The sequence below is a fragment of the Nitrososphaerales archaeon genome, assembly GCA_032906765.1.
Classification (GTDB): domain Archaea; phylum Thermoproteota; class Nitrososphaeria; order Nitrososphaerales; family Gagatemarchaeaceae; genus DASPPF01.
On record JAJTZB010000004.1, the window covers coordinates 1 to 111,411 of the forward strand.

Annotated in this window: 131 protein-coding genes, 3 tRNA genes, 1 rRNA gene and 1 other RNA gene (1 of these 136 only partly in view); 59 read left to right on the forward strand and 77 right to left on the reverse strand. The window is 57.4% G+C overall.

The window, feature by feature from the left end:
• Window positions 1-98 precede the first annotated feature (98 nt).
• On the forward strand, window positions 99-413 hold the full coding sequence (locus LYZ69_05000) for a hypothetical protein (protein MDV3277810.1): 315 nt from the start codon (window positions 99-101) through the stop codon (window positions 411-413).
• On the opposite strand, the gene LYZ69_05005 is transcribed toward LYZ69_05000, so the two are convergent.
• The 7 genes from LYZ69_05005 to LYZ69_05035 all read right to left on the reverse strand — a co-directional run bounded on the left by LYZ69_05005 (window position 400) and on the right by LYZ69_05035 (window position 8,373).
• A complete protein-coding gene (locus LYZ69_05005) occupies window positions 400-1,461 on the reverse strand; it encodes a hypothetical protein (protein ID MDV3277811.1) in 1,062 nt (353 codons plus the stop codon). The two genes, LYZ69_05000 and LYZ69_05005, sit on opposite strands and share 14 nt — an antisense overlap.
• A 259-nt stretch (window positions 1,462-1,720) precedes the next feature.
• Complete coding sequence (locus tag LYZ69_05010; GenBank protein MDV3277812.1) at window positions 1,721-2,887, reverse strand: DNA primase; 1,167 nt, start codon at window positions 2,885-2,887, stop codon at window positions 1,721-1,723.
• A gap of 95 nt (window positions 2,888-2,982) precedes the next feature.
• Window positions 2,983-3,429, reverse strand: a complete 447-nt coding sequence (locus LYZ69_05015; protein ID MDV3277813.1) for a toprim domain-containing protein — start codon at window positions 3,427-3,429, stop codon at window positions 2,983-2,985.
• Between the two features lie 168 nt (window positions 3,430-3,597).
• A complete protein-coding gene (gene pheT, locus LYZ69_05020; protein MDV3277814.1) occupies window positions 3,598-5,232 on the reverse strand; it encodes a phenylalanine--tRNA ligase subunit beta in 1,635 nt (544 codons plus the stop codon).
• A complete protein-coding gene (locus tag LYZ69_05025) occupies window positions 5,219-6,703 on the reverse strand; it encodes a phenylalanine--tRNA ligase subunit alpha (protein MDV3277815.1) in 1,485 nt (494 codons plus the stop codon). The genes pheT and LYZ69_05025 overlap by 14 nt, the downstream gene beginning before the upstream one ends.
• Window positions 6,704-6,713: 10 nt before the next feature.
• Window positions 6,714-7,841, reverse strand: coding sequence for a tryptophan--tRNA ligase (gene trpS / locus LYZ69_05030; protein MDV3277816.1), 1,128 nt, complete (start codon window positions 7,839-7,841; stop codon window positions 6,714-6,716).
• A gap of 64 nt (window positions 7,842-7,905) precedes the next feature.
• Window positions 7,906-8,373 (reverse strand): pantetheine-phosphate adenylyltransferase, encoded by a 468-nt coding sequence (locus LYZ69_05035; protein ID MDV3277817.1) that lies wholly within the window; start codon window positions 8,371-8,373, stop codon window positions 7,906-7,908.
• An 89-nt stretch (window positions 8,374-8,462) separates the two neighbouring features.
• Between LYZ69_05035 and map the strand changes: the two genes are divergently transcribed.
• Window positions 8,463-9,353 carry a type II methionyl aminopeptidase gene (map, locus tag LYZ69_05040; GenBank protein MDV3277818.1) on the forward strand — a complete coding sequence of 297 codons (891 nt, stop codon included), beginning with the start codon at window positions 8,463-8,465 and terminating at the stop codon, window positions 9,351-9,353.
• Here the strand turns inward: map and LYZ69_05045 are convergent.
• The 3 genes from LYZ69_05045 to rrf form a co-directional block, all read right to left on the reverse strand.
• Window positions 9,345-9,551, reverse strand: coding sequence for a hypothetical protein (locus LYZ69_05045; GenBank protein ID MDV3277819.1), 207 nt, complete (start codon window positions 9,549-9,551; stop codon window positions 9,345-9,347). The genes map and LYZ69_05045 overlap by 9 nt on opposite strands.
• Entirely contained in the window at window positions 9,548-10,666 is a 1,119-nt protein-coding gene (locus LYZ69_05050; protein MDV3277820.1) for a DUF1512 domain-containing protein, read from the reverse strand. Before LYZ69_05050 ends, LYZ69_05045 begins: the two co-directional genes overlap by 4 nt.
• Before the next feature lie 83 nt (window positions 10,667-10,749).
• Window positions 10,750-10,886: ribosomal RNA gene (gene rrf, locus LYZ69_05055) — 5S ribosomal RNA — on the reverse strand.
• Between the two features lie 546 nt (window positions 10,887-11,432).
• On the opposite strand from rrf, the gene LYZ69_05060 reads away from it, so the two are divergent.
• Entirely contained in the window at window positions 11,433-11,702 is a 270-nt protein-coding gene (locus LYZ69_05060) for a Trm112 family protein (protein MDV3277821.1), read from the forward strand.
• Between the two features lie 46 nt (window positions 11,703-11,748).
• A tRNA-Trp gene (locus tag LYZ69_05065) sits at window positions 11,749-11,886 on the forward strand.
• A 65-nt stretch (window positions 11,887-11,951) separates the two neighbouring features.
• Here LYZ69_05065 and LYZ69_05070 read toward each other — a convergent pair.
• The 6 genes from LYZ69_05070 to LYZ69_05095 all read right to left on the reverse strand — a co-directional run bounded on the left by LYZ69_05070 (window position 11,952) and on the right by LYZ69_05095 (window position 16,470).
• The gene (locus LYZ69_05070; GenBank protein ID MDV3277822.1) at window positions 11,952-12,236 is read right to left on the reverse strand and encodes a hypothetical protein; all 285 of its coding nucleotides are present in this window, start codon (window positions 12,234-12,236) and stop codon (window positions 11,952-11,954) included.
• 35 nt (window positions 12,237-12,271) lie between these two features.
• The gene (locus LYZ69_05075; GenBank protein MDV3277823.1) at window positions 12,272-12,526 is read right to left on the reverse strand and encodes a hypothetical protein; all 255 of its coding nucleotides are present in this window, start codon (window positions 12,524-12,526) and stop codon (window positions 12,272-12,274) included.
• Window positions 12,527-12,628: 102 nt separating this feature from the next.
• On the reverse strand, window positions 12,629-13,198 hold the full coding sequence (locus LYZ69_05080) for a CBS domain-containing protein (GenBank protein MDV3277824.1): 570 nt from the start codon (window positions 13,196-13,198) through the stop codon (window positions 12,629-12,631).
• 48 nt (window positions 13,199-13,246) lie between these two features.
• The gene (locus LYZ69_05085; protein MDV3277825.1) at window positions 13,247-15,559 is read right to left on the reverse strand and encodes a hypothetical protein; all 2,313 of its coding nucleotides are present in this window, start codon (window positions 15,557-15,559) and stop codon (window positions 13,247-13,249) included.
• A gap of 101 nt (window positions 15,560-15,660) precedes the next feature.
• The gene (gene eif1A / locus LYZ69_05090) at window positions 15,661-15,969 is read right to left on the reverse strand and encodes a translation initiation factor eIF-1A (GenBank protein ID MDV3277826.1); all 309 of its coding nucleotides are present in this window, start codon (window positions 15,967-15,969) and stop codon (window positions 15,661-15,663) included.
• Between the two features lie 102 nt (window positions 15,970-16,071).
• A complete protein-coding gene (locus LYZ69_05095) occupies window positions 16,072-16,470 on the reverse strand; it encodes a hypothetical protein (GenBank protein MDV3277827.1) in 399 nt (132 codons plus the stop codon).
• A 339-nt stretch (window positions 16,471-16,809) separates the two neighbouring features.
• On the opposite strand from LYZ69_05095, the gene LYZ69_05100 reads away from it, so the two are divergent.
• The 5 genes from LYZ69_05100 to LYZ69_05120 all read left to right on the forward strand — a co-directional run bounded on the left by LYZ69_05100 (window position 16,810) and on the right by LYZ69_05120 (window position 22,390).
• Window positions 16,810-17,352 (forward strand): DNA-3-methyladenine glycosylase, encoded by a 543-nt coding sequence (locus LYZ69_05100; GenBank protein ID MDV3277828.1) that lies wholly within the window; start codon window positions 16,810-16,812, stop codon window positions 17,350-17,352.
• A gap of 27 nt (window positions 17,353-17,379) precedes the next feature.
• A tRNA-Pro gene (locus tag LYZ69_05105) sits at window positions 17,380-17,474 on the forward strand.
• 71 nt (window positions 17,475-17,545) lie between these two features.
• Entirely contained in the window at window positions 17,546-19,633 is a 2,088-nt protein-coding gene (locus LYZ69_05110) for an ArsR family transcriptional regulator (GenBank protein MDV3277829.1), read from the forward strand.
• 161 nt (window positions 19,634-19,794) lie between these two features.
• A complete protein-coding gene (locus LYZ69_05115; protein MDV3277830.1) occupies window positions 19,795-22,104 on the forward strand; it encodes an adenosylcobalamin-dependent ribonucleoside-diphosphate reductase in 2,310 nt (769 codons plus the stop codon).
• A 52-nt stretch (window positions 22,105-22,156) separates the two neighbouring features.
• Window positions 22,157-22,390, forward strand: a complete 234-nt coding sequence (locus LYZ69_05120) for a hypothetical protein (protein MDV3277831.1) — start codon at window positions 22,157-22,159, stop codon at window positions 22,388-22,390.
• Here the strand turns inward: LYZ69_05120 and LYZ69_05125 are convergent.
• The 10 genes from LYZ69_05125 to LYZ69_05170 all read right to left on the reverse strand — a co-directional run bounded on the left by LYZ69_05125 (window position 22,380) and on the right by LYZ69_05170 (window position 32,739).
• Window positions 22,380-22,517, reverse strand: a complete 138-nt coding sequence (locus tag LYZ69_05125) for a hypothetical protein (GenBank protein MDV3277832.1) — start codon at window positions 22,515-22,517, stop codon at window positions 22,380-22,382. The genes LYZ69_05120 and LYZ69_05125 overlap by 11 nt on opposite strands.
• Window positions 22,514-23,155, reverse strand: a complete 642-nt coding sequence (locus LYZ69_05130; protein MDV3277833.1) for a V-type ATP synthase subunit D — start codon at window positions 23,153-23,155, stop codon at window positions 22,514-22,516. The genes LYZ69_05125 and LYZ69_05130 overlap by 4 nt, the downstream gene beginning before the upstream one ends.
• 2 nt (window positions 23,156-23,157) lie before the next feature.
• Complete coding sequence (locus tag LYZ69_05135) at window positions 23,158-24,570, reverse strand: V-type ATP synthase subunit B (GenBank protein ID MDV3277834.1); 1,413 nt, start codon at window positions 24,568-24,570, stop codon at window positions 23,158-23,160.
• Window positions 24,567-26,354, reverse strand: coding sequence for a V-type ATP synthase subunit A (locus tag LYZ69_05140; protein MDV3277835.1), 1,788 nt, complete (start codon window positions 26,352-26,354; stop codon window positions 24,567-24,569). Before LYZ69_05140 ends, LYZ69_05135 begins: the two co-directional genes overlap by 4 nt.
• A 99-nt stretch (window positions 26,355-26,453) precedes the next feature.
• Complete coding sequence (locus LYZ69_05145; GenBank protein ID MDV3277836.1) at window positions 26,454-28,019, reverse strand: hypothetical protein; 1,566 nt, start codon at window positions 28,017-28,019, stop codon at window positions 26,454-26,456.
• Between the two features lie 194 nt (window positions 28,020-28,213).
• On the reverse strand, window positions 28,214-28,960 hold the full coding sequence (locus LYZ69_05150; protein MDV3277837.1) for a hypothetical protein: 747 nt from the start codon (window positions 28,958-28,960) through the stop codon (window positions 28,214-28,216).
• Window positions 28,961-29,418: 458 nt separating this feature from the next.
• The gene (locus tag LYZ69_05155) at window positions 29,419-30,093 is read right to left on the reverse strand and encodes an orotidine 5'-phosphate decarboxylase (GenBank protein MDV3277838.1); all 675 of its coding nucleotides are present in this window, start codon (window positions 30,091-30,093) and stop codon (window positions 29,419-29,421) included.
• Between the two features lie 54 nt (window positions 30,094-30,147).
• Window positions 30,148-31,065: a dihydroorotate dehydrogenase gene (locus LYZ69_05160; protein ID MDV3277839.1), complete on the reverse strand. Its 918-nt coding sequence runs from the start codon at window positions 31,063-31,065 to the stop codon at window positions 30,148-30,150.
• Window positions 31,062-31,679, reverse strand: a complete 618-nt coding sequence (pyrE, locus tag LYZ69_05165) for an orotate phosphoribosyltransferase (protein MDV3277840.1) — start codon at window positions 31,677-31,679, stop codon at window positions 31,062-31,064. The genes LYZ69_05160 and pyrE overlap by 4 nt, the downstream gene beginning before the upstream one ends.
• A gap of 4 nt (window positions 31,680-31,683) precedes the next feature.
• The gene (locus LYZ69_05170) at window positions 31,684-32,739 is read right to left on the reverse strand and encodes a hypothetical protein (GenBank protein ID MDV3277841.1); all 1,056 of its coding nucleotides are present in this window, start codon (window positions 32,737-32,739) and stop codon (window positions 31,684-31,686) included.
• A 233-nt stretch (window positions 32,740-32,972) separates the two neighbouring features.
• On the opposite strand from LYZ69_05170, the gene LYZ69_05175 reads away from it, so the two are divergent.
• A complete protein-coding gene (locus tag LYZ69_05175; protein ID MDV3277842.1) occupies window positions 32,973-33,743 on the forward strand; it encodes an SIMPL domain-containing protein in 771 nt (256 codons plus the stop codon).
• Window positions 33,744-33,776: 33 nt separating this feature from the next.
• On the opposite strand, the gene LYZ69_05180 is transcribed toward LYZ69_05175, so the two are convergent.
• The 7 genes from LYZ69_05180 to LYZ69_05210 form a co-directional block, all read right to left on the reverse strand.
• Window positions 33,777-34,337: a hypothetical protein gene (locus LYZ69_05180; GenBank protein ID MDV3277843.1), complete on the reverse strand. Its 561-nt coding sequence runs from the start codon at window positions 34,335-34,337 to the stop codon at window positions 33,777-33,779.
• A gap of 38 nt (window positions 34,338-34,375) precedes the next feature.
• Window positions 34,376-34,672 carry a V-type ATP synthase subunit F gene (locus LYZ69_05185; GenBank protein ID MDV3277844.1) on the reverse strand — a complete coding sequence of 99 codons (297 nt, stop codon included), beginning with the start codon at window positions 34,670-34,672 and terminating at the stop codon, window positions 34,376-34,378.
• A complete protein-coding gene (locus LYZ69_05190; protein ID MDV3277845.1) occupies window positions 34,672-34,998 on the reverse strand; it encodes a hypothetical protein in 327 nt (108 codons plus the stop codon). Before LYZ69_05190 ends, LYZ69_05185 begins: the two co-directional genes overlap by 1 nt.
• Before the next feature lie 449 nt (window positions 34,999-35,447).
• Entirely contained in the window at window positions 35,448-37,211 is a 1,764-nt protein-coding gene (locus tag LYZ69_05195) for a hypothetical protein (protein MDV3277846.1), read from the reverse strand.
• A 410-nt stretch (window positions 37,212-37,621) separates the two neighbouring features.
• Window positions 37,622-37,840 (reverse strand): hypothetical protein, encoded by a 219-nt coding sequence (locus tag LYZ69_05200; GenBank protein ID MDV3277847.1) that lies wholly within the window; start codon window positions 37,838-37,840, stop codon window positions 37,622-37,624.
• A gap of 12 nt (window positions 37,841-37,852) precedes the next feature.
• Window positions 37,853-38,185 (reverse strand): transcription factor, encoded by a 333-nt coding sequence (locus LYZ69_05205; protein MDV3277848.1) that lies wholly within the window; start codon window positions 38,183-38,185, stop codon window positions 37,853-37,855.
• Window positions 38,182-38,640 (reverse strand): hypothetical protein, encoded by a 459-nt coding sequence (locus LYZ69_05210; GenBank protein MDV3277849.1) that lies wholly within the window; start codon window positions 38,638-38,640, stop codon window positions 38,182-38,184. The genes LYZ69_05205 and LYZ69_05210 overlap by 4 nt, the downstream gene beginning before the upstream one ends.
• 98 nt (window positions 38,641-38,738) lie before the next feature.
• Between LYZ69_05210 and LYZ69_05215 the strand changes: the two genes are divergently transcribed.
• From LYZ69_05215 to LYZ69_05240, 6 genes are all read left to right on the forward strand, one after another.
• On the forward strand, window positions 38,739-39,251 hold the full coding sequence (locus LYZ69_05215; protein MDV3277850.1) for a hypothetical protein: 513 nt from the start codon (window positions 38,739-38,741) through the stop codon (window positions 39,249-39,251).
• A gap of 86 nt (window positions 39,252-39,337) precedes the next feature.
• Window positions 39,338-40,429: a GTPase HflX gene (gene hflX / locus LYZ69_05220; protein MDV3277851.1), complete on the forward strand. Its 1,092-nt coding sequence runs from the start codon at window positions 39,338-39,340 to the stop codon at window positions 40,427-40,429.
• A complete protein-coding gene (locus LYZ69_05225) occupies window positions 40,416-40,952 on the forward strand; it encodes a tRNA (cytidine(56)-2'-O)-methyltransferase (protein MDV3277852.1) in 537 nt (178 codons plus the stop codon). Before hflX ends, LYZ69_05225 begins: the two co-directional genes overlap by 14 nt.
• Complete coding sequence (locus LYZ69_05230; GenBank protein ID MDV3277853.1) at window positions 40,949-41,458, forward strand: transcription factor; 510 nt, start codon at window positions 40,949-40,951, stop codon at window positions 41,456-41,458. The genes LYZ69_05225 and LYZ69_05230 overlap by 4 nt, the downstream gene beginning before the upstream one ends.
• Window positions 41,455-42,006 carry an HDIG domain-containing protein gene (locus LYZ69_05235; protein MDV3277854.1) on the forward strand — a complete coding sequence of 184 codons (552 nt, stop codon included), beginning with the start codon at window positions 41,455-41,457 and terminating at the stop codon, window positions 42,004-42,006. The genes LYZ69_05230 and LYZ69_05235 overlap by 4 nt, the downstream gene beginning before the upstream one ends.
• A gap of 192 nt (window positions 42,007-42,198) precedes the next feature.
• Window positions 42,199-42,308 (forward strand) — tRNA-Met (locus LYZ69_05240).
• Here LYZ69_05240 and LYZ69_05245 read toward each other — a convergent pair.
• Window positions 42,306-42,773, reverse strand: a complete 468-nt coding sequence (locus tag LYZ69_05245; protein MDV3277855.1) for an LAGLIDADG family homing endonuclease — start codon at window positions 42,771-42,773, stop codon at window positions 42,306-42,308. The genes LYZ69_05240 and LYZ69_05245 overlap by 3 nt on opposite strands.
• Before the next feature lie 55 nt (window positions 42,774-42,828).
• A complete protein-coding gene (locus LYZ69_05250; protein MDV3277856.1) occupies window positions 42,829-43,701 on the reverse strand; it encodes an arginase family protein in 873 nt (290 codons plus the stop codon).
• A 56-nt stretch (window positions 43,702-43,757) separates the two neighbouring features.
• Between LYZ69_05250 and LYZ69_05255 the strand changes: the two genes are divergently transcribed.
• A complete protein-coding gene (locus LYZ69_05255; GenBank protein ID MDV3277857.1) occupies window positions 43,758-44,927 on the forward strand; it encodes a PLP-dependent aspartate aminotransferase family protein in 1,170 nt (389 codons plus the stop codon).
• Here LYZ69_05255 and LYZ69_05260 read toward each other — a convergent pair.
• Window positions 44,893-46,113, reverse strand: coding sequence for a tRNA(Ile)(2)-agmatinylcytidine synthase (locus LYZ69_05260; protein MDV3277858.1), 1,221 nt, complete (start codon window positions 46,111-46,113; stop codon window positions 44,893-44,895). The two genes, LYZ69_05255 and LYZ69_05260, sit on opposite strands and share 35 nt — an antisense overlap.
• Before the next feature lie 51 nt (window positions 46,114-46,164).
• On the reverse strand, window positions 46,165-46,398 hold the full coding sequence (locus LYZ69_05265) for an Lrp/AsnC ligand binding domain-containing protein (protein MDV3277859.1): 234 nt from the start codon (window positions 46,396-46,398) through the stop codon (window positions 46,165-46,167).
• Window positions 46,399-46,482: 84 nt separating this feature from the next.
• On the opposite strand from LYZ69_05265, the gene LYZ69_05270 reads away from it, so the two are divergent.
• Both LYZ69_05270 and LYZ69_05275 read left to right on the forward strand, forming a co-directional pair.
• Window positions 46,483-47,172: a hypothetical protein gene (locus tag LYZ69_05270; protein MDV3277860.1), complete on the forward strand. Its 690-nt coding sequence runs from the start codon at window positions 46,483-46,485 to the stop codon at window positions 47,170-47,172.
• 41 nt (window positions 47,173-47,213) lie between these two features.
• On the forward strand, window positions 47,214-47,723 hold the full coding sequence (locus tag LYZ69_05275; GenBank protein ID MDV3277861.1) for a DUF367 family protein: 510 nt from the start codon (window positions 47,214-47,216) through the stop codon (window positions 47,721-47,723).
• 2 nt (window positions 47,724-47,725) lie between these two features.
• Here LYZ69_05275 and LYZ69_05280 read toward each other — a convergent pair whose 3' ends face one another.
• On the reverse strand, window positions 47,726-48,076 hold the full coding sequence (locus LYZ69_05280) for a VOC family protein (GenBank protein MDV3277862.1): 351 nt from the start codon (window positions 48,074-48,076) through the stop codon (window positions 47,726-47,728).
• Window positions 48,077-48,152: 76 nt separating this feature from the next.
• On the opposite strand from LYZ69_05280, the gene rnpB reads away from it, so the two are divergent.
• Window positions 48,153-48,440: RNase P RNA component (gene rnpB / locus LYZ69_05285), an RNA gene on the forward strand.
• Between the two features lie 291 nt (window positions 48,441-48,731).
• Here the strand turns inward: rnpB and LYZ69_05290 are convergent.
• The 3 genes from LYZ69_05290 to LYZ69_05300 all read right to left on the reverse strand — a co-directional run bounded on the left by LYZ69_05290 (window position 48,732) and on the right by LYZ69_05300 (window position 51,324).
• The gene (locus tag LYZ69_05290; GenBank protein MDV3277863.1) at window positions 48,732-49,604 is read right to left on the reverse strand and encodes a DUF4382 domain-containing protein; all 873 of its coding nucleotides are present in this window, start codon (window positions 49,602-49,604) and stop codon (window positions 48,732-48,734) included.
• Window positions 49,605-49,797: 193 nt separating this feature from the next.
• Entirely contained in the window at window positions 49,798-49,935 is a 138-nt protein-coding gene (locus tag LYZ69_05295) for a hypothetical protein (GenBank protein MDV3277864.1), read from the reverse strand.
• A 246-nt stretch (window positions 49,936-50,181) separates the two neighbouring features.
• The gene (locus LYZ69_05300; GenBank protein ID MDV3277865.1) at window positions 50,182-51,324 is read right to left on the reverse strand and encodes a TIGR04053 family radical SAM/SPASM domain-containing protein; all 1,143 of its coding nucleotides are present in this window, start codon (window positions 51,322-51,324) and stop codon (window positions 50,182-50,184) included.
• 64 nt (window positions 51,325-51,388) lie between these two features.
• Here LYZ69_05300 and hemA point away from each other — a divergent pair, with 64 nt between their 5' ends.
• The 8 genes from hemA to hemH are packed head-to-tail and all read left to right on the forward strand — an operon-like array spanning window position 51,389 to window position 59,265.
• Window positions 51,389-52,657 (forward strand): glutamyl-tRNA reductase, encoded by a 1,269-nt coding sequence (gene hemA / locus LYZ69_05305; GenBank protein ID MDV3277866.1) that lies wholly within the window; start codon window positions 51,389-51,391, stop codon window positions 52,655-52,657.
• Complete coding sequence (gene hemC / locus LYZ69_05310) at window positions 52,654-53,580, forward strand: hydroxymethylbilane synthase (protein ID MDV3277867.1); 927 nt, start codon at window positions 52,654-52,656, stop codon at window positions 53,578-53,580. The genes hemA and hemC overlap by 4 nt, the downstream gene beginning before the upstream one ends.
• Window positions 53,577-54,338 (forward strand): uroporphyrinogen-III synthase, encoded by a 762-nt coding sequence (locus LYZ69_05315; GenBank protein MDV3277868.1) that lies wholly within the window; start codon window positions 53,577-53,579, stop codon window positions 54,336-54,338. Before hemC ends, LYZ69_05315 begins: the two co-directional genes overlap by 4 nt.
• Window positions 54,331-55,320, forward strand: a complete 990-nt coding sequence (gene hemB, locus LYZ69_05320; GenBank protein MDV3277869.1) for a porphobilinogen synthase — start codon at window positions 54,331-54,333, stop codon at window positions 55,318-55,320. Before LYZ69_05315 ends, hemB begins: the two co-directional genes overlap by 8 nt.
• Window positions 55,320-56,033 (forward strand): chlorite dismutase family protein, encoded by a 714-nt coding sequence (locus LYZ69_05325; protein ID MDV3277870.1) that lies wholly within the window; start codon window positions 55,320-55,322, stop codon window positions 56,031-56,033. Before hemB ends, LYZ69_05325 begins: the two co-directional genes overlap by 1 nt.
• A 9-nt stretch (window positions 56,034-56,042) precedes the next feature.
• The gene (gene hemL, locus LYZ69_05330) at window positions 56,043-57,329 is read left to right on the forward strand and encodes a glutamate-1-semialdehyde 2,1-aminomutase (protein MDV3277871.1); all 1,287 of its coding nucleotides are present in this window, start codon (window positions 56,043-56,045) and stop codon (window positions 57,327-57,329) included.
• Window positions 57,326-58,366 (forward strand): uroporphyrinogen decarboxylase, encoded by a 1,041-nt coding sequence (hemE, locus tag LYZ69_05335; protein ID MDV3277872.1) that lies wholly within the window; start codon window positions 57,326-57,328, stop codon window positions 58,364-58,366. The genes hemL and hemE overlap by 4 nt, the downstream gene beginning before the upstream one ends.
• Window positions 58,363-59,265 carry a ferrochelatase gene (gene hemH, locus LYZ69_05340; GenBank protein MDV3277873.1) on the forward strand — a complete coding sequence of 301 codons (903 nt, stop codon included), beginning with the start codon at window positions 58,363-58,365 and terminating at the stop codon, window positions 59,263-59,265. Before hemE ends, hemH begins: the two co-directional genes overlap by 4 nt.
• A 396-nt stretch (window positions 59,266-59,661) precedes the next feature.
• On the opposite strand, the gene LYZ69_05345 is transcribed toward hemH, so the two are convergent.
• The gene (locus LYZ69_05345) at window positions 59,662-60,249 is read right to left on the reverse strand and encodes a hypothetical protein (GenBank protein MDV3277874.1); all 588 of its coding nucleotides are present in this window, start codon (window positions 60,247-60,249) and stop codon (window positions 59,662-59,664) included.
• 97 nt (window positions 60,250-60,346) lie between these two features.
• Here LYZ69_05345 and LYZ69_05350 point away from each other — a divergent pair, with 97 nt between their 5' ends.
• On the forward strand, window positions 60,347-60,640 hold the full coding sequence (locus LYZ69_05350; GenBank protein ID MDV3277875.1) for a hypothetical protein: 294 nt from the start codon (window positions 60,347-60,349) through the stop codon (window positions 60,638-60,640).
• A 595-nt stretch (window positions 60,641-61,235) separates the two neighbouring features.
• Here the strand turns inward: LYZ69_05350 and LYZ69_05355 are convergent.
• From LYZ69_05355 to LYZ69_05375, 5 genes are all read right to left on the reverse strand, one after another.
• A complete protein-coding gene (locus LYZ69_05355; protein MDV3277876.1) occupies window positions 61,236-61,913 on the reverse strand; it encodes a class I SAM-dependent methyltransferase in 678 nt (225 codons plus the stop codon).
• Window positions 61,907-62,266, reverse strand: coding sequence for a PadR family transcriptional regulator (locus LYZ69_05360; protein ID MDV3277877.1), 360 nt, complete (start codon window positions 62,264-62,266; stop codon window positions 61,907-61,909). The genes LYZ69_05355 and LYZ69_05360 overlap by 7 nt, the downstream gene beginning before the upstream one ends.
• 265 nt (window positions 62,267-62,531) lie before the next feature.
• Window positions 62,532-63,251, reverse strand: a complete 720-nt coding sequence (locus tag LYZ69_05365; GenBank protein ID MDV3277878.1) for a plastocyanin/azurin family copper-binding protein — start codon at window positions 63,249-63,251, stop codon at window positions 62,532-62,534.
• Window positions 63,248-63,664 (reverse strand): hypothetical protein, encoded by a 417-nt coding sequence (locus LYZ69_05370; protein ID MDV3277879.1) that lies wholly within the window; start codon window positions 63,662-63,664, stop codon window positions 63,248-63,250. The genes LYZ69_05365 and LYZ69_05370 overlap by 4 nt, the downstream gene beginning before the upstream one ends.
• Window positions 63,665-63,668: 4 nt before the next feature.
• Window positions 63,669-64,004, reverse strand: coding sequence for a metalloregulator ArsR/SmtB family transcription factor (locus LYZ69_05375; GenBank protein MDV3277880.1), 336 nt, complete (start codon window positions 64,002-64,004; stop codon window positions 63,669-63,671).
• 172 nt (window positions 64,005-64,176) lie between these two features.
• Between LYZ69_05375 and LYZ69_05380 the strand changes: the two genes are divergently transcribed.
• Complete coding sequence (locus tag LYZ69_05380) at window positions 64,177-64,437, forward strand: DsrE family protein (protein ID MDV3277881.1); 261 nt, start codon at window positions 64,177-64,179, stop codon at window positions 64,435-64,437.
• A 606-nt stretch (window positions 64,438-65,043) separates the two neighbouring features.
• On the opposite strand, the gene LYZ69_05385 is transcribed toward LYZ69_05380, so the two are convergent.
• From LYZ69_05385 to LYZ69_05415, 7 genes are all read right to left on the reverse strand, one after another.
• Window positions 65,044-65,640 (reverse strand): hypothetical protein, encoded by a 597-nt coding sequence (locus tag LYZ69_05385; protein ID MDV3277882.1) that lies wholly within the window; start codon window positions 65,638-65,640, stop codon window positions 65,044-65,046.
• Window positions 65,641-65,865: 225 nt separating this feature from the next.
• Entirely contained in the window at window positions 65,866-67,962 is a 2,097-nt protein-coding gene (locus LYZ69_05390; GenBank protein MDV3277883.1) for a cation-translocating P-type ATPase, read from the reverse strand.
• A gap of 95 nt (window positions 67,963-68,057) precedes the next feature.
• Window positions 68,058-68,480, reverse strand: a complete 423-nt coding sequence (locus LYZ69_05395) for a metalloregulator ArsR/SmtB family transcription factor (protein ID MDV3277884.1) — start codon at window positions 68,478-68,480, stop codon at window positions 68,058-68,060.
• A 786-nt stretch (window positions 68,481-69,266) separates the two neighbouring features.
• On the reverse strand, window positions 69,267-69,989 hold the full coding sequence (locus LYZ69_05400; protein MDV3277885.1) for an IS1 family transposase: 723 nt from the start codon (window positions 69,987-69,989) through the stop codon (window positions 69,267-69,269).
• Complete coding sequence (locus LYZ69_05405) at window positions 69,914-70,375, reverse strand: hypothetical protein (protein MDV3277886.1); 462 nt, start codon at window positions 70,373-70,375, stop codon at window positions 69,914-69,916. Before LYZ69_05405 ends, LYZ69_05400 begins: the two co-directional genes overlap by 76 nt.
• A gap of 467 nt (window positions 70,376-70,842) precedes the next feature.
• Complete coding sequence (locus LYZ69_05410) at window positions 70,843-71,721, reverse strand: mechanosensitive ion channel family protein (protein MDV3277887.1); 879 nt, start codon at window positions 71,719-71,721, stop codon at window positions 70,843-70,845.
• Window positions 71,722-72,454: 733 nt separating this feature from the next.
• Complete coding sequence (locus tag LYZ69_05415; protein MDV3277888.1) at window positions 72,455-73,057, reverse strand: winged helix DNA-binding protein; 603 nt, start codon at window positions 73,055-73,057, stop codon at window positions 72,455-72,457.
• A 735-nt stretch (window positions 73,058-73,792) separates the two neighbouring features.
• Here LYZ69_05415 and LYZ69_05420 point away from each other — a divergent pair.
• A complete protein-coding gene (locus LYZ69_05420) occupies window positions 73,793-74,833 on the forward strand; it encodes a hypothetical protein (GenBank protein ID MDV3277889.1) in 1,041 nt (346 codons plus the stop codon).
• Here the strand turns inward: LYZ69_05420 and LYZ69_05425 are convergent.
• Window positions 74,827-75,270: a hypothetical protein gene (locus LYZ69_05425; GenBank protein ID MDV3277890.1), complete on the reverse strand. Its 444-nt coding sequence runs from the start codon at window positions 75,268-75,270 to the stop codon at window positions 74,827-74,829. The two genes, LYZ69_05420 and LYZ69_05425, sit on opposite strands and share 7 nt — an antisense overlap.
• 50 nt (window positions 75,271-75,320) lie before the next feature.
• A complete protein-coding gene (locus LYZ69_05430; protein ID MDV3277891.1) occupies window positions 75,321-75,602 on the reverse strand; it encodes a hypothetical protein in 282 nt (93 codons plus the stop codon).
• A 152-nt stretch (window positions 75,603-75,754) separates the two neighbouring features.
• Here LYZ69_05430 and LYZ69_05435 point away from each other — a divergent pair, with 152 nt between their 5' ends.
• A complete protein-coding gene (locus LYZ69_05435) occupies window positions 75,755-76,051 on the forward strand; it encodes an SRPBCC family protein (protein ID MDV3277892.1) in 297 nt (98 codons plus the stop codon).
• A 145-nt stretch (window positions 76,052-76,196) separates the two neighbouring features.
• Window positions 76,197-77,186, forward strand: coding sequence for a hypothetical protein (locus LYZ69_05440; protein ID MDV3277893.1), 990 nt, complete (start codon window positions 76,197-76,199; stop codon window positions 77,184-77,186).
• Window positions 77,187-77,193: 7 nt separating this feature from the next.
• Here the strand turns inward: LYZ69_05440 and LYZ69_05445 are convergent, their stop codons facing one another.
• Window positions 77,194-77,412 carry a hypothetical protein gene (locus tag LYZ69_05445; GenBank protein MDV3277894.1) on the reverse strand — a complete coding sequence of 73 codons (219 nt, stop codon included), beginning with the start codon at window positions 77,410-77,412 and terminating at the stop codon, window positions 77,194-77,196.
• Window positions 77,413-77,639: 227 nt separating this feature from the next.
• On the opposite strand from LYZ69_05445, the gene LYZ69_05450 reads away from it, so the two are divergent.
• The 3 genes from LYZ69_05450 (at window position 77,640) to LYZ69_05460 (ending at window position 79,192) form a co-directional block, all read left to right on the forward strand.
• A complete protein-coding gene (locus tag LYZ69_05450; protein MDV3277895.1) occupies window positions 77,640-78,038 on the forward strand; it encodes a DNA-binding protein in 399 nt (132 codons plus the stop codon).
• Between the two features lie 117 nt (window positions 78,039-78,155).
• On the forward strand, window positions 78,156-78,395 hold the full coding sequence (locus tag LYZ69_05455; protein MDV3277896.1) for a hypothetical protein: 240 nt from the start codon (window positions 78,156-78,158) through the stop codon (window positions 78,393-78,395).
• Between the two features lie 575 nt (window positions 78,396-78,970).
• Window positions 78,971-79,192: a transposase gene (locus LYZ69_05460; GenBank protein ID MDV3277897.1), complete on the forward strand. Its 222-nt coding sequence runs from the start codon at window positions 78,971-78,973 to the stop codon at window positions 79,190-79,192.
• 625 nt (window positions 79,193-79,817) lie between these two features.
• On the opposite strand, the gene LYZ69_05465 is transcribed toward LYZ69_05460, so the two are convergent.
• Both LYZ69_05465 and LYZ69_05470 read right to left on the reverse strand, forming a co-directional pair.
• Window positions 79,818-80,312 (reverse strand): universal stress protein, encoded by a 495-nt coding sequence (locus LYZ69_05465; GenBank protein ID MDV3277898.1) that lies wholly within the window; start codon window positions 80,310-80,312, stop codon window positions 79,818-79,820.
• A gap of 1,797 nt (window positions 80,313-82,109) precedes the next feature.
• On the reverse strand, window positions 82,110-82,736 hold the full coding sequence (locus LYZ69_05470) for a hypothetical protein (protein MDV3277899.1): 627 nt from the start codon (window positions 82,734-82,736) through the stop codon (window positions 82,110-82,112).
• Between the two features lie 771 nt (window positions 82,737-83,507).
• Here LYZ69_05470 and LYZ69_05475 point away from each other — a divergent pair.
• Both LYZ69_05475 and LYZ69_05480 read left to right on the forward strand, forming a co-directional pair.
• Window positions 83,508-84,668, forward strand: a complete 1,161-nt coding sequence (locus LYZ69_05475) for a hypothetical protein (protein MDV3277900.1) — start codon at window positions 83,508-83,510, stop codon at window positions 84,666-84,668.
• Between the two features lie 7 nt (window positions 84,669-84,675).
• Complete coding sequence (locus LYZ69_05480; protein MDV3277901.1) at window positions 84,676-85,062, forward strand: hypothetical protein; 387 nt, start codon at window positions 84,676-84,678, stop codon at window positions 85,060-85,062.
• A 71-nt stretch (window positions 85,063-85,133) separates the two neighbouring features.
• On the opposite strand, the gene LYZ69_05485 is transcribed toward LYZ69_05480, so the two are convergent.
• Complete coding sequence (locus LYZ69_05485) at window positions 85,134-85,442, reverse strand: helix-turn-helix domain-containing protein (GenBank protein ID MDV3277902.1); 309 nt, start codon at window positions 85,440-85,442, stop codon at window positions 85,134-85,136.
• A gap of 107 nt (window positions 85,443-85,549) precedes the next feature.
• Between LYZ69_05485 and LYZ69_05490 the strand changes: the two genes are divergently transcribed.
• Together LYZ69_05490 and LYZ69_05495 are read left to right on the forward strand one after the other, a co-directional pair.
• On the forward strand, window positions 85,550-86,134 hold the full coding sequence (locus LYZ69_05490) for a hypothetical protein (protein MDV3277903.1): 585 nt from the start codon (window positions 85,550-85,552) through the stop codon (window positions 86,132-86,134).
• Between the two features lie 128 nt (window positions 86,135-86,262).
• A complete protein-coding gene (locus tag LYZ69_05495) occupies window positions 86,263-86,463 on the forward strand; it encodes a hypothetical protein (GenBank protein ID MDV3277904.1) in 201 nt (66 codons plus the stop codon).
• Here the strand turns inward: LYZ69_05495 and LYZ69_05500 are convergent.
• Window positions 86,437-87,597, reverse strand: a complete 1,161-nt coding sequence (locus LYZ69_05500; protein ID MDV3277905.1) for a site-specific integrase — start codon at window positions 87,595-87,597, stop codon at window positions 86,437-86,439. The two genes, LYZ69_05495 and LYZ69_05500, sit on opposite strands and share 27 nt — an antisense overlap.
• A 341-nt stretch (window positions 87,598-87,938) precedes the next feature.
• Here LYZ69_05500 and LYZ69_05505 point away from each other — a divergent pair, with 341 nt between their 5' ends.
• From LYZ69_05505 to LYZ69_05520, 4 genes are all read left to right on the forward strand, one after another.
• Window positions 87,939-89,195 (forward strand): DNA repair exonuclease, encoded by a 1,257-nt coding sequence (locus LYZ69_05505; protein ID MDV3277906.1) that lies wholly within the window; start codon window positions 87,939-87,941, stop codon window positions 89,193-89,195.
• Entirely contained in the window at window positions 89,192-91,222 is a 2,031-nt protein-coding gene (locus LYZ69_05510) for an AAA family ATPase (protein MDV3277907.1), read from the forward strand. Before LYZ69_05505 ends, LYZ69_05510 begins: the two co-directional genes overlap by 4 nt.
• 85 nt (window positions 91,223-91,307) lie before the next feature.
• Entirely contained in the window at window positions 91,308-92,624 is a 1,317-nt protein-coding gene (locus LYZ69_05515; protein ID MDV3277908.1) for an Nre family DNA repair protein, read from the forward strand.
• A 42-nt stretch (window positions 92,625-92,666) separates the two neighbouring features.
• Window positions 92,667-93,362, forward strand: coding sequence for an alanyl-tRNA editing protein (locus tag LYZ69_05520; GenBank protein MDV3277909.1), 696 nt, complete (start codon window positions 92,667-92,669; stop codon window positions 93,360-93,362).
• Between the two features lie 14 nt (window positions 93,363-93,376).
• On the opposite strand, the gene LYZ69_05525 is transcribed toward LYZ69_05520, so the two are convergent.
• The 3 genes from LYZ69_05525 to LYZ69_05535 all read right to left on the reverse strand — a co-directional run bounded on the left by LYZ69_05525 (window position 93,377) and on the right by LYZ69_05535 (window position 94,459).
• Entirely contained in the window at window positions 93,377-93,553 is a 177-nt protein-coding gene (locus LYZ69_05525) for a hypothetical protein (GenBank protein MDV3277910.1), read from the reverse strand.
• 136 nt (window positions 93,554-93,689) lie between these two features.
• Complete coding sequence (locus LYZ69_05530) at window positions 93,690-94,019, reverse strand: hypothetical protein (protein MDV3277911.1); 330 nt, start codon at window positions 94,017-94,019, stop codon at window positions 93,690-93,692.
• Complete coding sequence (locus LYZ69_05535) at window positions 94,007-94,459, reverse strand: DMT family transporter (GenBank protein ID MDV3277912.1); 453 nt, start codon at window positions 94,457-94,459, stop codon at window positions 94,007-94,009. The genes LYZ69_05530 and LYZ69_05535 overlap by 13 nt, the downstream gene beginning before the upstream one ends.
• A gap of 108 nt (window positions 94,460-94,567) precedes the next feature.
• On the opposite strand from LYZ69_05535, the gene LYZ69_05540 reads away from it, so the two are divergent.
• Window positions 94,568-95,578, forward strand: coding sequence for a TIGR03617 family F420-dependent LLM class oxidoreductase (locus LYZ69_05540; GenBank protein MDV3277913.1), 1,011 nt, complete (start codon window positions 94,568-94,570; stop codon window positions 95,576-95,578).
• Here LYZ69_05540 and LYZ69_05545 read toward each other — a convergent pair.
• Window positions 95,575-96,084 (reverse strand): nitroreductase family protein, encoded by a 510-nt coding sequence (locus tag LYZ69_05545; GenBank protein MDV3277914.1) that lies wholly within the window; start codon window positions 96,082-96,084, stop codon window positions 95,575-95,577. The two genes, LYZ69_05540 and LYZ69_05545, sit on opposite strands and share 4 nt — an antisense overlap.
• 105 nt (window positions 96,085-96,189) lie before the next feature.
• Here LYZ69_05545 and LYZ69_05550 point away from each other — a divergent pair, with 105 nt between their 5' ends.
• Window positions 96,190-96,543: an iron-sulfur cluster assembly protein gene (locus LYZ69_05550; GenBank protein ID MDV3277915.1), complete on the forward strand. Its 354-nt coding sequence runs from the start codon at window positions 96,190-96,192 to the stop codon at window positions 96,541-96,543.
• Here LYZ69_05550 and LYZ69_05555 read toward each other — a convergent pair.
• Window positions 96,538-97,158 carry a hypothetical protein gene (locus tag LYZ69_05555; GenBank protein MDV3277916.1) on the reverse strand — a complete coding sequence of 207 codons (621 nt, stop codon included), beginning with the start codon at window positions 97,156-97,158 and terminating at the stop codon, window positions 96,538-96,540. The two genes, LYZ69_05550 and LYZ69_05555, sit on opposite strands and share 6 nt — an antisense overlap.
• Before the next feature lie 98 nt (window positions 97,159-97,256).
• Here LYZ69_05555 and LYZ69_05560 point away from each other — a divergent pair, with 98 nt between their 5' ends.
• Window positions 97,257-97,805 (forward strand): hypothetical protein, encoded by a 549-nt coding sequence (locus LYZ69_05560; protein MDV3277917.1) that lies wholly within the window; start codon window positions 97,257-97,259, stop codon window positions 97,803-97,805.
• Between the two features lies 1 nt (window position 97,806).
• Window positions 97,807-98,499 carry a hypothetical protein gene (locus LYZ69_05565; GenBank protein ID MDV3277918.1) on the forward strand — a complete coding sequence of 231 codons (693 nt, stop codon included), beginning with the start codon at window positions 97,807-97,809 and terminating at the stop codon, window positions 98,497-98,499.
• A gap of 1 nt (window position 98,500) precedes the next feature.
• Here the strand turns inward: LYZ69_05565 and LYZ69_05570 are convergent, their stop codons facing one another.
• Window positions 98,501-99,163: a diphthine--ammonia ligase gene (locus LYZ69_05570; GenBank protein ID MDV3277919.1), complete on the reverse strand. Its 663-nt coding sequence runs from the start codon at window positions 99,161-99,163 to the stop codon at window positions 98,501-98,503.
• 398 nt (window positions 99,164-99,561) lie between these two features.
• Here LYZ69_05570 and LYZ69_05575 point away from each other — a divergent pair, with 398 nt between their 5' ends.
• Window positions 99,562-99,993, forward strand: a complete 432-nt coding sequence (locus LYZ69_05575) for a hypothetical protein (GenBank protein MDV3277920.1) — start codon at window positions 99,562-99,564, stop codon at window positions 99,991-99,993.
• A gap of 5 nt (window positions 99,994-99,998) precedes the next feature.
• Here LYZ69_05575 and LYZ69_05580 read toward each other — a convergent pair whose 3' ends face one another.
• Window positions 99,999-100,157, reverse strand: coding sequence for a hypothetical protein (locus tag LYZ69_05580; protein MDV3277921.1), 159 nt, complete (start codon window positions 100,155-100,157; stop codon window positions 99,999-100,001).
• Between the two features lie 80 nt (window positions 100,158-100,237).
• Between LYZ69_05580 and LYZ69_05585 the strand changes: the two genes are divergently transcribed.
• Window positions 100,238-100,705 carry an HIT domain-containing protein gene (locus tag LYZ69_05585; protein ID MDV3277922.1) on the forward strand — a complete coding sequence of 156 codons (468 nt, stop codon included), beginning with the start codon at window positions 100,238-100,240 and terminating at the stop codon, window positions 100,703-100,705.
• Here LYZ69_05585 and LYZ69_05590 read toward each other — a convergent pair.
• The 4 genes from LYZ69_05590 to LYZ69_05605 all read right to left on the reverse strand — a co-directional run bounded on the left by LYZ69_05590 (window position 100,702) and on the right by LYZ69_05605 (window position 102,472).
• On the reverse strand, window positions 100,702-101,010 hold the full coding sequence (locus LYZ69_05590) for a DUF4286 family protein (GenBank protein ID MDV3277923.1): 309 nt from the start codon (window positions 101,008-101,010) through the stop codon (window positions 100,702-100,704). The genes LYZ69_05585 and LYZ69_05590 overlap by 4 nt on opposite strands.
• Before the next feature lie 62 nt (window positions 101,011-101,072).
• Window positions 101,073-101,270, reverse strand: a complete 198-nt coding sequence (locus LYZ69_05595) for a mechanosensitive ion channel family protein (GenBank protein MDV3277924.1) — start codon at window positions 101,268-101,270, stop codon at window positions 101,073-101,075.
• A gap of 3 nt (window positions 101,271-101,273) precedes the next feature.
• A complete protein-coding gene (locus LYZ69_05600) occupies window positions 101,274-101,693 on the reverse strand; it encodes a hypothetical protein (GenBank protein MDV3277925.1) in 420 nt (139 codons plus the stop codon).
• A gap of 134 nt (window positions 101,694-101,827) precedes the next feature.
• A complete protein-coding gene (locus LYZ69_05605; GenBank protein ID MDV3277926.1) occupies window positions 101,828-102,472 on the reverse strand; it encodes a Snf7 family protein in 645 nt (214 codons plus the stop codon).
• 143 nt (window positions 102,473-102,615) lie between these two features.
• On the opposite strand from LYZ69_05605, the gene LYZ69_05610 reads away from it, so the two are divergent.
• The 3 genes from LYZ69_05610 to LYZ69_05620 all read left to right on the forward strand — a co-directional run bounded on the left by LYZ69_05610 (window position 102,616) and on the right by LYZ69_05620 (window position 103,436).
• Window positions 102,616-102,792, forward strand: coding sequence for a hypothetical protein (locus LYZ69_05610; protein MDV3277927.1), 177 nt, complete (start codon window positions 102,616-102,618; stop codon window positions 102,790-102,792).
• A 63-nt stretch (window positions 102,793-102,855) separates the two neighbouring features.
• Window positions 102,856-103,224, forward strand: a complete 369-nt coding sequence (locus LYZ69_05615) for a hypothetical protein (GenBank protein MDV3277928.1) — start codon at window positions 102,856-102,858, stop codon at window positions 103,222-103,224.
• A 14-nt stretch (window positions 103,225-103,238) separates the two neighbouring features.
• On the forward strand, window positions 103,239-103,436 hold the full coding sequence (locus LYZ69_05620; GenBank protein ID MDV3277929.1) for a hypothetical protein: 198 nt from the start codon (window positions 103,239-103,241) through the stop codon (window positions 103,434-103,436).
• On the opposite strand, the gene LYZ69_05625 is transcribed toward LYZ69_05620, so the two are convergent.
• On the reverse strand, window positions 103,437-103,967 hold the full coding sequence (locus LYZ69_05625; protein ID MDV3277930.1) for a hypothetical protein: 531 nt from the start codon (window positions 103,965-103,967) through the stop codon (window positions 103,437-103,439). It abuts the gene before it with no gap.
• Between the two features lie 107 nt (window positions 103,968-104,074).
• Between LYZ69_05625 and LYZ69_05630 the strand changes: the two genes are divergently transcribed.
• Window positions 104,075-104,905, forward strand: a complete 831-nt coding sequence (locus tag LYZ69_05630) for a helical backbone metal receptor (GenBank protein ID MDV3277931.1) — start codon at window positions 104,075-104,077, stop codon at window positions 104,903-104,905.
• Between the two features lie 8 nt (window positions 104,906-104,913).
• Here the strand turns inward: LYZ69_05630 and LYZ69_05635 are convergent, their stop codons facing one another.
• Window positions 104,914-105,552, reverse strand: coding sequence for a dienelactone hydrolase family protein (locus tag LYZ69_05635; protein MDV3277932.1), 639 nt, complete (start codon window positions 105,550-105,552; stop codon window positions 104,914-104,916).
• A gap of 6 nt (window positions 105,553-105,558) precedes the next feature.
• Window positions 105,559-106,176, reverse strand: coding sequence for a DUF996 domain-containing protein (locus LYZ69_05640; protein ID MDV3277933.1), 618 nt, complete (start codon window positions 106,174-106,176; stop codon window positions 105,559-105,561).
• Window positions 106,177-106,281: 105 nt separating this feature from the next.
• Between LYZ69_05640 and LYZ69_05645 the strand changes: the two genes are divergently transcribed.
• From LYZ69_05645 to LYZ69_05660, 4 genes are read left to right on the forward strand one after another with little or no spacing between them, the layout of a single operon-like run.
• On the forward strand, window positions 106,282-107,490 hold the full coding sequence (locus tag LYZ69_05645) for an amidohydrolase family protein (GenBank protein ID MDV3277934.1): 1,209 nt from the start codon (window positions 106,282-106,284) through the stop codon (window positions 107,488-107,490).
• A 37-nt stretch (window positions 107,491-107,527) separates the two neighbouring features.
• Complete coding sequence (solA, locus tag LYZ69_05650; GenBank protein MDV3277935.1) at window positions 107,528-108,652, forward strand: N-methyl-L-tryptophan oxidase; 1,125 nt, start codon at window positions 107,528-107,530, stop codon at window positions 108,650-108,652.
• A gap of 38 nt (window positions 108,653-108,690) precedes the next feature.
• The gene (locus LYZ69_05655) at window positions 108,691-108,984 is read left to right on the forward strand and encodes a hypothetical protein (protein MDV3277936.1); all 294 of its coding nucleotides are present in this window, start codon (window positions 108,691-108,693) and stop codon (window positions 108,982-108,984) included.
• A 33-nt stretch (window positions 108,985-109,017) separates the two neighbouring features.
• Window positions 109,018-109,317: a hypothetical protein gene (locus LYZ69_05660; protein ID MDV3277937.1), complete on the forward strand. Its 300-nt coding sequence runs from the start codon at window positions 109,018-109,020 to the stop codon at window positions 109,315-109,317.
• 16 nt (window positions 109,318-109,333) lie between these two features.
• Here LYZ69_05660 and LYZ69_05665 read toward each other — a convergent pair whose 3' ends face one another.
• Complete coding sequence (locus LYZ69_05665) at window positions 109,334-109,855, reverse strand: hypothetical protein (GenBank protein ID MDV3277938.1); 522 nt, start codon at window positions 109,853-109,855, stop codon at window positions 109,334-109,336.
• A 143-nt stretch (window positions 109,856-109,998) separates the two neighbouring features.
• Between LYZ69_05665 and LYZ69_05670 the strand changes: the two genes are divergently transcribed.
• Window positions 109,999-111,213, forward strand: coding sequence for an MFS transporter (locus LYZ69_05670; protein MDV3277939.1), 1,215 nt, complete (start codon window positions 109,999-110,001; stop codon window positions 111,211-111,213).
• A 4-nt stretch (window positions 111,214-111,217) separates the two neighbouring features.
• Here LYZ69_05670 and dinB read toward each other — a convergent pair whose 3' ends face one another.
• Window positions 111,218-111,411: the 3' portion of a DNA polymerase IV gene (dinB, locus tag LYZ69_05675; GenBank protein MDV3277940.1), read on the reverse strand. It continues 895 nt past the right edge of the window; only the last 194 of its 1,089 coding nucleotides appear in the window; its start codon lies beyond the right edge, outside the window — the gene reads right to left on this strand; it ends in the stop codon at window positions 111,218-111,220.

A 111,411-nucleotide genomic window follows, 5' to 3' on the forward strand; every position in this document is an offset into this window, starting at 1 on the left:
GCGGCGAGGATAACGAGTCTGGCCTATTCTCTGGTCAGAGGGTTTCTACTGAGCCTCTGGACGTGGCGGGTTAAATAGAGACGCTGAATGCTGGAGAGATGATAGAACTCTTAGCGAGGGCACTCGACGCTCTGGGCATCGCGGCAGGGCTGGATATCCCCACGCCTCCGGACATCGGCGCAGTGATCCAGCAGTTCGCACAGCAGTTCACTTCAATGGCGACGCTGGCCCTGACGACCGTCGACTCGGCCGTCATGGTGGTGGCGAGGCTGGCGTATGCCTCGATTCTCATGATTGGGCTCGTGCTCTATTACACGCACGTCGAGAGACGGCTGGGGAAGGACCTGATCAAGGGTGGGATACTCCTGGCGGTGCTCGCCGAGTTCGTCTTTCCCCTGATCAGTAGGCTCTGAGCCCGTACCTCAACAGTGCGACCGCGCCTCCGAATGCGGAAACCTGCTTCCCAAGCTCGAGAGACGAGTCGGCGAGGTAGACAGACCCCCTCCTGGCCTCGATCTCGTTGAGCACTTGGACAAGCTCCTCTTCTTCAATCCCGGCAGAGAAGACGTCGTCGGAGACGACGCATGCTTCCACCGCCCCTGAAGCTGCGGCCTCCTTCACGCGAGCCAGCGTGTATGCCACCTTCTTGTCGCCTGACGATATTCTCTTCACAGCCTCGTTGATGACCCGCTGCATCTCAACGAGGACCGAACCCTTCGCCACTTCTTGGAAACCTGGGAACCTCACGAGAGCCCTGACCCCGTCGGACCCGGTCAGGTCGAAGCCCTCCAGCAGATGCGGCCTGAGGGGCTTCCCTGCTTCCTGGACGAGCTGGTTCATCACTGCGTTCTTGGTGTGACCCGGCCCTGCAATCACAACTTCGTCCTCCTCCCTCGAGACCTGAGAAACGAATGCTGCGACCTTCGCGATGAACGGCCTCGGACTCTGCTCATCCGACATCTTCCCCCCGACCCCAGACTCGATCACCGTGAGGACAGAGAGGTGGGAGCCGCTGAGCAAGCCTACTCCTGCCTCGCGCCTGTCAACAGCCACGACAAGGAACCTCCCCGGCGTCGTCTTCGCCGAACTCACCAGCCTTGTATCCAAGGCGCTCCACCTCTGCTTGCGAATCGTGATGCCATGGCCTGGAGAAATCGTCACCGAGTGCGAACCGGCGCGGCTTACAGTTTCGTCTGAGGACTCGACGATTGTACCTCTGAGCCTTATCCTTTCCACACTGCTGTCGAGGTTGACATCTTCGACCGAGAGAGCGATTGTCACCTTAACCCGTTCGCCCTTGTCCGGCCTGGAGAACTCGTCCTCCCTCTTCATCACGCGCGAGCTGCGGGTGACGACGACGTCTCCCTTCCTGATCAGTCTGCGCAGGGTCCAGAGGTCGTCCGCCGACTCGACTGCGATAGAACACAGGCCGTGCTTGGGATTGAAATCAATGACTATCATCGGGCGCTTTACCTAACCTAGGCGAGAAAGCCCGCTGGCTTCAACAGTGGGATGAATCGCATTGGGGCTTAAAAGGAATGGGTGGCATGGATACTTGGCATGGATAGTGCCGTAGGGCAGGACATGCCCGAGCTCAAGCCTGTGGAGACTGGGCCTCTACCCGTCCCGACGACGGGACGCGCAAACCCGGCCGGTGAAGCAGGAACTACACGCCATGAAACAGGGGCTGGAAGCCCGCGGCCTCGGTCGTGGGAGGATGTCACTCTAGCCCGAGATCCCTGAACGTGCCGATTCGCACGTCGTCAGGGACGGCGTTGAGCTCTCCTGTCCTGTGGCCTATGATGCCCTTCACGCCTACCTTGGTCGCGGAGTCAACTAGGCGCTGCGTCACTATGCCGTCGAAGACCAGGAAGTGTGCGCCGCCGGCCGATTCCATCTTCTGGACCAGCTCGCTTATCGGATACCTTCCGACCTCCTGGAGTTTCTCGTCTAGCAATACGGCTTCGAGTGTTCCGTTCAGAGTCGGGAACATCTCGCGAGTCTTGGCGACGATCGGCTCTTCTGGGCCTTCTGCAGCCCTCTCTGCGGGCCGCTCGCGCTCCCTCCTGCCACCGGTTGCCGGCATCTCCCCCCGTTCGGCGCGGAGCATGTTGATGACGTCTATTGGGGTGAGTTCTTCGACCTCCTTACCCGGCGGCGCCCTGATCACCTTCTCGACGCGTACGACTTGAGCAAGCTCTTTCTCTATCAGGTCCCCGCCCCTGTCGCCGTCAAGCACTGCAATGAGCCTCTTCTTCTTCCCGAGTTCCTTGATTGAGTCTGGCACGCTTGTGCCTTCGAGGGCCACCACGTTCTCTATTCCAGCCCTCAGGAAGAGCACGACGTCGGCCCTTCCCTCCACGAGGAAGACCAACTCTGACGTGTAGACGCCCGGTCCTGCCGGCAGATTCTCGAGGCCGTAGTTGATCACCCTCGCCCTCTTTATTGACTCGGTCACGTCCTTGAGGACGTTGTCCCCTTCACTGGAAGTCTTGGAACTCCATTCCCTGACTATGAGCTTCGCCCTGTCGACTATCTGCTTTCTCTTGTTCGCCCTCACGTCCTCTATCCCGCCAAGCGTAAACCTGGCGCTGCAGGGACCCACCTTGTCGACACTCTCCACCGCTGCCGCGATGAGGGCGGCCGTCCCTATGTCAGTCGACATCGGGATGATTACCTCGCCGTGGGTCTTGTCGTTCTTCGACTCTAGGTTGATCTCTATCCTGCCAACTTTCCAGCTCTTCTGAAGCTCGTTCAGGTTCATCTCTGGGCCGAAGAGCCCCTCGGTCTGACCGAAGATGGCACCAATAACGTCCGCTCGTTCCACTACGCCATCTACGTCAATCCTCAGCCTTACCATGTACTTTACTATGCCTGAATCTGGCAATTGCGTTCATCTCGGTTTTTTATCGGATTAAGCGGCTTAAGCTTAACTTGGATTTCTGACGAAAATCGCGGGGATATAAACTCTCGGTTTGCTCGCTATGTTTCCATCGCTTCTGAGAAGCGGATCAGGTTCTCAACGTGCCTGAACACGCCTTTCGAAGCGGCAAGGAGTCTCCTCCGTTGGTCCAGCGAGAACGGGACGTCCCTTCGACGTAACTCCTTTGCGCACCTCGCGGTGAGCTGCCGGCCTTCCCTGTCAGAGTCGGTCAGAATCACCACGCCCGCAAGTTGTGGGAGCGCTTCGCCGCGCCTGCTGATGGACCTCATGGTGAGAATCCGGCCCGTGTATCCGATGGAAAGCAGAGCCATCGAGTCTCTCGGCCCCTCGACGAGCACTGCCCAGCCCTCCGAGGAGAGCTGATTGAGCTCCGCCACAAAGCCCCGCAGAAAGTCAACCATTTCGCCGAAACGCGTCTCGTCGGTTTTCTTCGTCTTTCTTCGCCTACCTTTGATTGTTGCCCGTCTCTGACGAGCCCGGATCATGTCCCAGCTTTGAGCGGGGAGCGTCACCAAGCCTCTTCAACGGGCAAACGGCCTTCGTCTGTCGCGCGTCTGGGTAAACCATCTGCTCATCAAAGCGTCTCCGCCTTCGCAGGTGGCCGTTTAACGCGCTGTAGAACGAAAGCCGTCTGGTACCCGGGAAGCGAAGTTCTATTTTAGCTGTTTGTGGAGCATCGTCAAGTCGAGTTCGAAGCCAGAGACTGGCACTTTCACCCCGAACGCCTCGAGCGCCTCTGGTTTTATCTCGCCTACAGCCCCCAGCTCGGCCTTCCCGAGGCGGACGACCGCCGACCTGCCTGCGGCGAATGCCCAGTGGCTTGCTTCCCTGGTCTCTGCTTCGCCTCCTGCAATCAAACGCGTGAGCGACTCCAGGTGCGTCTTCGCCTCTGTGTAGGATGCCTGTGAGTGCGCGATGAGGCAGCCCAGATGCCAGGCTTCAGAGGCGCTCCCCTCTGTCCTGGTGTAGACCCTCCCAATTTCGAAGACACGCTGAGGGTAGTCTTCCTTCGCGTTGCGCCCTAGGACGCCCATCAGCGAAGGCAGCAGGGAATCGCGCAGGAGAGAGTGCTCGAGGCTCTTCGGGCTCTCGACTGCTATCCTGTCCGCAGAAGGTCTGCCGAATCTCCCGTAGAGCGAGTCCTCGTCGACGAGTTCGTAGGTCATTAACTCGACCATACCTGAGCCGGCCATGATGTCAGAGACCTTGTCCAGAAACTGGTCGAACACGTTGAACACGCCGGGCTGGTTGCTCGGAGGGTAGACGGGGGTGATCTTCTCAATGCCGTACCCTAGCGCCACCTCCTCTGAGATGTCCACTTTGTGCAGTATGTCCAGCCTGTACCTTGGCACGAGGACCGTGTTGCCTCTGACGCCGAAGCGACTTCTCTCGAGGCACTTGACGGCCTGTTGCCTAGTGAGGTCCAACCCTGTCACGTCGCGGACGAGAGTCAAGTCAAAGGGAACTTCTGAAACTTTCAGGTCGGGTGTGGCGCGCCTCGCCTTCTGTTGCTTGACAACAACGGAGCCTATCTTGGCTCCGATGTCGGCCATCGTCGTGGCGAGGATTGCAAGGACATCGTCGACGATGCGCTGGTGTGTGCCAGTGACATCAATGAACACGTTCTTCGTCTTCTTCGTCAGCTTTGTCGCGTTGCCATTGACGACTGGTGGGAAGGAGAGCACGACACCTCTCGAATCTGTCAGCATCGGGAAGAGGCGGCCTCGCGAGACTATCTTGCCGTACTGTTTGCCCTGCTCGGTATCGGACAAGACCTCGCTGACATTCATCTGTCTCTTTCCGTCGAGGGGAGTGAACCTGAACGAATGGGGAACTGCCTTGTACTCGATCTGGTTGGTGAGAGCCTTCATGTCGTGCAACCCAATCGCAGCTTTCGCCCTCCTCCTCCCGAGTCCGTTATGCAAATCCTCCTGGAGCGAGATTAGCTGCCTGACGTCCTCTTCATCGAGGGTGAGCCCTGTGGCTGTTGCGCAGGCGATGTAAGGCCTGATGGAAGAGAGACTCCTGTCGACAGACACAGTGACCCCCGACGGGCGGACGGCGTAGTGTGCGAGTCCGACCTCTCTTCCCAGCAATCCTCTGAGTGCCTTCGCAATCCCAAAGTCCGTCCCGAAATCTGGTCTGTTTGGGCTGTACTCCACCCGCACGGAATTCCTGTCGAAGCCCTCGATGTCGAGCCCGAGGTACGGAAGTCCTTCGACTGCCCTCCTCTGGTCTGCTCCGACCATCCTGCTGAACCTCTTCAGCTCAATCCTAACTACGGGCAACTTCCACCCTGTTCCTGAGCCACGAAAGGTCGCTGCTGTAGAGGTCCCTGAGGTCGTCGAGGCCGTATCTCAGCAGCATCAATCGCTCTATCCCCGGTCCCCATGCGAGCACCGGCACCTTGACGCCGAGGGGTCGAGTCACCTCGGGCCTGAACACGCCCGAGCCACCAAGTTCAATCCAATCCTTGGCCACGTCGGAGTAACCCATCACCTGAAGCGATGGCTCCGTGTACGGGAAGTACGACGGCCAGAGCTTTACGTCCCTGAGACCCAGTTTCTTGTAGAACGCCGTCAGGAAACCCATCAGGTGTCTCATGTTGAGACCTTCTCCCACGATGATGCCGTCCATCTGATGGAACTCGGCCAGGTGCTTGTAATCGAGGTTTTCATTCCTGTAAACCTTGCTGACTGCGAACACGCGCGTTTCCCGGTTGCCAGACTCGGAGAGGGCCTTGATCGTCAGGACAGTGTTGTGGGTCCTCAGGAGAAGGCGCCTAGCCTCTTCAACGCGCCATGAGTACCCCCACCCGCGGCTGCCTGTCGTCCAGCCATCCTCGTGCGTCGAGGCAACGTTGCCCACCAATCCAGAGCGCCTGATTTTCCTGTCCTCCAGACCGGCGAGGTAGAAGGTGTCCTGCATCTCGCGGCCGGGGTGGTCCTGAGGGGTGAACAGAGCGTCGAAGTTCCAGAATGCGGGCTGAATGCTACTCCCCTGGAGTTCGGTGAAACCCATCGAGATGTACGTCTCCCGCACCTCTCTGATGAAGTCCCTGACCGGGTGCCGTCTGCCTGGGTAGAAGCGAGGAGCCTTGGCCTCCACGTCGATTGGCCTCAGGCTCTTCCCTCGCCAGCTGCCAGCTCCAAGGACCTCGGGGGTGAGCCTGTCGACGTAGTCGGTCTCCGCGGTGCCCGGCCTGGCCTTGAGTCCCGCCTTTGTTATCTCGACGGATACCGTTCTCTGCTCGCTCCTCCTCAGTAAGCCTCTTCTGAGGAGATCTCCGGCCATCTTTGCTTCCTCTTCGGAAAGTGAGCTCTCGTCAACCTGTCTCGAAATCCGTTCCATCAGAGACTGCAGAAGCTTCGGTCCCTCAGAGTCGACCACCCTTACGACGGGCGGGGAGGTCGTCTGGTCGATTGTTATCCACCCTGCGGCCCTAGCCCTGCCGAAGGCCGCCGAGTACTCCTCTGGCGAAAAGTCAGCCCTTAGCTGGTCGGGGGTCTTGGGAGTGGGACCCTGGCTCGCCCTCGTCACCAAGGTCAGTTCAGGGGGCGTCGTGCCCACGACCTCGAGCCTGCGCGTGACCGACTCGGATACAGCGAGGAGTTTCTTCGTTGAGAGCCATTCAATCGCCCGCCTCACCTGGTCGGGCTTGAGTTCGGATTCCTTGACTAGCGAGTCGAAGCCGAGCCTGCCGTGGCTAGCAAGCGCGGAAAGGACTCGCTGTTCGATGGGATGGAGCGTGGATGACATGCCCACAATATCACTTGCCCGACGAGAGGTAGCGCCTGCTCTTCTCCAGAAGATCCTTTGCGTCCTTCAGCATCGACGCGCGCTTCTTCCGGTGGCGCTCCAAGAAGCCCTTCACGAGGCCTGCCGCCTCCTGTTTGCACTCGCCGCACATCCTTATGCCTCCGGCGCATTCGTCGTATACTCGCTGCGAGTGCTCGTCGTTCAGGGCGAAGTGGAATCTGTACAGGTCGAAGACAGGACAGATGTCCGGCCTCCCACCCAACCGCCTCTGCTCCTCGATTGTATCTCTTCCGCCGGTGAACGCGCTGAGCACCTTCTTCGAGGCCGAGCTCGGTCCCTCGTCCAGGGTGAAACCGGAGTCTGGGACGCGCTTCGACATCTTCCCCCCGCCTGTGAGCCCCATCTCGAGCCTGTGGTAAATGGCGGAGGGCGGTATGAACTCGAAATCGTCCTTGTACTTCGAGGCGAGATCCCTTGTGAGTCTTATGTGAGGGTCCTGGTCCGCTCCGACGGGAACGAGGACCGGCTTTGGTCCGCCGAATTCCGGAAGCTGAGGCATCAGGATGTCCCCTGCCTGTATCAACGCAGAGAAGTAGAGGCCAATCTGCCTCTCGCCGTAAATCGCCTTCAACATATTGTTGGTCACCCCGCGTGAAAAGATCGTGGCAAACCGCATGACCCTCATCTCCTCGCTCTGTCGGTACACCACTGTCCTCTCCGGGTCGAGCCCGAGGGCGAGGATGTCTGCGACGTTCTGGACAGCGATCTTTGCGCTCTCCGCCAGCGACAGCCCATTGTCGCAATATGCTTCCACGTCGGCTATCGCGTAGTACACGGTCGCCTTCTTGGAGAGTGATTGGAAGAACACCATGTCGTCCGCGGTCATCTTGTTCCCGAGATGGAAGGTTCCGTCCGGCTTGATGCCACTCATGATCGCGAAGGGTTTACCTTTGTCGATTGCGTCAAGCGCGCGGGCCAGGTCGCGCTGCCCAAAGTCAATCCCACGGCTGAGGTGGGCGCTGAGTCTCTTGAACCTGGGAAGGAGCGGAGAGACCGGGTCTATGCCGAACTCGGCTTCCAGCCGCGTGTAGTCCTTGATTGTGCTGGTTCCCCAAGGATCCAGCCTGTCCTTCTCCACAATACTCTTGCCTGAAAGACCTCGGATTAAAGCCCTTTCGAGCGCGGGCGGCCCTCGGCGACCTTCAGCGGTGCTGTCGCCTCCCCTCCCTGTCGATTTCTCCCTGCCTGATTCTGGTTGAGGAGATCGGCTTGCCGTCTTCGTCGAGCACGAAATCGACGACGACAACCTGGAGAGGAAGGAACCCCTCCGAAGCCCTCACCTCGTTGGCGATAGACACCTTGGACGCCGTCTCCCTGCTCACGACTATGGCGTCGACTTCGGCCGAAGCGATGCCCGGGCCGAAGTGGTCCTCGAGCTTTGTTATCGCGTACTCGCGGCCCGGATAACGACCGTCGAGGTACTCCCTGAGGCGCGCTACCCGCTCCGCGAACGTCTGGTCGGGACTCTTTCCCTCCCTTTGCGCGAATGCGTCGGAGGTGACTCCGATCACGACCTTCTCCCCCGCCTCGAAGCTCTTCGAGAGCAGGGCCTCGTGCCCCCGATGTAGATGGTCGAAGGTACCCCCAGTCGCGACAGTCCTGAACTTCAAGAATCGGACGCCTCCGTGAGAATCACTTGAAATAGCACGAGATTCGGTGCTGACTCCGCCACTCAATAAAGGATTTGTGAGGTGGGACCATGACAACACCAGAGCAGTATCGGACCTCGGGCAGAATCACTAGAGGGGTCAGGGACGTAGTGATGGAGTCTGCGAAGCCGGGACTCGGCTACGTCGATATCTGCGAGCTCGTCGAGAGGGAGATAGTCAGCCGCGGTGGAGCACCGGCTTTCCCCACGGGAATAGGGGTGAACCATGTGACTGCCCACTACGCCCCGCAGGAGGACGACGAGTCGGTGTTCGGAGAAGGAGACCTGCTCAAGGTCGACTTCGGGGTTCACGTCGAAGGCTACGTCACAGACACCTCGGTGACGCTGACCTTCAACCCGGAGTACGAACTCCTCGCAGAAGCGACCCGGAGCGCTCTCAGCGCGGCTGTTGAGACTGTGAAGAAGGATCAAAGGGTCGGCGAGATTGGGCGCGCAATCCTTCGCGAAGCAAACCGTTTTGGTTTCAAGACGATTCAGAACCTGACGGGACACACTGTCGAGAGGTACGTCGTGCACGCTGGGAAGAGCATACCGAATCTCTATGTGCCGAACATGCCGTCCTTGAAGAAGGGCGAGGTCTTCGCTATCGAGCCTTTTCTCACGCTTTCGTCGGCAGCGGGCTACGTCGTCGACACAGCGTCGGTGACAATCTACTCCTTGGCCGTCAGGAAGATAACGGGTGTGAAGGGCCTCGACGAGTTCGTTTCCAGGATTTGGGAGGAGAGGAAGACGCTCCCGTTCACGCCCAGGTGGTACGTGGCAGAATACGGCAGGGGGAAGCTCGACGGGATTCTAAAGGAGCTGGTGCGCAGGAAGGTCGTCAGGTCCTACCCGATTCTGGTCGAGGCCTCGAGGAAGCCTGTGGCACAGTTCGAGCACACGATGGCGCTGGAAGACGACGGGTTGGTGGTCCTAACTTGACTGCTTCGGCGCCGCTTCCGCGTAGACCAGGCTGATTCTTGCAGTGTTGCTGCACTTGCTGCACTTCGCACCATCCTTGGTTATGTAGTCGCCGACTTGGAACGCCCGCTTCGTCTTCTGGCTGCAGACGGGGCACTCTTCTATGGTGTAGACCAGGAGCTTCGACTTCTTGTCCAGCGACGGGACAGAGCTCATCATTGCGCTACACCCAGGGTGTTGCCTATGCCGGCCACGAGAACTTCGTCACCCTCCTTCGTCTTCTCCTCGATTACCCGGTTGAGTATCTGTATCACCTTGTCGGAGGCCTCAGCTATCTCCTTCCTCATCACCGTGATGGCCTCTAGTATGGACTGCTTCACGAGTATCGCGTAGAGTGGTATCTTGTTCTTGGTTGCTGCCTCCTCTATCTGGAACTTCTCGACGCCGATTCCTCCTATCGCTGCGCCCACACCCTCCGCTATCTCGCCCGTCTTCTCTCCCTCGAGCTTCAGGGCGGCGTCTATCATGATTATCGCGCTCGGCTTCACGCCCATCTCCTCCACGACCTTCTTTATCGCAACCCCAGGCTGGCCGACGTAGGCCATCGGGCCCTCCGCCTTCACGACGTAGAGCTTCCTTCCCTTGTACTCCGAGATTGCCATCACTGTGTCCTTTGCGACCACCCTCTTCTCCTTCCCCACCATGTAGCGAGACACTATGACCGCTCCTATCCCGTCGCCCACGGGCTGGCCCACCTTGAAGGAGTCGACCGCGTTGAGGAGAGCGTCCGCCTCCTGGATTATCATCGGCATGAGCATCTGTAACTGCACCAGTGTGAAGTACGAGTTCGTCTTCTTCCCGAGTAGGTAGAAGTGCCTCACAATTTTGTGTATCTGGTTAAGCGCCGTGGCCACCTCAAGCAGGTTCTCGGAGATGGAAACCGTCACGGCGTTGCTCTGGCCTATCAGTGAAGTGACCTCCGCCCTCACCCTGTCGTTGTTCGTCGAGACGACGTGGTCCACCTTGCCGACAATGCCCTGGGGGTCCATGTCGACCGGCATGATCGTGACGTAGTCGAGGAACGAGTCTACCCTCTGGGTCGGGTCGGACGGAGCCTTCCCGACGCTCGTGAGGTATTCGATCGCCTCCTTCCTGGACTTGTCCTTCATGACCTTGAGCTTGTTGAGACCCCGGCCGATGTCGTTCAGCGCGAAGTAGACCTGTATCCTCGTCGCGTACAGCCCGTAGACGACGAAGAAACCGAGGCTCGCCATGTAGAGAAGCGTGTTTACATCAGAGCCGATCTGGAGGGGCAGCGAACTGACTACGGACAAATGTGTTCGAAGAGCCATCCAATCGTGCTCGGACTTAAACGTTGTGTGCTCTGGATACTGTTTTGGGATGTAGGAGTTGAGTTGGGCGCCGGCATCACCACTTCCCGAGCCCTTTCGGAACTCAGTAGCATGGCGACGACGCGCGGTTTGACTTTTCCCCCTCTTTCGAGTCTGGGTTCGGAACGAGTCCAGGTCGGACCCACGCGCTATGGCCGGCTAGTTCGCCCCCGCCCTCGACATCGGATTTAACCGTTTTGTTCAGTCTCCTGAACGTGAGCAGAATCCGTCTCAACTTGTCAGCCTTGCTAGGAACGGTGAAGCCCACCAGCCTCTCGAAGGCCGCCAGGCTTGCGTATCTCATCACTATGAGAACATGACTATCTCGTGTTGCTTTCCCTTCCCCGGCCCTTTGGTCCAAGTACACCCGAGACTCGATGCCGACACCATCGAGAATGCGCTGAATCGTCAGGAGGAGGAACCTGTCGGTGTTGGAAATTACCACGGAACGGATGTTGGCGTACCGCTTGACTCCGTTCTTGTCTTTATGGTAATACAACCTAGGACCTCCTTCGCCGTCGCTGAATCCTCGGACATGCCTCAGTTGTTCCGAAACGGGCCAGGTGAGCATTTCCCTGTAGGGCTTGGGTGGTGGATTGGGCATTCCCATCCGGGAATGAGTTGTCGTCGGCTGATAAGCCCCAATTCCCGTCTCAGCGAGAATGCGTGAATCACTTGCTTTATATTGTCAGAATCACCCTTCGGCATCGTGCAGAGGAAGCTCCTGGACATACTCGCATGCCCCATCGACAAACACTATCCCCTCGAGCTGCTCGAGTTCAACTCGAAGGACCAGCTCGTGGTGGACGGCGTCTTGGTCTGCTCGGAGTGCAACAGGTACTACCCAATAGTCGACGAGATACCAGTCATGCTCCCCGACAATCTCCGCGACAGGAAGGAGGACATCGCGTTCCTGGAGAGATGGAAAGGGAAGATCCCGGAGCGGGTGGCCCACGGCGGCAAGCCTTGGAGCCTCTGACCGAGGAAACGCTAAAGCCATGGTCTTTCGGCCTCGCTAGCCGTGTGGGGACGTAGCCCAGCTAGGCAGGGCGACAGGCTCCAGTGGTCAAACCAGAAGTTTGATGACACAGCAGCGTGGATGATTAGGCATTGGAGCTGCAAAAGAAACCTGTAGACCGCCGGTTCAAATCCGGCCGTCCCCATACATCAATCCGTCAGGCAGACGGCCGCCGCGTCTGCCCCTGACTCAATTGATTCCATTGGGAAGCTAAATATAGCGACACTCCCGAGTCGTTACGATGATGAGCGCCATCAGAACAGTCTTCTGCGCGTCACTGCTCCTCGCATTGCTCTTCATCACGCCGCTTGCTGCAACTGCAGCTTCTGACGTCGTGACAGTCGCTGTCTCCCCGACCACGGTGACTGGCGCTGGCATGTTCACCGTCTCAGGTAGCGTGACAGCGGCGTCCGGCAGCGTCGCCAGCACTGCGGTGTTCATCAAAGTCGCCAACCCGAGCGGCAACACCGCAACCGTGGGCAATGCCCCGGTCAACGGTAGCGGGCCCTCGGGCACCTTCACTAAGACGTTTACAGCTGGGGGGGCATCGCGTGGACGAGCGGGACCTTCACGGTGACAGCCTCATACGGGACTTCGAGCCAGGTGCCTGCGACAGCTTCCGGGACTTTCACGTACAACGCGCAATCGACCTCCACGACGACGTCCACGACGGTAACGTCGTCCACCGCCACTGGTAGCACTGCGACCGTGACTAGCACAGTGACCTCGACGACGACCTTGATCTCGACCTCCACCTTGACGACTACCACGGGCCAGTCATTCACGGTGAACGTGGGGAACCCCACACTGCTGGCTGCGGCTGTCCTCGTTGTGATGGTCGTTGTCGCCGTCGGTGTTGCTCTGGCCAGAAGAAGACGCTACTAGAACTACTTCACTTCTGCCGATATCATGTCTATCTTGGTGATGATTCCCTCTATCTTCTCTCCTGATGTCACCAAGACTGCGGGTACGAAGTTGAAGAGTGAGTAAAGGGCGTCAAGGGGGGTTCCTGCGTCGACGGTCGGGTAGCTTGGCTCCATGAACTTAGAGACGGGCTTCGCGAGGGAAGCGTGCGGGTCGGCCCCGTTGCTCAAGAGTGAGACTATGTGGCCCTCGGAGATGGAGCCCACGGCCTGGCCGCCGGAGAAGACAGGCAGCTGGGAGACGTCGTGCTTGCGCATGAGGCCTATGCACTCGGAGAGAGACGCGCTGGTCTGGACAGAAACCAGCGGCCTGGACATTACATCTGAGGCCTTCTTGCCTCCTTCCCTGATTTTGAAACGCAACGCCTCCGCTATGGCCTTCACTGTGCTAAAGGAGGGGTCGACCTGACCAGACTCTATCTTCGCTATGAGGGACTGGCTCAGGCCCGATACCTTGCCCAAGGCCGCTTGGGTCATTCCCAGCTGGACCCTTATCCTCTTCAGCTGCCTCGGCTCTATCACTGAAACGGACATCGAGGCGGGGTTTACTCGTATTCGTATATGAATTTTGATGCTGGGAGACTAATTAGTCGACGACTTGAATCTCGGCACGCCGTACACGCCATCGTACCCCGGGTCGAACTCTACCTCCCCCATCCTCATGGCAACAATGGCCTTCGCCACTTCAGCCTTGGTGACCTTTGACAGCGCCTCCTCGCCTGCGTCGATGAGCACTGCTAGCTCGTTCCCGAAGGCCTTGATCAGCTTGTCCTGCTCGTCGATGACGGCTTTGGCGTAGAGCCTGTTGACTCCTGTTGCGAATGAGATTACCTCGTACAGCGGGAGCATGCGCTTGAACGGGATTGCGGCCGCGGGCTCGTAGCCCTCCGGGCGGTCTGCGAGCTGTTCGACCCTCTCAAGGACGCCGACAGTCAGCTTCTTGCCGCACTTGGGGCACCTGTCCTTCAGGCGGATCGAATCGGTCGGGGAGAGGGAGACTCCGCACTTCCTGTGGCCGGAGAAGTGATACTTGCCGTAGGCTGGGTCAACCTCAATCGTGAAGAGGAAGCGCTCCCTGTCCTTGGTCCGCACGGCGTCGAAGACCTCCCTGAATTCGAGCCGGTCGAGCTCGAAGACGTTCGCCTCCCTTCCCAGTCGCCACGGGTTGGGGGAATGCGCGTCGGAGTTGGAGACCAGCGCGAGCCCGTCCAGGGACGAGAGGCGCCAGTTCATCGGAGGGTCGGAATTTCCACACCAGACTGGAATGCCATTTCTCCGAACGTAGACAACGTGGTTCGGGACAGATACACAGTAAACCATTCCGTCGAAGTCCACCCACGCTTCTGTATAGCCCTGCTTGCGTACGACTGACGGTGTAACACCGTGTTTGTTGTGTCTTAGGAAGTAGACCACCCACGCATCGTAGCGAGATTTGTATTTCCCATCGTTGAGGGCTTTCAGGGGCATTCCCTTCTTCTTCCCCAACTTGTAGTAGGCTGACATGCCAACCTTCAGTGCGATTTCTTGAAGGTCGTCACGCAGACGAATTGAGGTTGTCGTTGCCGAGAGGCCTTTGCCCGTCCTACCGTAGATGTGGCCGTCTCCTTTCAGGTAACTATCAAGTAGGACAGAAATCAGATGCTTGGACAGAGCTTTGATGTCAAGTGGAACGAATCTCTCATGGGAGTGGCCAAATTGTCTGAGAAACGAAAATAGCTGATAGTTCTTGACTCGGACTTGAAAGCGGCCCCTGTTGTCATTGACCGCGGAGCGGTATCCGAGCTCTTTGAACAAACGAACAATTTCGGACACCAGACGTTTGTTTGTGTTGGAAAGAACAACGGCATAGTCGCCGTTGTTGCCTTGGGTTGTGTGACCTTCTGCAAGCCAGAGACCGAAAAACCTCAACCATGGCTTGATTGGTAACCTCTTCTCAGGGATTTTTCTGAATCCGGAGTAGAAACGACTTCCGTGCCTTATTTGAACAGCAGGCAGCCTGAAGTACTTGCTTGTCTTCCCTTCCCAGCTTCCTCCTTTGCGGAATGTCTTTGATTTCCCAAAGAGAAATCTGGCCTCTTCAAGTCTGAAAGGTTTCGGCCCTCGCGAACCAAATTGAGTAACAAAGAGTCTGTGGTTCGGAGTAACACATAGGTCCACTCTCTTCGTGCGCAATCTGTACATCTTGCCGCGGTAACTGTTCTTGATGACGCGGAGGGGCTTTTGGTACTCTATCTTACCAAGAGATGGATTCAATGTACAAATTTCGTCGGCGTGGGTCAAGTCAGCGAACTTCTTCCAACCCAATCTGGTCAGGACTTCTGTCAGTTTATCGTAACATGAGAGCCCCGTCTCGATGGCGAATATCTTCCGGGATTGATCTTTGTAGCAGTCCTCCAAGGAGTCGAACCCCGACTTGCTCCCGAACACCGAGAACCAGGGAGTCCAGGCGTGAGCCGGAATCACGACGGTCGAACCTGATATTCCTGTAAGAATCTCGACGAGCTCTGCCGAATCGAGGCCTGTGAGCACTGGCCTTCCGTCCGACGCGAGGTTGCCGTACTTGGCGAGAGCGTCGTTCACCTGGGCCACCGTCTCGAGGTCGGGCGAGTAAATCAGGTGGTGCACCTTCCTCGGCTTGCCGTCCTGCTCGTAGACAGTGCTCACCTCCCCGGTCAACATCCAAGTCATTCCCCGGTACGTGAACAGGCCCGCGCCTGCAATCGGTTCCAGCTTCGTCCTCAGTTCCTCGAACCACTTCGGATGAGTGAAGTCGCCGGTTCCCAAAAGGTTGAGCCCCTTCGCGCCGGCTCCTGTTGCCAGATGTTCCAAGTCCATGTCCGCGCTCGTAGCCATCGAGTACTTCGAATGGAGTTGGAGGTCAGCGATGATTCGCATTGTCCTCGGACGAATTGAGTCGCCTAATTAACGGCGCGCATCTTGCTCGGTGGACACTGCTGGAGGAGACGGGGTTAACGTCGGAGCAGTCCCTTTTGTCGTCAGAAGTTGGGGGGCAGATAGTTGTTCTGTCCGAGCCACTGCTCGTGCGCCTTAATGTAGCGCCAGAGGACGTCGGCGCGGTCGTCGTCGAAGTCCCACGGAGCGACCAGGACGATGTCGTGCTCCCTTATCCAGACGCGCCTCTTCATCTTTCCCCTTATCCTGCACAACCTGATCTTCCCGTCTGTGCACTTTACCATCACGTGGTCGCCGCTGTGTATCTTCGTGACCCTTCCGAGCAACTCCCCCTGCTCGGGGAGGACTAGCTCCTTCAGGTTGGACTCGCTCAGCACCTTGCGCTTTCCCACGCTACTCCGCCTCCGATGTCATTCTAGCCATAATCCAATCCGCCTGCAAACACTCCGGTGCGTTGTGAATGAGTTTCACGCTACGCTATTTAACTTCTCTTTTCAGAAGAAGGGGGTCTGCTCTCTCGCCTCGGCAACAAATCGTGTCATGTGCTTCCTCCTTCTCCCAACAAAGCGCTTGAACCGTCCGACCTGCCTCTTCATTTTCTCGCTCCTTCTATAAGGAGCAGTCAACACTAGCTCCCTCGCTATGTTCCCAAGACCTTGTATTCTTGTCTCGTAGAAGATGAGGGATCTCCGAGTCTTCCTAGTCTCCTCGATCCTTCTCCTATCAACGACGCAGTTCACACCGTCTCTCCTTGCACCTTCGCAGTAGTCAAGCAGGATTCCTCTCTCCAGTTGTGAGGTTCGGAGCTGCGGGCTGCGCCCTTTGGCCAATGATGTCGGGACGGAGAGATTCCCCTCCGCATCTTCCCAGACGGCTCTCTCTCTTGCGTCCATCGGCTTCGTCAGTCCCGGGGCACCCTCCCACCATCTCCACCAACCCCTTAAACCCCCCCAGTCTCCTCGATCGGAGCAAAACAGAATCGGAGGGCGTCCTTGGGTATGTTCTCTACCTCCCCTTTTCGCGATTCTTACGCCGATGCTCTCTTGACCTATCTTCGGCTGCCAGTAGCGGCCACCGATGCTGCTGAGCCCTGGTTCGCGAGTGGAATGCAAGGCAACAAGAATGACAGAATGGACTTGGTTTTTCAATGAGACAATCTCTCGATTGCGGCCTTGGACAGGCTGAAGCGCTCCTTCTTCCTAGGAGAGACACCGGATCTGGCGAAGAGACTCTTGGGGTGCCGCCTCGTGAGAGTTCTCCGTGGAAGGAGGCTGGCCGGAGTCGTGGTCGAGGTAGAGGCCTACCGCGGAGAGGACGACCCAGCAAGCCACGCTTACGGTGGGATTACAGAACGAAACAAAGTCATGTTTGGAGAGGAAGGCCACGCGTATGTCTACTTCACGATGGGCATGCACTGGTGCCTGAACGTTACGACGGAGGAGCCGGGCAGGGCTGGAGCGGTGCTGATCAGGGCCCTCGAACCCACGGAGGGCTTGGACGTGATGGCCAAGAGGAGGGGTAGGACTCGAATCGAAGAGCTTGCGAACGGCCCTGCCAAGCTCACGCAGGCCCTGGGAATCGATGGCAGGATGAATGGGGAGGACCTTGTCAGGTCGCTGAGGCTGTTCATCGAGAGAGAGGTTGACCCTAGAGCGATAGCCACGAGTTCGAGGGTGGGCATCAGCAGGGGCAGAGAGCTCGAATGGAGGTTCTTCGTAAAGGATAGCAAATTCGTTTCGAAGGCCAAACCTGCCGTTCGAGCGCAGAACCCATAACTAAGGCTCGGGCGGAAGGAGATTTGTGGGGTCGTCGGCTAGTCTGGTCTAGGCTTCAATTGTCGTTGACAAGGAGAGGCCTTGGGCGCTTGAGACCCCCGGTTCAAATCCGGGCGACCCCACTTCCAGTAGAGCCAAATGAATTTCCGTTGTTGTACTGTTAAATACATTTGACAACGATGTCCCGCGCGCATTGCAGGCAGCTCCTAGAAGGGTCAAGACGATTTACAGCGTCATTGCGTCTCCGCAGAGGCTTGAGATCCTGAGGATACTGAACATCAAGGGCCCGCTCACTTACAGCGCGCTGAAGATTCTGGCAGGGTTCAAGTCGAAGAAGGAGTCTGGGAAGTTTGCGTACCACCTTAGGAAGCTCGTGAAGCAGCTCCTGATACAGCTGAACCGCCAAGAGAGGAAGTACACGGTCACGAACCTCGGAAGGCTCGTGCTCAACCTCACCAGGCAGATTGAGGAGCAATCGCTCGTCGAGAGCGGGAAGCTGTACGTCAGGACTTCCCACCAGACCATGGAGGAGTTCAACGCCAACAAGATTCTGCAGTCACTCGTCAAGGAGGCGGGCATGCCTGTCGAGTTGGCCCAGAAGATCACGAGCGAAACGGAGTCGAGGCTCTACAAGTTCCAGACGCAGTACCTCACGGCTCCGCTGATCAGGGAAATAGTGAACGCGCTACTTGTCGAACACAGTCTCGAAGAGTACAGGCACAAGCTCACGAGGCTTGGGATGCCAATCTATGACGTGACGCAGCTGCTCAACAAGGCGGGGGACGACGGGCAGAACGTCGAAAACCTGATTCATCAGACGGGCAAGCAGGTCTTCTCCGAGTATCTTCTGCTAGAGCAGCTCCCGAGGGACGTCGCAGACGCTCACCTCTCGGGCGACATCCACATCACTGACGCCGGGTCGTGGGGGCTGACGCCGGACACTGTCTTCGTAGACCTGCTCTCGGTGAGGAGCGCGGGAATCAACCCGAGAGGAAGAATACTCAACGCGTCGATGATACCCAGTCCCGAGAACGCCGAGAGGGCGCTCAACATCGTACTCAACATGGCGTCGATACTCTGCAGAGAAGTGACGGAGGAGATGGCATTCAGAAATTTCCTGCAGTACCTCGGGCCTTTCTGCAAGTCAAAGAGCAAGAGGGAACTCGAGTCGCTCCTCCTGAGATTCTACGAAACGATTGGGTCGCCGATCGCTGGCGCGGAGAAGCCGTCGATCAGCATCGAACTGAACCCATACAGACACGACGACGTCGGAAGGGACGTGATGGACAAGACGCTGGAAGCAGCGCTCTCCGCCTACAGGAGCTTCGCCGAGGAGACGCCGAGGCCAGACCTCAGACTGTTGATCGCTAAGCCGAATAGGGTCGACGAGACGCAGACGCTCAAGGAGGCGGCGGCCATAATCTTCAACGGAGGCAGGATAGCGTTCTTCTCTTCGGACCAGCGCAGGAGTTTTCTCGGCCTAAACGCTGGCATCCTCCCCCAAGAACTCCAAGCGGATAACGTAAGCGTCTTGCACAACTTGAGTCTAAACCTGCCGAGACTCGCCTACGACTCCAACCAGGACGAGACCTACTTCAGGGCCAAGCTCGCCCTGCTGATCGGGGTGGCTGCAGACGCGCTCACAACCAGGCGGAGGCTCATAGAGAGGACGCTGAAGAGGGGGCTGCTCCCGGCCCTGGGGTCAGGGTCGGACGCAGTCACGACCGGGACAATGCCCCTGGTGATGAACCTGGTGGGGCTCGACGAGACGCTTGCGAGCCTGATACGCGACCCCACCTCGGCGTCCAGGTTCGCTTTAGCTGAGAAGATAGTAGAGACAGCCACCCAGGTGGCCACTGAGAAGTCCAGCAAGAACGAGAAGCTGGGGGCCGCGATGCTCGACCTGGACGGCGGTGTAAGGATGGCCAGCCTTGACGCTGAGAAGTACGGCAAGGCGAACCTTCAGCCCCTTCAGAAGAACGCTTACACGCAGTCTCCCAAGTTGGCCCTAGCCGACTTGGAGAACCAGGAGAAGATGCAGTACCTCTCGAGGCTCTCGGTTGGGTTGCAGGGAGGGCTGTCCGTGACGCTGGACGGTTCGGCCGAGGATGTCAGGGGGATCTACAACACAATCCTGAACGCGACGCCCAAGATACCTTACTTCAAGGTAGACAGGACGATATCCGTCTGCAGGAATTGCGGTGCGAAGCTGCCGCAGAATGCTACGAGGTGCAAGCGTTGCAAATCCGTGGCCACTGTGCAGTACTCGACAGCCGTCTAGGATGTTCGACATGAGGCCGCAATCGTTCTCAGCGTGTCAAAAAGAGTTAACTGCAAAGCGTCTCATGCGATGCATTACTGCCTAATCGAGGTGGTTTTTGTGAACGGTTGGTTAGCCAAGACTGAAATATATACAGGATGAAATAGGTGAACGGCAGGATTATGACGTCTATCGTTGAAGAACCACGAGACTCTGCGAATGTTGCAGTAAGCAGGGAAGTAAAGCTTCCTTCTGAAACCCTCGCAGCGTTCGGAGGAGATGAGCTGCGGGCGAGGGTGTTCTACGAAAAATATGCGCTCAGGGACTCGAAAGGTCTCCCGACCGAGAAGGCGCCGGACGAGATGTGGCGCAGGGTGGCAGCGGAGCTCGCCTCTGTGGAGAAGGACGAGGAGAAGAGGAAGGAGTGGACGACCAAGTTCTACTGGCTCCTACAAGACTGGCGCTTCGTGCCGGGTGGCAGGATTCTCTTCGGCGCAGGGCAGCCGAGGAAGTCGACCCTTCTCAACTGCTACTTCTTCGGCATCAAGGAGGACTCGATAGAGGCGATATTCGAGTGGTGCAAGGAGGCCGCCAGGACCTACAGCTACGGAGGGGGGGTCGGGACTGACATCTCGGTGCTGAGGCCGAAGGGGGCCCCCGTCAACAACGCCGCGATTTACAGCTCCGGTTCTGTCTCTTTCATGGAGCTGCTCTCCACAACCACCGGCACGATTGGCCAAGCTGGAAGGAGAGGCGCACTCATGATAACAATCGGCGTAGACCACCCAGACGTAATCGATTTCATCAAGGTGAAAAGCGACCTGAAGAAAGTAAATTATGCAAATATCTCTGTGAAAATCACTGATGATTTCATGAAGGCGGTGGAGAGCGACGGCGAGTTCATGCTCCACTTCAAGAACGAGAAAGTGGACACGAACACGAAGGTCAGGGCCAAGGAGGTCTGGAAGCAACTGGTCAGGGGCGCCTGGCAGTCGGACGAGCCTGGAGTTCTCTTCTGGGACACAATCAAGCGGGAGTCGACGACGGAGTACAACGGAATGGAGGTGCAGGGAGTCAACCCGTGCAGCGAGCAGACTCTCGAGAGCTACGGCTGCTGCTGTCTCGGTTCGGTGAACCTGAGCGCATTCGTGAAGGAGCCGTTCACCGACAAGGCGAGCATCGACTGGGACGCGCTGACGAGGGCAGTCCAGTTCGGCGTCCGGTTCCTTGACGACGTGCTGGACTACAACGCGGACAGGCATCCGCTGCCCCAGCAGAGGAAGGCTTCCCTCTGGAGCAGGAGGATAGGCGTCGGAATAACTGGCCTCGGGGACATGCTGATCAAGCTCGGACTCAAGTACGACGATGACTCGACGATAGGGTTCGTCGACCATCTCTTCGAGAGAATCAAGAACGTCATCTACGAATACTCGACCGAGCTTGCGAAGGAGAAGGGGAGCTTCCCTGCCTTCGACGCCGACAAGCACCTCTCGCAGCCGTTCATCCAGAGGCTTGACGGGAAGGTCAAGGAGAAGATCAGGTCGCAGGGCATAAGGAACGCAGCCATCACGACGATCCCGCCGGTCGGTTCAGGTTCAATACTTGCCGGAAGTTCGAGCGGAGTCGAACCTGTCTTCGCCTTGGCATACACCAGGAGGAGCAAGTCGCTCAGCGAGGGCGAGTTCAAGGTCTTCCACCCGCTCGTCAGACAATTCATGGACGCGACGCACGTGTCGGACGAGCAGCAGCTTCCCAGCTACTTCGTGACTGCCCACCAGATCAGGCCGGAGATGAGGGTGAAGATGCAGGCAACCATCCAGAAGCACATCGACACAGCGATCTCGAGCACAGTGAACCTCGCGCAGGAGATTACTCCCGAAGAAGTGGAGAAGATCTACATGCTCGCGTGGAGGATGGGCTGCAAGGGAATGACCATCTACAGGGAGGGCAGCAGAGAGGGGATTCTGGAGACAGAGAAGGTAACCAAGAAGGACGAGCACGCTGAGCCGGCGGCATCGTTCGACAGACCGAGGTTGATGGAGGGCAGGACCCTCAAACTGAAGCTGCCGCAGGGAGGAATCTACCTGACGGCTAACCTCGTCAATGGAGAGCCGAAGGAGGTCTTCGTGACCCTAGGCAAGTCGGGGGGCGATGAGAAGGCGGACGCTGAGGCGCTCGGCCGGCTGATCAGCCTCTACCTGCAGCACGGGGGCGACGTCAGGAACGTCATATCCACCCTCAAGGGGATCAAGGGCAAGTACGTGTCGTGGGACGACGGGGTGCAGCTGCAGTCGATACCAGACGCAGTCGCGAAGGCGCTGGAGCTGCTCGTCACTAACCGGGTAGCGAGTGACTCGAGCATCCGACTAATGGAGGGGGAGCAGCAAGCGACCGCCCGCGGAGCGAGTTGCCCCGACTGCCACGAGAACACCCTGATCTTCGAGAACGGATGCTATCGCTGCAGTAACTGTGGATATTCAAAATGTGAGTGACACCGCGCCCTCGCAAATGATTTAACAGCACCACTAGCCGCTGGAAGCTCTCTTGAGCCGGAAGGGAGGCAGTCCTGTGGTCATGGCGATGGTGGTCACAGCACTGGTTGTCACGCCACTGGTCCTCTTCGGAGTCTACCTCGGCTACTACGTGGGTGACGCGGTCGGCTATTCCAAGCCGATTCTGGCGATAATCTTCTCGACGATCGGTTTCCTGGTGGCTATGGCCATAGTCACGAAAGCGATAGTGAAGATTGTGGCGAGGACCAGCGCGCCTAAGGCTTGAGTTTGCTCAGGGCCTCTGACTTCGCCTTTTCGACCTTCGCCCTGACCTCGGCGACAGCCTCGTGATTGGCCGCTTCGACCTTCTCGACAGCGGACTTGAACTGCTCTTCCACGATTTCCTCGCTCATGCTGCCGCCTTCCTCTCGAGTATCTTCTTTACATGTTTTAGCCTGACGAACTCCTCTCTCTCCCTTTCTTCAAGGGTGGCTTGGATGAACCTGATCGATGTCTCATAGCGGGGTATGATCATGTACTCCAGGGCGTTCAGCAGCCTCTGGGTCTTCTCCAGCTCCTTTGCCAGTCTGAAGATTGCGTTCTCGAACTCGGCGGCCCTGAAGATGGAAGGCAGGACCTTCCTCATCTGTCTAGAAGCCCTGTCGACGGCCACGTTCGTATCTGCGAATCCGTATGTCATCCCCGTCTCCTTCTCCGAGAGCTTGAGGGACGGCACGTCCACGTCAACGACCCTCCTGACGCTCACCTCCGCCTCGACCATCGGCGGTGTGTTTGCTGCTATCCCCTCCAGCCTAAGCGGGCCGAGCTTGAGGTAGGCGTCGTAGAGTGCGAGGTATGCGTCGGAGAGAGGCTCCGATATCTCGTCGCGCGCCTTGCTCGCCTGCTGGATCATCTCGTCGAGCCTCTTGAGGAGCACGTCCCTCTTGTCGTCGAGGACCTTCTTCACCCTCCTCGCAGTCTGGAGCCGCCTCCTCGTGCCGATGAGTTCTATCTTTGTCGGGAGTACGTTGGAGCCTGAGGCGACTGACATTCCTACTCGGCCGACTTTTCCGCGACGTAGTACTTCTTGATGAACTCTTCCTTGATGTTCGTCAGCTCGCTCTGAGGGAGGATAGAGAGCGCCTCCCACGCGATGCGCAGTGTGTCCTCGAACGTCCTGTTCTCGTCGTAGCCCTGGTTCAGGTACCTCTGCTCGAAGTAGTCTCCGAACTTCAGATACTGCAGGTCCGAACCTGTCAGGCCGGACTTGCCGACTATCTCTGCCAGCGCCCTCAGCTCGACCGCCCTCGCGTACGCGTTGTAGAGCTGGTTGCCCACCTGGTGGTGGTCAGCCCTCGCCCTGCCTTCCTTGATTACGTGGCCGAGCGCCGGGCCCATCAGCCTGCTCAGGCTGGAGAGGACATAGACCGGAGGGTAGATGCCCTTCCTGAACAGCTCCCTCCCGAGGAAGATCTGGCCCTCCGTGATGTAACCCGTCAGGTCAGGGATCGGGTGGGTCACGTCGTCGCTCGGCATGGAGAGAATCGGCATCTGAGTTATGCTTCCCTTCCTTTCCTTGATTCTGCCTGCTCGCTCGTAGAGAGTCGCGAGGTCCGTGTAGAGATAGCCTGGGAAGCCCTTCCTTCCCGGGACCTCCTCCCTTGCAGCGGAGATCTCCCTGAGCGCCTCTGCGTAGTTGGTGATGTCGGTGATTATGACTAGCACGTGCATGCCCAGCTCGTAGGCGAGGTACTCAGCGGCAGTCAGGGCGACGCGCGGGGTGATGACTCGCTCGATCGCCGGGTCGTCGGCGAGGTTCAGGTACAGGACGCTCCTCCTGATCGCGCCAGACTCTGCGAGGGTCCGCTGGAAGAATATCGCATCGCTGCTTGACACACCGACTGCGGCGAAGACCACGGCGAACTCCTCGCCTTCGCCCACCACAGTCGCCTGCCTTGCGATTTGCGCTGCAAGGTTGTTGTGCGGCATTCCAGCGCCGGAGAAGATTGGGAGCTTCTGTCCTCTCACGAGAGTCAGCATCCCGTCGATGACAGAGACGCCGGTCTGAATCAGGTCGGTAGGATACTCCCTCCTCTCGGGATTGATCGGAGCACCGTTGACGTCGCGGAAGCTCTTTGCGACTGGTTCTGGGAGGCCGTCCAGCGGCTTGCCCAGCCCGTCGAAGACCCTGCCGAGCAGTTGGTCAGACACAGGAAGCTCCATCGTCCTGCCCAGGAACCTGGCCTTCGTTCCGCTTATCGAAAGTCCTGACGTTCCCTCGAACACCTGCACCACAGCCTTGCCGAACCCAGTCTCCAGGACCCTTGCGAGCCTCCTCCTTCCCTCGCTGTCCTCGATCTCGACTAGCTCGTCGAATGCGGCCTTCTCGACGCCATCGACGACGAGCAGCGGGCCCCTGATCTCCGCGACCTTGTTGTATTCGAGCCCGGACGAAGACCTGCTCACTTGACCTTGACCTCCTGGACGCCGGAGAGCGAGGCAAACTCGTCGTACATCTGTTTGACCAGTGCGTCGAGCTTGTCCAGCTCGTCGTTTGTGAGCGCGAACTTGGACCTGAGCATCGGGGCCGTAACCTGCATCGCCCTGATCTTCGCCAGCGGGACACCGTTCCTGAGAGCCTTCAGGGCCTCCTGGTAGAACTGGACGTACATCTTCATCATCTTGAGCTGCTTCTGCGGACTGCAGTAGGCGTCGGTGTTGTCGTAGGCGTTCTGCTGCAAGAAGCCTATCTGGATCATCCTTGCCACGTCGAGGATGAGCTTCTCCTCGTCAGGCAGGGCCTCGGGGCCGAGCAGCCTTACGATCTCCTTCAGTGCGTCCTCCCTCTGCAGGATGCCGTAGGCGTCGGACCTGATAGAAAGCCACTCCTTGTCAATCCTCTCGTTCCACCACTTGCTGACCGACTCGATGTAGCCGGAGTATGAGGTCATCCAGTTGATAGAGGGGTAGTGCCTGGAATAGGCGAGCCTCGCGTCGAGCGACCAGAACGTCCTGACAAACCTGATCGTCTGCGACGTGACCGGCTCTGTGAAGTCTCCACCTGCTGGGGAGACCGCGCCAATCAGGGTGATCGATCCAGTCCTTTCTGGCGTCCCGAGTACGTTGACCCTCCCGGCCCTCTCGTAGAACTCTGCCAGCCTGGAAGCGAGGTACGACGGGTATCCCTCCTCCGCGGGCATCTCCTCCAGCCTTCCGCTTATCTCGCGGAGAGCCTCTGCCCATCTGCTCGTGGAGTCTGCGACGAGTACTGTGTCGTAGCCCATGTCCCTGTAGTACTCTGCCATCGTCACGCCCGTGTAGATGCTCGCCTCTCTCGCGGCAACGGGCATGTTGCTGACGTTTGCGATGAGTATCGTCCTCTCCATCAGCGGCCTGCCGCTCTGCGGGTCGATCAGCTCGGGGAACTCGACGAGCACCTCGGTCATTTCGTTCCCGCGCTCACCGCAGCCAATATGGAAGACTACTTTCGCGTCTGCATATTTTGCCACACTGTGTAGGGTCACGGTTTTTCCGGTCCCGAACGCGCCGGGAATCGCGCCCGTCCCTCCTTTCGACATCGGGAAGAAACAGTCAAGCACCCTCTGGCCTGTCAGCAGAGGAATCTCTGGGTCGAGTCTTTCGCGAACCGGTCGAGGGGTCCTCACAGGCCACCTGTGGTAGAGCGTCAGTTCGAGCTTCTTACCATTCTTGTCTTCTGTTGTAACGACGGTCTCGTCGATTTTGAACTTTCCAACCTTCACCACGTCCTTGACCTTGGCCTTGGACGCTGTCGGCGGAACGAGTATTCTGTGCTCAATGAGCGGCGTCTCCTGGACCTTCCCGATCACGCTCCCTCCCCCTATCTCGTCGCCTGTCTTCACGATGGGCACGAACTCCCACAGCTTGTCAAACGGAATCGAGTTCGCTGTTACGCCCCTCGTGATGAACGCGCCTGCCTTCTTTGCGATGACGTCGAGGGGCCTCTGCAAACCGTCGTAGATGGTGCCCATCATGCCAGGCCCGAGAGTCGTCGACAGTGGTTGGCCGGTTCCCTCTACTGGTTCCCCGGGTCTGAGGCCGGAGGTCGATTCGTAAACCTGCACGAAGGCGATGTCTCCTGTCAGCTTGATTATTTCGCCTATGAGCTTCTCCTCGCCCACCGCCACGACCTCGTACATCTTCGCGGTGGACATCCCTGAAGCCTTGACCGCAGGACCGGAGATCCACTCGATTTTGCCTTTGACTGCCACGACGATTCCCTATTTCGTTGCCCGCTCCGAACGAGCCTTATATTTCTTAGTCGCTTTCGTCTACTGGGGGGAGCAACTGCCCGTCTGGTCTGTTTACCATCAGGTGAGGAACCAGAAAGTCTCAGCCAAGTTCATCACGAAACGCTCCCAGAGGGAGAGCTTCACGCCGGCCTCCCCCCAGGGAAAGGGGACCGAATACCTGTCTACGACTACCTTCATCACTTCATCGAGGTAGTCCCTTATCTGGTTGCTTGCTGGAGCGGCCGGACCCTCGTCGCTCATTTCCCAAGAGCCGTTGTAGGCAGTAGCGTTCAGCTCCCACATGTGCTGGCCCTTTCCGGCCGGGTTGTAGCTGCCGCCGAACTTGACGTACTTGGTCCAGTTGCGGCTCCGGTCCATCAGGACCACCACCATCTGCTTTGCATGCAACATGTTGAAGGTCCCTGAGTCGGTCTGCACGAAGAGCTGCCGTGTGTCGACCACCGGGTTGTTCCTCAGCCTGTAGGCGTAGTACTTCGAGATGTCCGCAATCATGCGGTTCTCCTGCTTCGTCGGGAAGACTATGTGGATTCTCTTGTCACCCTGGAGTTCCGTGCCCGATCGGGGCTTTTTCGAGAGCCGTTTTGCGGCGCGCATCAGAGCCCTAGCTATCTTTTCGTCCGAGAAGTAGGGCGCGATGATGTAGACTTCTTCGAGGTCGTCCCGTGAGAGGAGGTCTGCGTACTCCTTCCGGGCGTCCTGCACGTAACCAGGAACGTTGATGGAGAGCTTCAGCGTGACACTTCCCGCGATGGGCAGATCCTTGGCAAAAAGCGAGAGTATCTTCTCCTTCGGAAGCTCGTTGATCTCCTGCGTCCTTGTAGGGTCGATCAACGCACTCTTCTGGTTCGCGAGCAATAGGAGCGCGATCATGTTCAGCGTCCTGACGAATGGTCCCTGGACGAGGTCCATTTCGTCGTAGAGAATCTTGCGGAACTGGGTCTCTATCCCCACGCCTCCGAAGAACGCAGCTTCCCCGTCGAAGATCCAGAGCTTTATGTGGTTAGCAGCGAAGAAGTCGCTGGACAGAGGATTGGGGCTGTCGTTTATCCTCACGTCAATCCCCACCTTCCTCATATCCAGAATCATGTCCACGGTGTTCTTTTCGAAGTCAGTCGACGGCTTCTGCATGATGATTGAAACGAAACCGTCAATCAACAGGGTGATGCTCACGTCCGGGTCTGCCTTCTTCTTGTTGATGAGCCGGGTGCTCACCTCCAGACCGTAGTCGTCTGCCTTGAAGCCGAGTTCAATCCCTATGATGCTCTCATTGCTCCTGTCAATCCATTCGTAGAAACCATTACGGGCGGTATCCCAGTACTCGCCTGCCGGCCCACCGTTCATGAAGGGGACAAGGTTGTTGTTCGTCACTGCGGAGATTCTCGTCAGCCTGGCTACATCCTCCCTCGCGATGAGTTTGTTCGTGGTGACCGTTTCGACGGTCAGGTTCACGAGTGTCTCGGCGTCTAGCTCCTTCCGCCTCCTGAGCAGTCCGCCCAGTGCCCTGATTATGTCGCCTACCAGCGGGAAGACCGAGATTCGATCGGAGAAACCCCCAGATATTTCATGGAGAAGCTCGTCGTCATAGACTTCGGCGTCCTCACCCAGCGGGCTCCCTGCAGGCATCGTCGCGAGAGTTGATTCTCGAGACCGCTCGATTACGCCCAGCTTCAGCTTGGCGAAGTCAGAGACGTTTCTCTTCTTCCTTCTCTGAGACCGCTCTTGATTGTTTGGGACAGGGAAAGGCGCAACGTCAGCTTGCGCGAATGCTCACCCGCCGAGTAGGACAGAAATTGAACGAGTGGTGAACCTTTGTTTGGTTAGGGGCCGAGAGCGACACCTGCCGCGATGAACAGGATTCCGGCGACGACGAGTCCAATGAGCAGTTGGTTGTTCACCACCTGGAGGATCTGTCCGAGGTTGTTCCTCGTCTGGGCCAGCTGGTTCACCACCTGCTGGAGGCCGTTCCTCAGGCCGACATTCACCAGTGGAACTATCGCCTTGACGTCGTCGGAGATGGTCTTGACTTCGCTCGAGACGGTGTCCATGGAGTTGGCGATGCTCGTGGCTTTGGTGGCCGCGTCATCTATCTTGCTTCCTATGTCGATGCACTCGTCCCCGATGTTTGTGAGGTCGTTACCAGCGTCCTTGAAGGGCTGAGCCACGGCACTGAGAGGGTGAGCGCCGAGGATATCGATGTCGATCTTGTTGCCGACGTTAAGCAGGAAGCCGCCCACGCTCTTCACCGGCTGCCCGACGTCGTTCCCGATGACCTGGGCGGAATCCTGCATTATCGGGACCACGTCGTTCACGACGACGCCCTTTGCTGTCGTTATGTCGTTTCGAATCTGATCTAGCGTGCCGCCGGTCTGGTTCAGGAAGTTGGTAGCTCTGTCGAGCCCGGTGTTGGGATTCAGGAGGTTCGTGGTGATGCCATCCTCTATTGTCTTGAATCCAATATCGATTGCGTTCTTGATGCCAGCAAGCTTACCCTTGAGCATCCAAAGACCGAGGGCCAGAGCTAGGAGTGCTGCCCCGATAATCATGAGAGGGAGACCCCCACTCAAACAAGATGAAATCGTCGTGTGGTTATATAAGCATGAGGAAAACGTCTCAGATTTATGAGAATTCCGTAGTCTTGGCGTCTCTGCCTTCCTCTCGAGGTCTTGAGAATCTCTCTGCCGAAGTCGTAAGCCTTGTGATGCCAGCAGCAGAAATCTCAGGGTCGACCGCGTGGCGACGTCGCTGGCGAGGGCCAAGTGGGTTCAGGCACCAACAGGTGTCAAGTCCTCCTCTGCTAAGAGGAGGCGCTAGGGCGGCATGGAACAGCTCGCATGTGGCAAGCATGGGCGTCTGCTCGAAGACGAGCCAGTCAGGCAGCGGTGAGACAACCTCTGCGGGGGCCTGAAGGTCACGGCGAACGTCTACACGAGGAGGCTCGGTTCGTTATGCACGCTGAGGGGGAAGCACACGCCGGCGGCGAATCGCACAGGCGCATCGCAGCAAGTGGGCCACCGTCTCCACACTATCCCCCGTTAAGCTTTCTCACGATATTGCGAGGGTTGGTCGCCCCTGTTATCGACCGCCCCACTATGAGGAAGTCGGCCCCTGCGGGAATAGGTCCCTTCGCGCTCCCACCCTGGGCACCGACCCCGGGCGAGAAGATGAGGCAAGCAGCCCCGACCAGATTCCTGACCTCCATGACTTTGCGCGGTGATTTGGCTGAGACGATTACCCCGTCCGCGCCCCAGTCTCTGGCCCTCTTTGCGAACACCCTGTAGATTGGCGTCCCATCCGAAAGACGCAATGAATATCCTTCTCTTGCGCCGGCGTGGCTCATGTACACGAGGAGGAGCACCCCTCCCCTCAAAGAATGAACTTCGGCGATTGCCCTACCGAGCCCTTCCCTGTATCCCACGAATGGATTCGCTATGACCGCGTCGAATCCATATGAGAAGAGCGCGTTCACGATGCTGAGGTTGGTCGACTCGACGTCGTTCATCTTCAGGTCTGCAATCAAAGGAAGCTCCTCTTGCTTGCAGGCGGCGATTACGTCCCTCAGACCCTCCAGCCCGAACGGGAGGAGCAGGTGATGGTTCACCTTGACGGCGGCGACCGATCCCTTCACCTCGTCCAGCACTGAGCGTGCCCTCGCCAGGCGCGTCGAGAACGGGTCCGTGAAATCGAGGGCTAAGACCACCCTGCTCCCATTCTTCCTCGAGGACGCCAGTATCCTCTCCCTGAAGGACAGATTTCAGGACCTCTCGTGGGCTCGGCCCACCAGCTCGTCCAAGCCCGAAACGCCCTTCCTTTCCATGTATGATGTTATGCCCAAATTGACCTCGTTGAATATGTCGTACCTCTGCAGCGTCGCAGTTCCTATCTGCACCGCGCTCGCTCCCGCCAGGATGAACTGCACCGCATGCTCCCAGGTCGAGACCCCACCGCAGCCCATTATCGGGACGTCCAAACTTCTGTGTAACTCGTACACGCAGCGGAGGGCGATGGGCCTGATCGCGCCTCCAGACAGCCCTCCGAACACGTTCGAGAGGCCGGGCCTTTCAGACTCGATGTCGATGGTCATCGCCCTTACGGTGTTTGTCGCCGTGAGGCCATCCGCCCCTGCGTCCACCGCTGCCCTTGCTACTTCGAGCAGCTTCTCCGTGTTCGGAGATAGTTTCACGAAGACATTCTTCGAAGTCCTTCTCTTCACCAATTTGACGACATCCGCCACAAGCTCCGGGTCGTGGCCCACCTCCGTGCCGACGCCCTCGACGTGCGGGCAGCTGAGGTTCAGCTCGTACGCCAAGAAGTTGTTCCCGTCCAGAGCCGAGACGACGCCTCCGAACTCTCCGCCGGACGCGCCGAAGACAGAGACGATCAGCGGGGGCGACCTTGCCTTGACGCTTGCGAGCTCCCGCGCGAATGCCTCCGCCCCAGGGTTGGGCAGGCCAACTGCGTTCACGAGCCCAGAATCTGTCGTCGCTGTGACAGGGTCGGCGTATCCCTCCCTCCGCCTAGGCCCGACAGATTTGGTCACCGCCGCTCCCGCGCCCAGCCTCAGCGCTTCTAACGTCCGGAGGAGAGAGGGGCCCTGGACCCCGGACGCAAGCACAGTGGGGTTCTCGAGCTTCAGATTTCCCACGGTAGCCTCGAGGGCGGTTATGCTCAATCCGCAGTCAGCTCCCCGCTGCGCATCTGGCGCAGCGCAGCTTCGTAGTCCTTCTTTGTGACTTCGCCTTCTTCCAGTAGTGATTCGAGCATCTCCTCGACCGTGACACATGCCCACAGTTTGACGCCGGCAGCCTCGAGTTTCGCGGCTCCCCCTTCCAGCCTGTCGACAAGGACCGCCGCGTCACCCACCTCGCATCCTTGGCTCCTCAGCGCCCGAACAGCGGACAGGATGCTCCCGCCGGTGGTGGCCAGGTCGTCCACCACGAGCGCCCTCCAGGACGGCCTGAGCGCACCCTCGACCCTCCTCCCGAGACCATGGCTCTTTTCATCGCTCCTGACGTACACCATCGGCTTGCCCAGCTGCATGGCCAGCGGAGAAGCGAAGGCCAGCCCTGCAGTGGCCACCCCGGCGACGGCATCGAATCCTCCCGGTCCCAACGTGTCGGCCAGGGCGCGATAGGAGTCAATCACCGAGGCGTAGACCTCGGGGTAGCTGGGGACGATGCGCAGGTCCAGATAGTAGGAACTGCTCTTCCCGCTGGTGAGTGTGAACCTCCCGAAGCGCAGCGCCCCTATTCTGAACAGGGCAGCGGCAAGAGACCTCTTGTCCATGCTCCTATGCATTCGACTCCCTGTTCATCGGCCAGGTCGTCGTTCCCCTTATGTCCGCAGCCCCGAGCACGAACTGCGTCACGCGGTTCATGCCGATTCCGCAGCCCGAATGCCTGACGCCTCCCTTCTCCTTGTAGAAGTCGAGGTACCAGCCGAAGTCGGCAAGCGTCCCTCCCTTCTCCCGCAGAAGCCGGAACATCGACGACTCAGATAGTCTGCTGGTGAGCTTCTCGTAGTCGTACTCCCTCTCCGCAGCGCCCACGGCCTCCCCGCTGAACGGCAGGATGAGGTCCGCGCTGTCCACCAAGTCGGGGTTTCCCGAGTTCTCCTTCATGTTGAAGAACTTGATGCTCTTTGGGTAGTGCGTCACGAACAGGGGTGTGTTCCCGAAGTACTTGGCGAGCAGCTTCTCGTGCGCGCTCTTCAGGTCATCCCCCCACTTGACGCCTGTCTCCGCCAGCAGTTCGACGGCGTCAGTGTAGGTGATCTTCTTGAAGGGCGGCCTGATTTCGCGAAGCCTCTCGATGTCTGCCCCGAGTAGCTTAAGGTCCTCCTCCCTTGCCCGGAGCGCTTCCGCCACCATCGAGGTGATCGTGCCTTCCACGTGCCTGAGGAGCTCGTTGAAACCCCCCATGAACTCGATCTCGACAAGGGTGAACTCGACGAGGTGCCTGTCGTCCACGTCGGACTCTGCCCGGAAGCTCGGGCCCGCAGCCCACACTTTGTCCAGATATGGAGTAAGCACCTCAAGATAGAGCTGGCCAGTCTGGGCGAGGTACCTTCTCTCGCCGAAGAAGTCTACCTCGAACATCGTGTTGATGTTCTCGCAGGCACCCGTGGCCTTGGTTATGTGAGGGACGACGACTTCGGTGAAGCCTTTGCTCTCGAAATACTTCCTGCCGCCCGAGAGAAGAGCCGCCTCAATTCTTGCGATGGCCTGAAGACGCGGGTCTTCAAAGACCTTGAAACGGTCAAAAGTTTTCGTCAGCTGGTCCGGAGACGCCTCGTTCCGGGCCTGGGTTTCAGTTGGCTTGTCGCTGGCTTGGATGAGAACCCGCACCTAATTGAGCGGAAGTTCAGATATAAGCTTTAGAGCACTTTTTTCGTAGTCTGTGCGAATTGTCCGTCGTGGCGTTAATTTTAGCGTCGGCCTCCCTTCGGTTCCCCTGTTGGGAGTCGAATCGGCCCTGTAACTCGCACACCTCGATTCAAGTCGGGTTGTTCAGAGACCAGAACACCTCGTTCTGAACCCAAGGATTATCCCATGTTGATCTCATAGTATGCCCGAAGAAGATGTCCAACGCAACAGGCAAGGGAACACAGACGCTGATAGCTGTGGGCGTAATCGTCTTAATTGCGCTCCTGGCCACCCAGACCTATGCACTAGTCGTAGCTGGGCCATGGACAGGCGGTAGCACGAGCAGCAGGACAGTATCCGTCTCGGGAACAGGCCAGGTCGAGATTCAACCAGACAGGGCGACCCTCACGATAGGGGTGCTGACCCAAGCAACCACAGCGCAGACAGCCGTCCAAGAGAATGCGAACACGATGAGCAACGTGATATCTGCGCTCGAGGGCATGGGCATAAGCAACAGCAGCGTCCAGACGACGTCCTACAACATCTATCCGCTGACGAGCTATGGCAACGGGACTCAGAAGGTCACTGGATACCAAGTGACTAACGAGGTGACTGTGACCGTGGTGGCTTCTGGCCAGAGCCTGGGCCAGCTTGGGGCGAGAGCGGGACAGGTGATTGACACGGCTGCCTCTCAGGGAGCAAACGAAATCTACGGAATTCAGTTTACTGCCTCGGAGAGCGCACTCCAGCAGGCCCAGCAGACTGCACTCAAGCAGGCTGGGCAGAACGCGTCGCAGCAGGCTCACATACTCGCGTCAGCCATGGGCGTCAGCATCACCGGCGTCGCCTCTGCGACGTCTAGCCCCACATATACCTCGCCGGTCTACTTCGCCGCGGTATCGGCGCTGGCAGCGGCAACACCGATAGTTTCGCCTCAGTCACTGACAGTCACCGCAATGGTTCAGGCTGTCTACTCAATCGGCTGAACCCCCGGTTCGGGGCGTCGGCCGGTCTTTTTTCTATCCGCTCAGCAGGCCTGCTACTTCTTTCCTCAGGGTCGGTCTGAGCCGCTCGAGCCTTGCCTCGAATGTGTTGTCGAACCGAATCGAGCCATCTGAAGTCGCGAGTGCGACGCCGCCGGCCGTCTTCAAGTCCTCCTCGCTAGCGGTCAGCTTGACGTGTTCTCGGCTCAGCTGTCTGAGCAACTCAGACACTGCATTCCTGTCTTTAGAACTGCATGAGACAACGGCGTTGGGACCGATGGCCTGCACCCCTTCGTCAATGAGCCTAGCCAACGCGTCCTCATAGCGCTTCTCGTCGAGCCTGGAAACCTTCGAGACTGCGTCAGCTACTGCCTCGTTGACTGCCTTCTCGAGGACTTTCAGCCTGGCGTTCCTCGCCTCCAGCTCGGCAGCGCCCGTGATCCGCCTCTTCAGCGCTTCCGCCTGCTTCACGCTTGTCTCGAGAATCTTGGAGACCTCCTCCTTTGCCTCCCTCTTCGCTGCGCTAATCAGGGCGAGGGACTGTTCCCTTCCTTCCTGCAGGTCTGCCAGAACCTCCCCCTCGAACTCGTTTGACACCTTCTGTAGTGTGTCGCCTGAAGCTTTGCTCAGTCCAATCAGACTCCCAGAATCGACCTCAGCATCGCCCTGTACTCGACCTTCTCCGCCTTGCTGCCGGGTCCCGGCACCTCGTAGATGAGCGGCACCGCCTTTTTCGTCCTCACGGTCGTCAGCTGGTCTCTGATTGGCTTCGCCACGTCGTCACTCACCATGATCAGGCCAACGTCCGGGTCTTTGACGAGCCTCTCGATCTTCTGAAGCGCCTCGCTTGATGACGTGGCGTACTCGCCGTTGACCCCAGAGAGCACGAAGCCGGTTACGAACGCCTTGCCGCCGACAGCGACCACTTTCATCACTTCTCACCCAGCAGTCTCCGCACGACCAGCTCGCCCGCCTCCTTCTTGCGCTTGGTTATCGACTCCTCGAACTTCCTCATCTCCGTCTCTCCCGCCTTCCTTATCGAAGCTGCCTCGGCTTCCGCTTCCTTCCTAGCTGTGGCGAGCCTTTGCGCTGCTATCCTCTGCGCCTCGGCGACCGCGCCGCTCTTTGCTGCCGCGGCCCACTCGACCGCGTCCTTGATCATGCTCCTCTTTGCGTCGGTGGACTCGGCTTCGACCCTGTCGAGGGCAGCCTCGAATTCCGTGAGCGCCTTCACCGTGTCCTCAACTACCCGGCTCATAGCAGGATTGTCGCGTCTGGCACTGCGTTGCGTAATTAAAGGTTGGGCGGGGGAGATGTTGTCTCCGTCTTTGCTCACTCCTCCTCAGTGAAGCCCGCGGCAAGGAGAAGTTGCTTGCACATCTCATTACCCGCGAGTCCTTCCCATCAGACATCAGTCCCTTGCCCTCCAGATACTTCCACGCTCTGGGCCCGGAACCTAACGACGGATACCAGCGGGCCCGGTGGGGTCCGCGCCTGAATAGGTTCGAAAAGTGGATTCCAGTGTGAGCTGAAAGCTCATGATGATATTTGAAAGCCCCCCTCAAGCAGTTGAGCTTCTTCACTCGTCGTTCGATTCAAACTCAATGATTCCAGATCATTGATTTGCACGATGATGTGGGATCTGAAGGATTGAACCCCGCGGAAATCATGGCGCTCGATTCGACTGCCAAACCAATCTTCCAAGAACTAACCTCTTGTTGCTTTGGAGAGTTTCCCAGCCTTCATCCCGAGGAGAAAGGATAGTAGACCGGCCCCAGCCACAATCAGCACGGTGAAGATAGTTACTACTGCAGGAATATTGTACACAACTGTAGTCGTCGCGTCCGAACTTGTGGCTGCCGATGCGGTGGTAGAATTTCCCGACCCGTGGGGAAACGGAACGAAGAGAGTCTTCAGCATAGCGTTGTCTTGAGAATCACTTTCGGAAAAACTAGCAAGATCATCTGCTACGACAGTCAATGTGTGCGGCCCAGCTCTTACCCTATATGGATGTGAAAAAGACGATGTTATGGTTTCGCCCGCCTTCAGCGAAAGGTTCGCAGATGCGTCAACCCGTCGATAGTTACTCGACGTAGAGTTATGGTACAATGCTACAGCGAAACCTACAGCGTCACCGCTGCCGAGATTCTTCATAGTATAGGTGACGCTCACGTTGTCACCAGACTCCGGGTTTAGAGGAGTTATGGACAAGGCTATAATAGCCAAGTCCGGTAACTTGGTAGCTGACCCGCTGGTCAAATTAGTCGGACCTATCACTACCATCTTTGTATTGTTCGGTCGGGACGTAAGGGGATAGACATCAGGAAGGTATACCCCGGGGAGTACGAGCGGAGTATTTGCCCCATCAGCGAAGTCGAATGCTTCAAGCAGATTGTTTGCCGATGCGTCTCTATCTGTCAGAGCTGGGAGAGAGTACACAGTTTCTATGAATTTGAGAATAGATGTGAAGTCGCTTTGGGTGTGGTCTACGTAACCCTGTTTGGCGAAGGGAGATATTATGAGGCAGGGGACTCTGAAACCGTAACCATACTGATCTACCTGGGGCGGGGGCACATGGTCATACCAGCCTCCAGACTCATCCCATGTCAGAAAGATGGCTGTTGAGTCCCAATACCTGCTGTTCATCACCGCGTTTATCAGCGACACGACGTTTCGCTCTCCCAACGAGATATCGTAAGGCGGGTGCTCGCTCGCTTGATCCGACGATGGCATTATCCAAGTGACATCAGCAAGCGCATTGTTCGCCAGATCGGCATAGAACTGACTGGGTTCGGCCAGATTCTTAATCATCGATGGGTTCCTCTTGAACGAGTCAAAACCCGGGAGAGGATTCCATCCGTTGAGCTGAGAATGACTTCCAGCGTAATACTTCCAAGAGACGTGATTCTGATCAAGCTCATCAACTATTGTCTTGAAAGTGAAATTGGCATTAAGCACCCGCCTAACGAGACCACCGGATTGCCCAGCTATGAGGTACAGGTGATTTGGCATGCTGGGGGCCATAACTGATGTGTAGAAGTTATCAAGGAGAACGAATCGAGTGGCGTAATCCCAGTAGTATGGAATTTGGTGGTAGTCAAAGTATCCCATCGTAAGGTTTGACCCAGAGGCGTAGACGAAACCGTCCATCTTTCCATCGTGGTACGCTACGTGTTCGCACTCCCACCCATGACAGAGATCGTGAGAAACGGTGGTTCCATTGATGTGGAAGGGCTTGACGAGATTGCTTGACCCGCTTGACTCTGGCAGGGCGATGTTGGCACCGAGCCCGTTCGCTCCTGGGTAAGTTCCGAAGTAATTGTCGAACGAATGATTCTCCTCCATTATGACGATTGTGTGCTTTATTGGAAGAGCGTTTGTGCCGGCCGTAGTCGAAGTCAGGAACGAGAAATTTGAGATGAGCAGTAGGCCAGCAACCAAGATTGACTTGGTGGTTTTTTGAGTGTCCACCCTCAAGTACCATTGGCCGTTCGTGAAGGTGAATTTATTGATTCCTAAGACTCGAGTCTTCCAATAGAAATTGTGAATCCCACATCCATTCACAGGAAATTTGCTACAAACGAGTCTAATTAGAAAATATCTCATGAGTAACCCGACCCCCATGCGTAGTCAGAGCGTAGAACCGTGCGGGGGGCCCTCGCCTGGATGTCAGGATTATTCGGTTCACTTGGTTACTTCTGATGCTCCTGGCTGCTTTGCTTGATGACCTTCTCATGACCTCCATGAGCCAAGGCCTGATCTGCTCACTTTTCCTCTGGTAACGTTGGTTTCAGAAGCCCCAGCATATTCGTGAATCGATTTGGAGGGCGTGCCGCTTGTTGGGGAGGAATCCCGAATTCAGTGTGAACCTGGTAATCGTCCTACGCGATTGGATGGCCTTCAATGACTAGGTCGGGAAGTGGGGCTACCTTCCTGAGGTAGTCTGCGTCTTCGAGAATCACGAGATGGTGGGCGACTCGGAGGAGACCTATTTCATTTGACCCCATGGGTATGGGCGTCATCGAGTTGACCGGCACCCCCTCACAGCCTTTGACGCTCCGCTCTCTTCCCCTTTTTGACCCAGATTGTGGAACGACCACTAAACGCTCGGCCTATGAAGTCAATTTCAGGATTGCCCTGGCGACCTCTCCGTCGGACTCCTCGAGCGCGGCCACAGCCTTCTCCCTCGGGACGTTTGCCTGCTGCTGGACGAGAAGGATGTCCTCCTCGTTGAAGGACTCCTTCTCCACCTCTACCTCCTCCACCTCGCCCATCACCTGGAAGACCCTGTTTCCCTGGGCGTTCACTTCGGAGACTGACGCGTTCTTGATGTGCATCTCTTTGTCGGACGTGCGGATCACTACCTCCTCGACGTTTGGTATCTCCTTCATGTTGATGCCCATCTTCTCCATCATCCTTCGGGCCTGCCTGTTGTCCATCTTCATCGCGTCAAACCCTCTCTGACCTTCACCGCGACCCCTGACTTAAACTGTGGTATGTATGCCCCGTTCATGGTGGCCCTTCCCACGCCGATGACCTTGCCTGCCCTGTCAAGGATTGCCACCTCACCCTTCGGGACGACCCTCTTGCCCGCCTTTGTGACGAACTTGCAGAAGACGGACTTGCCGCCCTGCACGAACGGAACGGCATCTTCGTTCACAGTCACGCAGTTCTCCGAGAAGGACCGCTTCCTGGCAAGTGTCGAAGCACCGTATATCGAGAGTGCTATCGAACCGTTAGGCCTCACGGTGGCGTAGAGCTTCGACCCGTGGAAGACGAGCTTGACCCTGCCGGACCTTCTTGAGTAGACCAGCTTCACGTCTTCCTTCGGCAGCGCCCCGCTGACGCCTCTACCGAATAAGTAGTCCACCATTATCGAGAGCCGCCGCTTTTCGTCCACGAGCTGCAAGCATCCGACGTGACCCGAGTGCGAGTATTAAGCTCTGGGCCGCGCGACGTTGCACCGCTTAAATAACAAGAGTGGAGGAGCGCCGCTGCTTGGCAGACCCGATAGTGCTCACAGTCTTGGCCTACGCGCACGTCCTGTCCGCGGTGGGCTGGCTCGGCAGTGCTTTGCTCAGCATGTTCGTGCTGCTCCCAGGACTGGGGACGCTCTCCCAGCCAGCCAAGGGCGAGTTCACGGTGAAGGTCATGCCGGGAATCCTCAGGTTCATCATGATTACAGGGGGCTCGACGATTGTCTTCGGGCTGGCCCTACTCTACGTCACGGTGGACGGCGATTTCTCACAACTTGCGCCTGCAAGCACCTTCGGCGCGTCCATCAGCGCTGGGATGACCATCGCGCTGATAGCTTTCGTCTTGGGGCTGGCGGTGACCACCCCGAACTTCAGGAAGATTATTCGCATCGTAAAGGAGATGGGCGAGAAGGGAGCGCAGGAGTCTCCCCCCGAGCTCGGAAAGTACCTCGCTAGGTCGAGGGCTCTCGGAACCGTGAACGTCCTCCTCCTGCTGGTTGCCTTGGGGCTCATGGTCGCAGCAGGATTCTACTGACCGTCGGCCAGCCAAGCAGTAGTGCTTATCCCGAAGCTTCAGGACGGTCGGAAAGGCACATTGGTCTCGTCTGGGGGAAACTACTCATGACCCGCGCGCTGCTGATTCACTACCCAGACAAGTACGTGGCAGAGGAGGCGCGTGCGCTTGCCGAGGCGGCCGGATACGAGCCGGTGGCTGCGCTTACCCAGAAGTATCTGGAACGCGCGAAGTATGGTGTAGGGGAAGGAAAGGCGGAGGAGGCGGCCCGACTTGTCAGAGAATCGGGTGTCGAGATGGTCCTGTTCGACGGCAGGCTCAACGCATCGCAGACCTACAACCTCGCCAAGCTCTGCAAGGTCGAGGTGAAGGACAGGGAGAAGTTGATACTCGAGATCTTCGCAAAGAGGGCATCGACCGCTGAGGCGAAACTCCAGGTGGAGCTGGCGGAGTTGAAGTACGAGCTGCCCAGGGCGCGGGACAAAGTTCGCATGGCGAAAGCGGAGGAGCAGCCGGGCTTCTTCGGCCTCGGCAAGTACGAGGTAGACGTCTACGTCAGGATGATGAAGAGGAGGATGGCGACCCTCAAGAAGAAGGTCGACGAAGTGAGCGGCCGACGGGACCTGCTGAAGTACCGCAGGGAGAGGACTGGCTACCGCACCGTGGCGATAGCAGGATACACCGGTGCGGGCAAGACAACGCTGTTCAACAGGATCACCGGCGAGGCCAAGCAAGTGGACGCGGGCGTCTTCACGACCCTGAGCCCGACGACGAGGGGCATCTACATTGGGAAGGAGAGGGTTCTCTTCTCAGACACTGTTGGTTTCATCAATAGGCTGCCCACATTTCTGATCGAGGCTTTCAAGTCGACACTCGAGGAGGTGTCGTACGCGACCCTAGTCTTGCTCCTCGTCGATGCCAGCCAGCCGCTTGAGAAGATGACAACTGCATACAACAGTTGCGTGGAGACGCTGGCAGAGCTGGGCGTTCCAGAGACGAGGATCCTCACGGCGATGAACAAGGCCGACCTGGTGGGCGACGAAGAACTGGGGGAGAAGATGTGGAGCACAGGGGTGAAGGACGCGTGCATCGTCTCCGCAGCGACTGGGAGGGGATTCCAAGAGCTTCTCGGCGGGATAGCCTCAAGGCTGTACAGCCGACTGGAAGGGGAGGTATGGGGCGTAGTTGAGCAGAGCTGAGAAAAGCATTAAGGTCCTGAGGGTGGGGCAGAGGTATGTGAGGGACGACAGGACGTTGACTCACCTCTGCCTTGTCTCGAGGGCGCTCGGCGCTGAGGCCATCTTCCTCGACGATGTCGAGAAGGACATCCTGGGCACCGTTGAAGAAGTGAACAAGACGTGGGGCGGCAAGTTCGAGGTGGTCGTCGGAAGGCCATGGAAGAGTGTGCTTGGGGAGGCCAAGCGAGAGGGTAGAAAGGTGGTGCATCTTACGATGTACGGGCTCCCGCTCCAGGAGAAGATTGCGGAGCTGAGGGGCCTCGACAGGTTGCTCATCGTGGTAGGAGGGCCGAAGGTGCCAGGTCAGGTCTACCACTCGGCGGACTACAACATCGCGGTGACGTCGCAGCCCCACTCGGAGATAGCTGCCCTCGCAATTACTCTGCATGAGGTTCAGAGTGGAGAAGAGCTTAAGAGGAACTTTGGCAAAAGCAAACTACGAATAGTCCCCTCGGCTGGGGGCAAGAGAGTTATCGAGAATTGAAGATAGAGTACGAGGACACTTTCGTCAAGGTCGCTGGCCTCATTGGGGGACAGGATTACGTGAGGGTGGCGAGGGCGCTCCTCAACAACGAGAACGCTACGGACGAGGAGATAGCGTCAGCGACTGGGCTGAAGATCAAGACAGTCAGGAAGGCGCTCTACTACCTGTTCGGGAGGAGCCTGATCACCGGAGTGAGGGTGAGAGACCCCAAGAGGGGCTGGTTCGTCTACAGGTGGAAGGCCCAGAGGGACCAGACCGACGGCTTCATCCAGACCCAGAGAAAGAAGGTCCTGAACAGGCTGAAGCAGAGGCTCGACTACGAGGAGACGCACGAGTTCTACCACTGCGGAACGCCCACGTGCCAGACGAGGACCTTCGAGGATGCGATGGAGAGTTTCTTCAAGTGCCCCACCTGCTCGAAGCCGCTCAACAGACTGAACAACGCAGAGCTGAAGTCGGCCCTGAAGTGGAAGGTAGGGCAGCTCGAAGAGGAGCTCGCCAAGTGATTCCCTCCGAGGGGGATGCGCTGGCGCTACACAAGAAGCACGGAAGCAGCGAGAGGGTAGTCAGGCACTGCCAGGCAGTAGCCAGGGTCGCGAAGATGCTGGCTGACGGGTTCGAGAGAAAAGGCGTCGGGGTAGACACCAAGGCAGTAGTCGTCGCTGCTCTCCTGCACGACTTGGGGCGGTCACGGATTCAGACGGTGAGGCATGGCGTAGAGGGGGCCGGGATAATCGAGCGCGAAGGCGTGGACAGGAAGGTAGTGGAGATTGTCAGGAAACACGTGGGTGCCGGCCTCTCCCCGGATGAGGCCAAGGCGCTGGGCCTGCCCGACCTAGACTACATCCCCAGGACGCTGGAGGAGCGGATAGTGTGCTTCGCCGACAAGATGGTCGACTCCGAAACTGTCAGGCCGTTCGAGGGAGAGGTGCGGAGGTTCACTGTCAAGAAGCACGACGTGCGGAGGCTCCTCGCGTTGGAGAAAGGATTGAGAGACGAGCTGGGCCAGGATCCGGGCAAGCTCGTTCTGGATAAGGTTAAAGAATCTCATTAGGGGCGGCGGGCCTATGCCCGCGTGCATCTGCAAGGTCTGCAGGCATAAGGCGTACGAGAGCTGCAGCAAGTGCACGTGTTGCACGTACCAGAGGGCGGCGTGCATGGAGAAACTCTAATCCGAGTAAGTGCGTCCAAAGGACGGTCGGGCCAGAGGTAAGCTTAAGGATAGATGATAGGAGCCACTCTGGACAGCGAGGTGGGGAAGCCAGGTACATCCCGGCGGGCTCATAAGACTCGCTGAGAAACCCGCAGAACGGTGGTTCAAAGGGGGATTATCCCCTGAAACTCCACCCCTCGCTACCTAATGCCGTAGAAGTCGCCGATAGTCTTGCTATTCCATTTGTGTTTCCGGTTCTTCCCACTATTGAATTCCCGTACAAAATCGACAGTCTCGCAGATTCTTCTTACGTATGATTCGTCAATCGCCACAAACCTGTTTCTCGCAGGTGCCGTGGGAAAATGGAGGAGCTTGCTTGCCAGTGGGCGCTTGACCACAAGATACGGCAACACAATTGCAATCAGTCTCTTGACTGTCGAATGGCCTTGAACGCGAACCTCCACTTGGTTCTTCCGTCGCCTTGTGCTAAAGGGTATCCTGTGTTTCCTCAAGACGGCTGTCACAAAAGGGAACCAAGCTCCTTCTTTCATCGAAATAGAAAAGACAAGGTCAAACCTCAATGCGCGTTCGTGTTGACGGTATATCGAGAGAGTGAAGCAACCTTCCCCGTCAATCAGCCCCGCAAGCCACGCCTCTTGTTCCGCCAATCAATGGAATCGTCGCTGATTTGTAATTAACCACCCCTCGCTACTCTTCCTGATGTCACGCGAATGTTTCTTTCAGCATTTTGACGATGGTCTTCGCAGACGAGCCGTCGCGGTCGAAGTCTGCGTTGTAAGCTGCGATGTCCAGGACCTTCAACTTTCCAGTGTTGCGCATGGCCTTGACGACGGCCACCGCCTGATTGACTGTCATCCCCCCTGGGGTCGGGTAGTTCACAGCAGGCATGACTGCAGGGTCGAGAACGTCCACGTCGAGGTGACAGACGAGCCAGTCCGCAGCATCTGATAGACGTTTTGCCGCCTGCCTAGCGGCTTCTGTCGCTCCCATCAGGTTCACCTTCTTCATTGTGTACAGTCCCATCGGCGACGCCCTCATCATCTCCAGCTCGGGCGGGTCAAGAGCCCTAGATCCAAGGTGGACCAGTCGGTCCTCCTGCAGCAAGGGTCTTCGGCTCTCGACCTTCTCACCGAGGGTGGGACCCCTTCCGCACGCGATGGCTAGGCACATCCCGCCGATGTATCCTGAAGGCGATGTCTTCGGAGTGTTGAAGTCGCCATGAGTGTCAATCCAGAGCATGCCAGGCTTCCCTGCGTGAGTCTCGGCCAGACCAGCTAGGGCCCCGACCGTGAGTGAGCACTCGCCACCCAAGCAGACCAGCATGTCCGGCTCTCCTAGCTCTCCAACCTTGGCGGTGATTGTCTCTGATGCGCGCATGAAATGCCCGAAGTTCTTCATCCCACCTTCCAGCGAGTCACCTTCCAGCTTCGGGATTCCCGCGTCCCCTTCGTCCCTTACAGCCCCACCCAGCGCAGGCGACAGCCCAGCCCGTCTGAGAGCCGTTGCGGAGCGCCCCATGCCGCCGTACCTCGCGAGGGTGTAGAGCGGCAGCCCGACAATTGAGACGTCCCTCATGTGGGAGGCTTTGCCTCGCTATCTATTTACGTGGCTTCCAGCCGACTGCGGGCAAGTTGACCAGAGACTCGACCAAGTCTGTCCATGAAGCTGAGCCGATTGACGAGGCTTCTGGGTCAATTGTCACCCCCATCTACCAAGTGGCCACGTTCGGGTTCTCCAAGGCAGAGGACGTCTCGAAAGCGGTGCACGGTAAGAGCGGCAGGTACGTCTATACGCGCTGGGACAACCCGACCACCTCAAGGCTGGAGCGGAAGCTCGCATCCTTCGAGCACGCCGAGGACTCGGCTTTCTTCTCCTCGGGGATGGCTGCAATCTCGACCTCGGTTCTGGCGTTCGTCAAGAAGGGAGACCACGTTGTGGCAATCCGAGACCTCTACGGAGAGACGTTCAAGCTGATGAACGGGACACTGCCCAGGTACGGGGTCGACACAACGCTCGTAGACACGACCGACTTTCAGAAGATGGAACGCGCGGTGAAGAGGAACACGAAGCTCGTCTACATCGAGAGCCCAACCAATCCGACGCTGAAGCTCGTCGACATCTCGAGGGCGGCGAAGCTGGCCCACGCCGCAGGCGCGCTGCTTCTGATCGACAACACGTTCGCGTCGCCAATCAACCAGAAGCCGCTGGAGCTCGGCGCCGACATCTCCCTCCACAGCGCGACGAAGTACCTGAACGGCCATGCAGACGTCGTTGCAGGCGCTGCGGCCGGGGGCAAGGAGAAAATCGGGGCAGTGAAGATGATGCGGAGGACGCTCGGCGGGACGCTCGACCCCCATGCCGCGTGGCTGATTCTGAGGGGAATGAAGACGATGGCTCTGAGAGTGAAGGCCTCGAACGAGAACGCCCAGGCGCTGGCCGAGTTCCTCTCGAGGCACAGGAAGGTGAAGACCGTGCACTACCCTGGGTTGAAGACGCACCCTCAGTATGGACTTGCGAAGAGGCAAATGCGCGGCTTCGGCGGGATGATGAGCTTCGAGCTGAAAGGCAACCTCCGGGACGCGATGAGATTCACGGAGAGGCTGAGGATACCCTACCTCGCTGCGAGCCTGGGTGGAGTGGAGACGCTCGTCTCCCAGCCAGCTGTGCTCAGCCACCACCAACTGACCCCCGCCCAGAGGGCCAAGACGGGCATCCCGCCGACTCTGATTCGCCTTTCGGTCGGGATAGAGGACAAGGAGGACTTGATCAAGGACTTCGAGCGAGCGCTGGCGTCGGTATGACGGAGTTGAAACGAAGCCAGTCGGCTACCGCTTTCGAGGGCTTTCCCGCGACCTCGTTCCCGTAGCGAATCAGCGGCTTCGACAGGTGCCTGTTCGCCCTCGGAGAGGCGACGTACGAACCTGTGACGAGTGTCCTTTCCCCTCTGTCGGACGCCAGTGAAAGCACGTCGATTCTCTCGACGTTGAGCACCTTGGGGTGGAGCGAGGTGGCGCGCCTCACGCCCCCGTAGGCCTTGACCTCGTCCCCCTGGCGCAGAAGCTTCGCCGCTCTGCGCAGGTCCCCAGTCGGCTCGTAAACGGCGCAGTGGCGTCTCTTATCCCCAGTGCGGAGGGTGAAGTAGAGGTGCCCCCCTTGCCCCACCTCGAGGTCCTCGACGTTCCCGACGACCCAGCCGGATGAGAAGACCTTCCAGTCGAGCTCACGCGCAAGGTGGGCTTCGGTGTGCTGGTTTGACAGGTAGACCATGTGGCCGTCCAGTTCCTCCCCTTTCCGAATCATCTCGAAGGCGCTCACGACAGTCTCAGGCGAGTCGCCGCGGATTCCTACGAAGACGGGGTCAGGACCGTGCGGGGCAATCAGCACCTTCCGCTTCTGATAGTCATAGTTGTTGAAAGTTCGCGGATAGGTCAGTCGGTCCATCTCCTTCACAGACTGCGCGTCGACAGCCCTCGGCTTTCCCCAGAATTCCTTCAGCCTGTAAGAAATCAGCTCGTAGGTGTGGTCGAAGCGCTCGTCAAAGCCAAGCGATGACGCCGCACCTACCAAACCCATGCCGTTCCCGAGCGTCATCGTTCGCACGCCGAATTCGCGCAGGAGCTTCTCGACTCTGTGGACGTTCACCAAGCCGCAGAGCGCGTCGAGGTAGAGCCCTTCGAACGGTTTGATGGACCCTAGGTCATCGAGGAAGACGACACCAGAGTTGGCCCCGCCGTCCACGTCGGAGAGTTCGGAAACCTTGGAACAGATGCGCCGAAATGCACGTTCGGAGTCGGCTGTCTCAATCGACAGGCAGACGGCCGCGTTGCCCCTGGTCTTGAAAGGGATGTTGGGGTTCAGCCGCACGAGTCTCGGGTACGGCAGGACCCTGAGGTCGTCCCGGAGGTCGGCGGCGATTCTGTACGCGAGGTAGGTGGTGCAATAGCCAGCGGAAGAGTCTGTGTCGTCGAGGCCGACGAAGCATTTCAACGGGAATCGGAGACGGGTTGAGCTATTTTAGTTTGGGGAGGCCTAATGCTGCTAGGCTTCCACGACGATCATAGTGAGCGTGCTTCGAACCTTGTCGAGGCGTCGGATGTTCCAAGTGATGGTCTCCTTGACCTTGTCCATCGTGTCTGCTTCGACCCTGGCCACGATGTCGTAGACTCCATAGACCACATAGACGTCCTTGACGTTCTGAATCGCCTTTAGCTTCTTCAGCAGGTCTTCCTCAGCGCCAAGGTCAGCATTGATCAAAACAAAGGCCATCGGCATCTCTAATTCGCTGCCTCTCGCGCTTCTATCGTAGCGTGTAGTAATAACCGTTGCTGCTTTTATCTTCCGAAGCACTCCATTGATGTGCCGAAGTATCGTTCGTGGGGACAGGTTGGTGGATACTTCGATGGTGATGGAACAATTAGTTTCTCAGACACGACCAACCAGCCATACAAGCTGAGTCTGTCACTCATCTTTGTTGACCAATCAGTCGACCAGATTAGGAACGTCAGGGAGTTTCTGATTCGAAATGGTGTGAAGCCTGGTAACGTGCTGAAGATGTCAATGGGAAATGCGTACATGGTGGCGGTAAGCCAGTTAGATTCGGTCGAGCAGACCTTGAGGTACATGCTGCCTTATCTGTGCAAGAAGGCCAACGAAGCGCGGGCCGCTTTGGACTATTACGAAGGTAGGATTACGGGTAACCAGCTGGCCCTGGTCTTCCGAAACGAAGTCGAAGCTGGCAGGCGAGAACGACGTAACAGAAAAGTCCCCATTGACGTACCATACAAGCGCCCCGAGGGTGACCGATTGATGAAGCAACTTCGCAATGATAGGCTCAGAGACGCATTCGGAAGATTCAGGGCCAAGGTGACGCCGAGAGATTACGAGAAAATCAGAAGAGAACACTTTGACAGAGGCAAACGGCTGTGTGACCTAACGAAAGAGTACCCTCAGTATGCGAGAGAGACGATCCGCAGGGTCCTCGGCGGAGGTCGGGGCTACGTCCTGGTCAAAGGAAGAGGGCGGGTCAACGCGAGCGACAACAGATAAAGGGGGCAGAAAGGACTCGGCGATTTGGCCCGGGCAGAGTGATGAACCTCTTCGCAATCGAGATGGGCCAGGACGACCCAACGAAGTGCACGGCGCGGAAGATGATTCACATGGAGATGGTCAAGGGCGTCAGTCGAAAGTTCCACGCCTCCGACAGCACAATAGTGCTCAACCCGTACGCGCACAGGGTCCTCTCGCCTCCCGACAGCAGCGCAAAGGGAATCTTGGTCGTGGACTGCTCCTGGAACTTGGCACAGGAGGTCTTCTTCAAGAGGCTGGGCGGTAAGCACAGGAGGCTGCCCATCCTGCTGGCCGGAAACCCGATAAACTACGCGAGGCCAGGAGTGCTCAGCTCCCTCGAGGCGTTGGCCGCGGCGTTGTACATCCTAGGCGAGGTGGAGGAGGCGGAGCGCTACCTGTCAATCTATAAGTGGGGCCCGACCTTCGAGACACTGAACAAGGAGCCGCTCGAGGACTACAGGAAGTCGAGGACTGAGGGCAAGGTCCTTCAGCGCGAGCGGGAGTACTTTCCGCAGCTCTTCGAGCGCTGAACCTACATCCAGAACTCGTTCCCGTCTAGGTCTTTCAGTATCGCGTACTTCCCGGGGGCCCACGGCGCGTCCGTCAGCTCCACCTTGAACTGGACGCCCTTGGCCTTCAGCTCCTTGTAGGTCCTGTTCTTGTCGTCTGATGCGAGGTAGATGCCTGTATTTCCGCCCGGTCGGTCGTCCTCCCAATCAGCGCACTTTTCGCAGAGATGGATCGTAATCTTGGAACCCTTGGGCTTGGCCGTGACCCAGTGACCCTGCACGCTGACCTCGAAACCGAGCTTCTCCTCGTACCACTTCGCCGCCTTCTTCGCGTCGTTGACGAGGACCGGAACAGAGCCGATATCAGTGAACATGAAGGAGCAGCTCTCCGGTACGCACTTAACGGTTTGGAGAAAGGATTAATCACCCCTGCACGGGCTCGTGGGGGACGCGAGTTGGCGGACGGGCCACGGGGATCTCCTGGGGAAGTTCCTCCCTCGCAGCAGGACGCACGGCGCCGAGAGGCGCAGCCGGAGACGGCTGGCTCCAGAACAGAAACGAGACCCGACCCACCAAGTGCGGTGATGGGGCGACCCTGAGGTCGGTGGGGATCGGGATGAAACGGCTGACCCGTGCGGAGCAAGGCCGAACGTGGTCGATGAAACGCCTGCAGAAGACCAGGGTGGGCCGCTGAGCTGAATCTCGTCTAGAACAGAAGGAGGACTACGGCCGACACGTGTCGCACGTAACCTCGGGCGGAAGACCTCCGCCCCTGGCTACGGAGCATAACCCCCGACGCGACGGTGGCGGCGGAAGGTTTTGTTCGAGAGCCGATTCGGGGATTCATACCGGTCATGCCGTAAGTAATCGCTGATGGTATTTATTCTCCACGAAGCGTCTGTGCCGGAAGGGGTTCGTCAACTGTTCATGACACGTGCGATGACGGAAGACTCACGAGGACTGCGCCGACAAATAGAAGCTCAGAAACGTTATTCCGATGACAAGAAAAAAGCCCGTAGGCGCGGTCGCCTACGGGGTGGTGGACTTGGTCGTTGTAGTTGTTGAAGTTGTCGCGCTTGCGGTGCCAGTCGTCGTTTCGGTCACATCAGTGGTGTGAGTAGTGCTGTTGTTGCCTGAACCCCTCTCCACGGCTGTCGTGTGGATTACCGGGGTCAGGACGCCGCCCTGGCTTATGTGGACGAGGCTGGGCGTAATGTCGAAGGTAAGGTCTGTGGAGCCATTGGTCTGAACCCCGAAATGAATCGGGATCATCAGCTTTCCATCGGCCACGACCTTGAGCTGTTCGGATGTACCGTCTGTGTAGAATGCCTTTGCGCCCGTAATACTGAGGATGACTGAAGTTATGTTACCCGCAGGCATCTTTGTGGCCCCGAGAAGAATCGATTGCCCCTGTAGCTTCGTCAGGTTGACGTTGGTCCCGACGTTGGAGGGGACCTTGAAGATGAAGGTGTTCTGCGGCTGAGTTGAACTCTGCGACGTTGTCGTCGTGGTTGAAGTAGTGGTCGACGATGACGAAGAAGTGTTACTCGTAGACGTGCTCGAAGAACTGGTCGAACTCGATGAGGAAGTTGAGGTTGTGGAAGACGTTGTGGTCGCTAGGCTACCTTGGTACCTCAGTTCTACGCTCGAAACGTTCACCAGGAGGTATCTCAGCGTATTACTACCAGGCGGCGCGTCTGTCAGGTAGATGTTGAGGGTCCCAGTCCCGCCTTGGGCTGAAGTTGAGGAGACCTGGCCAGAGGGCAGTGCCTGGGTCGAGGCGTTTCCTGCGCCCGAAGTGTTCATCCCGAATGGGTTGTATGCGAGCGCCGCCCCGACTATGACGGCTGCGACTACTACAGCGACGGCTACGTAACTCAGTGTTCTGTTTCTTGAGGGCATTTTCTGGTCCCTGTCCTTCCTTGCGCAATATAGATTATGCCATGCTATTGAAAGTGCCCGGGCCGGTCGGGAGCTGAAAGATTTTCAAATTCCGATAGCCGAAGTGTTGATTCGTCGATTCCCTTGCTGGCCGAGGGTCTGCCCATGGCGGCATTACTGAGTCCTTTGAGCGCCTCCAGCTTCTAGACGTCGACTATTTCGTCGATGTAATTCCAGCGACGAGAGCCGCAATCACAATCAATGCTGCCACCCTCACGATGACGTATCCCGGCACGATGTCGAAGAGGTTGACTGAATGAATGCCAATCCTTTCTGCACCGCCCGCGCTCATGAGTAAAAGCCGATTGCCACCACTACAGCTCCCAACAAGATGGGAGTCATGCCTACGATCTACGTTCGCACTCAAATGACCTGGCGTTCCAAGGCCTGCCCAGTCGTCCACCTTCTGCGAAGCCTCTGTATCCCTAAAACATTGGGGATTACCCCTAACGTTTGATAGGTCGCCCGTCGCCGCCCTTGCTTCGGTTGCTGTTTTAGTTCCGGCAAGCCTCAACACGACTGGAATCGATTACGCGATTTAGGCCAGCGGTGACACCGCATAGCTGGCTGCTGGAACGTACGGGCAGGCGGGGTCCTCTCCGAAAGCATCCCCGAGCTCGGCGAACGCCCTGGACCTCGAACCTCCGCAGATTGTACGGTACTCACACCTACCGCAACGGCCCTTTAGCTTTGAGGGATTTCTCAAATCTGCGAAAAGCTCATTCGACCTGTAAACTGAAACGAGGTTGTCTTCTGGAACCTTGCCTGTGCGTATCGGCAGGAACCCGCTCGGATAGACTTCGCCGTCATGGCTGACGAACATGATGCCCCTTCCGTCCCCGGTCTGTGTTGCCTTGACGGAGGGCTGGGCTGTCGGGTTTCCTTCGAGGGCTCGCAGCCGCGCCGATAGTCTTTGATACGCTTCGCCGGTTGGCGGGCCAACCTGCTTCTGACGCTCGATGCGCACCCTCCTGAAGTTCGGCCCCTCCGCCGTTCTGACGGGCATGCCGTACTGCGAAGCGTCGTAAAGGAAGTGCATCACCTCTTCGCACTCGGAAGGTTGCAGGCTTTCGAGTGAAGCGCCGCGACCCGTGCGAATCAAGAAGAAGACTTCCCACGCGACCGAGCCTGCTTCTTTCACGATGTGGAAGATGTCGGCCAGCTCGTCAATATTGCTCCTCATCACCGTGGTGTTGACCTGTGCTCTCAATCCTGCGTCTTTGGCTGTCTGAAGGGCGCGAATCGTTCCGCGCCAAGTGCCTGGAACGCCGCGGAGCCTGTCGTGTGTGTAGGGGGAAGCCCCGTCGAGGCTGACCGACATTATGTCGACATCCAGCTCCTTCATTCGAGTTATTGTCTCCTGATTGAGCTTCGGCGTCACACTTGCGGCGACGGCGACATAGATTCCATTCTTCTTCGCGTGCTCGACCAAATCAAAGAAGTCTTGTCGCATGAGCGGATCGCCCCCAGTCAGAAGTAGTGCGGGGTAAGGCTCTCCAAAATCCAGCAACTGGTCGATAACCGCCAGACCCTGCGAATGGTCCAGCTCGCCCGGGAGGGACCTCCGAATCGCCCTAGCTCTGCAATGACGGCAGGCAAGAAGGCAGGCCTTCGTAGTCTCCCAGCACACGAAAAACGGAGCCTGGGAGACGTCCGTCCTCAGTGTCCACGGTGGTCGCATTGCGAGGGGAATATAACTAACACTAGTTAAATATAATACCGCCCAGCCGAAGTCGAAACGCCAAATGGATTCGCCAACCGGCGAAGGTGTCCATCCCGCAGCCGTTGATGCGAACGGAAGGCCAGCCGCGCCGTCGGTGGTTTTGGTGGGCACGTCCTTCAGAACGGCAGAGATAGGCACGAGGGAGCGCATAGCCAGACGGTTGTCCGAGGTCCCCGAGCCAGGACTTCAGGTCGGGAGAGGGAAGATATTCGAATGTTCCATCCTGGAGACCTGCAACAGGCTCGAGGTCTACCTCGCGTGCAGCAGCCCCAACGAGGTGGCGAAGTCGGTGATGACGAGACTCGACGGAGACGGAACCTCGTCCGAGAGCTTCTACGTGAAGACGGGCGCGGATGCCATAAGGCACATCTTCAGAGTAGCCTCCGGCTTGGACTCGCCCGTCTTAGGCGAGGAGCAGATACTTCAGCAGGTAAGGGAAGCAGGAAAGACTGCGAGGACGTCAGGACAGGCAAAGTCGATTCTGTCTTCCTTGTTCGACGCGGCGTACAGCTCGGGCAAACGGATACGCGAGTCGTACAAAGTATCTCCCGCGAACAGGTCTGTGAGCGCCTTCGCGCTGAGACGCGCTCTAAAGGAACTTGGACGCCGGCCCGCCAAGGTACTCCTGATAGGCTCTGGCGAGACCGCAAAGCTTGCCGCCCTCAGACTAAAGGGCTCGGCCGTCTACCTCCTTTCGGGCAGGCGGGACGTCGAGGCTCGATTCCCAAACGCCGAGAGAATCTCTCGAAGAAGGCTGCGGGAAGTCTCTGAGAAGTGCGATTTGATCATCGCCGCTACAAGGCATCATGGTTACGTCCTAACCAAGCGAGACCTTCCCGAAAAGAGAAGGATGGTGGTCCTTGACCTCGGCTTTCCCCGGAATGTCGACCCTTCCCTCAGGGATTCCAAGTTCATAAGGCTGTACGACCTCGACGCCGTTGCCGCGTGGGCCCTTTCACTCGGGCGCCGCGAGAATGCCTCGGCGGAGAGGCTGGTCGAGGAAGAGACGCGGAGGTTCGATGTGTGGCTCACCGCGAGCAGGCTCACGCCGACTCTCGGCAACATCTACAAGTGGGCCGAGAGGATCAGAGAGGAGGAGACTCTGGCCGCGCTCAGGAGGCTTCCGGGCCTTTCATCGCACGACAAGACGATCATCGAGGCGATGAGCAAGCGACTCACCGGGAAACTGTTGTCCCCCCACGCGACATTCGTGAAGGAGGTTGGTAACGGGGAAGACCAGTCAGAACGGCTCCTCCTCCTCGAGTCGATCTTCAGGGATGGGGGAAAATGACGGCGCGCAAGCTCCGGGTGGGCACTAGGGGGAGCAAGCTCGCGCTGGCGCAGACGAGAGCCGTCCTGAAGATGCTCTCGGAGAAAGCGCCAGGGCTCGAGCTTCAGGTCGTCACGATTAGGACAGCTGGGGACAGGCTCCCCCCGGAGAAGCGGGGCGAGACGGATGGCAAGGGGGCCTTCACCGGCGACATAGAAGCGCTCCTGACGAAGGGGGAGTTGGACCTAGCCGTCCACAGCCTGAAGGACCTCTCGGTGGAACTCGCCGACGGACTGAAGATTGGTGCTACGCCTCCTCGGGGCGATCCCCGCGACGCGCTCGTCTCGTCCAAAGGAGAGAGGCTCTCTGACCTTCCCAAGGGGGCTTCGGTTGGAACGAGCAGCATCAGAAGAAGGGCGCAACTCCTGAGCCTGAGGCGGGACCTGAAGATAGTGGATATGCACGGCAACGTGGAGACGAGGGTGAGGAGAATGGATGAGCTTCATCTTGCAGGATTGGTCCTGGCCGCCGCTGGACTGGACAGGCTCTCCATGGGGGAACGCATCACCCAGAGATTCCCAGTGGACGAGATCGTGCCGTCCGCGGGACAAGGCACCATGGCGGTGCAAGTGAGGAAGGGCGATACCGAGATAGAGAGGATCGTCTCGAAGATCAACGACGAGGAGACGATGCGGTCCTCGGAGTGTGAGAGGGCCTTCGCGAGGGCGATAGGCGGGGACTGTTACGTGCCTGCTGGGGCGCACGCGGCTCGCAACGGCCGCTCGCTCACGCTCGTGGGAATGATCGCGTCCGCCGACGGCAGAATTGTCCTGAAGAGGAGCGCGACCTCCACGGACCCAGTCGAGCTGGGCGAGGCGCTCGGCGAGGAACTGCTTCAGCTCGGGGGCGCGGAGATCATCAAGGGAGGCGCCATCAGGGCTTGACCGCACTGAGACCCAGGTCGCTCAGCGTGGTGATCACTCGCTCGCAGGAGGGGAACGAGGAGTTGGCCAGGAGATTGAAACTCGTGGGACTGGACCCGATAACTGTGGACACGATCTCCCTCGCTCCGCCCAGCGACTGGAAAGACGTTGACCGACTTCTCGGAAACCTCGGCGACTTCGACTGGGTGGTCTTCACCTCGTCCTCGGGCGCGGAGCACTTCGGGACTCGGATGAAGGCGCTGTCGTTGAAGCTGCCGTGGGAGGGCAACCCCAGAGTTGCTGCCGTCGGCCGGCAGACCGCCAGTGCGCTCTCGAGCCTTGGCGTCGAACCGAACTTCGTACCGTCCAGCTACACCACCGCGACCCTCGGGGAGGAGCTCCCCGCGGAGAAGGGGGACAGAGTCATGCTTCTGCGGTCCGACATAGCCGACCCCAGGCTTGCGAACAGGCTCGTCGAGCGGGGGTTCAGCGTGGAAGAGGCTGCGATCTATCGAACTCTGCCTACCAGGGGACCGAGCCCCAAGATCAAGGACGCAGATTTGATAGTGTTCGCGAGCCCCTCCGCAGTCAAGAGCTTCTGCTCCCTTGTGGCCGAGGACGAGCTTCGGAAGCTGATGGGGCTGAGGGCCGTCTGCATAGGGCCGGTCACTGAATCGGCGGCGAGGGAGAGCGGGTTCTCGAACACGACCAGGCCAGAATCGTTCACTCTTGATGCTGTGGTGCGGGAGATCACGAGGTTGAGCCAAGCAGATGCCTGAGCGGCGCGAGGCTGAGGTGAGGCTGAGGAGGCTCAGGAAGACTGAGCCAATCAGGAGGCTCGTGAGCGAGACCGCCCTGACCGCGTCGAACTTCATAGCGCCCGTGTTCGTCAGGTATGGCAGGGGCGTGACAGAGCCGGTGGAGGCGATGCCGGGGGTCAACCGTTACTCGGTCGACAGGGTCGGCGGATGCGTGACGCGGCTCGACGAGGCCAAGATACCTGCGGTCCTGCTCCTCGGCATCCCGGAGTCCAAGGACGAAGTTGGAAGCGGAGCCTACGCGAGCGAAGGGGTGGTGCCCAGGGCGATAGCGGAGATCAAGAAGGCCACGCCCTCCATGGTGGTGGCCGCAGACGTCTGCCTCTGCGAGTACACCTCCCACGGACACTGCGGCGTGCTGAAGGAAGGACAGGTGGACAACGACGCAACTTTACCGCTGCTCGCGAAGGCCGCGGTCGAGTACGCGAGGGCTGGCGCCGACATCGTCGCCCCTAGCGCGATGATGGACTTCCAAGTCGCAGCGATCAGGTCGGCGTTGGAGGACGCCCAACTAGGCGAGACCCTGGTGATGGGGTACTCTGCGAAGTTCGCCTCCTCCTTCTACGGCCCATTCAGAGAGGCCGCGGGATCAGCCCCGTCGTTTGGCGACAGGAAGGCGTACCAGATGGGCCCGGCGAATTCGAGGCAGGCGATGCGCGAGATTGAAAGGGACGTCCAGGAGGGGGCGGACATCGTGATGGTAAAGCCCGCGCTCTCGTACCTCGACATAATAGCGAAGGCCCGCTCGAGGTTCGACCTGCCCATCGCTGCCTACAGCGTCAGCGGCGAGTACTCTGCGATCAAGGCCGCGGCCATGAACGGTTGGATCGACGAGAGGACGATGGCGATGGAGGTCCTCACATCGATCAAGAGGGCCGGAGCTGACGTGATAATCACCTACTTCGCCGAGGCGGCGGCAGGGTGGCTCAGGGAGGGACTGTGATGGAGGAACAGCGAGAGAGCACCCCAGAGGCTGCCGAGGTTGAGAAGAGTTTCCTGAAGTACACCTTCTTCAAGGTGGCGCGCGAGTGGAGGTCACTAGATGACTCGACCAAGGAGGAATCCAGGAGGGAATTCCTGCGGGCTCTGGGAGACTCCTCGTCCTCGAGCCTCTCGTTCTTCTCGCTCGTAGGGATCCGGGGCGACACCGATTTCATGATTCTAGCAGACTCTCCCAGCCTCGACTCGTTCCAGACCTTTGTCGCGAGGCTCCTTTCGACGAAGCTCGGGAGGTACTTGGAGATCCCGTACTCCTACCTCGCGATGACCAGGAGGTCCAAGTATCTCGGCTCCCACAGGCGCCCAGGCCAGGAAGGGACCCTGCAGCAGTACCGCTCGAGCAAGTTCCTCTTCGTCTACCCGTTCGTGAAGAAACGGGAGTGGTACAGGCTGCCCTTCGCTGAGAGGCAGAGGATCATGGCGGAGCACTTCAAGATAGGCCACAAGTATCCCTCGATTAAGATCAACACGGGATACTCCTTCGGTCTTGACGACCAGGAGTTCGTGCTGGCCTTCGATGGAGACGACCCAGCGGAGTTCCTCTCGTTGGTGGAGGAATTGAGGAGCTCGGAGGCGAGCATGTACACCCAGCTCGAGACTCCCATCTTCACCTGCCGGCGCGTGGACCCAACCACCATGCTTTCTCTCCTAGGATAGTCGTCCGAGATGAAGATGCTAAAGTCGAAGGAGCTCTACGCCGAGGCGAGGAGGGTCATGGTTGGCGGGGTCAACAGTCCCGTCCGCGCGTTCAAGGCGGTGGGCGGCACCCCGGTCTTCTTCGTGAAGGGAAAAGGCTCTCGGATATGGGACGCGGATGGAAATTCATTCATCGACTACGTCTGCTCGTGGGGGCCACTCATCCTAGGCCACTCGAACCCCAAGACGATTAAGGCCGTGACCAAGGCCGCAACGACTGGGACCAGCTTCGGGGCTCCTTCGGTTCCGGAGCTGAGACTGGCCCAGAAAGTCTGCGGTATGGTGCCGAGCATTCAGAAGGTTCGCTTCGTGAGCTCCGGTACGGAGGCGACGATGTCTGCACTGCGCCTGGCTCGGGCGTTCACCGGCAGGACCAAGCTGCTCAAGTTTGAAGGCTGCTATCACGGCCACGCGGACCCCTTCCTCACCCGCGCCGGCTCCGGGATGGCAACCTTCGACATGCCAGACTCGGCGGGTATTCCGTCGTCTGCTGGGGCTGAGACACTAACCCTCGAATTCAACAACGAAGAGCAGCTCGAGGACGCGTTCCGCTCCCACGGTGGCGAGATCGCCGCTGCCATCATCGAGCCGGTGGCGGGCAACATGGGGGTCGTGCCGCCGATACCCGGCTATCTGCAGAGGCTGAGGAAGCTCTGCAGCGAAAGCGGTTCGGTCCTGATCTTTGACGAGGTGATTACAGGATTCAGGGTTGCTCCGGGAGGCGCCCAGGCGATCTATGGGGTGAGGCCCGACCTGACCTGCCTGGGCAAGGTAATCGGGGGAGGCTTCCCGGTCGGCGCCTACGGTGGCAGAGATGATATCATGCGGATGGTCGCACCCGAGGGGCCGGTCTACCAGGCCGGCACTCTGTCAGGAAACCCGGTGGCCATGGCCGGAGGGTTAGCGACCCTCTCCCAGCTGAACCGGAAAGCGTACTCCTGGCTCGAGAGGCTGTCAGCAAGCCTCGAAGATGGCCTCCTCGAGGCAGCAGCCGCCTGCGGCGTGCAACTCACAGTAAACAGAGTCGGCTCGATGCTAGGTCTCTTCTTCGCATCAGGGAAGGTACGGAACTTCAGGGACGCAAAAGGCTCGAACCATCAGCTGTATCCCAGATTCCACCGCGCCCTGCTCGAGTCCGGAATCTACTTTCCGCCCTCCGCCTTCGAGACCTTCTTCCTCTCGATAGCCCACTCCGATGGTGACGTGAGAACGACCGTTTCGGCATCGCGGCGAGCATTCCGGGGTCTTGCGTCATGAGGCGGACGGACTCGCCGTTCATCGACGCCTGCTTCGGGCGAGAGACGGAGTATACTCCCGTCTGGTTCATGAGGCAGGCTGGCAGATTCCTCCCGAGCTACAGGCGACTCAAGGGAGGGAGAAACGTACTGGAGATTACGAAGGACCCCGAGCTTGCGTCGGAGGTGGTCGCTGATGCCGTACGCGCCCTGGGCGTCGACGCGGGAATCATCTTCGCAGACATCATGCTGCCGCTGGAGGCGATGGGCGTGAAGTTCAGAATCGAGGAGGACGTAGGGCCGATAGTCTCGAATCCAATCCGGGGACCGAGCGACGTGGCGGCGCTCCGGAGGCCGGACCCGGAGATGGACCTCTCTTACGTCTACGGCGGCATCGACAGGGCCATCCAGAAGCTGGACGGTCGGACTCCGCTGATCGGCTTCGCCGGAGCGCCGTTTACCCTCGCGGCCTACATGATTGAGGGCGGGCCGAGCAGGGAACTGGCGAAGACCAGGGCGTTGATGTACTCGAGCCCAGAGACATGGCGACCCCTCATGAAAAGCCTGACCGACATGATCAAGGGCTACTTGTCGGTCCAGGTGAAGCACGGCGTGTCTGCGATCCAGCTCTTCGACAGCTGGGTAGGTTGTCTTTCACCGCGTGACTACGATCAATTTGTCTTTCCCTTCACTCGCGAGATATTCGACTCCGTCAACTCGGTGCCGAGGATTCACTTCTGTGCCGACTCTTCCGCCCTGGTAGAGGAGTTCCACCGGACGGGACCGGAGGTCCTGAGCGTGGACTGGAGGATACCGATAGAAGATGTCTGGCGAAGGTGTGACGGTGCCACCGCCGTCCAGGGGAACCTGGACCCCGCAGCCGCGCTGGCCGGCGGGGAAGAGATGGAGAAACGTGTTACGGACATCCTGGACCGAGCCAAGGGACGATCGGGGCACATATTCAGCCTGGGCCACGGTGTTCTTCGTGACACCGACCCCGAGAACCTTCGCCGAATCGTGAACACAGTTCATGCGCGGACTAAGAGGAAGACGGGATGAAGGGAATAATGCTGATGACGTACGGGACGCCCCGCTCCCTTGAAGGAGTGGAGGAGTTCCACACGAACATTCGCGGCGGCCAGAGGCCGACCGACGCCGAGATCGAGGGCCTCCGCCAGCGATACAAGGCCATAGGAGGGACATCCCCGTTGATTCGAATCACCGAGAGCCTCAGGGAGAAGCTGCAGCGTCGAGTAGCGGACCAGGGCTCCGACACGCTCGTCTATTCAGCGATGAAACACTCGGAACCCTTTATCGCCGACGTCGTCAAGAGGGCCGCCGGTGACGGGGTCGCTGAGCTCCTCTCAATCGCGCTCGCTCCGCACTACTCCAAGATGAGCGTCGGCACGTACACGCTCGCTGTGGAAATGGCAAACGCTGCTCTGCCCCGAAGAATGAAACTGGACTCGGTCAACTCGTGGCACAGGAATCCGAAGCTGATAGAGGCCTGGGCATCAAGGATTAGAAGCTCGGAGCGGAAGCTCCCAGAGACCTACTCCCTCGTCTTCTCCGCCCACAGCCTCCCCGAGAAGATCCTGGCCAGCGGAGACCCTTACCGGTACCAGCTCATCGAGACTTGCGAGTTGATATCAGCGGCAATTCGTCGAAGCGAATGGACCTTTTCATTCCAGAGCGCGGGTCATTCGAGGGAGCCGTGGCTAGGGCCGGACATACTTGACCACCTGCAAGGGCAGTTCGATCGAGGGTTCGGGAACTTCTTAATCGCTCCGATAGGTTTCGTTGCTGACCACCTAGAGATTCTCTACGACATCGATATTGAATGCAAACAATGGGCAGAGAAGAACGGCGCTCAGCTGGCAAGGTGCGATTCCCTCAACGACTCTGACGATTTTGTTGACTGCCTTCATTCCCTTATTCTTGAGAAACAGTTCCTATGATGAAACAGCCTGCCTGGCAGTCGCCTTGGTGACTGCGCTATGTCATTTTTGAAACAACAAATTGTCAAGCCTTTGTTTACTTTCAGTCAACGTTTCGTGATCTTTCAAAGGAGTTCTGTTCGGATTAGTCCAAGCGTCAGGAGGACTATGGCCGAGACGCGTCGAACATAACGGGGGGTGGAAGAACTCCGCCCTCTGTTATGGAGCAGAACCCCGTAGTCGTGATGCTATCCGCATTTTCTGTTCTGCGGCTGGTCGGGGGATTCATTCGAGTCATACCGGCTATAACTGATTATGATATTTATCCTCCACGCAACGTCGGAGCCGAACGGATTACCACCGCTTCTACCGGTTCAGGCTGACGCGCCGAGCCAGAGACAGTATTCCAAGGTGAAGCTAGTTAGTTTCAGGTTCCCCGTGTTTTCGATAAATCATCTGCGCTTCATCCGGTATTCTTTGAATGATGCCTTCGATCCACTGGACTATCTCCTCGAGATTACAGGTTGCGCCCGCAACGCGCAGGTCCATACTATTCACCTGGACGTACCTGAAGGCGTTCTTCGTATCCTCGGGCTCGTCTTCCGGAGGATACGTGCTGATGGCCCAGCCAAGCGGAATATCTTCTGGGACGGTGGGCAACCAGTCGTCCAGTTGCTCGTCGATGTGCTCAAACGCATTTCTCACTTGTCTTGCAATCAATGGATTGTCATCTTTGATGCGCAGAAATGCCTGTAGTTCACGCCCTCGCTTGAGCGATTTCTCTGTTGCGACTGAACCCCTCCTTTTGAGGGGGTTAGGCCAGATGATGTGAGACACGTTAGAACTGGTGGAGAGCAGGGCGTGCACTCTAAGCCACACCTTGCGGTTCCAACTCCGTCTTCCTTCCTGGTCTTGGGGTGGCGGGTACTTGACAATCTCCTCGAGTTCGCCGAAGGCTGCAACGCACTGGGAACACTGCTCTCTCAGTTCGATGAGGAAGACCATTAATTCGCGCGCTTCTTCCCTAGTTCGCCTTCGATTCTGCATCAGGACTGCCCAGCGGGTTCTCACCTTATATCGATGGCTGGCGGGCTTGGTTCTGATGGTCGAAGTCTTCCTCGACCAACAGGCCCTGGGATTGAGAGCCTACCTTGACCGTGCTGGGATCAAGGTGAGAGATGTGACGGAGATTCTGGGAAACAGGGATACAAGAAAGGGCGTGCCCGATGCCAAGGTCCAGGAGTTCGTGGCCGACCATCCTGGGGTGATACTGGTCACCAAAGACAAGAAGTTCGGAAGGAAGGCCAAGGATGCGGGACTGAGTGTGATATTCGTCAACGAGTCAGAAGCAGTGGCGATTGAGGTCTTGCGTCAACTTGCCTTGGCAAAACTATAGACTGCTAGCTTGACAAGCTGAATGCTGACCCGATGGGAGTCGAACCCCGGGGGGGTTCGGTACCCGGATTTCTCGGCCTCTCCGCGTTCCAATGTGGCAGAATGTAGCTGCACTGTGGGATAAAAAGACCCCGCCCGAAGCAACTGAACAAAGCGAAGGCGGCACCAGAAGTTGAAGTGCGGGACAGGACATGATTCCCACTTTGTAGCTCAAATCCCCGTCTCAGGAAGACTTCTGTCATGTGAAAGGCCTGCCCCGGCCGGGATTAGCATGACCTTGTAGATTGCCCCTCGCGTAGTCTTGCGACGAGAACGTTCCTCTACTATCGTAAGAAATGGGCCGCAGAGAAGGGAAAAGGTGAATGGAAAGACGAGGAGAAAAGGGTGAGCCTTGGTAGGCATCCGATTGCAGGGGTGGTCGAGGTTTGCTAGAACCTCTCACTCAAGTATTCAATTGCTCTTTGAAAGCGGACATCACCTTGTTCATCACCTGCGGCATGTCATCCTGTTACATCATTCCCGTCATCATTCTTTCTATCGTTTTCTTTACAGGTTGATTCATCGCTCCTCTTTTTTCATGATTTGGTTCCGCCTGCCTAATCCTCCCTCTTTCTGAGTGTTACCCGGAAAAGTCTTCTGGGCAGTTCGCTCTCCTCAAATTCGTCAACACCGACAATGTCATAGCCCTTGGCCAGACGTTCCACTTTTTCCCTGCTGAAGAAATGCACGATAAAACTGCCCAACTCATACATGTCCTCACCACGATGGGTGCCTCTTCCGTAATGGGGGTCACCGGTGTGCCTGACAGTATAAACGCAGAGTCCGGCTTGCTTTAACACTCGTCTGACCTCCTCAGACAGGTATCCTAATTCGGCTGTTGTGAGAGCCATGTTGAAAAGCATGTGGGAGTAACAGGCATCAAAAGATTCGTCGGGGAAGGGCAAAGGAGTACGCACATCATGGAGCAGTGCAGTAATCGACTGATGCAGTCCCAATGCAAGAGCCTTTTCTCTTATGGCTTTGATTCCTGCATCTGAATAGTCCAAGACCGTTGTTTTGAAACCGCTCTTGGCGAAGAAAATAGTGTCTCTTCCCTGTCCACCGCCGAGTTCCAAGGTATTTGTCTTCCCTTCCTTTTTGAAGAGCTCAGCCGCAATCCGAGCGGGATCACTGGGCTCATCACCAAACATCTCTGGATTGTTTTCAAGCATCTTCTCCCAGTGCTGTCTTTGTCTATCCAGAGGTTCTCTCACACTATCCGATATTCTTACCACCAAATCTCTCTGAGCTGCGAGACGCCCTCGAGCCACTCGCTCCTAAACTTGCCGTAGCCTTTCAGTGCCTCCTTTCCCTTCCCTGTGATTCTGTACGGCCTCCTTGCCTTCTCTCCCTTCGCCTCGCTCTGCATCTCCTCGACGTAGCCCGTCTCCTCGAGCCATGTGAGTGTCGGATAGATTGCAGAAGGTCCTGGCCGCCACATCCCCTTCGTTCGCTGGAATATCTCCTCCATCATCTCAAAGCCGTGCATAGGCCTCTCGGAGAGTAGCCGAAGGATGTAGGGCTTGAGCATGCCCTGGGGCACGACGTTTACCCTAAAGGGACCGCACCTGCACCATCCTCCCGGCATCCCCTCTCACTCCTTCTTCTCTTTGAGGGACTGGATCCTCTTCTCGAGGGCTGTTATTTCAGATTCTAGGCTCGCCTTGTAGTCCTCCAGCTCCTCCACGAATTCGTCCCTACTTCTGGGCCAAAAATAACCCGGCCCAGAGCAGCAACAGCCGCACTGGCTGCCCCATCCGTATCTTTGCATATCTCTTCATCTCCTCAGGTCGCGTCTTATATCAGGGCTGATATAAATGCTGTTATGCAGTCTAGAGGAGGCAGGATTCCAGTTAGCTCACCAGCACCTTTCCGTACATCCCGGCTTGAGCGTGTCCGGAGTACGTGCACAGGTACCAAAGGCTCCCTTGTTCGCCAAGGGTAACTGTGTACGAATATCCATACACCAGCCCTTGACCATTATTTGCTGGAGGTAGGAAGGGCGCCATCGCTATCCACGGCCTCTGCTGCTGCCCGTACATCATTCCCTGCATGACCATGAACGGGTACGGAGGACTCAGGGAGGCCATCGCGAAGTTGTGGTACATGTCGTTGTCTAGATTAACGAAGGTGACTTGCAACGTGGCCCCGCGTGGGACCACAAGCGTGGGGTTGACCAGGCCGTAAATCACAAAGACGTTGTCGGTAGCATAGCTAGGCGGTGCGTTTGTAGTAAGGTTCGCGGCGCCCTTGAGGTCGGTCGCAAGCACGACGAGCTTGATGTCTTTGGAGCTGAAGACTATGGTGTCGTTGGCCGGGATTACATTCGCGTATCCCGGAATGCTCCTCATCAACTGGATGACTTGAGTTTCAGGGATTGTCTGGCCCTGGGTCGCCATCATGCTCATCATCCCTCCGAAGAACTGGCCGCCCTCGGCACTGTTCACGCCTGCAGTGCTCCCAGAATATCCGCTCACAAGGATAGGAGCCGACAGAGCCACCGCGAATGCTATTCCGACACTTATCGCGATTATCACCTTGGACGAATCCTTCATGAATTCTTTCCCTCTCATCCTGCCTGGGGCCGCCAGCTCAGGCCAAGAACGCTTCCGACAAGCATCAGTAGAGAGCCTATCATGAAGCCGAACATTGTGGGGAACGCGATTATCGAAGCGACCAAGACCAGCGTAGATCCCGTCCGGACTTTGCTCAGACTCGCGCTATTCATCCACAGAACGCCCAGCACTCCAAGGGCTATCTCTGCAGCTGCGACGACTACGAACAGAGGGAACCAATAGGTATAGGACCCGAACATCCATGGTCCTCCAAACATCATCCAAGGCCCCATCATTCCAGGCCCGAAGAAGCCGTAGGACGGCCAATAGGCCGACGCATACGCAACCATCAGACCCCCCAAGGCCTGGAAGACCAGGCCCAAAAGAGAGAGGGTAAAGGCAGTCGTTGGTTTGTCTTCCGCAATCGCCATGATATTATCTCGACCCGCGCCTCTCAGCTAAAACGGTCAGCCTCTGCGACTCCTTGAGCTGCTCAAGCAGGACTTCTCTCATCAGGCGGCAGGCCTGGATGATCTTGGGATTCGACACCCCGTAGAAGACGCTTGTGCCCTCCTTCCGAGTCGTCACGACCCGCCTCTGCCTGAGCACCCCAAGGTGCTGAGAGATATTGGCCTGTCTCAGTCCCAGCTCCTGCGAGATTTGGCCGACGGTCTTCTCTCCGTCACGCAGCGAGTCGAGAATCTCTATCCTGACCGGGCTTCCCAGCGTCTTGCATATCTCCGCATGCATCTCGAAAATCCTGTCCTGCATCGCAACAGCTGCCAGCTATATGCATACATATGAATATATCCTGGGATGCGGAATCAAGCGAACGAAAATGAAAATCGGGCTTGTCGTTTCAACAAACGAGCCGGAAATAGTCTGGAACGCCTTCAGATACGGGGTCAAGGCAATTTAGAACAAACATTCTGTCAAGGTCTTCTTGCTTGGGCGAGGGGTTGAGAGTGAGGAAGTCAATGATGTCAAGTTCGACGTGAAGAAGATGATGAGTGAGTATGTGGACAAGGGAGGTGAGATTCTCACATGCGGTACCTGCCTCAAAATCAGGAAGAAGGGTAGCACCGACCTCTGCCCCATCTCCACGATGCAGGACTTGGTGAACCTGACGGTAGATTCGGATAGGATGCTCAGTTTCGGACAAGTTCGAATCCCTTCATCCGAGGAATTTTCGAACTCTCATTAGCCGTGGCTTGAGAAGCTCGTTTTCGGCTTCAACGGGGAAAAGGAGCCTATTTCAAGCGTGTCCCGGCCGGGATTTGAACCCCAATTCCTGACGCTGGTAAACGGTTCTTTACAGGATGGTTGTGTCAATCGGAAATAGAGCTTTGAGGTTGAAGGCTGGGCCGGAAGGGACCCATGTTGTGCACTTCCCGATACTTCCGGCCCAAACCCTTGGCATGGACAAGGGTCTCAGTCGATGCAGGTTCGAACCCTTGGCACACCTCGGAGTCACTCGATTAGGCAACCCTGATCAATACCGTATGGTTGGTATTTATTCGCCACCGTGGTGGACTATGGCAGGAGCTTGTAGCTCAGAGAAGTCGCAAGATGGGACGCGAGCCCGACGGGTACCGAACCCGGGTGAGCGCGGGCCCGGCAGTCCTTTAGCCAGTAGAAATGTACGGGTTCAACCTTTCGTAAATTTGCCCGTCATTTTTGTTGGGCTGGCGTACAGCGGCTCTCCTGACAGCGAAACCAGCAGCTGGAGCCAGCACCTTCTCTTTCTCTTTCCATGATGCATCTTCTTGTCCACAACCTTCAGTTCGATTTCCAGCCATCTGTCGTCATCTCAGCTTGGGACGGTCGTGTATTCTATCACGATGGTATGACCAACCCCGTACGGGTATTGCTGACCATTCCAGTAAGGATTACCCAACCCAGTCGGATAGCACGGAGGACCCGTTGTCGCTGCGCTGCAGTAATCCAGAGAATTCAGGACCAAAGAGCCATAATCGGTGGAAGGCTTTCCGTCAACTAGTAAAACGACTTTGTGGGTCGAGTCGGCGCTGAAGCCGAGGATGTCGGTCGAGTTGAACACGATTGGGTGGCTGGCTCCGTTGATGCTTATGGTCCCGTAGGTTGCCTTCCAGGCAGAGAAGAAGCCTCCGAGCGTGTACTGTCCGCTTGCATCCGGCGATTCGACGTGTATTATCCCGGATGCGTCATGCGTATGGATAGGCTCCTCGCACCCGTTGACAAGGCCCACATTCGCAGGAATCGTTACGTTCTGCCCATCTATTACTATCCTGATCCATGGATGGAGGTGGATGGCCAGGCCATTTGTCTCAACATTGCATGGATATGGGAAGGATCCATACGGGGCACTGGGGTGACTTTGAAAGTTGTAAAGGCCATATGCCCCGAGCCCACTTCCAACCACAAGCACTAGCGCCACCCCGAGGATAATCGCTCGGCGTCTCGTCTTCCTTGACTCGAGATTGCGCTTCAGACCGCCACGACTCCCCGGTGGCTGACCTTCCTTCTCCTGTCCCTTCTCTTTTGAAGAGGATAGCTGTGGAACTGGTTGGTTCGGATGCTTGGCCGTGTAATGCTGAATTAGGCCGGACTCGGATTTGAGGTCCTTTCCACAGAGTTCGCACTCTACCAGAATCTATCTGCCCCTCCAACGAGACATACGGTACCGCGAATCCCTAAGCAGGCGCGAGGAATTAACCGAGACTAGCACATCCGGCACTGATTGAGCAGCGGCTGCCAGAACAGGAGTAAAAATGCCTACCGAAGCAAGACCCATGTCTATGGCGTCCCACACAATGCCTATGACGACATTTTGCTTTATCGTGCCATACGTTCGCCGGCCGATCCTAATGGCCTGCGGAACCATTCGCCAATCATCGCGCATGAGGGCAACGTGGGCTGCTTCGATTGCAACGTCAGTGCCAGCCTTCCCCATGGCCATGCCCACATCCGCTTGGGCAAGAGCAGGTGCGTCATTGATTCCGTCACCGATCATGAGAACTCGATGACCTTCCAGTTGTAATTTCTTCACCTCAGCGATCTTGTCTTCCGGTTGCAGATTTGCTCTAAATTCCTTAATCTCTAGCCTTCTAGCTACCGCAGAAGCAATCCTTTCGTTATCCCCTGTAAGAAGAATAGTCCTCTTGACTCCGAGTTTCGCAAGCTCCCTGAAAGAGTCTGGAACTTCTTCTCTGAGTACATCTGCAACGGCAATTAGCGCAATTGGCTCCCGTTCCCTCAGCAAATAGAGAACCGTGCTACCTTCTGTTTCGAGTCTTTCAGCTTCCCGTACAACATCTTCAGGAATCTGAATACCTCTTTCATACGCGAGTTTGAGGTTACCGATCGAGTAGATTTCTCCCTTCACTACACTTACGACTCCTCTTCCGACGGCTGTTTCAAAATTATCGGGTTCGACGAGGTTTATTCCGCTCTCCATCGCTTTCCGAACAATCGCTGATGCTAGCGGGTGTTCCGAGTATCTTTCGATAGACGCTGAGAGGCCAAGAATCTCCCTTTCTGTTAGACTCCCTAATGGGATTATGCCGCTAACCTGAGGTAGCCCGCTCGTTAGTGTCCCCGTCTTGTCCACGACTACCGTGTCGATCTTAGCCAGATTCTCGAGGTAGAGACCGCCCTTAATCAGAAGACCATTCCTTGCTGATGCGCCCATGCTAGCTACTACGGAGAGGGGCGTAGCTAATCCAACTGCACATGGACACGCTGCTACCAGCACTGCGATTGCGAAAACTACGTTGCGACTTACTAGGAATGTGAGCGCGGAAAATGCTATTACTGCAGGCAGGTAATATTTAGTGTACCTATCCGCGAACTTTTGCGCTTTTGATTTTGAGGAGCTTGCATCCTCGACGAGCTGGACAATCTTTCCAAAGGTCGTATCTTTGCCGACTCTTTCCACCTCCATCTTTATCATTCCTGCCTGGTTGAGTGTTGCAGCGAAAACAAAATCGCCAACTTGCTTCTCGACAGGAATAGATTCACCGGTGATAGCGGCTTGGTCTACGACGTTATGCCCACTAATTACCCTCCCGTCTACCGGAACCTTTTGGCCGGGACGGACGATTACAATTTCGCCCACATCGATCTTGTCTATCGGAACAGAAAGTTCTTTTCCTTCTCGTACCACAACAGCTGTCTTCGGAGAGAGTTTGATGAGCTCCTTTACAGCTTTCCGAGATCGTTCGACCGTGAAATTCTCCATGTAGTGCGCGATTGTCATAAAGAAGACAATGAGGAGGGAAGAGGTGAATTGACCTATAGCAGCAGCTCCCAGTATCCCCACGGTCATCATGGTGTCTACGTTGATGGTCCTTTGCCAAAGACCGATAGCCGCTCTCTTGAAAATTGGGTAGCCCCCGATAGCGATTCCGAGTAAGAGGATCGGAACTGGTATGATCTGGAAGGCAGATTCGATGAAACCGAGCCGCTCTCCAAAGATTTCAACAAGTGCAATAACTGAGATTGCACTCAGAAACAATAAACGGATATTGTTGCCAAAGCTAGCTCGTGGCTTTACTGCCGCTTCTTCTAGAGCCGAAGTAGTAGGTGTCGCGTTGTATCCTAAGCGCCGGACGGCGTCAACAAGCTCGCTTGCTTGAATCTTTTTCGGATCGTAGGCAATTCTTGCTTTCTCGGCTTGCGTAAAGAGCTCGACTGCATGAACGCCCTGTTTCTTTTTGAGAGTCTTTTCCACATTCTGAGAGCATTCCAAGCAGCATAGTCCTTGAACTTGCAAGTCCAAAACTTCACTCGGTTGTTGTTGTTCTCCTCCTTGATGTTGCTGCTGGGCGGACAAGCTTGCTATCGTCACTCATCCATATTGCGTACCTTCAGAATCTGTCTAGCCCGAAGTAGCAACTCAGTCATTCCTTCTTCAAGACTGTAATACATCCATCTTCCTTCCTTTCTTGCCCTGATGATGTGAGCCCTCCTGAGCACGTTCATGTGGTGAGACGTCAGCGATTGTATCTGGTCAATTCCGGCCTGAACCTCGCAGGCACAGAGCTCCCCTTTCCTTGCCAGAAGGGTCACAATCTTCACGCGAACCGGGTCGCCAAGCGCTCTGAAGAATTGCGAAAGGACCGAAGCTTCGCCTTCCTTGGATGCTTCCGAGACAACCTGACGCAACTCCTCAACCCAAGCCGATGGAGGCATCCCCTCGCATGACGGCCTTCCCGGCATCGTCTTCTCGATTCTCGCCAGGAGGAGACTTTCGATCTCGTTTACCATTGGTTCAATATATCAAACTACATTGATATAAGGTTGCTTGAAACGGGTTCTGTCAAGTTGACGGGCCATGGCAAAGGTTGTAAAGCGTCGGGCTATGAGGGAAACGATTGAAGACACCGCCTTCGATAGAACGGAAGGGTAACACAATCACGCGCAAAAATCCAAGAGCGGTGAACGCATTCGACTTGGGGGCAAGGGCCTATTTCTACCAAAGGCTGGAAGAACTTAGCTTAACCAAATCGAAGGTCTACGCCTATCTTCACACTACCACGTCGCGAAGGTATCCAATGACGCGCGAGATCAAATTGAAGCAGCATAAGGAACAAGATGGCCGCTGTTCTCTTTGTGGCAGGCCTTTGAAGCTGAAGGAGGCGATACAGGACCATGACCACGCAACAAATCTGGTCAGGGGATTGCTCCATGCCGAACGCAATGGTGTCATAGTTCCCTTCGAGTTCAATGATTGGCGCATTGTTGACACCCCTAAACACGGCTCGCAGACTTGACAGAACCCTCTCCGGGCAGCTGGACAAGGTATCAGCGCACCGGATTAAGCACTCGATTGCACATTTATCGCCGTTTTCGGTGTTAGTTTGGCATGGTACTGATTTAGGAATTTTTGGCACGTGCAATCCGTGGTCACGAGTTCAAGTCCGGTGGGACTCAGTATCGTCTGATGTCAAATCCCGCGTCAAATGGCATTGGCATCTACGCTAGTGGAAAGCTGACCAATCGAGGTGTCACAAACTACGTTCGTGTATGAAAAGAGGTAGTGTCCCAGTTATATTAGTTGCACCTCCATCTGAGGACATCCTGCCACGTCAGCGGCCTGTTCGCCAGCCCCTGGGCCATCGCCGGTGTTCTACGCGTGTACGACCCGTCTGGGTTCTTCACCCTCAAGCTCCTGTGAGGCTTGATGAAGTTGAACCACGCCTGGAGCATCTCGATGTATGACGCGAGATACTCCCCGTCCTTCGAGAAGCAGATCGTCTTCCTGGCGAACCTCTTCCCGTAATTCCTCACTGACAGGTTCTGCCTCTCGACCGATGACGTGGCTATGCTCCTCGAGCCAGAGAGGATGAGCGATGCCCTGACGTCCACTGGGTCTCCGTGGACAATCATGGTCTCCACGCTCTTCAGGTTGCCGTGCTGGTCCCTCACCTTCACCACCTGGGCGTACTTCAGGTCAGGCCTTGGCGCGAACCTGCTCTTCGAATATGGCCTTCCCCTTCCGTCGTGAACGGGGAGGTACTCCACGCCGTACGCCTCCTCGACCGCATCCTTGATCGGGTCCCAGTTGTCCGAGACTATCAGCGGCAAAGGATGGGAGTGGTCGAGCCTGGAGTCCATGTCGTAGATTGTGGCGAGCCAGTCCTCCCTCTCCCTTCCTCCGGTGTGCTTGGAGACCCAGAGCTTCGTCTCCGGGTTCTGGACTACGGAGACGTACCTCTCGCCTTCGTCATCCGAACCCCCCTTTTGGATGCGATGTACGTCCAGAACTCGTCGCACTGGACCTGGCTCATCCTGAGGTTGCGGAGCATGAAGTCGTTGAACCTCTTCATGTGCTTCCCCGCGAGCTTCACTATCCTCTCGACGGTGTTCTTGTTCACTCCGACCGTATCCGCCGTCCCCCTGATGCTCCCGCACCTGACGAGAGAGGTGAGCACCTCTCTGAACTTCTCGTACGGAAGCCTGAGCCTGAAGAGAGGCGTCCCCCGGTTCTCCGAGAACGTCTTCATGCAGGTCTTGCATCTGAGGAGGGCCACGCTGTTCCTGCCGTAGCGCCTCTCCAGCCGTATGTTCCCCCTGCCCGCGACTCCGTGGTCCCTGCAGCTCGCGTTCGGGCACGAGTAGCCGGACCAGTCTGTCGCCTCTTCTTCTTGTTTGTCGGTCATGCCACCGATGCGGTGCAAGCACGTTCTTCTACCCGAATGACAAGATCACATGACGACTAATATAACTGGGACACTACCTGAAAAGAAAGGGCCAACGCAGACAATTAGATTAAGCTAGAATTAATATGACCTTTGATGATTTTTATGGCATGGGACCTAGAATTCTTCCTCCTCTTCTTCGGGCTCATCTGAGTCCCCTTCATAATCATCCTCATATTCGTCTTCTGACTCTTCACCGTCAGACGATTGGTGTCCGCGCAAGCGCGAAGAGTTGCCTAAGTCTTCGAGGCTCGGTCCTACTCTTCGCAAGGTTCCTTTGGACAGGGTCAAAGGAGAGTTTCCAGCAGGAGAACCGCCTTTTCTCGCAGACTGACGAGCCAAGCGCCAAACCCATCTAGAGACACAAGTGCTTAATTTCATCACCAGCCCCTTGTCCAAGATATGCTGACCGGGGACTCATCGGGCCGCTAGGATTGATGAGACGCCGAATAGGCGGCTCTGAGAAGCGAGCTCCTCGCCTCCTCTAACCTGGACGGATCCACCTCGCACGAGACCTTAAGTTCCACAATCGAACCGTCAAGCGAGGAGTAAAGCACTGCTGGAGGCGATTTGTAGACAGACTTGTCCCTTCCCGCAACAACCTTCATCGCCTCGATGGCCTTCTCGGCGTTACCATCAACTTTTAGAGTCAGTGTGAGGGCACCAGACTTGGCGCCCACCGTAGCGATCTGAACCGCTCCCGAGAAGATGCTGTTGTTTGGAATCCTCGCGACTCTCCCACTGTCCAGATGAACCTTCGTATGCAATGGTGTTATCTCCACCACGGTTCCCTCGCCACCGATGTAGTTGGTGTATATTTTGTCGCCGACGGAGTAGTGCAGGCGAGTCGAGAGCGAGGAATCGTCAGCCGACAATTTTGAGACAACCGCTGTGCCTTGAATTATCGCTGCGTTGGGAATCACCGTCTCGCTGCCAGAAGTGTTCAGTATTCTGGTGTAGAAGCTAGTTATCTCCAGGATTCTCCCAGTCACATTGTTGACTATCACGTTATCCCCCACCTTGAAGGGGTATGTGGTGAGTAGAACCGCACCAGCGATGATGTTCCCGAACAGTGTTGATACGATCAAGCCGATGACAATTGATAGAAATCCTCCACCGACGAGAAGGGTATTGGGAGGAACTTCGAGTGTGTTCAGGACCGCGAACAACACGAAGAGAGAGGTTATGATGATTATCAACATCTGGACGAGTGCCACAAAGTGCGCGTTAGCGTATTCGCTGAAGGTCTTCCTGAAATTGCTGAAGAGGTGAATTACGACAATCCCTACGCCGATGATGATTCCCACTTGCAAGGTCTTTGTGATGGCCATATCGAGGCCTAATTCAGCCGCGACGAATTGTCCCATAATGAAGAGGGCAACCCAAGTTACAGCAATGATGGTGATGATTGAAATAGTTAATCGCGAAAGCGGCCCTTTCAGGCTCACTGGTCCGTCACCTCTCCTCCGTCGATTACGATTCCCTGCCCGCTGATGTGGTTTGCCGCTCCCTGAAGAGACATACCGAGTTGTCCCTCTGGTTTTGGCTCGGGCCCAGATCCCGTGTATGACTGCGTGCGAAGGCTGAAGACTGAACTAGAAAAGTGATACACGATTTGGGGTGATTCCTTACCTGTAAAATTCCGTTATCACAAGAGCAATGGCCAAAACGACTCAGTTGGTTAAAACGCTCGCGAGTTTTGCCGTAGTCGAGAAGACGATACCCATCCGACCGAGGGAGAGGGGAACATCTTATACGTGTTCTGTCGCAAAAACCCGAAATTGCTGGAATCCTAGTAAATACAGCGGTTTGACGGATGCCAGAGCCCTAGTCTCTCTTTCTCGTAGATTATGTTTCGAGTCACACATGCCGTTCAAATCATGAGGGGCAGGGAAACGGCACTTTATGGCGTGTTGACTGAAGTGAGACATATCCCCTCAGAGACTGCCCCGCTAGATGCATCACGAGCAAGTATTGTCGCGTTTGATGAGTGGATCGAACTTCGCATACGGTATCATGTGGTGTTGTCCCTTTGAGCAGTCAACGCGAAAAACCCCTCTGCGTCAGGAAGTGTCTGAATTCGTCAGATTCGGTTATGAAGCTGTCCATTGCTTTCAGCAGAATGGCATAGAAGAACTCCATTGCTTCATGGCTTCTGTCACATTTAGGGCAGATGTTCTCCTCCCGCGCCCTAGGCAGGAACATCTTGAGTTGCGTCTTTTTCTCAAAGTCTTCGTACACGTTGCCAAGTACTTCTAACAGGATCGGCGTCAATTTTTCATTGGTCTTGTAGACCTCTCCTTCCAGCTTTAGAGCTGTGAGGAAGTCGGGATTGATTCCGTATTTGCCCCAGGTCGCTCTTTCACACACATACCTCTTTTTCCTCTCGTTTCTTCGCTTCTTCTCTCGTGGATAGACAAACACAAATTCAAGTCGGCGAAGCTCCTTGAGCGTAGAGTAGACAACGCTACTGGGGAGATTAAGCGCCTTGGATATTTCGTCCGCTGAAACTCCTCTCGCACCAGCCTTCCTTATGTTCTCCAAAATCGTCCAAGTACTTTCCTTGGACAATGCGTCCGCTTCTAGGAAGGACTGGACGGGGAAGTGCGTCAAGTAGATCTTGGCTTCAGCTTGCTCAGACATACTCAAATTTCTGAAATTACTAGAATTTGAGCTTTTTGGAACCAAAGATGTATAACACAGCGGCAGGCGAAGCAAAACCCACGATGAGCCAATCGAAACCACGCCAACGCAGAAAAAAAGATGCGCGACAGCAACCAAAGGCACCACTGCCCACGCAGCAGGAGCAGCCTCCCTCGCAGCAGGAGCGACCTCCGACACCGCCTTCCCCGGAGGTGGAAGCTGCTGCCAAACAAGAGCAGAAAACTTGAGGGCAGTGCCTGAGATGGTTAAGGCCGGGTAAAGCGGTACAGAACTGTAGACCTCGCATCGAGATGAGCCTTGCCATCTCTCTCGATTTTTCGGGGCGACAAGGGATGAATCGGCATTGCTTCGTTGTAAAGAAGTATGTGGACGGCTAGACGGAGTCGGATTCTTCAGAGCGCTACTCAGGGATGTGAAACCCATGATGTTCACAGGTTGGCGGAGGAAGGTCAAGGTGGCGAACGAGGTCTAGGAGCGTGCCTTCGACAAATGTTTTGAGAGGTTCTAGAAGGAACTCGGATCGAGGGACACGTTTCGCGGATGAGCGAAGAGATGATGCGCGTATTGAGCAAATACAACACCTAAGGAGCACGCGAATAGCCCAGCGGAAGCTATGTCAAAAGAGACGCCGGCACGTTTCTTTATTTAATAGATGGGTGGCGGTCGAACGCGAACTAAAAAAGTGATGGACTGGTGTCCGCTTGGCCCAAAAGGGTGAGAACCATCAGCATCAGATGGGTCTTCTATGCCCTGATGGTGCTCTTCGCGTTGGACACTCTAGGCCTCTTCCTGCCTCTGCCGGTGTTCGGCGCCCTGGGAGTGACCTCCAGCGTCGGGCTCGGCTCTGTCCTTCTGATAGGATTGCTCCTCTACATGTCGTACGAATCTGCAAAGGGCGCGGGGAAGGTAGAGAAGCATCTGGCCACCCAGACGGGTGGCCTTGACGCCAGCATCAAGAGCCTGAGGCGGACGGTCGATGAGTCAGCTTCTGAGACGAAGAGGAAGGTCGCATCACTCGAGGGGACCGTCGTCAAGACCGGCGAGGGCGTGGCCGGCCTCGATGGGCTGCTGTCGAAGATCGAGAAGGATATGTCGGACATGGTAGGGAGGGTCGAGGAACTCGGGGCGAAGGTCTCGACCATTCAGGGAGCAGTCGCAGGCAATGAGAAGACTCTGGTCAAGATAACCGAGGCACAATCAGAGGTCGGAGGAAAAGTGGGAGAGGTAGAGGGGAGGGTGTCAAAGATAGAGGGAGGGATGACGGGCCTCGAAGGGGCGCTCTCGAGAATCGAGGCGACGGAGTCGGAGATTCAGGGGAGGGTGGGGGGCGTGGGAGAGACAACTTCGAAGGTGGAGGAGGGTCTGAACGAGCTGCAGGAGGGAATCGCCGGGGTGGAGGAGAGGGCTTCGGAGATAGGCGGAAAGTTGAGAGGCCTTGAGAAGAGGTCGTCAGAGATAGAGAGAAGGGCAGCCCTCGCGGCGAAGACTCAGGGACGGATTCCGAAGATCGAGCGGAGCATGTCAAAGATAGAAGGGAGCCTCGCCAGGATTGCCAAGACGGAGGACAGGATTTCGAGGATTGAGAAGGGCGTGTCTAAGATTGAGGTAAGAGTTTCCAAGGCGGTAAGGCCGGGTGCTAGGAGCGCTTCAAAGGCCCGTAGGAGGAGGCCAAGGAGAGCCGAGAGGACCGAGGCTCTACCCGTCTCTGAGGCATCGAAGGCAGAAGCGGGAGGGCAGGAACCCAAATCTCAATGAAAAACGGTCCGGCAGCTGGGACTTGACCAGCTCTCGACCTTCGCCTTCAGTCTAGCATCAATGGGTGAACAGGATGTGTTTCCTAGGTTCAGACTGCGGGGCAGCCGGACCACGGCCGCTTTTGCAGGTTCGGACCGACGCCGTGAGCCAGGGAACCAGGTCGATTCGGGTCTTTCTGCTGACACAGAGACGCTCGTCGCCGGCTCCTTCTCCAGGACCAGTAGCACCAGCTTGTCCAGGCGGTAGTCGATGATAACGAAGTCTCCGTCGACCACTAGCGCCCCTGAAAGCGCCTCTGACGCGAACTTGCTCTCGACGGGCTGCTCGGCCTCCTGCCAGTGTTTGAGGAACGTGCTCGTCACCTCCGAGTGCTCGCCCAACGGGTGAGGAGGATCCTGCGCGCCGAGGAAACTAAGCCCTTCTAACTTCGACTGCATCTCCGGCGGAGACACCAGCGCTGTGCCTCAGCAGCCCGAATCAGCGATAGCTACTGGCCGACCGGCCGAACGGGAGGCCTCTGCTGTGGGGGGGTGATTTGAGCCGGCGTGGCATCAAGGCTGGCGAGCTTCTGCTCTAGGACGCTCTTCTTACCCTTCAGGCCACCCAGCTCCCCTTCCAGGGTTCTTGCCTGCCTCTCCAGCTCCTTCATGGCCACCTTTTGACTGAGCGACTCGACCTCCTTCACTACGGAGTCTCTCTCCCGCTTTAGGTTGGCCACCCTCTCCTCAAGCTGCGCCTTCAGGGCAGCGTAGTCTTGGACTGTCTGCATGGCCCAACCATGGCCGCTGAAGGCATTTCTGAGGAGAGACTGAAAAGGGTTGATTGAGCCGTGAAGTTCGATAGACTTGCGCGATGGAGCGGCAGGAGGCTCGGGCCTTCCCGTGCCTAGACGCGCTTGTGTGAAGCGTCCAAGAAGCCTCAATGGCCACGTGGGTCCAGGCGCACGCATTGCACGTCGAGGTCTCCCGAGTGGTGAAGGCTCCGCGGGAGAGGGTCTTCTCGGCGTACACCGACTTCAAAGCAATACCGCGGTGGTCTGGCCAAGTGACAGTTCTGAGGGTGGTCGGCAGGGAAGGGGACACGGTTCACGTGGAGAGAGGAAGCCCTTCTGGCGGAAGGCCGCGTGTTTCTGCCGCGAACCTTATGCTCTCGCCCTTCTCCCTGGCCCTGATGATGTATCATGTCTTGTTATCGTCAAGCTTCATGTTCTTCCTGTAACGCCTGACTACGCTCCTCCAAAACTCCCCGAACCTATTCTCCGGTACTAGCTTGCGAAACAGTTTCTGGAAAAGAGAAGGCTTTCCTCGCCGCGTGATATACTTATTTAGTTCGGCAAGAGTTACTTTATTGGTGAAAGCTTCTCTTGGTCAAAAAGGCTGGAAGGAAAGCAAGGCTCAAGGTAGAGGCACCTCAGGTCAGGAGGCTTAGAACAAGAGTCAAGAATCTCGAGTCCAAGCTCGCCGACTCCGCCCCCAAGGCCGAGTTGGCGGCTGTCAGGAGGGATCTGGAGGCAAGGGCTGCCGAACTTCAGGCCAAGCTCGCGCTGTCCGTGCCCAGAAGCGAGGTCGAAGCTCTTAGAGCCAAGATAAAGACGCTTGAATCGAACCTCGCCAAGTCGATGCCCAAGAGTGAAGCAGAGGAGACCAGTTCAAGGCTACAAGCCAAGATTAAGAATCTTGAGAAAGAACTGGAGGAGTCGATGCCCAAGGAGGATGCCGAAGTCAGAATCCGCGAGCTTCAGTCCACCATGGACAGCCTGAAAGGAGAGCTTGCTCGGTCAGTGCCAAGAGGCGATGTTGAGTCTCTAAGAGCCAGGGTGAGCGAGTTGGAATCAAAACTATCAAAGTCAGTACTGCAGACGGAGCTAGAACGCTCCGATAATAGGATAAAGGAACTTCAGACAGAGTCCAAGACCTTTCAGGCCAGAATCAGAGAGCTGGAGTCCAAGCTGGAGAAGTCAATTCCAAAGGTCGAGGCTGAAGCCAAGGTACAGGCGCTCGAAGCAAGACTCGCAGAATCCATTCCCAAGGCCAAGGCGGACGCGTTGAGAGCGACTGTTGAAGGCAAGGCTCACGAGCTGGAGGTCAAACTGGCAGAGTCCGTGCCCAGAGCTGAGCTAGACGCGGCCAGAGCACAGCTCGAGGCAAAGGTGAGAGAGCTCGAGAGCAAGCTCGCTGGGTCTGCGCCGAAGGGCGAGTTCGAAGCCCTAAGGGAGAAGCTCACGGAGAGCGAGCGCAAGCTGGCTGAAATTAGTGCTGAGCTTGCTACTGCAAGAGCCAGAGTCAAGGAATTGGAGCTAATGAAGGCCGAACCCGCAGCGGAGGAGCAGCCGGCCGAAGCCCCAGCCGCATAGGGGCCGCCTAGGTGTTCTTCTCCCGTGGGCTGACTAAGGTTGAACAAGGGTTCTGCAGCCCTCTCTTCATCCTCACCCCAGTGATCGCTTTCAGCAACGTCCTCGTCGTCCTTCTCATGTCGTAGAATCCCTTTTCCGGATAGCAGGAGATTGCTCCCGTCGACCAGCCGCGTTTCTCCGCTTGCCGCTTGGGTGGTATGAGAATGAAGTTCAGACACGACGGCACTCGCAGATCCCAGGCGGCCGCTTTCACTGCATGCAGGCGAGGTGACTCTGCTTGGTCCTCACAAGAAACCTACCGCAGTAGCACACTCGTGGCACATCTGAACCCATGCTGCGCCGATCAGGTATGCAAAAAGGCGACCAAGAAGCCTCACCACCCTCAAATGGCGTTTCACGATGTTTCAGCGTTTCACCATTACTCGTTTGAGGGCGGCCGACAGGGTCATTATGATGCACCGATTGTCGGCCGGCTCTTCGCCCGCTGAGGAGAAGGCTTCGGGGCCTGCCAAGGGGCCACTCGTCGGAATGGGTTCGCGCGTTCCACCCGAGTCGCAGGGCCAAGCCGGCAGGCCTCCTCCGAACCACATCTATGTCGGAACAAAGAGGCCGATGATGGATTACGCTATGATGGTGCTTATGCGACTGACAGAGTTTAGCGAGGTGGTGGTGAAGGCCAGGGGGATGGCGATCAGCAGAACTGTGGACGTGGCTGAGGTGGTCACGAAGAGGCTCGGTTCAGGTCAGTTCAAAATCCAGAGCATTCGCATAGGTACCGATACTGTCTTGGACGAGGCCGGGAATCCAAGGGACATCTCGACCATAGAGGTCATCATCAGCAAGGCGCAGTGAGCGACAAACAAGCGGCTTCCACTGACGAAGAGCCTTCTGGGGGAAGAAAGACAGGCAAAGCCGCCAAGAAAAAGCTATTGCCACGGTTTTTGGGATGGCCCCGCCAGCACATCCCGCTTGACGTACGAACTCGCTTGCTCGAAGTGCGGGCACACCATCTACTCGGGCTTCGAGCTGAGATACTCGGATGACATCCTGAAGTCGTCCAGATACCCTTGCAGGGTGCTCGGCGCCGTGCTTGACCCAAAGAAAATCAAGGTTGAAGTTAAGGCAAGAAGGGCTTGCGCAACCGCAATCGTCACTAGAACTGGCAGGATATTGACTAACTTGATTTGGAGCGTCTGTACCTCTGTATGATCGAGAGTTGATACACGAATACAGAAAGAAACAGCATTACGATGAATTGGCGAACATCAAATTGAACACCAAGAAACGAATCCAGGCTTCCCAAGGCGTACCATTCTATTACGCCTGCCATGACGATTGCAACCACGGAATCGAGTATGACTCGCCTTGGCGAACTGGGAGTCTGAGCAGTCGGCAGCTCGAGCACGCAATTTTCACTGCCACGCACGTGCTCCTTATGCGTTTCACACCATATCCCGTCGCAATGCAAGCATCTGAAATATTCATGACCGCTGCCAATCAGTCTGCCAACACATGCTTCGAACTCCCACTTGTGCTCTCTCATTCATTGTCAATTGTTTTCCTTCCAACCTCATAAGTGTTCTTCAGGCTTGTGTGCATTGAGAGGAACCTCTTGTTTACCACTCTCGGTTCAAGCTTGACAGACGACGGAATCCCCTTACTCTCCTCAGTTCTTCGTCGTTGCTTGCTCTCTCCCTCTCCAGTCCCTGCTGACTTACGGGTCAATCGAACTCGCTCGGAACCCTTAATATCGCGTTCGGGTTATTTTCCTTGCCGATTCTGGCTTGACATATCAGGTTCTATGTTCAACATGCGGTTGCACACTCTACTCCGGGTTCAGCCTTAGGAACCCAGCGGACGTCCTGAAGCCGTTGGGCTTCAGGTGCAAGAAGTGCGGAGCGAAGCTCTCGAGAGATCATTTCAAGGTCGATGTTTGGAGGTCGGAGGATGTCATTACGTCGGCGGAGCAGCCGCAGCTTCTTCCATTCGCTCAGGCACCGAAGTGACGCCAGAGCGCTTCGGCCTCCCCAGTCGCGCGCTTCGATTAGCCGACCGCGTTCTTCTTACCGCGTCGCTGAGCTTCATGGCAACCTCGGCCAAGGCCCACAAACGTGAGCGCTGGCTGACACCTGTCAGGGGCCTTCGGAATGATTGGCACGGGCTTGTGTATATACGTGGAGACGAGAGACCAGGAGAAAGATGAGCCGCGATGGGCTTCCTTCAACGAGCCCGCTGGGACCGCTAACCTACAGGTGTCGGTACTGCGGGCAGGTGGTGAAGCTGGAGGACCAGGCCGGGAATGTTACCCTAGCGAACATAGCTGTAATCGAACCCGATGGATCAGTGCACAAGGCTTGCAGGAGGTGCGCGAACCTTCCACTTAAGGTGCGGAGATGAGCTGGAACCTAGAGTCGGTTCATCCAAACTTGAGCGCCGCTGCCCAAATGACCCTCCTACCATCGCACGAAATCCATTCCAACCCATGTTACTGGAGGCCTTCCCTTCCGGCAGCGCCGTTCGTTGTTTGCCGTGGGTTTCCGTCAGCCCTGTCAGGCGTTGAGCAGGGAAACCCCCCAAGACCCTCTGTAGAAACTCGATGTTCCTGCAGCATACGTTAACCCTGCCCGCCTCTCATCTCACAACAAGAACTGAGCAGTGTGCGTGCGTGACAACTCCGCTCGATACGCTGCCCAGCAACATCCTCTTGAACCCCGTCAGACCCCTTGTGCCGAGGACTATGAGGTCGATGTCGTTCGCAAGGGCGTACTCGGTTATGGCTTGGACAGCAGACGCCGCCTTCAGCACTTCCCCTGTCACCTCGGCCCCTTCCCCTTTGGCGATGCCGACTGCCTTACCTACTAACTCTTCGGCCCTCTTCTTCGCGGTTTCTTCTACGGCCTCCATGCCGGCAACGGGTATCATGGTTCCCATAGCTGCATAGACTGGCGAGGAGAAGACGTTGACCACGACAACTCCCGCGTCATACTTCCTAGCCAGCACGCAGGCAACGCCGAGAGCCTCGGTGGAGTGTTCCGACCCGTCGAACCCAACCAGTATCTTCCTGAATCCTTCCTGGCTCGGATGCTCAGACTCACTTTTCTGAGATGGACTCGACCTTTCATCCATCATGCCATATACAAGCAATGGAAGCTCCCTTAATAAGCGGGACCGCACTTCCATTCTCTATCCATCGCGCAGCGACGCAACCGTCTGGTGAACTCGGCCATGGGTATATTACCCCCTGAAAATCCTGCGCATACTCGGAGGCTCAAGCGGGTGCCTTATCGTCTCTTGGTTCACGCCGAACCTCTGCGCCTGCCTTCTGAGCCCTCGGCACTCCTCCAGGTATAGCCGCTTCATGTCCTTTTCATCTAATGGTTTGGGCGGCTCTTGCAGAGGCTTCCCGCTGCTTCCTTGTGCTGCTGATGGTTGCGTTGGTGTACAAATGGGGAAGGGCTCGGATAAGGATCGCCATGTAGCCGGGTGTCAGGGTTTCAGTGAATCTCCTGCAGCGAAGCCTTCATCTTCTTCTCCTCATCTCCCTAGCTTCTTTCGTCGAGCCGCCTCCTCCTTGGCATCGAACTTGCCCAGAGGAGCTTCCTACTCCACCCAACCGTAATGAATCTCGAGAGTCCTCTTGGCTATCCTTTCAAGCTCCTTATTCCTCTGCTTGAGCCTTACCGAGAGGTTCCACCTGTCGAGTGCCACCACTCGAACTCGCCGTACTTTTTGCGCGCATCGATGGCGCCTTCCATGGCATTCTCGTCCCCGAAGATGCCCCGTATCTCCCAATCCGCCATGAGGAAGACCTTCGCCCTTCAGCAATCGCTAGAGAAGCTGATCAAGAGCTCGTACCCGGTGTTTTCTGGTTCGTTACGCAACTTTCCTACCATGATGTCAATAAGTCCGCTCGTCCAAGGAAGAGATGTGTTCGGAGACGAGGCATACAAGGAACTGTCCAGTAGGATATCGAGTCAACTCGCCGGATTCGCCGACCCCAAAAGCCTTAGACACAATCCGGCAGAAAGGCTGAGACAAAGATCAACACTAGACACGCTAATCCGTTATTCCAACGACATAGGAGCCGACAAAGAATTGGTGGGGTTGGTATCCATTACTGCGAAGCTTCTTGGAAGCATGAATGAGCGTGAGTTGGTCAAGCGTTCTCTCGAAGCATACGCTGCGGCGATCACCAGAAGCAGGCTGCTGAGAGACTATGTCAAGACACGTCCCGTTGGCAAGTACACGGGGGAGCCTGCTGACTATCTGATGGAATGTGTGTTGCCAAACTATGCAGGCATAATCAATCTGTTGGTCTCTTTTTATTGCCTCCTTGACTTCCTGTCCAAGTTCGAACAAAGTTCTCGATATCCTGACGGACCACGGGTTCCTCGTTCACTGTTGTCATATCTGGACGAGGTGGAAAACGGCATCCGACGTTACTACAGTTTTGTCTTAACAATCTACAAGGAGGACGGTATCACTGACATCGTAGACCATCGATTCTTTCGCGGTATGAAACCTAGGCCCCCGCCTGGACAACGCAATCGTACCTAGCCCATTGAACGCGAATCATCTCAAGAGCGGGGCATCCGTATAGACCGTGAAAATGGTGCAAAAAACACACTAGGAGGGAGAGTATTATTCAGCGGCAACTCTCTACGGCTGACCGTGCTCTTCAGAAGGCCTAATGGACATCGGTGTCAATGGCGCAGGAAGCGGCCGTATATCCCCAGGAAGAGACCCGACAAACACACTAGGGACTGGAGAATAACCAAGCCGTCGGTACCTACGACCGTCCCTGTTTAACCAACAATCATGCAATCGCAGCAATCCGTATAGACCCAGAAATCGGTCCAAAAAAAACACAATGGGGGAGGCATTAATACAGCCGCAATCATCTACGGATGCCCCAGTCAGCCTCTATCTTACGAACGCATCTTGGTCGATGTTACAGTATTGACAGTGAAGGCAGAACACGCCGACGGGCCCGAGCCTCATTTGGCGGGCTCCTGGCCCCTGACCCTCACTGGCGACCGACACCAGCCTCTGGGCGTACAAGGAAACCAGACTTTCCATTACGACACCCTGCTTCAGCTCGGCTGGGCATGGACCCAGGTGCTTCGACTTCCAGGGTCTGGCCCTCAGAGCGTCGATGGTCAGCGCAGTGCGGTCAATCGTCTCCCCTATGACCACCTCTCTCGATTTGAGATATCCGAGGACCATCTCGACCTCGGAGCTGAAGACGTGTGGGACTCGGTTCCGCCTACGTCTGAGTTCCGTCAGCAGTTCGGCCGTAACTAGGGGGCCCGTCCTCAGGGCGTCGACAACGCTCGTTGCCAGCGCCGAAGGCAAGTTGGGCGGGACAGACGCAAGTCTGTAGCGAGGTAGGATGACGTGATTCAACGAATCGCATTCTGTGCAGGTCCAGAAGATCTGGAACCAACTCGAGATACCGGCCGACTCGGTCTTCACGTAGAGCGTCCTGTGGTGCGTCATCGTTCCACAATTCGGACAGAGCCTCGTCCTAAGCCCTCGAAGCTTGGTCACAGAATCCTTAGCTTGCGGATGTTATAACGCACCGAGTGCGCGGCTTCTGATTCGGGGCATCGTCCCGATGACACTGTCGTTCAGGCATGGCCGAAGCTATCGCTTCTTGGACGGCACGCTCCTACTGGAACGGACCTCTGTTTTTCGGTGGGGGGGTTGGTTTGCTAATGAATTAGCACGCTAGGAGTGGGTGGGAGTATTTAACGCGGGACGGACTTGTAGGCGTTCTAACGGGTTTGGGAGCAAGGGGGTGACATCCCAGCCGCAAAGGGTGACATCGCCTGGAGCCAAGGGTGACATCCACCGACGGAAGGGTGACATGCCGCAGGCCACAGGGTGACATCCAGAACCCAAAGGGTGACATCTGCGATGTCCACTTTGGCCGCTGAAGAAGTCTTGATATGTCCACATTGAAGAGGGCGACAGCTTCGGCATGTCCACTTTGGTGTTGGATGTCCACCTTGTCGTGTCCACTTTGGCCGCTGATGTCCACCTTGGTCAAGAGTCAAGCGTTGAACCTCGGTTCCAGATTCAAGGGTTGACGCTGAAGCCGCCATGACTATCACAACCGTTCACCGGGCGCCGTTTGACTAGGCCTTCTCACGCGAATGTCCAAGTTTGCAAGAAGTTGGTGCCAATCAGTAGAGACCAAGACCAATCGTATCAGGGTTGCGAGCGGACGAGGGAATCGTCACTTTCGTTCACCTCTCCCGCCGATATCTTGCTTTCGGGCTAGTTGCGTAAAAGGACGGGGGTTTGCGACGGAGCATCATGACCGCAGCCGAACTGAAGGCGATACCCCTCAGGCTGGTCGAGCCGCACCCGAAGACCGTTGTGAGATTCAGGTACAGGGTCGAGCCGCTGGCCGCCCTAATCAAGTCTGCTGCCGACGAGGACACCCCCAACGGACAGCTCGAGCCCGGGCGCGTCGTCCCCCGGGGCGACGGGAAGGAGGGCTACTGGGTCTACATCGGCGTCAAGCGCTACTGCGCCCTGAAGCTTCTCCATGAACAGACCGGGGAAGAGAGGTTCGCGGTGTTCTACGCGTACGTCGACAAGGGCGACAACTCCCTCTTGCGGCTGTTCGTCAGGGCGAAGAGCGAGAACGAGGACGAGAAGGGAGAGAGGGAGGGCTTCTCTATCCTGGAGGAGATTTCAGGCATCGGGAGGATCAATGACTCGATCCGCCCCGGCGAGCTCAGCGTGGACCTGAGACGCCTCTACGACCTCGCGGGCAGGCTGGGCGAGGGGAGGCTCAGGAAGCTCTACGAGGTGGAGAAGGCCACCGACTTCAGGTTCAGGCTGGGCCACCTCGAAAAGCTCTGCAAAATCGAGGACGAGAGGGAGTTCTGTCTGGCTTCTGCTTCGACGGCTGGCTTCCGTTTCCGCGAGGACAAGGTGGAGGACGCTGCGAAGGCGAAGGACTCCGCCTACATCTTTCGGTGGTTCAACGACGTCTTTCCCGAGTATGAGAAGCCAGCAGGTTCCGTCTCCGCTGTGAAAGTAGATCGCGCCAAGGGGCACGAGGAGAAGCTCGTACCCTATGAGGAGGGAGTCTTCATCGTGCGGTGTCCTGCGTGTGGGGCAGGGAACCTGATGGAGCTTCACATGGAGGCGGAGGCCACGCGGCTCCCGATCGAACCAGGCGGGGAGGAGTTCACCACGACGCCCGAGGCCCTCGTCTGGTTCAGCGCTGGCTGCCACCACTGCGCCAAGGCATTCTACACCTTCGTCGAGCCGCTGGACAAGAAGAGGTACGCGGTCGGAGGGTCGCTCTCGGTAAAGCTCATGAAGCCGAAGGAGACCGCTGAACTGTTCGACCTAGGGGTGGCCTTCGCCGAGGAGAACGTTTGGCAGAAGATCATGGACCAAAAGGTCGTGGGCCCGTTGAGCCTCCCACAGGGAAGGGGGAAGAAGGCGCGGAAGGTGTGAATTCGGCGTGCCGAAGTCCGTGAGAGAAACGCTGACCGCGAGGATCGCTGTCGAGATGCTCGTGCAGGGCGTCGACTTCAGCTCGTCCCATGTCAGGGAACTACCTGCGAGCAGGAGCAGCGCGACCAGGATCCTCCGGGCGCTAGCCGGCTCTGGCGTGATAATGAACAGCAGTGTCAGGGGCAAGGGCAAGTACCGCTTCACCGAAGAGTTTCTGAGTGCGGTGAGCCAGGATATTGCGGAAGGGATGCCCCGCGGGACCTTCCTTCACTACCCAGCCCTCAGGGTGTTCGACGTCTGTAGGATTGGGAGTTGGACGGAAGAGGAGCTGGAAGCTTACGTGGAGAGGCTGAGGAAGCACTGGCGGATAATGAGCACAAGGTGGGGGAAATAGCAACCGGTGTGCAAACTCTTCGGCGGAGAGCCGAGGTCCTAATCTATACGATGAATGACTGAACTACCCATCTAGGCGATGCCGAGTCGCTTCATGAATTCCTTGGCCAGTCCTGTGAGCTGGTAGAACGAGTAGTCGCCCTTTCCCGCCACCTTCCTGTAGTGGTTCTCTACGAGCCCTGCCTTCATCAGAGCCTTCAGGTGGTAGGTCAGCGTGCTAGCGTTCAGCGGCCTGGCGAGCCCCTGCAGTTCTCTGAAGGAGAGCTCTCTCTTCTCTGCCAGTGCCTTGAGCAAGCCCATCCTGCTCGGCTCCCCGAGGACCTCAAGGATGCTCCTGACCTCTTGCGGAATCCGTCTCGTGTACTCTGTTATCGCTGACATGGGTGGGGTGCGCGCAGGACGAGTATATTAACTTGATGATTATCAAGTTGGATTGATGTTCATGCAGCGAGGTCTAATTAATCCACCAGACCCAGCCTTGATTGCCTTTGGACGTGAAGGACGAAGCTGAACACTGGCTGGCGATGATACTTGGGCGGAAGCCCTCGCTGAAGGTCGGTATCTACGGTTCGTACCATCCAGAATCGGAAGCGCGGCGGCTCAAGCAACTGAGAGACCGCTTGAAGAGAGATGGGTACGCTCAGACCTACCTCGTCAGAGACCTTCCAGACCTGTCCCAATTCAAGGATGCCTTCGACAAGAGCGTCTTCTCGATTAACAGGTCGAACGTCAACCTCTTCGTGCTGACGTTCGCCGGGAAGAACCAGGGAGACATCAGGGAGCTCGATTACGTGATCCACAACCCTGAACTCGCCTTCAAGTGCGTCGTCTTCATAGAACGGACTGACGACGCGACATGCCTGACCTCCCTGCTCAAGGAAGACCTCAGGGCGGTGGGCATGAGGGTCGCCGAATTCAGGACTGGGGACGATGAGGATCTCATCAAACTCGTCGAGGGTACGCTCTCGGACTTCCTGTACTACTACGTAAGAAACCGTCCGCGCGATCTTGGCGAGCTTCGAAGACGAGTTAGATTGCAATCACGCCATCAGAGGAGAATCAGGCGCCAATGATTCCCCGAGAGTCAAGGGTGTGAGCTTGCTTATGACCTCCGCCGAGTAATCCGCCCGATTCAGGAGATGGACGCTTACTTCGTATGGCCCGAACCCGGCCGTTAAGAGGCGAGGGCCGCCATGTTGCCATGCAAGTCCCGCGCACTAGCGAAGCAGATAGCGAAACCATTTCGCTTTCAAGGGTCAAGGACGCGGCCAGGCGTCTGCTACCACCCGGCAGCACCGCCAGGAGCGTCATCCTTGCCGAGAAGGATGTCCTCCCCGCATCAGAGGCCCTCGCCAAGTTCGAAGTCTTCGACAGGCTACTCCGCTCTGAGCTGGGGCCTTGACCCCGCCAGCCTCATGATCACGCTGCCGTCGGGGAGCTGCGCGACGTACTCCCAGCCCTCCTCTACCATCGCCCTGACCTCCCCAGCCGGGACGACCTTCTGGCGGCTGAGCGCCTTCCTGTTGAGGGCCTCCACGAACTGCTCCGTAGTCAGCCCCGACAGGTCACCCATCTGGCCCAGCTCTTCCTCGGAGTACCTCGTCGCCAGCATCTCCCTCCTGATTGCCCCAAGCACCTCCCCCCTGCTGAAAGAAGGAGTGGCCGAGAAGTCCAACTTCGCGTACTCCTTCCTCAGCCACTCCACCTTGCTCCTGTCGTAGTAGTTCTCCTGGGCCCCGGGGAGTATGTGCCCCATCAGGAACTCCTGCGTCTTGGTGTCCAGCCTCCTCCCGTCGCTGTTCTCCTCCCGCAGGACGCTCTCGAAGGCCTTTCGCAGGCAGTGGGGGTGGACGTCGGCCCATCTTTCTATCCCCGCCCGCAGCGCCGCCTCCTTGACGATCCGCTCCATCGTCGACCTTCCCATCGGCCCGCGATTCTCCCGTATGGGTCGGTTGTGCTTCCACCCGTTGAAGAGGACGTCCCCGTCCGTCAGCTTCCCAGCCTGCGCCTGGACCTCGGCGAGGTAGACCTTCAGCTCATCCGCCGCCTCCTTCGTGATGAACGTGTAGTACGGGACCGCTCCCTTGCAGGCGTCCGGCACCACCTTCTTCATCTCCGGGTAGACGGGGACCTTCAAGGGGATCGTCCCGCCCTCCAGCTCCTCCCTGACGTCCACGTACCGCAGTCCCCTGAGCGTGCCCTGGCGAAGCCCCGACGCGTAGAGGAAGAGGATCACCGCCCTGTCCCGCAGGTTGTTCACCCTGCCCGCGTTCGCCATCCTGTAGATCTCCTCCCTCGACGGGACGTAGTCTGACATCTCGATGGCCTTTCTGGCAGGGGAGAAGAAGCCCCGGATTTGGATGACTCCCTTGTCGCCCCCGTCAAACCCGTTGGACCGCAGGAAGGCGCCCAGCGCCGCCCTCGCCAGGTTCCCCGTCTCCCCGCTTCTCCTGCCCTTCTCGTCCACGAAGTCCTGCACGCTCTCCCTCAGCTCGTGCCTCTCCATCTCCAGCACCTCGTCGGGGTTCTTCCCCACCTTTCTGCAGAAGCGGTAGAGCCAGCTCAGGTAGGCCTCCCTGCTCCCTTCGCTCTTGATTCGCCTTGCGAGGTGGTTCAGCAGCTTCTGGACGCTGCGGTACTCGCTCTTCCATCCCTCCGCCTTCAGGTATGTCTCGTAGTCCCTGACGCCCCGTGCGAAGAAGCCGTGGGGCGAGCGTCTTACTGGCGTGTGTGGTCAAACCTCCCTGATATCATGTCAACGGTTCGCGACCATTTAACGCGGGTTTCCGCCCGAGCACTTCATGGAAAAGGAGGACTACGTGCCGACACGCGTCCACTGGAGGCTTAAAGTATGCGGAGCGTCATCGGCGATTTCGCTTGCCGAAGTTCGCCCATATGGCAGACGTCCACCTCGGGGCACACAGGGAACCTCACCTCCAGAGGCTCGAAATGGAGGCTTTCCAGGCTGCGATGTCAAGGTGCATCGAGCTGGACGTCGATTTCGTTCTGATCTGCGGGGACCTCTTCCACGTGGGAATACCAGACCTCGGGATCGTCGACTCCGCCATCAAGGTAATGATCAGGGCGCAGGAACAAGGAATACCAATCTACGCGATTTACGGCAGTCACGACTACACGCCGAACGGGACGTCGGTCATAGACATCCTGAACACCGTCGGCGTCCTGACTAACGTGTTCAGGCCGAAGATGGACTCTGGGAGGCTGAAGCTCGGACTGACTGTCGACAAGAAGACGGGCGCCAAGATTGCTGGCATCTCTGCTAGGAAGGTCGGGCTGGAGAGCAGGTACTACGAAATCCTCGACAGAGCGGCGATTGAGGAAGAGCGCGGCTTCAGAGTATTCGCTTTCCACAGCGGGATTACGCAGTTCAGGCCTGCCAACCTGAAAGAGATGGAGACGGTGGATATCTCGCTCTTCCCGAGGGGCCTCGACTACTACGCAGGTGGCCACATACACCAGAGGGGTGAGTTCAGCTTGTCGGGATACGACAGGATTGTGTTTCCAGGGCCGCTGTTCACAGGCTACGGCAGGGACCTCGAGGATACGGCCCGGGGCGCGGAGAGGGGGTTCTACGTGGTCGACTTCGATGACAAGGTGAAGGGTACGTCATTCATCCCAATTCAGACCTTCGGGAGTCTGTACAAGGAGTACGACCTAGGAGGGGCCAACGCAGTCGAGGCGAACAGAAGGGTTGGTGAAGACCTAGGACGATTGGATGTGTCGGGAAAGGTCGTTGTCATCAAGGCGTACGGCGAGCTTGCGGGAGGGAGGGTCGCTGACGTCGATTTTGGAAGGATGAAGCTCGGATTGATGGGGAGAGGCGCGCTCTACGTTCACTTGAACAGGAGCAGCCTGACCTCTAGGGAGTCTGGCAAGCCCGCCGCAGCCGGCGAGGACCCGGCAACGACTGAGGAGAAGTTCTTCGAGAGCCGGATAGGGAGCGTGAAGGTGTCTGCCCCCGGCCTCAAGGGCCACAGCGGCTCGCTTCTCGGCAAGGAGCTGCTTCGCTTGTTACGGCAGCCACCGAAGATGGGCGAAGCGAAGAGAGACTACCAGACTCGCATGGTCAGGGACGGCGCGAGGATGATGAAACTGGAGGAGGTGCATACTTGATCATCAAGCGCCTGGATTTGGAAAACATCAGGAGCTACAGACAAGCAACCGTGGGATTCCCCCTCGGGAAGACTCTCTTCGAAGGGGACATCGGCTCGGGGAAGTCTACCCTCCTGATGGCCATCGAATTCGCCTTCTTCGGGTTCGGCACGGAGGCCGGAGCTTCGATGCTCAGGGCTGGCTCGACAGAGGGAGCCGTGGCCATGGTCTTCGAGGCCGATGGGGGGGAGTACAGGGTGGAGAGGAGACTGGTGAGGAAAGGAAAGCACGTCCAGCAGACGGACTGCACTCTGAAGACGCCAGAGGGGCAGCTGGACCTCTCGCCTTCCGAGCTGAAGGAGAAGATGCTGGAGGTCCTCCAGTTCAACGAGGTTCCAGACCCCAAGGCGCAGAGCTGGATCTACAGGTATGCAGTCTACACGCCGCAGGAGGAGATGAAGGCCGTGCTCGGGCTGAGTCCCGACCTCAGACTGCAGGTCCTCAGGAGGGCGTTCAGAATCGAGGACTACAAGATAGCCGCAGAGAACGCTGCCGAACTCGCGAGGGAGGTCAGAAGGAAGGCCGGCGAGTTCGAAGGGATGGCTCGGGGCGCTCAGGAGCTGAGATCGAGCCTGGAGGAATCGGAGAGACAGGGGAAGCTCGAGACAAGGAAGGCAGAGGATGTCAAGAAGAAGCAGAGTCAGATGGTAGCGGAGCTTGAGAAGATCAAGATGGAGAGGGAGCAGCTGCGCGAGCAGGAACTGGATCTCGAGCGGACAGACGCGGAGATTAAGCTTCACGAGAGAAGGGCTGAAGAGAGGGGCGAAGTCGCCGCCGAGGAGACGGAAGGCACCCGCGAAGTCGCTACCAAGATCGAGTCCCTCGAACTCTCGATCGGCCGTCTGAAGAAACTGAAGCCTCCTTACCGCCTGACAGCTTCCGAACTGGAGAGCAGGGCGGAAAGCCTCCAGGACAAGGTGGTGAAGCTGACTGCGCTCGATGCGACTCTGACTTCGAAGATAGACGACTACCAGAGCATCATGAAAGGCGGGAAGTGTCCGGTCTGTGACAGACCTGTGGATTCGCGCGAGTACGTCGACAGGGAGAAGGCGAAGAGGGCCGAACAGAAACATGTGGCATCGGAGCTACACGAGACAAGATCGGAAGAGAAGGAGATGCGACAGCTTTCGAAGAGGACCAGGGAGTACGAACTGGAAATCAAGAAACTGGAAGACCTGGAGCTGGATCTCAAGCGGCACAAGGTTGAGCTGAAACGAAGGACTGAGAGAGCCGCGAAGGCCGAGGAAGAGGCCAGGCTTGCCAAGCTCAAAGCGAAGGAGTTTTCGGCGAAGGCTGTTCCCCTCGCCCGTGTAGCGCAGAAGCTCACCGTTGCGGAACGAACCCTGGAGGCGACGGAGAAGGAGTTGAGGGAGTTGAGGGATGTCGGTTCGAGGCTGACCGAGAAGCTGGAGATGATGAAGGATAGACAGGATGAGATGCGGGACGAGATAGCGAGAAAGGAAGAAGCGGCGCGAAGGAGGGACGTGTTGCAGGAGCACGAGTTATGGCTGGCCGACTATTTCGTTCCGACTCTGCAACTCATCGAGATGAGCGTGATGCAGAGCCTCAACCAAGAATTCGATTCGTTGTTCCAGAAATGGTTCAGCGCGCTGGTCGACGACCCTGGAAAGGAGGTAAGGGTCGACGAGAGCTTCACTCCCATAGTCTCCCAGGACGGATACGAACAGGACGTGTACTTCCTCAGCGGAGGGGAGAAGACGAGCGTGTCGCTCGCCTACAGGCTGGCTCTGAACACCTTGGTGCAGAGGGTCTCGACAACGATGAAGTCGAACATACTCATCCTCGACGAGCCCACTGACGGTTTCAGCAGGGAGCAGCTTGGCAGCGTCAGGGAGGTCTTGGACGAGATTGAGTGCGCCCAAGTAATAGTGGTTTCGCACGAGAAGGAGCTGGAGAGCTTCGCGGACCAGGTCTACAAAGTGGTCAAGGAGAACGGGGCTTCCAGGGTTGTGCAGGGCGGGGCGTAGGACAGTTTCACTTACGCCTGTGGCACGGCTCCAGTCGGGCGCACGCACTTTAAGAATCGCCTGAAGGGTTTCTCCCCGTCCTAACTTGCCGAAGAGGATAACCTGGCTCTCAAGCGTCCTGCCTGCGAGCGTCACCGGCCTCGAGGAGGAAGCTGCGAGGTCTATCGAGGTAGTCGAGTCGCCCCCTGCTTGGATGTGCCTCCGGTGTCGGGGAACCAAGCTGCTCTGCGGGAAGACCAGGTGCCCCATCATCGTCAAGGCGCAGTCGATGGCGAAGCTGGGAGACTCCATCTCCGGGCCGATGATCGAGGGGTCGTCGCCGCCGGGCGTTTTCGTGGGCAGGCTGGGATACCCGAGGGTCTCGATAGGGCCGATGGTCCCTCCTAGATACGGCGACACCTCAGTGCTGGACACGCCGGAGGAGTGGCTGGGCAAGCCCATCGAGCAGATAGTCGACTACAGGTATTCGCTAGTCAGGGGGAACTCCAGGGCCACAGTGACCGACGCAAAAAATCCTGACAGGTTCCTCTCCACACTGCAGGAGCTCGCCATGGCGGACAGGCCGGTCGACGCCGAGCTGAAGCTCACGAAGGCACCGCGCAAGATTCTGACGCTGAGCGAAGACACCCAGCCGTACGGTCCCTCGGCCCCGCTGGACAAGTTCAAGCTGGGTAACGCGCGAGTTGACAGAAGAATCGAGAAGGCACACTACGACAGGAACCTGAAAGCAGCGGGAGCGATCGAGGAGCTCTACTCGAAGGGGGTGCTGGTCACGAGGATCCAGAAGGCCTTCAGCTTGGGCATGTTCGGCGAGGGAGGTAAGAGGCGCATCGTCCCCACTAGGTGGAGCATCACGGCTGTCGACAGCTCCGTCAGCTTGGGCTTGATCGAGAAGGTCAAGCACAATCCAACGATTGACGAGTACAGAGTGTATTCGTTCAGGGTCTACGACAACCAGTATGTCGCGATATTGATGCCCGAGCCGTGGAGGTTCGAGTGGATTGAGGCTTGGTTCCCGAACACGACTTGGAACCAATTCACGAACGAACCGTACATGATCGGAGACTATGAGGAGCACTTCGGCAGGACGACGTACGCGAAGGTCGGAGGATGCTACTATTCGACGAGACTGGCCGTTACCGAGGCGCTCGACCGGGAGAGGAGGCAGGCTGCGGCTGTCGTCCTTAGGGAGACGTATCCAGGCTACATAATGCCCCTTGGCGTGTGGAACGTCAGGGAGAGCATCAGGGCGCTCATGAAGCAGAAGTGGGAGGGGCACGACACCTTCAGGGGCGCGATGAAGTCGGCGCTGGCAAGGTTATCGATATCAAAGACCAAGTGGATGAGGGAGAGCGTCCTCATCTCCAGGGAACTGACGCAGACGAAGATTACCAGTTACTGACAGCTGACAACGTTATAGAGCCGGAGTTAAGCTAGAGTTCGGATGACAGAGAAACTTTACTGGCGTGACCCGTACATCAAGGCTTTCGACGCACTTGTGGTCTCCGTGGAAGGCAGCAGAGTCGTGCTTGACCAGACTGCGTTCAATCCTAGGGGAGGTGGGCTCGTTTCTGACTTGGGGACGATTAATGGACTTGGGCTTGGCGAGGTCGTCAAAGGGGGGGAGGAAATCATCCACGTTTTTCAGACGCAGCCGGGGTTCAATGAGGGAACCACAGTCCACGGGGTGCTTGACTGGGATAGGAGGTACAGGATAATGAAGATGCACACCACCGCGCACATACTGAGCTCTGTCGTCCACAGGGAGACTGGCGCTTTGATAACCGGCAACCAGATCAGCCCGGTCGAATCGCGCGTTGACTTCAATCTAGAGCAGTTCGACAAGGACAAGATGTCCAGCTACGTCGATGAGGTGAACGCTGTCGTAGCGAGAGGCGTCGAAGTCAGGAGCTACTTCATGAAAACGGAGGAGGCTATGAAGCTCCCGGGACTGGTAAAACTGGCAAACGCGGCTCCACCGTCGCTTGATGTCCTGAGAATCGTGCAGATTGGCGATGTGGACACGCAGGCTGACGGCGGCGTTCACGTCAGGAACACGAGCGAGATAGGGGCTGTCGTCGGGCTCAGGACTGAGAACAAGGGGAAGAACAACAGAAGGATGTACTTCACGGTGCGCTAATCACGTGGGCGCGTCTAGCGCCTTCTCGCTACCCACAGCGGCATCTTCTTGGCCGTGCAGTTGCCGCAGAACGACTTCATCGACCTCGTCGTCTCGTCGAAGATAGTGGTGCTGTGAGACATGCAAACCTGTATGCCGCACTCCGCGCACGTTGCTACTGCGTGTCCTTTGCAGACCGAACATCTTGCCATCCAATTCACCACTGATTTTTCCGCCCAACATACGCAGGCCGGGCTACGTCGAGCTTTTCCAAGATCGTCGGAGCTGCGAACCTTACGGAGTTAGGACTGAGATTACTCCGTGCCTTCCGCTTAATAAACACGCGCTTTAGATTGGGAGTTTGATTTCGCCTTCGTATCGCCTGATACCACTTGATGCGAGACTCGAGCAGAACCGTTCCGCATCGGTGGCGGACACCCATCCTGAAATCGCCTTCGAATTGCCATCGGCGTCGCAGAGCACGACGGCCGCCGTGCCTTCCTTTCCGTTTACCAACGCGAATAGTTCCTCCTCTCCCACTGGCGTCCAGTCCTCGCGGCCCATCTTCAGGAACAGTACGGGGTATGACAGGCCGGCGACCTCTTGCAGGGAGTCCACTGACTTCTTCACCCTCACCTTTCCCTGCTGGACAGCCGTGAAGTAGTCTATCTCGACCACCCTGCGAGGAAGAGGAGGGTGAACACGCCAGCAATCGCGACGGCTTCCGACACCGTGAGTACCGACCCGAGGAGAAACACAGAAAGGATGGTGGTGACGACGGGGTATGTGTAGGCGACTGGGGCGACCGCAGAGACGACGCCCTTGTGAAGGGCCTTGTAGAGGAAGATGAAAGCGAAGAAGTTGAGTGCCCCGGCTCCCACGAGGAGAAGAGTAGGCGCAGGGCTGACCGCGATAGGAGGGTGAAGGAGCGGGAACAGAAGGAAGAGGACTAGCAGATTCGTCGAGAGGGTATAGACCACAGTGTTGTAGTGGCCGACCTTCTCTGATTGGTAGCGGGAGATATAGTCCGACGACCCCCAACAGACGGCTGCCGTCAGGCCCAGTAGGATGGGGAGAGATGACATGAAGATGACGTCAGACGCTTTCCCCGACGCCACGCGGTATTAAACGAATGAGCGTCGATTCGCGCAGGCGGACTCATGGAGGTCTGCCCCGATTTCTGATGCCTCGGGTTTAAGAGTTGTTCGCACGAGAGTCGACCTGCCTTGAAGATTGACGCCGAGCTGTTCGCAGCCTCGCCCTCTGAGGCAGCTGAACTCGCGAAGAAGGCGGAGGAGTTCGGTTTCGACTGCCTGTGGGTCAACGAAACAAAGCACGACCCGTTCCTACAGCTCACCCTAGCGGCCGCAAGCACGAGGTCAATCATGCTTGGCACATCAATCGCACTCGCCTTCACTAGGAGTCCGACAACGCTCGCGTATACGGCCTGGGACCTCCAGAACCTCTCCAGCGGCAGGCTGATACTTGGGCTCGGGAGCCAGGTCAAAGGGCACATAGAAAGGAGGTTCGGCTTGAAATGGGAGAGCCCGGCGCCGAAGATGCGCGAGGTCATCCTGGCCCTCCGCTCTGTCTGGGAGAGCTGGCAGACCGGGTCGAAGCTTGACTTCCAGGGCAGGTTCTACAAGATAGACCTCATGACGCCATTCTTCAGTCCTGGACCAATAGAGCATCCCATGATCCCAATCTACATAGCTGGGGTCAACGAGAGGATGTGCAACCTGGTTGGGAGGCTAGGGGACGGCCTCCACGTTCACCCCCTGCACACAGCAAGATACCTGAAGGAGGCGATACTGCCAGCCATGTCGAGGGGACTCGAGAAGGTCGGGAGAAGAAGGGAGGACGTGGCGGTCGCGGCTTCGGTGTTCGCGGCTGTGGGGGACGACGAGGCCCAGATCAAGAACGTAAGACAGTTCTACAGGAACCAGATAGCTTTCTACGCTTCGACGAGAACCTACAGGAAGGTGATGGAACTCCACGGTTGGGGGGACGTTTGCGACAGACTCCACCAGCTTTCTGTCAGGGGAGAGTGGGGGAAGATGGCGGATGAGGTTGGAGAGGAGGTGCTCGACGAATTCGTTGTGGAGGGGACTTGGAGGACGATTGGCGGCGAAGTCGCCAGGAAGTATCGGGGGATGGTCGACAGGGTTCGCTTCTACATTCCGTTCGACGGGGGCGAAGGCTGGAAAGGTCTAGTCGAGGGTTTCCCCGGGAACTAGAGCTGGAGCTTCTGTCCGTACCTGTCCAGGAATGCTATCTCGCCCAGAGGTCGTCTGTTCTTCCTGCCCAGGAGCTTCTTGGCGGGGTACCCGAAACCGACGGCGACGGTGAGGCTCAGGTCTGAGGGAAGGGCGAAGTCGCGGGCGACCTTCTCTTTGTCGAAGCCGGTGAAGACTCGGGAAGCGACCCCGTAGTTCCATGCTGCTAACTCCATGTCCTGCACGACCCTCCCAGCGTCGAAGGCGTGGAAGTTGTACTTCGGATTGGTGAGCACGAGAACCGCGAAGTCTGCACCCCCCACCCAGTGGCCCGTCGTGCTGTCGTCGGCGAGCTTCTTCACACGAGCAGGGTCCTGAATCAGCACGAACCTCCAATGCTGGTAGTTGACGCCGCTGGCGGTCAACCGTGCGGCTTCAAGGACCTTCTTCTTGACGTCCGTGGGGACGCGTTTCTCAGCGTACTCTGTCGGCTCGAGCTTTGTCGCTATGCAATCAAAGGTGTCCATGTGATTGAGAACAGGGGGCGTCCGTAATAGCCTTGCCGTAGCTTTCGCGAGGGCAATCCCACGCTGGTTTTTTATACCAGAAGTTGAATCTAACCCCGAGTAGGAATGGCAGTCGAACAGGTTGATATCAAAGAAGTGCAGAGAGAGGTATCAAAGATTGTGGACCCTGAGATCGGGATGCCCATAGTCGAGATGAACTTGATTGACAAGCTTGACATCAAGGAAGGGAACATCGACGTCGAGTACCACGCTACCACCCAGTTCTGCCCGCCAGTGTTCGCACTGAAGATCTCTCAGGACCTGAGGGACAACCTCATGCATGTGAAGGGAGTGAAGAACGTCAAGGTGATCGTGACCGGCCACTATTTCTCAGACGCGATAAACAGACAGGTAAACAAGCCGGCAGAGGCGCAGGGACAGGCGCAGTCCGGGCAACAGACACAGAGCCAGCAGTCATAGGAGAGTCAGGGCTGCGGATATGGCCCCGACCTTCGCCTTCTGACCGCTTTCTCCCCCGCACAACACGACCGCGTCCCCATCGCGCAGAGGAATCTCCTTTCTCAGCACTCTCCACGCGGGACTCGGAAAGTCCCTTTCGCAGTTGGAAGAGCCCCCGGGTATCGTGAACCTGCCTCCCTTGATGGCGTAGGTCGTTGCCCCCGAGGCGCCGACCATGATTGCGGAATCCCTTTGCTCGATGCCGGCTTGTAGGTTCCGCGCCCCGGCCTTCACGGCTACAGCGGCCTGAGCGCTGCCCACGGTCAGTGTTGTGCCCTCAAGAGGGATGACGCGGGACAGCTTCTGCCTGATTCCAGCGTAGACCTTGCGGCCTGAGGTCGTCAAGCGACAACCGGAAGCGATGGTCTCGATGTATCCGTGCTCTGTCAGTTTCTTCAGGATTGTTCGGATGGCACCCTCTCCCAGACCAGTTTCCCGTGCGAGCGCCTGCCTGCCAATCATCTTGCTGTCGCCGATGGACAGGAAGGCGAGGAGGAAGTGGCCCCGTGTGAAGCTCGGCGAAGGTCCGCGGCCTTCGCTGGCCGCAATCTGCAGGAGGGAGGAGAGCGAGGGCAACGCGTAACAGTGTCTGGATTCTTCGTCGTTTTAACTGATTCCTGACTCCGCAAAGGGTGCTGGCTGAACTTTTATATTGGATGGATTATCCAACCACTATGCGCACGCATTCGGTGGCGGTTGTGGCCGTGTTCACGGCTGCCATCGTCGGCTCCAACTTCGCGCTTGCTCAGTTTCCTGATGTCAAATTGCTCGACACCCTTGTCTTCATCTGCTCTTTCGTCTTCGGCCTTGGAACGGGTGCTGCAGTGGCAGTCCTCTCGGAGACGATCTGGAGCTTCGTCAGCCCGTGGGGAGTTGCCGGGTCAATCACCCCATTCCTCGTGACGGGTGAACTGCTTTTCGTTGTAGCTGGATGGGCGACCTCCAAGATTTGGAGGGATAGGCTCTCTGCTGTCTCGCCCACCTCGCTGTTCATCGGTGCGGTGATGGCAATATGCGCGTTCGGCTGGGACTTCGAGACCAACGCGGCCACTGCTCTCCTCTACAACTGGCCACAGCTCACCGTTCCGATGCTGGTTGGCTACGAATTGCAGGGAGCCATCTTCGCCGTCGCCCACGAAGTGAGTGACTTCGTCCTGGGCGCGTTCCTCGTTCCCGTAGTGGCTACCATTCTCATCCCTCGTCTGGCGCGGAGGATGAGTTGAGATGATTCCCAAGGAGGCGCTCTACGGAGCCATCGCTGTACTGCTAGCTACCAGCCTTCTAGCGTCCTCTCTCGCGCTCAACTACTACAACCAGTACCAGCAGCAATCTTCGGAGGCGCAGAGTTACGCCGGCGAGCTCAGAGTGAACTTGGGCGAGTACAGGTCGCTCAGCTCCTCCTACCAAGTTGCTCTGAAGGACTATAACAGCACAATATCGTTGCTGTCACAGGCGGTTTCCGGTCTCAACACAAGCTCACCCACGTACGCGCGGGCAAGCCTTGCGCTCGCTTTGCTCTGGCGGAGCTACCTCAACCTGTCGAGAGCCGAGCCAATTTCTGCCGCCTACTCGGTAAACGTGTTCTTCGAATTCGGGAACGGGACTAGGAGATGGTTCAATGAAACGGCTGTACAGCCAGGGTGGAACGCTTACATCGTCACTCTGGTTGTTGTGAACGGCAAAATGCAGGCCACGTGGTACCCGAGCTACGGGGAGCACTTCGTCACTGGCCTCGCGGGAATCCAGGACGACCCGGCGGTGAACAGGGCTTGGTTGCTTTGGACGTGGGACTCGGTCCACAGGTGGCAGACAGCTTCCGTCGGGGCAGATCAGGTTCCAGCGCTCAACGGAACTGTCTTTGCGTGGACATACTGCTCCTACAACCCTAGCACGTACGCGCCACTCTGCGCCCCTTAGATCAACGAGGGACGATGTCAGCGAAGTAGAAGCCGTCCCGCTCCACAACTTCGCCAACGCTGACGCCGATTCCGTCCTTGAACAGGGGACCATCATAGACGAATGTGTGGAACTCTCCATTCTCGCCGCAGGGGTCGACCTTGCTGGGTAGCCTCGAGAGGAACTGAGAGTCGAACTCCGCACCGCAGAAATCCCTGCCCAACGCCTTCGGGTCCACGCAGCACACGATTGCTTTGAACCCAGAGTCGATAAAAGACCTCGCCAACGCTGACGTCTCCCGTCCCCAGAGAGGGAAGACACAGTGCATCCCGAGCTCGGACAGCCGTTCCTCCCTGTAGCGCCTGATGTCCTGAAGGAAAAGATCGCCGAAGATGACGTGTTCGACGCCGGCGGCTTTGTGCTTCTCTAGGGCGAAACGCATTCTGGCGTCGTACTCCTTATTGTCGGCGCCCCTGTTTATCCAAACCTTCTCGACGGGTAGCCCCAGCATCTCTGCCTGTTGCTCCAGCAACTCTCTCCGCACCCCGTGCATGCTGACTCGGTCGAAATCGCGTGTGAAAGTCGTCAGAAGTGAGGGAACATGGAAGAGACCCTGTTTCGTTATTTCGTGAAACGCCATGGCACTGTCTTTTCCGCCGCTCCAACAGAGCAACGCCTCGCGCATCTGTCTCGGCACAAAGGGTCGACGGGCCTTTAACCGTTGGCTGGATGGAAAGCCTCGGCCGCCGGGTAGTTGCGTAAAGACATCAGTGAGGGACGAGCCGCTAGAGCCTCCGCTGATTTACCACTCCCCTTGGAGTTCCAGGAGACTCAGCCTGTGAGGAGCAGATGAGATGCGCCCTTCAGGCGAGTTACCTTCGGGCCGTCCAGCCTAATGTGCCGTCGGTGGCTCATGCTCATGCGTGAAAGAGGGCCCGGAAGCCAACATGAGCAGTCAAATCAATCATATCTGACAATCAGCTCAAGGCAGTGGACAGCCGCCCCAGAAGAGTTTAAGCCCCTTACGCTGTTCTCAGTCATGATGGCGAATTCCCTCGTAGCCCCTTCGCTATCGTGGGGAAATTGAAGAATCCGCCCCCGCGAGGGGGAGATGGGTCAGAGACAGAAGAGGAGTTCAAGGCGCTCATCGTGGCTACAATCTTGGACTCGAGAACAGAGGAGGCCATCAGGCTGCTCTGCGAGCACTACAGAGTCAGGGTGCCAAGGCTGCGGGTGGGGGTCCTTGAGGGGCGCACTAAGGGAGTGGCGGCTGTGTACTCGCTGGAGAGGAAGGAAATCCTCGCCGCGAAGATGGAGTACCTCTACGACCCGTTCGTGATGATACATGAGTTCTACCACCACCTCAGGTCTGTGAGCGGCAAGCACAGGGGAACTGAGAGGCAGGCGGACATTTTCGCTGCAGACTTCGTGGAGGCGTACAAGACGGCGGCAGCCAAAGTGAGGGCGATGCAGGAGGCGGGGTGGACTTGGACGTCTCGCGCAAGAAATGAATGATGTGGTCAGAGGCCTACTGCGGACCACACGTCATCGTCGTTGTCAAGGAGTGTGAAGCCGCACCTGTCGCACCTCCTTCCTGATATCATAACCATCTTCTGCCCGTCGCCAACCTGCCGGCCGTACTCCACCATCTGTCCGGCATGACACCTCTCGCAGCTCAACCAGAATGAACCTCCCAACCAGAGTAATAAGCTGCTCTGCAACAGAAACTTTAGAGGACTCGGGTGAAATAGGGGCAAGGTTGGCATCGGACCATACTAGGCACCTTCCCAGCTCGTTCAACGTACCTCGGGAGGAGTGTATCTTCTGCAAAATCGTCGCCGGGAAAGCCTCGTCCTACCTAGTCTACGAAGACGACGAGTACATCGCGTTCCTAGATATCGCGCCCTTCGCTCACGGTCACACCCTGGTCTGTCCCAAGAAGCACGGTGAGACAATCTGGGACATGAACGAGACCGACATCGGCGGCCTGTTCAGAGTGGCCTCGAAGGTCTCCAAGGCTGTGGTGGGAGCCGTCGACGCGGATGGGTTCAGGCTTGTGCAGAACAACGGCGAAGCGGCAAATCAGGTGGTCGCTCACGTACACGTTCACGTCATCCCCGTGAAGATGGAGGACAAGGGAAGGTTCGCAGGAAGGAAATCTCTCTCCGCCGGCGAGATGGATTCGATTGCGAAGGCCATCAGGGATGAGATGCTCAAGTCCGCCTAGAAGGAGAAGGTTTCTTCCAGGACCATCCTGGTGAGTTTGCTCTTTTCGCCGAAGTGCTTCATGTAGTCCTCCCTGAGGGCCTTGGCCGGCCCGTCGAGGTAGGACTTGAGAGCTGCTGAATCCTTGGCCTCGTAAATCATGGCGTGCTTGGCCGACCTGCCCTCCTTCACGGAGTACATCTTGGCGCCCTTGAATGAGCCTGCGCGCACGACCTGAGGGACGTGGACAGACCGCATCCACTTCTCCCACTCGGCCTCGACTGCGGGGTCGATTTCAAACCAGACTGTGTAGAGGACTTTGGGCATCATTCTTAGACGACAAATCTCGCTAGTTATCTCTTCGCCTTAGAGTCGCCCGCGGGATTGGTTCACTCTTTCTTGTCTGGTTTGATTGAGATTTTAGTCCCGACGACGCTGTTGTTCGGGACGAGCACCCGTGTGCCATCTTCCTTGATTATCGTCGTGAAGAGTGTCGAGACCTCTTCGACAGTCCCTTCTTCGCTGCTGATGATGACCCTGTCACCAATCTTGAACGGCCTGGAAAGTAGCAGAAAGAGCCCTGCCACCGCCTAACCTAGGACGCTCTGGGTCGCTGTCCCGACCACCAGACCCAGAAAACCGCCCAGCGCGACACCTGCTACCCCTCCAGCGACCCCTCCAGCGATTGCAGCCGCCAGCGCCCCGAACCCGACCAACCTTAGCATGTTCTTGACCGCAGCCGCAGTGGAATGCGGAAGCCTCACGCGGACTGACCAGTAGACCACTGTGGCGAAGGCGTTGACGATCAGATAGCCGAAGGCCAAGGCAAGCAGGATGTTGACGTATAGAAGGTAGGACGGAGGAAATGTGAGGTTCAATTCTGGTAGAAGACGTATGATGAGGTCGTTCAGGAGTGCAGTGACTACGACATACAGGACGAGATAGGCGGCGAGGAGCAAGAGCTCCTTCCTCAGAGCCCTAGCTGTGCTAGGCGGGCGCGCCAACGCCATGGACGACTCTGAGCGCCCCTAAAGGATTACGTGGGGTGGCGGCCATGTTCCGGATGAATGTGACAACTCAGGCGTGGTTGGGGGTCCAGTGTCTTGGCCAGGATGAATTCGGTGATTGGGTCAGTTCCGCCAGCTTACGTTGAGAGGCCTTCCTCTTGCTGCCTGGCGACGTCAGCCGGTATTTCGGGGAAACTCTCCTTCATCCTTTGTTCTGCCACCGCGGCTGCCTCCTCCAAGACCTTCTGGGCGTCCTCGTTAGCAGCGTCAAAATTCAGGGACAGACCGCCGGTCTGCCCAGCGTCGACCAAGATGCTGCTCAGGAGGCCCGAGATCTCTCCCATCTCCCTGTCAGCCTGTGGGAGGGCGCTCCTCAGTCCGCCCTGCATCGACTTGATCACAGAAACTGCGGGGCCCAATGTCGTCGCAATCTCGCCCAGGTCGGTCACCGTGGAGAGCCTCAGCGATATCTGCTCAAGGGCAAGCTGAGACTGCGTTACCATCTTCCCCATCCTCCTCACTTCGGAGAGCTCGTTCGCGTACACAGCCGCGTGCTGCGTGTCGTGTCTAGCAAGAGATGCGACAATGTGGCCGAAGATCTTCTGGTCGCGCTGCCTTATCCTGCCCGACGCTCCTTCGAGCTGGGCTATCAGAACTCTAATCTGCCTGTTGGCTTGCTCGATCTGTGGCTTGATTGGGGGCGGCGTCCTTACACTGCCCTTGATTCGACCCATGATACCTGGACCCTCGTCCTTCCTGTGCCACTTGTCGGCGAAAGACATTCCTGCCCCGATATCTTGAAGAGGTCGCTATATCCCTCGGGCTTTAATCTGACTGCCGTTTTGAACAAAATTAGTTAACAACGGCTGGCGGTCAAGACGAGCAGCCTTAAAGCGCGCCTCGCCGGCTGTCAGATTGAACCGCAGTGAAAACAAACGCAAACGAACAAGAAATGAGATGTCCAAAGTGCGGAAAGTTCTCTCTGCACAGTTCCGGCAGCGGTGTCCAGTGCAGGGTCTGCGGCTACGAGCTCAAGCCGGGAGAGGTTGACAAGTACAGGCTGTTCCAGCTGCTTCGAGAAGAGGGAAGGAAGAAGCGGTAGGTTGTCGTCCAGTCTCTGCGGGGCTGCCCGTCTGAAGGAGTTCAGCCGAGGGAATGGGCCGAGTTGAGGACTGTTGTTTACACCGGCCTTGCAGTGAGCCTGATTGGTGCCGTCCTCGACTTCGTGTCGGGGTTCATGCTCACCCCGATGACCGGGGGAGGAATGGCTGCGTCGTTTCTCTCAGCGGTTGCTCTGTACGTCCTTGGAGGAGCCGTGCTCATAGTGGGGGTTCTCCTGCTTGCTCCGAGCATGGCCGGTAGGATGAATCGGTTTGGGGTGCTGATGGAGGTCTTCGGAGTTGTTATGGCCTTGGCCAGTGGTTTGGTGCCTGGGATGAACGTTGGCCTGTCATACGCGATGTTGGTTATTGGTGGGTTGATGATTCTCAACGGGGCCCTGATGCAGAGAAGGAATAAGGCCGAGATGAAGTAGGGAGGAGCCGTGCAATGTCGATCAAGGTGAGTCCAATCTCGCGCACGGCAGCTATCCTGATAATTGTCTTGGGTGTCTTGACCTTCCTACTTGTGAACTCAATCGCTGGGGTTGCATTCATCGCTCTGGGAGCTTTCCTCTACCTGCTCCTGTACAGGTTCGGCGCGAAGCTGGCGAGGGAGTTGGAGGAAACAAAAGGGCAGTCTGCTTGACTAGCTTTGCTGCTGAGCGGTCGAGCTGAACCTCGCTTTCAGGTTCCTTTCCCACACCTTGACGGCGAAATAACCTCCTATTGCCCCGCTGAATATTCCGAAGACGATTATGCTGGCGTAAATCGAGGGGTCGTTCGGTAGAAGGGCTGTAACGAAGACAGTGGCATAGTACGCTACCGGGCCAGTGATTATGCTTGCTAGAGTCAGCGCGACGATTAGACTCTTCGTTCTCACGGAAGCGCCGGACTTCACCCTAAGGAGAGACGCAAAGACATCGACTAGGACTCCATAGAGCAGGGCAAGGAGCAGGCTGAACGGGAAGAAGTTCACCTTCATGTAGGAAGCAAGAAGGCCGTTGATGAGCTCCGTGTAAGTCGCCCCACCTCGGCCGAGGAGGATGAAGCTGAGGCCGAGGAAAAACGCCTCGACGACCAAGAACAAGTCGGAGAAAGGCGGAGGGAGCAGCGTCCTCAAGACGAAGATGGCCGCACCGAACAGGGTTGCTGTAGCCAGCTTCCTCGTTTCGACCAAGATTTGAGCTCGCTCGAACTGGGGTTATTTAACGTTAGTTATAACTGGACTGCGACTCCGAGGCGCTCCCAAAGGCATATTGTATGGGCCAGAAGGTGACCACCCGCATGGTCGAGCTGTTTAGTGAAATACTAGGGAAGACGGTGGTCGTCCCAGACAGACCCAAGCGAATCGTGAGCTTCAGCCCGGCAGTGACCGAGACACTATTCGGACTCGGGCTCGAGGACTCGATTGTCGGAGTCAGTGCCTTCTGCGCCAAGCCCCCGGCAGCGAAACTCAAGCGGCACGTCGGAAGCTACAACACGGTCAGCTATGAGCTCCTAGACGACCTGAAGCCGGACCTGATCTTCACAGTCATGGGGTATCAGAGAGACTTCGCACTGAGGCTTTCGCAAAGATACCCTGTCTACCCAGTGGAGCTGCCCGTGTCAGTCGCAGGCATAGTCGACATGGTGGTCAAGGTTGGTCTCGTGGCGGCCGCTCCTGAGAAGGCTCGTGAGCTTTCGCGCGCCCTCCTGGGACACCTCGCCAGCATCGGCAGGCGAAAGGGGCTGACAGCCTACGTCGAGATTGACCTTGGCGGGCCTGTCTCGTTCGGGGCGCACAGCTACATCACCGACGCCATCAATCTCCTCGGCTCGGCCAGCCTCTTCGAGAAGGAGCGAGTAGAGTGGCTCACCCCTGACCTTGGCAAGGTTCGTGCCGCGGATCCTGACGTGATCATCTACGAGCCGAAGATGTTCTCAAAGTTCGAATCGAGTGACTTGGAAGAGTTGATCGGGTCCAGGAGTTGGAGGGACATGCGTGCTGTCAGAGCAGGAAACCTGTTCGTCACGCCTGGGCCTCTCGACTTCATCGCGCACCACGGCCCGAGCTTCATCACGGACGCGGTCCCTTGGTTGGGTGACAAGCTGGACGAAGCGGCTGCGAGAGTGTAGGTATCGGGCTAGGCCATCGTCGCAAGGAATCTGAGAGTCTTTTCCCACGCGTCCTCCGCTGCAACGGGGTTGTGCCCTTCCCAGCCCGGCCTGTGGAATGCGTGTCTTGCGTTGGGGTAGAGCTGGACCTCGACGCGTTTCTTGTACTTCATCGCCGCAGGCAGGAACTTCTGGAAGGCCCATGGAGTGACCCTTTCGTCCTCGGTCCCAAGAATCAGGAGGACCGGACCGTTCAGCCTAGAGACGTCCTCTTCGTTTTCTATGGAACCGTAGTAGTCGACACAGAAGTCCAGCCCTAGGTCGCAGGCAGCTTGGAGCGCGAAGCCTCCGCCCATGCAGAAACCGAGCGAGCCGACCTTCTTCACCCCCGATTCCTTCCGAATCAGGTCTACTCCTTTGGAGATACCATCGGAGAGCACGTCGTGTGTGACTGAGCCCCTCAGCTTGAAGCCCTCGTCAAGAGTGGTCGCCTTCTTTCCCCGGAAGAGGTCGATGGAGGCAGCTGTGAAGCCCCCAGCGGAGAGTTTCTCTGCCACCGCCTCGACGTACGGGTCGTACCCGAATATCTCGTGAATCACGACAAGCCCGACAGGCTTGTTCCCCTTGGCCAGGAAGAAGTCCCAGCCCTTGAAGTTTGTCAGCGTCAACTCGAGTTACATTGGTTGCGAGGGCGGCTGGGCTGGTGGCATCTGCTGCGTCTGAGGAAGTTGCTCCGGGATGGAGAAGAAGGCGACTATGTTCAGAATCTCCGCCACCAGAATTAGTATGAACCCGACCAAGACGATCGTCAGGGCCGCGCCCAAGAGATACAGCAAACCCGCAGTCCCGAACATGTGGACCCCGAGCTTCTTTGAAATCAAGCCATAGCTCCTCCTGACGAAGACGGCAGACACAATCAGAACTACCCATACAACTGCGAGGCCCACTATCGCGCTGAGGATTAGCCCGAGCAAGCCTCCGGTTGGGAGGCCCGTGGGAGGCGTGAAGCCAGCTATTCCTGGGGTGATTATGCCCAAACCAATTGCTTGGAACACCGCAGCCAGAATCACGGCCACACCCACGATTAGTCCGACACACGCGAGCACAATCGCGATTATCATGTCTCTGAATATCGACGGGTCAGCTACGATTTCAGAGATGTACTTTATCGCTATTAGCACGAGTACTGCCCCTGCAAGACCGAGGACCCATCCCACAGTGGGCACGAAACCCAGTAGCATCAGAATCGCGCCAACTCCTCCCATCGTCTTTGCCTGCGACAGCTGAGGCATGCAGAGCATACGATACCGAGTCCCTATTTGAACCTGCTCAAACTCTCCATGTTCGAATCTGTTCTCACAGGAACCGTTTTCAACTGGTGGCGGGGCGACGCCTTCGTGGCAGGAGTCCTGAGGATTTCGAACGCCCGCCTCCGAGGGAGAGAAGGGGCGTGGGACATAACGGTAGAGGGAGGCAAGATAGCGAAGTTCTCGAGGCACTCGGCCAGGTACGGGGCCCCTGCGTTTGACGCAGCTGGATGCCTGGTCACCGAGTCGTTCGTCATTGCGCATCTTCACTTGGACAAGGTCAGGACAGCGGAAAGGGCCTCGGCAGAGGCGCTGGCGCGATATCAAGAAGGCCGGATGGACACGAGGAGGAGCATCGCACTCGCCTCCGAGGTGAAGAAGGGATACAGCAGAAATGAGATAATTGCGAGGGCGAGGAGGGCAGTCGAGGAGTCACTGGAATACGGCGTCACCCACATGAGGGCATTCGCCGACACGGACACCAAGAGCAGACTGGAGGCCGTGAAAGCACTGATGGTGCTGAGGGAGGAGTTCAAAGGGAGAGTGGAGATTCAGGTCGTGGCTTTCCCGCAGGAAGGAATAGAGGCAGACCCTGGAGCGGAGGAGTACGTCGAGAGAGCGATAGAACTCGGTGCGGACGTGGTGGGCGGAATCCCATGGCTTGAACGCAGCGAAGACCGACAACGGAGACACATAGACAAGATGTTCGCCATCGCCAAGAGGCACGACAGGCACCTGGCGATGCTCGTCGACGACGCAGGCGACGCAAAGCTGAAGACGCTGGAGATGCTGGCTTCCAAGACAATCAAGGAGAAGTGGTTCGGGAAGGTCGAGGCGTGCCACGCGAGGGCGATGCAGCTGTACTCCGACAGGTACGCCAGGAGGGTCGCCGGTCTCTGCGCAACGGCAGGAATCGGTGTTGTCAGCAGCCCCCACACAGGTCCCCTACACACTAGCATAGACGTCCTGAGAAGAGCTGGTGTGACTGTCGCGCTCGGTCAGGACGACTGTTCGGACGCGTACTACCCTTACGGTAGATGTGACATGCTGGAAGTGGCGTTCCTGGCCTCGCACCTACTCAGGAAGATGGGGCCCGAGGAGACGGAAGAACTGTATGACATGATAACCGTCGGACCTGCGAAGATAATCGGTGTGGGGGGATTCGGTCTGAAGGTCGGAAACCCAGCGAACCTTGTTGTCCTTGGCCAGAGAACGGTCCGGGAGGCATTCGCATACCACGAAAGGCCAAGGCTCGTAGTCAGCCACGGCAATGCTGTCGGCCGGCAGCCGTACGATTGATGCAATCCTCTTAAGCAGAATTGGGAGCCCACATATTGTGAGGCACTTCGATGCAGTGGTCGTTGGCTGCGGGGCGATGGGCTCCTCGATAAGCTACAACCTTGCGGCGAGGGGAATGAGCGTCCTGACTCTCGAGAAGTTCAATCTCAATCACGAGTTCGGCTCGTCCCACGGGAGGACGAGGATCATACGGCTCGCATACTTCGAGGACCCAAGGTACGTGTCACTACTGAGGAGGGCGTTCGAGTCGTGGAGGGAGCTAAGCGCGAAGTCCGGGAAGAAGCTGCTTTTGATGACCGGCGGGCTCATGATCGGCCTCGAGGGCGGAACCTTCGTCTCCGGTGTCCTCAAGAGCGCGCGTGAGCACTCGCTCCCACACAAAGTTCTGAAATCGCGAGAGGTTACTGAGGCGTACCCAGCATTCAGGCTGGAGGAAGGCCACTCCGCCGTCTACGACGAGAACGCCGGAATCCTGTTCTTTGAGGAGTGCATTTCGGCCTACGTGGAGGCTGCGCGAGCCGCTGGGTGCCAGTTCAAGTTCTCCGAGCCAGCCACGCGCTGGAGGAGTGCGAGGGAGGGGGTCGAGGTGGAGACTGCCAAGGACAAGTATGCCGCTGATAAGCTCGTCTTGTCAGCTGGCGCGTGGACCGGGCAGCTACTAGGAGACATGGTCCCGTTGACAATTGAAAGGCAGACGCCGTTCTGGTTCTGGTCGGGCGGAGACCAGGCCTTCTCTGCTGGGAGGATGCCGATATTCATCATGGAGGAAACGCAGGGCCATTACTTCTACGGGATTCCCGAGGTCGGGCACGGGGTAAAGGTGGCGAGGAACCACGAGGGGGAGTTCGTCGACCCGGAACTCACGCGGAGGACGGTGACCGAGAGCGATGAGATGCCTGTCAGAGAGTTCGTCTCCAGGAGGCTTCCCAAGTTGAATAACAGGCCGATAAGCTCGTCGACCTGCCTCTACTCGAACACGCCAGATTGGAATTTTGTGATAGACGTCCATCCGCGGCAGAGAGATGTTGTGGTCGTCAGCGCTTGTTCGGGACACGGCTTCAAGTTCGCGAGTGTGATCGGCGAGATTGGGGCAGACTTGGCCCTGGACGGCCGCACCCGCCACGACATCTCGTTCCTTCGGCTCGAAAGGTTCTCGAAATAGGAGAAGGTTTACCTGCACAGACGGTCGGGCCGTCTGCGTTGATTCAGACTCTCGACGACCCGAGGGTGATGGAAGCCGCAATGACCCACCTCTCAAGAGCTGACCCTGTGATGAGGAGACTCGTGCAGAGCCAGGGCCGCATCGACTTTGAGCCCAAAGGGATGGCGTTCCGCTGGCTCGTGAGGTCCATCCTATCACAGCAGCTCAACGGTAACGCCGCGAGTATGATCATCTCCCGCGTTAACCGCCTCTTCCTTCCCGGGAGGGTCACGCCGGAGAAGCTCGCACTCGTTCCTCCCGCTAGGCTGAGAAGGGCAGGAGTGTCGCCCTAGAAAGTCACCTACCTGAAGGATTTGGCGTCTAGAGTGGTTGATGGAAGACTCGGCCTCCGGAGCCTCGCCAAGAAGCCTGATGAGTACGTGATTGAGGCGCTGGACGAGGTGAGGGGCGTCGGGCGCTGGACAGCCCAGATGGTTCTGATCTTCTCGTTAGGGAGGCCAGACGTGCTACCCGTGGACGACTACGGAATCAAGACCGCCATCAAGAACATCTACCGCCTCGGCCAGCTGCCGAAACCGAGGAAGATAGAGGAGGTGGCAAACCCTTGGCATCCGTACAGCACGGTCGCGTCCCTCTATCTTTGGAGGCACAAGGATTCCGCGTAAGGACGGACGCGGCCGTTCAGGCCGCCGAACTCTGGACTCTGCGCGCCCTCATCACGTCGCCTGTCTTGGGTGAACCGACTGCGTCGGATGAGAGATAGGCAATCGCGAAGATCCACGTCACGATTGAAGCGAGGGAATTCCCCTTCAGGGTAACGAAGGCTGCGAAGGCGAGGCCCGAACCCACCGAAGCGACTACTCCAGAGAGATACATCACCTTCAATCTCCGTGGTGACGCCCTCTTGATGGACACTCGATTGACCGAGAGGTACGGGATGGGAAGAAGCCGGCCAAGGGGTTTCAGAGAAGAGGGAAGCGCGCTCATGATGGTCGTTTGCCCCAAGGAAATCCTGCGGAACTTCATGCCCAGGAGGCTGCCGACTACAAAGTGAGCCGGACAGTGAATCAGGAACGTCGTCGCCGCCTGCGCGAGCAGCAGTAGGATCACGCCCACCATGCCTTCGACTGGGAACGAGCCGACGAAGCCAACAACAGCGGTGAGGGCAACCAGTTCCAGCACGACACCGAGCGCGGGCCTCATTTCAGAAGCCTGGATTGAGAAAGCGGTCGAACCCGAAGACGAAGACTGTCATCATCCGAACAAGTCGCCGCGAGATACATAACTCTTCAAGGCGAGAAACATCTTCCTCGTTTAATACTGGCTGTCATCGGCGTCGCGTGGGGTTGGCATGCTCAATCAATACCGCTCAATGCCGAGCCAAGCTTCTGATTTACCTCAGCTTCGTGCCCGGCCTCGCAATCGGATTCATCTACACTGACCTGTCTTTCTTCCTCACCACAGTGCGAGGGTTCTCCGCGCTCTTCATGGGTCTGGTGATCATGGTGATGGGGATGACCACGGTTGTGACGGCGATACCACTTGGCATCTTGGCCGACAGGTACGGCAGAAGAAAGTTCCTAATCGTCGGGAACATTCTGGCGAGCGTTACCCTGGCTGCGTTTGCGCTGACGACGAATGAGATTCTGTTGATTGCGGCTGCGGTCGTCGAAGGGACCACGGAAGCCGCATTCGCTTCAGCTGGAACGGCTCTGCTCGCCGAGAAGGCGGGGGACAGGAGCAGGACGGCTGCGTTCTCACTGTCATCCTTCCTTGGAAACATGGCGTGGGGGCTGGGAGGGTTCGCGATACCCGTCGTCGTCGTCATAGAGTCGCTGGGTTTCAGCTCGACACAGTCTCACATCTTCCTGTACGTCGTTCTGGCGGCCATGAGCCTCGCCGTCACCCCGCTCCTCCTGAGGGTGGGAGAGTCACGGACCTCGGAGAAGACTAAGAGCTTGAGGGAATTCCTACCGCGGAAGTCGAGGGGAGTCATACTCAGGTACGCCGCTACGTCTCTGCTTGTCGCGTTTGGGGCGGGGCTCTTTGTCCCGCTGATGACACAGTGGTTCAAGTTCGCCTTCGGAGTCTCGGACGCCGTGAGCGGACCAGTGATAGGAATCTCCGGATTCCTCATTGCCGCGGCGACGCTGGGAGCTCCCAACCTCGCAAGGAGGCTTGGCGTGGTGAGGGCGATAGTCCTGACGGAAGGCCTCTCCATGGTCTTCATGGTCGCAGTCCCTCTCTCCCCCTCCTTCCCAATCGCAGGCGGAGTCTACATCATCAGGAGCTTCCTCATGAACGTGGCTGGTCCCCTCTCCACCTCGCTAATCATGGGTCTTGTCGATCCGAGCGAAAGGGGGGCGGCTTCGGGCCTGAGCGCGGCAATCTGGAGATTTCCGAATTCCCTTGGCGCTGGCATAGGGGGCGCCCTCATGGGTGCGGGGTTTCTCGCGCTGCCATTCTACATCGCGTCCGTGCTGTACATCGCGGCTATCGCCCTCTTCTGGGTCCTATTCCGAGACGCAAAGCTCCCAGAGGAGACTCCGAATCCGAGCTAGGCTGTCACTTCAGCCAGTCGTCCAAGACAGCCGCGTCGGTCGTGGTCCGCGCCAAGTCTGCGACGCGCACCCCGACCAGCCTCACGGGTTTGCCCCTCGTCTCAAACTCAGTGAGGAGAGACCCGACGACTTCGCGCAGCGTCTCCTCGCTGTCTGTGCGGCCGACAAGCGTCTTCTCTCTTGTGTGGGTCTCGAAAC

Coding starts and splice junctions, on each gene's coding strand:
- LYZ69_05000 (MDV3277810.1), top strand. CDS start 99: ATGATAGAACTCTTAGCGAGGGCACTCGACGCTCTGGGCATCGCGGCA.
- LYZ69_05005 (MDV3277811.1), bottom strand. CDS start 1,461: ATGATAGTCATTGATTTCAATCCCAAGCACGGCCTGTGTTCTATCGCA.
- LYZ69_05015 (MDV3277813.1), bottom strand. CDS start 3,429: ATGATCCGGGCTCGTCAGAGACGGGCAACAATCAAAGGTAGGCGAAGA.
- LYZ69_05025 (MDV3277815.1), bottom strand. CDS start 6,703: ATGTCATCCACGCTCCATCCCATCGAACAGCGAGTCCTTTCCGCGCTT.
- map (MDV3277818.1), top strand. CDS start 8,463: ATGACAACACCAGAGCAGTATCGGACCTCGGGCAGAATCACTAGAGGG.
- LYZ69_05045 (MDV3277819.1), bottom strand. CDS start 9,551: ATGATGAGCTCTGTCCCGTCGCTGGACAAGAAGTCGAAGCTCCTGGTC.
- LYZ69_05080 (MDV3277824.1), bottom strand. CDS start 13,198: ATGTCCGTTTCAGTGATAGAGCCGAGGCAGCTGAAGAGGATAAGGGTC.
- LYZ69_05085 (MDV3277825.1), bottom strand. CDS start 15,559: ATGCGAATCATCGCTGACCTCCAACTCCATTCGAAGTACTCGATGGCT.
- LYZ69_05095 (MDV3277827.1), bottom strand. CDS start 16,470: ATGGACGCAAGAGAGAGAGCCGTCTGGGAAGATGCGGAGGGGAATCTC.
- LYZ69_05115 (MDV3277830.1), top strand. CDS start 19,795: ATGACGTCTATCGTTGAAGAACCACGAGACTCTGCGAATGTTGCAGTA.
- LYZ69_05125 (MDV3277832.1), bottom strand. CDS start 22,517: ATGAGCGAGGAAATCGTGGAAGAGCAGTTCAAGTCCGCTGTCGAGAAG.
- LYZ69_05130 (MDV3277833.1), bottom strand. CDS start 23,155: ATGTCAGTCGCCTCAGGCTCCAACGTACTCCCGACAAAGATAGAACTC.
- LYZ69_05145 (MDV3277836.1), bottom strand. CDS start 28,019: ATGCCTGCAGGGAGCCCGCTGGGTGAGGACGCCGAAGTCTATGACGAC.
- pyrE (MDV3277840.1), bottom strand. CDS start 31,679: ATGGACAAGAGGTCTCTTGCCGCTGCCCTGTTCAGAATAGGGGCGCTG.
- LYZ69_05175 (MDV3277842.1), top strand. CDS start 32,973: ATGTCCAACGCAACAGGCAAGGGAACACAGACGCTGATAGCTGTGGGC.
- LYZ69_05185 (MDV3277844.1), bottom strand. CDS start 34,672: ATGAAAGTGGTCGCTGTCGGCGGCAAGGCGTTCGTAACCGGCTTCGTG.
- LYZ69_05190 (MDV3277845.1), bottom strand. CDS start 34,998: ATGAGCCGGGTAGTTGAGGACACGGTGAAGGCGCTCACGGAATTCGAG.
- LYZ69_05205 (MDV3277848.1), bottom strand. CDS start 38,185: ATGAAGATGGACAACAGGCAGGCCCGAAGGATGATGGAGAAGATGGGC.
- hflX (MDV3277851.1), top strand. CDS start 39,338: ATGACCCGCGCGCTGCTGATTCACTACCCAGACAAGTACGTGGCAGAG.
- LYZ69_05250 (MDV3277856.1), bottom strand. CDS start 43,701: ATGAGGGACGTCTCAATTGTCGGGCTGCCGCTCTACACCCTCGCGAGG.
- LYZ69_05265 (MDV3277859.1), bottom strand. CDS start 46,398: ATGCCGATGGCCTTTGTTTTGATCAATGCTGACCTTGGCGCTGAGGAA.
- LYZ69_05275 (MDV3277861.1), top strand. CDS start 47,214: ATGAACCTCTTCGCAATCGAGATGGGCCAGGACGACCCAACGAAGTGC.
- LYZ69_05280 (MDV3277862.1), bottom strand. CDS start 48,076: ATGTTCACTGATATCGGCTCTGTTCCGGTCCTCGTCAACGACGCGAAG.
- LYZ69_05290 (MDV3277863.1), bottom strand. CDS start 49,604: ATGCCCTCAAGAAACAGAACACTGAGTTACGTAGCCGTCGCTGTAGTA.
- LYZ69_05295 (MDV3277864.1), bottom strand. CDS start 49,935: ATGAGCGCGGGCGGTGCAGAAAGGATTGGCATTCATTCAGTCAACCTC.
- LYZ69_05300 (MDV3277865.1), bottom strand. CDS start 51,324: ATGCGACCACCGTGGACACTGAGGACGGACGTCTCCCAGGCTCCGTTT.
- hemA (MDV3277866.1), top strand. CDS start 51,389: ATGGATTCGCCAACCGGCGAAGGTGTCCATCCCGCAGCCGTTGATGCG.
- hemC (MDV3277867.1), top strand. CDS start 52,654: ATGACGGCGCGCAAGCTCCGGGTGGGCACTAGGGGGAGCAAGCTCGCG.
- hemB (MDV3277869.1), top strand. CDS start 54,331: ATGCCTGAGCGGCGCGAGGCTGAGGTGAGGCTGAGGAGGCTCAGGAAG.
- LYZ69_05325 (MDV3277870.1), top strand. CDS start 55,320: ATGGAGGAACAGCGAGAGAGCACCCCAGAGGCTGCCGAGGTTGAGAAG.
- hemL (MDV3277871.1), top strand. CDS start 56,043: ATGAAGATGCTAAAGTCGAAGGAGCTCTACGCCGAGGCGAGGAGGGTC.
- hemE (MDV3277872.1), top strand. CDS start 57,326: ATGAGGCGGACGGACTCGCCGTTCATCGACGCCTGCTTCGGGCGAGAG.
- hemH (MDV3277873.1), top strand. CDS start 58,363: ATGAAGGGAATAATGCTGATGACGTACGGGACGCCCCGCTCCCTTGAA.
- LYZ69_05345 (MDV3277874.1), bottom strand. CDS start 60,249: ATGGTCTTCCTCATCGAACTGAGAGAGCAGTGTTCCCAGTGCGTTGCA.
- LYZ69_05350 (MDV3277875.1), top strand. CDS start 60,347: ATGGTCGAAGTCTTCCTCGACCAACAGGCCCTGGGATTGAGAGCCTAC.
- LYZ69_05360 (MDV3277877.1), bottom strand. CDS start 62,266: ATGCCGGGAGGATGGTGCAGGTGCGGTCCCTTTAGGGTAAACGTCGTG.
- LYZ69_05365 (MDV3277878.1), bottom strand. CDS start 63,251: ATGAGAGGGAAAGAATTCATGAAGGATTCGTCCAAGGTGATAATCGCG.
- LYZ69_05370 (MDV3277879.1), bottom strand. CDS start 63,664: ATGGCGATTGCGGAAGACAAACCAACGACTGCCTTTACCCTCTCTCTT.
- LYZ69_05375 (MDV3277880.1), bottom strand. CDS start 64,004: ATGCAGGACAGGATTTTCGAGATGCATGCGGAGATATGCAAGACGCTG.
- LYZ69_05395 (MDV3277884.1), bottom strand. CDS start 68,480: ATGGTAAACGAGATCGAAAGTCTCCTCCTGGCGAGAATCGAGAAGACG.
- LYZ69_05405 (MDV3277886.1), bottom strand. CDS start 70,375: ATGACCGACAAACAAGAAGAAGAGGCGACAGACTGGTCCGGCTACTCG.
- LYZ69_05415 (MDV3277888.1), bottom strand. CDS start 73,057: ATGTCTGAGCAAGCTGAAGCCAAGATCTACTTGACGCACTTCCCCGTC.
- LYZ69_05425 (MDV3277890.1), bottom strand. CDS start 75,270: ATGCAGTCGAAGTTAGAAGGGCTTAGTTTCCTCGGCGCGCAGGATCCT.
- LYZ69_05430 (MDV3277891.1), bottom strand. CDS start 75,602: ATGCAGACAGTCCAAGACTACGCTGCCCTGAAGGCGCAGCTTGAGGAG.
- LYZ69_05435 (MDV3277892.1), top strand. CDS start 75,755: ATGGCCACGTGGGTCCAGGCGCACGCATTGCACGTCGAGGTCTCCCGA.
- LYZ69_05450 (MDV3277895.1), top strand. CDS start 77,640: ATGCACCGATTGTCGGCCGGCTCTTCGCCCGCTGAGGAGAAGGCTTCG.
- LYZ69_05465 (MDV3277898.1), bottom strand. CDS start 80,312: ATGGATGAAAGGTCGAGTCCATCTCAGAAAAGTGAGTCTGAGCATCCG.
- LYZ69_05475 (MDV3277900.1), top strand. CDS start 83,508: ATGACCGCAGCCGAACTGAAGGCGATACCCCTCAGGCTGGTCGAGCCG.
- LYZ69_05485 (MDV3277902.1), bottom strand. CDS start 85,442: ATGTCAGCGATAACAGAGTACACGAGACGGATTCCGCAAGAGGTCAGG.
- LYZ69_05495 (MDV3277904.1), top strand. CDS start 86,263: ATGCAAGTCCCGCGCACTAGCGAAGCAGATAGCGAAACCATTTCGCTT.
- LYZ69_05520 (MDV3277909.1), top strand. CDS start 92,667: ATGACAGAGAAACTTTACTGGCGTGACCCGTACATCAAGGCTTTCGAC.
- LYZ69_05525 (MDV3277910.1), bottom strand. CDS start 93,553: ATGGCAAGATGTTCGGTCTGCAAAGGACACGCAGTAGCAACGTGCGCG.
- LYZ69_05545 (MDV3277914.1), bottom strand. CDS start 96,084: ATGGACACCTTTGATTGCATAGCGACAAAGCTCGAGCCGACAGAGTAC.
- LYZ69_05550 (MDV3277915.1), top strand. CDS start 96,190: ATGGCAGTCGAACAGGTTGATATCAAAGAAGTGCAGAGAGAGGTATCA.
- LYZ69_05560 (MDV3277917.1), top strand. CDS start 97,257: ATGCGCACGCATTCGGTGGCGGTTGTGGCCGTGTTCACGGCTGCCATC.
- LYZ69_05565 (MDV3277918.1), top strand. CDS start 97,807: ATGATTCCCAAGGAGGCGCTCTACGGAGCCATCGCTGTACTGCTAGCT.
- LYZ69_05570 (MDV3277919.1), bottom strand. CDS start 99,163: ATGCGCGAGGCGTTGCTCTGTTGGAGCGGCGGAAAAGACAGTGCCATG.
- LYZ69_05590 (MDV3277923.1), bottom strand. CDS start 101,010: ATGCCCAAAGTCCTCTACACAGTCTGGTTTGAAATCGACCCCGCAGTC.
- LYZ69_05600 (MDV3277925.1), bottom strand. CDS start 101,693: ATGGCGTTGGCGCGCCCGCCTAGCACAGCTAGGGCTCTGAGGAAGGAG.
- LYZ69_05605 (MDV3277926.1), bottom strand. CDS start 102,472: ATGTCTTTCGCCGACAAGTGGCACAGGAAGGACGAGGGTCCAGGTATC.
- LYZ69_05620 (MDV3277929.1), top strand. CDS start 103,239: ATGTCGATCAAGGTGAGTCCAATCTCGCGCACGGCAGCTATCCTGATA.
- LYZ69_05630 (MDV3277931.1), top strand. CDS start 104,075: ATGGTCGAGCTGTTTAGTGAAATACTAGGGAAGACGGTGGTCGTCCCA.
- LYZ69_05640 (MDV3277933.1), bottom strand. CDS start 106,176: ATGCCTCAGCTGTCGCAGGCAAAGACGATGGGAGGAGTTGGCGCGATT.
- LYZ69_05665 (MDV3277938.1), bottom strand. CDS start 109,855: ATGAGGCCCGCGCTCGGTGTCGTGCTGGAACTGGTTGCCCTCACCGCT.